We start from the raw sequence: 100180 nt of genomic DNA, 5'->3' as shown, positions 1-100180 counted from the left end.
AGTAGGACGCCGCCGGGCACCAAAAAGGACAGCTGTTATGGCTGTCCTTTTTTATGTGTAGAATTTTATACTCATGTTCTCAAACTGATCCACGTTAATGCTCTGGATAAGTGATTTGGTCGATATATTCGCAAATATGGCGATATATTCTAAATGTGGTCGATATATTCAAAAATCCGCTGATATAATAAAAAATGTGGTCGATATATTTAAAATCTGAGCTATCTATACCTTGTTTTCGCTAATAAATAGACTAAGAAATAGAATAACATCACTGAAAAGCAAATGTATTCGAGAGTTTTCAATTTAAAACAGTCATTTTAGTGGGCAAGGTGATAAAATGATTGCATTAAAATGCACATTTGGCTTATAAGAGTAAGTCTTAAATTTGTTAATTCATGTATTCCCATTTAACTCATAAGGTCTTTCCATCATGTGTACAATTTTAAAATAAAAAGCATAACCAGTTAAAAACCAGGTTATGCTCAATATCCCTTTTATGCAGTTTTACGCAGGTGGCTGAAGCTAGGTTTCGATAGCACTGATCTTTCCAGTCTGGCTGCCATTAAACCTGCAAAGATTGCGAGGATGATGTCCTTTGGAAGGGGAACGACCATCCACAGCCATGCCATTTGGTATGTGAAGCCTTCTGGTGCAGCTGCCCAGAATTTATAAGCAAAATACATCCAGTTTGTGCCGATGATATAATTAATCGTGAGTCCAATCAGGGAAGCAAAGATGAACGTTGAAACTGTATGTTTTTTCTCAACAATTAACCCAACAGCATAAGCAGTAAAGATAAATGATAGAATAAATCCGAAAGTTGGTTTAATCAGCGTTCCGAAACCGCCGGTGAACTGAGCGAAAACGGGTACGCCAACTAATCCAACCAATGTGTATACGACCATGGAAATAGCTCCTAAACGGCTGCCAAGTACGGCTCCGGCCAGGATGGCAAAGAACGTTTGCAATGTAATCGGCACGCCTCCAATGACCATGAATGGTACAATGGACGTAATGTTTGAGCCAAACGCCATCAGGGCGACAAACATCGCTGCCAGTGTTAAATCAAGTGTTCTGAGTTTCATTTTGTATTTCCCCTTTATGTTTTTTCTCTACAATAATAGAGTAAACTTTAAGAATATTATATGTCAACATAAAGTGTTATTAAGTTGACATAAAAGAACCTGAATCCTAATAAAGGAGCTGATTTACATGGACCATTCGCTAGAATTATGTACAGATATTATCCAAAAATCAAAGAAAATCCTTGTTCTTTCCGGTGCAGGAATCAGTACTGAATCTGGGATCAGGGATTTCCGTTCGAGGAATGGACTGTATTCCATGGCTCCTGAATATATCTTGTCTCTTGACTACTTTTACGGAAATCCAAAAGGATTCTACGAATTTGCAATGGAAAATCTTTATCACCCGGATGCTATACCAAATAAAGGGCACCAAATCCTCGCAAAATGGGAGGAGGAAGGCAGGATCGAACATATCATCACGCAAAATATCGATGGGCTCCACCAAAAAGCTGGCAGCAAACATGTTATTGAGTTTCATGGCACGATGAACACAGCTTCCTGTTTGAACTGTGGTTCAAAGTATACTTTGGAAGAAATGGTTAACAGAATGCAAGAGAACGATAGATTTTATGTTTGTGGTAAGTGCAATTCTGGCAGTTACATCAAACCTGACGTTGTCTTATTCGGGGATGCGGGGGAATGGTTCACTGCAGAAGGGTTTGAATATATTCTTAACCAGATAGCGGATGCTGACTGTTTGCTTGTGTTGGGCTCGAGCCTGAAAGTCACCCCATTTTCCGCATTTCCTCAATACAGGAGAGATGGTATCCCGATGATCATCATAAATAAAGGGGAAACACCATATGACTTTGCGCCCGACACATTTTTAATTCAGGATTCGATTGGGAAGATTTTATCGCTAGTAGATGAGAAGATAAAGTAAAGGTGCACGGAATTCCGTGCACCTTTACTTTATCTCACTCGATTGTGCATTGGGCGTTCTGGCAAAGGGCGTTCGTAATCTTTCAATCGAGGTGTATCAGCTTCCGGGTTGTCTGATGGGTCATCGGCGTAATCTCTGAATGCTGGTTCACCCATGTCCAGTTCGCCAGGGCTGAAAGCGTTCGTTGGGTATTTTTCCTTTTGTGAAGGTCTTTCAACATTATACCCCGAGATAGAACTGTTTACAGGACTGTCCTTTTCGTTCTTTATTTTTTCGATAGAATCGATTGCCTCTTTTTCATTTTTATATGACTTAAGGATGTGCTTCTTTTCAATCTCCATGTTTCATTCAGCCTCCTTTAGCTTTTCTTATCTTATACCCGAAATAACGTTGGTACTAACTTTTACAAGTTTTCACCAATTGGTCTTTTTTCGTTTTCTTTCTGGTAAAATGTTTTTAAAAAGCAGAGATAAAAGGGGAAAAGACGTTGAAAAAGAAAATAATCTGGAGTATGGTCGCTGCATTATTGATTCTGTCTTTAGTACTCGTTGGAGCAGGTCAATATTTTTATAATGTGGCGATCCATAGAAGTGTTGATTCTGTTGAACTTCATGGAGGAGGAGAAAGTGTAACAGCTGCGAGCCTGTTAAGTGAGGAGGAAAAGCAGGCGAAAATCGACGAAGTAATGGAGTGGACGGACAAACAGGAGTTTGAAATGGTTGAGGTTAAATCAGCTGACGGCTTGAAGCTGAAAGCACATTTCTTGAAGAATCCACATTCGAATGGGCAGGCGGTGATTCTGGCTCATGGCTATAAGGGGAACAGCGAACAAATGCCGGGAATTACGAAATTCTATTATGACCAGGGTTTTGATGTTCTCAAACCTGATGCGAGAGGTCACGGTTTAAGTGAAGGGGATTATATCGGTTATGGATGGCATGATCGGGAGGATTATGTAAAATGGTCTCAATACCTGGTCAAAGCAACTGAAGCGGAGAATATTTTTCTCCATGGTTTCTCCATGGGAGCTGCCACTGTGCTGATGGCCAGCGGTGAAAAGCTACCGGAACAGGTGAAAGGAATCATTGCCGACAGCGCCTATACGACGGTTTTGGAGGAGCTGACCCATCAGCTCAAATATATGTACGGACTGCCGGCATTTCCGGTTATGCAAGTAACCAGTATGATCACGAACATCAGGGCTGGCTATACTTTCAACGAGGCATCAGCCATTGACAGCGTGATGAAGAATGAACTTCCTTTATTGATCATCCATGGGGACCAGGATGATTTGGTGCCCACTGAGATGGGCCAGCGGATTTTTGAGGCAGCAAACAGTGACAAAGAACTCTGGATTGTTCCGGGAGCTGGACATACTGAAGCATATACGATTGCAGAAGAAGAATATCAGGAACGCTTGAAGGCGTTCTGGAGCAAATCTCTTGGAAAATAGGTGACTTGAAATGCAGACGGTAGAAAAAATAGGGAAGCGGTTCTGGTATATGACTCCCGTTTCTGAAACAGACAGGCCCGTTCTAGGCATGGTTATTGGCGAGAAAAGAAATTTGATGATTGATGCAGGAAATTCAGAAGCGCATACAAAGCTATTTCTGGACATGCTGGCTGAGCAAGACGTAAAAAAACCGGCCTATGTCCTCCTCTCCCACTGGCATTGGGACCATATATTCGGGTTATCTGCATTAACGGATACATTCACCATTTCATCAAAGCAGACTAAAACAGAGATGGAGAAACTGATTCCCTTATCATGGTCAGACGAGGCATTGGACCAAAGAGTGGCGCTGGGTACAGAGATTGAATTTTGCTCTGCTGCCATTAAGAAAGAATTTCCAGAAGAACGAAAGATCAATATCACTTTGCCTGTTATGACCATCGAGGACGAAGTTGAAATAGACCTCGGCGGTATCACCTGTGTCATGAAACATGTGGGAGGGGATCATGCTGCCGATTCAACAGTCGTTTATATTAAAGAAGAAAAGATCCTCTTCGTGGCAGACTGCATGTATGCGGACATTTTTTCCCAAAAGTGGAATTATACCATTGATGGGACTAGGGCATTACTGGAGAAACTGGAGAAATTCGATGCAGAAACTTATATTCTCTCTCATGGCCTGCCGATAACGAAAGAAGAATTCCAAAACGAAGTCTTCATGCTTTCCACAATCGCTGATTTGACTGAGAAGCATAAAGGCGAACATAAGAGTATTACCTTAGAATATCAAAAACATCTCGGACGCGGACTTTCAGAGGATGAACTAGAAACAATTGAATACTTTGTCAATGGGCACGAGATGAATCATTCCTGAACACACCAGTATAGGTGTGTTTTTTCTTTTGAGGAATACTACAGTCTGATCAGGGTATATCAAAATATATTGTCCATCATGTAAGGAAAAAGTATAAAACACATCATTGAACATATATCTCTAAAGGACAATATTTTCAACTGGAGGAGATACCATATGCCGGAAGGAAAACACGAGATCATCATCGATGTTCCTATAGAAGAAGTATGGGAATTTGTGAAGGATATGGATAATTGGGCACCATTGCTGCCCGGGTATATCAGCCATGAGAAGCTCAGTGAAGAACAGTCGAACTGGACCTTCAAGGAGACAATCGGGGTGTTGAAAAAGAAAATCAGTCTGCAGGTTACCATCAGAGAATGGATTGAACCGACAAGAGTGACTTTTGACCTTAAGGGGATTAATGAGAACCTGACAGGTCAAGGTTATTTCAAGGCTGAGGCTTTAGGCCAGACTCAGACTAAAATGACAGGCTATCTGGAAATGACTGCAGAGGGTGCACTTGCTCCGGTCATGAATGCGGTCATGAAAACATCGCTCCCTAAGAGCGGGCAGGAGCTTACAAATGCAATTGCCGAAAAGCTGCAGCAACACAAGGCGATGAGGTAGACTTAAAAGGGAGCTTGCAACGCAGGCTCCCTAGTCTTTTTTCACAATATCAACGGGCCCATCAATTCGGCCGCTTTTATCAAAATAGACTACGACTGTGTCGCCGTCTTGAACGTTTTGGCTGCCTGATAATTTTTCTTTCTTGAAGTATATGGTTTTTCCAGAATCGCTCTTACCATAGTATCCAGCATCATCAGCTTGAATAATGGTGTATTCTTCTTGGATATATTGAGGCTGAGTTTCGCTGGCAGCTTTTTTGGCTTCTTTCATTTCGAAATTAAGGTACATCATCAACCCAAGGAATAAGGTTAATAAAATTAGGACAAATACTCTCATTTTCGATCCTCCGTCGGTTTCATCACGAAACATTATATGTAGAAACCTCGTCCAAATGACTTTATGAATCAAAAAGTTTGCTATAATGATAGGAAAAACGCAGGGTAGACCAGAAGGGTTAGACGCATGACAAAGCTATATGAAGTTGATTTATACGAGCCAATCAGGAAGCATTTTATCAAGCAAGGCTATCGGGTAAACGGAGAGGTGCACGACTGCGATTTAACCGCAGTGAAAGAGGATGTTCTTGTGATCGTCGAATTAAAATTAAATCTTAATATAGATTTACTGCTTCAGGCAACGAGGAGGCAGCGGCTGACTGATCTCGTTTATATTGCCATTCCGAAGCCTAAACGGATGTCGAGGAGACGATGGAATGATGTCATTCAGCTTATAAAGAGGCTTGAAATTGGAATGATAACAGTATCGTTTTCAGGAAATCGCAAAAAGGTCGATTTTATTTGCCATCCAGAGCCTTTTGTCGGCAAGACTGGCAAGAACCGGCGGAAAAAGGCTGCTTTGATGGCAGAGATTGAAGGCAGGAGCAGCGATTTTAATATTGGCGGCAGCAACAAGAGCAAGATCATGACAGCGTATAAAGAAAATTGCATTCAAATCGCCTGTTACCTCGACAGGCTGGGACAGCTCTCGCCGAAAGCGCTAAAAGCCCTGGGCACGGGGGATAAAACTCCTTTAATTCTGCAGAAGAACTATTATAAATGGTTCGATCGGGTTGAAAGAGGAGTATATGCAATCAGTCAGCAAGGTCAAAAAGAGCTGGAGGACTTCCCGGAACTGGTCGCTTATTATAGCGAAAAACTGGAAAGCAAGTCTGAGAATCCGGATAAATGTTAGAATACTGAAAATCCCCTGGAAAAGGGGGATTTTTTATGCTTTTTCGAGAAGCTTCTCGTCAATGAGCTCCTTGAGTTCAGCAAACTCATTTTCACTTTGGTCGACCATTGATGAAAGGACCGTTTCAATCAGGAAAGTTCTCGGCGCTTTAGATTTTAGGATTTCTTCTTCAAGGAATGCCAGCTTTTGACTGTATTCGCTGTTATCAGAGTAGGATTTCTTCAACCGGGAGATCAGCGAGTGGATTTTTTTCTCCAGTCAAGATCTTCTGTATTGGAGGTTGGAAGCCAATCATTAAGGATTTCAGGTGGCAGCAGCTGTTCGCCGGAGACCGGGAGATTTTCAAGCATATTCAGGATCCTCTTCACGCTATAGGAAACAACAGGCCGTATGCTGGCAGAATCCCCGTTTGCTTTTTGATAGAACCGGATAGACTGCAGCAGGATGCCATTTAGCATGATTGCCGCATCAAGCAGAAAAGGGTGTGAGCTCGTGTCGGTTAAATCCGCAAGCCGTTCGGTAAACCATCTTAACGTTTTGAATTGCCCTATGCCGATGAATTGCTTAAGCTCCTGATCACTTGAAAAATATACTTCCTCAAAAAGCGGGATGATTTTATTTTCCCGGTTGGAGGTCATTTGAAATTCAATCTGGTTTATGAACACTTCAGGATCAGAGGGGTCTGCACCAATCAGCATGGCATTTCGATCCTGTTCCATCTTCCTGAAAGCCCTTCTGAAAATATCCATAAGCAGTTCATTTTTTGAAGAAAAATAATTGTAGAATGTCCCTTTTGATATTCCGCTGTACTCCAGGATATCCTGAATAGAGGTGGACTGGAAACCTTGTTCTATAAAAAGCTGGTGGGCTTTATCGATGACATTCTGTTTTCGATCGTTCATTTTCATCACCATTCCCTTTGTTTATACCGACTGTATAAAAAACATACTACAGGAAATCTTCCGACAAAACAAATCCCTTTATTTAGCGGGTTTAAAAACGTTGCAAAAATTGGACCGATGGTATATGCTAGTGTCTATGCAAACACATTGTTTACAAATTTGTGAACAATATAGGGGGATAACAGAATGCAGGAAACAATCAACACACCTGACAAACCGCCTTATGGAATATTGGCGGTATTAATTGTTGGGGCATTTATCGCATTTTTAAATAATACTTTACTAAATATAGCACTGCCTTCGATCATGGCTGATCTAAAGGTAGAGGCAACGACGGTACAGTGGCTCACGACTGGATTCATGCTCGTCAGTGGTGTGATGATTCCGCTAAGTGCCTATCTGATTCAGAAATATTCGGTCCGCCAGCTGTTCCTGGCAGCGATGGGGCTGTTTACTATAGGGACCATTGTTTCAGGTGCAGCGCATGTTTTTCCGCTTTTATTGACTGGACGGATGGTTCAGGCCTCTGGTACAGCAATCATGATGCCGCTTCTTATGAACGTCATGCTTGTCAGCTTCCCGATTGAAAAACGCGGAACGGCAATGGGGGTTTTCGGTCTTGTCCTCATGTTCGCCCCAGCCATCGGGCCTACTTTATCAGGCTGGCTGATTGAGCATTATGACTGGAGGATGCTGTTCCATTTTGTCACGCCAATCGCCGTGACTGTGCTATTGCTGGGGATTTTCATGCTAAAAGATAAAAAAGAGAAAGTGAACATGCGGTTGGATATTATCTCACTTTCACTCTCTAGCATTGGGTTCGGAGGCCTTCTGTATGGGTTCAGTTCAGCCGGTTCCAAAGGCTGGGACAGTCCGCATGTATATGTAACACTTACAATCGGAACAGTTGCACTTGTTGTCTTTATCCTGCGTCAATTGAGACAGGATAATCCAATGCTGAATTTCCGGATTTATCAATATCCGATGTTTGCCCTGTCTTCCGTCATCACCATGATTGTGACAATGGCAATGTTCTCTGGGATGCTATTGCTTCCGATCTATGTCCAGACGATCAGGGGGATTTCCCCATTTGATGCAGGCTTGATGCTTCTGCCCGGGGCGATTGCCATGGCCATCATGTCACCGATTACCGGCAAGCTATTCGATAAGTTTGGCGGACGCGCATTAGCCGTCATCGGCCTGTTGATTACACTCATCACAAGCTATTACTTCAGCAAGCTTTCAATGGAAACAACCTATACCCAACTGATCATCCTATATACGGTCCGCATGTTCGGGATGTCAATGGTCAATATGCCTGTTTCTACAAATGGCCTTAACCAGCTGCCAGCACGTTATTATCCTCATGGAACAGCCATGAACAATACAATGCAGCAGGTTTCTGGAGCCATTGGAACTGCATTATTGGTTACCATCATGTCGATGAGGGCGGAATCTTATGGCAAAGAGCTTGCGGCTTCAGCACTGAAAGAGGCAGCGGCAGCCGGAAAAGCTGTCACTCCCGCTGTAAAAGCCGAAATGGAGCAGCAAATCGCGATGCAAGCGATGCTGCATGGAATCAATGATGCATTCTTTGTTACGGTGTTCCTTTCAGCTATTGCCTTAATCCTTGCCTTCTTCATCAAACGTGCAAAGCAGGAAGATGACATCATTGGCAAAGAAGCATCAGTTCATAGCCAGTCCGAAAACTTGGCGAAAAATTAACTTTTAAACCCCTGGTCATCCAGGGGTTTTTGTATAATAAAAGTAGACTAAACAGAAAAGGATGGAACCTTAAATGGAAAAAATCGCAGAAATGCTAGCGCAAAAACAGCTCGATGCCTACAATGACCAGGACCTGGAGGTATTCTTGTCAGCATATAGCGAAGATGTATTGATATTGGAATTCCCAACAAACAAAATCGTCACTAACGGGATCGAAGAAATGCGCTCAAGGTACGAAAATCTTTTCAGGAAGCACCCCAATAACCATGCTGAATTATTGGGCAGGATGGTGCACGGGAACAAAGTCGTTGATCACGAGCTTGTAACCGGCAGGGAAGACTCAGAGCCGAAAAAAGCATTGGCTATATATGAAATTGAAGGCGATAAAATCTCCAAAGTATGGTTTTTGTAACAACCTTTATGTGAGAGCTAGCTTTTTCAGATGAGAAGTCACTGTAAAAGATGGCCATTACCGGTGCTGGAATACCAATATAATTTCGATTCTGTCGGGGATTCTATTTTTAAATGCAACACCCTTCATAAGGTCAAGAATCATCAAAAACAGGGGGAATTCCCGATTAGCATCATACCAATAGAAGAACCCTCGGAAGAAATCAATGGAATGAAGTTTACGAAGAATTTTCGTTCTGCCACAGCAGAAGAATGGTATATATTCCTGCCCAACTTTAGAGATCCAATTAGTGGCGGGGCCGCAGGGAAGGCGATCATCCATTACGATTTGATGGGTAACAAAGAGATCTTTATCCATACAACCATGATTTTTGATGATCCAAGGCTGCATAGTGAGGACACATACAGTCTTGTATATGAAGTTGCCGATGAAATTGTCAATCGTCTTGTTGGTTATGCAGATACGCTGGTTTCTGTCCATGCTGGGCAAAACTCCTACCAGGCTGAATATAAATCCTGAAACTTGAGGTGATGAATATGAAAAAAGAACGTTTACACGGTGCTTACGAAAATGAAGCAGCAAGCTTATTCGGACTTGATAAAGAAACGAGCCTCCAATCCGTCAACTTTGCGACGACAGAAAATCCGTTATTGAATGAGCATTTCCAGGATGAAACTGAGCATTAGACCATAGGTGGTTATGTTAAAAAGCATAAAAAATAGCCAGGCTTTTTGCCCGGCTTAATTTTCACGGTTTGCCAGTACGGCATCCGCTTTATGCTGTTGTTGGAATTGCTCCAGCATCTGAGCAGAGATGGCCGTATTCCCGATTGGATTTGGGTGAACCCCATCCGGTGAGAGGTAGTGCAGGTTATTGCTGTTAATTACATTTGTTGTCTGTACTACAATGGAGGATGGCGTTGCTTTTGCTACCTCATATATTTTCAGGTTCCACTTCGGAAGCAGCTTGTCTGCCAGGGAATAAAACTGGTGGTCCGCTGGCATTGGATTGTATAGCTCAAGAAGGACAATCGTTGCCGATGGATTCAATTCATGTATTCTGGCAGAAATTCCTGTAAGGTTTTCTGAGAAACTCTTTTGCAAGCTGTCAAAAGAAGTCAGCGCACTGTAGATGTCACTCTGTTTCACTGCCTTGAGCACATCGTTGCCGCCAACATTGACGGTGATCAAATCCGCTTCTTTAATTGCCTCATCATACATTCCTTCCTGTACCAGATGATACAGCCGTTCGCTTGTGATCCCGATTATTCCTTCATTATTCGAGACAACCTGCTTGCCAGTTTCATTCCCTAGCTGAGCGGAAAATTGGCTGATGAAATTCTCTTCATCGGCAATTCGGTACCCACGAATGATCGAGTCTCCAAGAGCAAGATGGTGGATGGACTGATCAGGGGATGTCCGGTAATAATCTATATAAGTAAGTTTATTGGTTTTTTCCACTTTAGGGGCAGTTTCTTGCTTCATTTTATTGATCTGGTATTGAGGATAATAAATCCATGCAGATACGGACAGGACAGCAAGCAACATTGTCAGCAGAAGATATTTTATGATTTTCATGATGTTTCACTCCTCGATATATTACTATTGTATCAAGGATTCAAGAGGAAATAATTAGGGGGGTATTTCCATTTTTAAAAATTATGTTAATATTTTGTGAAAAATCTTTTACCGGCCATAATTTGTTATAATTATATAATTATTATATTCAAGGAGTACACCGATGTACCAGACATATTCGACAAAAGAAAAAATAAAGCAAATTTTTGTCATGCTGATTCCAATCCTCATTACTCAATTCGGCATGTTCTCCATGGTGTTCTTCAATACCATCATGTCAGGAAAGTATAATTCGTCAGATTTGGCCGGTGTGGCGATAGGATCCTCGATTTGGAATCCGATCTTCACCGGTCTTAGCGGAATCCTGCTCGCCGTGTCCCCGATTGCAGCACAGCGTTTTGGGGAGAAGAAAGGCAGGGAAGTATCGTCCATCCTGACGCATGGGATCTACCTGGCTGTCATGATCGCAGTTCTCGTGATCATACTTGGATTCTTCCTGCTCAATCCTCTTTTGACCGTTATGAACCTTCCAGGAAGTGTGCATGAAACGGCCCATGGTTATCTGGTTGGCTTGAGTTATGGAATCATGCCATTGTTTATTTTCAATGTTCTGAGATCCTTCATCTATGCTCTCGGAAAAACAAGAGTGGTTATGTATATCCTTCTGTTGTCCCTGCCAGTGAATCTTTTTCTAAATTATGTCCTGATTTTCGGGAACTGGGGATTTCCGGAGTTGGGGGGTGCAGGTGCTGGTTATGCCACTTCCGTCACTTATTACCTGATTGCCGGAATGACAGCGGCAGTCATTATCAAGCAGCAGCCGTTTTCCCAATTCGTTGGATTGGAACACTTCAAGGAATTTTCCGGGGAAAAAGTGAAGGAAATCCTCAAAATTGGTGTTCCAATGGGCCTGTCCATCTTCTTTGAAACAAGTATGTTTGCGGTCGTGACCATTCTGATCAGTAAATTCAATATCACGACGATTGCTGCGTACCAGTCTGCATTGAATATCGTATCCTTCTTATACATGATTCCAATCAGCATTTCGATGGCGCAGACGGTTTTAGTCGGCTTTGAAGTGGGGGCAGGACGATATAAGGATGCCAAGGCATACAGCTGGCTGGGCATTTATTTGGCGGTCATTATCGCCATTGTGGCAGGGCTGCTGGTCGTTCTTTTCCGTTATGATGTTGCAGCACTCTATTCGAACGAACCTGCTGTTATTGCGTTGACTGGGCAATTTCTGATTTATGCTTTATTTTTCATGATTTCAGACGCCATCCAGGTAACCGCACTGGCAGCCTTGAGAGGGTATAAGGACGTTAATATATCCTTCATCATCACCCTGATTGCCTACTGGCTCATTTGTCTTCCAGTTGGTTACCTTCTTGCGCATTTTACACCGCTTGGAGCTCCTGGGTACTGGATCGGCCTGACAACAGGATTGCTTGCCGCCGGCATTTCACTTTCTTGGAGGCTGATTCATATCCAGAAACGCCGGTACAATGAAAAGCTTGCAAAGGTTGTATAAAAAAAGGTGAGGTTCGAAAATCGAACCTCACCTTTTTTTGCATTGAATATCCTGTTCAGGCTTTTTGTGCCCAAAGCGAATCCGCCGCCTTCTAAAGACCCTTTATGAGTTAGCTGCACGCCTTTTACCTTTGAATCTAATCCATTGATATCTCATGAAACAGCCGATGCAGAATCCGAGAATCGCAACAAAAGCAGCAATTGCGACCATGGTGGTAAAGAAGTGTCCAAGGGCAGTAAGGCCTAAGGCATAGGATATTAATCCTCCCGCAAGGCATACCACGGCAATTTTTTGATTGAATTGCTGCTGCTCCCAGTCTTCAGGGACATATTCAGAAGGATGTTTCTTAAGAAAGTACCGTGCTGATCTCATGACAGGGTTGTAGTTGAACAACAGTCCTGAAACACCGGCCGCCAATGGTAAAATTAATATCCACTCTAAGCCTGTGATCCAGGCGCTGACTACGCTGATGACAATGAACCACTGGTTTGTCCTGACCAATGGCTGAGGAATGGAGCGTAATTCATTTGTCATTTTAATTCCGACCTTTCATATTGGTTTATCTGTATTTTATATTTTTTTCTTAAAAATGTGAAGGGAAATAAATTTATTTACAGAATTTAGTCTTAAGTGGAAATATGGAAAAGTATTCCTGAATAAACTAGAATGCTGGTTTTAAATATAGATAAAAAAGTTGGGGGAAAAATGGGGAACAAGACTAGGTTCATATTGCTGGTATTGGTATCAGGGTTTTTGGGAATGGCAGGCTGTTCACAAAAAAGTGCGAAGCAAGAGGAGTTGGAGAAGAAGGTAGCTGAACTGGAAGAAAAACTGGATCAGGAGCATGAAAAAAAGGATGAAGAGCCGGCTGAAGAGGAGGTGGCAGAACCGGTTATTGTGAACGTAATTGATCCAACAACCAATGAAGTGATTAAATCATTTACACCGCTTGAAATGGGATATGGCTCTGATAATGAAAAGTATAAGGCTGAAATTGCAAAATGGGCTCAGGAATTAGCCCGGGGAACGGATAAGGCTCCGGGGTACGATCAGCGGATGATTCCAGATAAGCTCGGAGCGAACGGTGAGATTATCAAAGGAACACCTTTGGCCATCCTGGAAGAAGCGGAACTGGTTGATAAGGTGATTCAGGCATCTGAAGAAGGCGGAAGCGTAGAATTGCCTCTGTACGTCACGGCAAGTGGGTACCAGGCTGAGGATGCAGCGAAACTGGATGAAGTGGTGGTAGGAAAATTCACCACTTATTTTAACGCATCTGTCGCTGGAAGGACAAAAAACATAGAGCTTTCAGCTGAGGCCATCAACAATGTCATCCTGGGAGTAGGAGATGTGTTCTCATTCAATACAACAGTCGGTCCAAGTGATGAAGCGCATGGCTACCAGCCAGCAGAGGAAATCGTCAACAAAAAGCTTGTCATGGGAATAGGCGGGGGCATTTGCCAAACATCCTCGACATTATTCAATGCTGTCGATGTCCTCGGTGTGGATTATGTTGAAAAACACCATCATTCCTTATCGGTCGGTTATGTACCAGAAGGCAGAGACGCCACGGTTTCTTACGGTGGCAAGGATTTCAGGTTTGCGAATACAACAGGAGTGCCCCTTTTGCTGAAAGTGGTCATAGGAAACGGCTCTTTAACTGTTGAAGTCCGAACGTCAAAAGAATTCCAGAGCCAAATGAAAAAGGGCGTATAAAGGTCTTAAAACAAATCCGCCAAAAGACGGAGATGCAATCAATCCAATGGTGAATGTTTCATTCTTTCTTTTCCCTTATCCTTAAAGTAACAAGAAGGAAGGGAATGAAGTGGGAATGAACTATCTGCTTTTAGAATATATTTGGAATTCAAAGAAGGAAGAAATGAAAAGGGAATCTGATTACAGGGAAACTTACAAGCTCTATCCGGAGTTTCTTACATTCAAGTGGCATCGAAAGTAGTCGGCATAAAGGGGGGAGGAGCATCTTAAGATATCTTTTGTATACTGTTGGATTTGTGACTTTATTGATCATCCTTGGCAATTTCCAGTATGAATTGAACAGGATGGCTGAAGAAACCTATCGGCTGTATCCATGGAGGGTCCTTTCAGTAATGCTGTTTTTCCCACTTGGAGTTTACCTAGGAATTCCCGGCTTGCTCAGGGAATATAAAAAAAACGGAAGTTGGAGAATAAATGGCTATAAGCTAGTCTTTATCCTGCTGCCACTGCTCTATTTTTCGTTCTTTTGGTTTATCCCTTTTTCTTACCCAGTTTCAGAAATCCTTGTGGCAACCCATTCAAATTTCTATATTTCGATGATTGCCGCAGGCTTTATATTCACAAATAGCATAACTAAAGAAAACAGCGGCTGATTGTTTGCCGCTGTTTTTTGATGGGATTTTACTTTGAGTTCCTTATCACTGAATTTTATGACTGATAGTAAATCAACTTTAATTTTCCAAAAAAGTTAGTTGCAGTGCAATAGGGCTTCTGAAGAGATTCTTTGTTTCATGATGTGCGCTTCCGTTCATTGACGTTGACTAAGAGACCGCGCTTGACCCAGTATTCGAAATTGTCTACTGGGAATACACTCCTGTTAAGGGCATTGTTCATTTGAATGACAACACTGCTGTCTGAAACCTCCAGAACCTTCAGCCGGTCTGAATTATACATATTTGGCAAGAATCCATGTTTAATCTCAAACTCCATATTGTTTTGAAATTCCACTCTTAGACCTCCAGTCTTTCCTTTTTGCTTATAATATTTTCCAATACAGCAGATTTTATCCAGAAAGCTCTAGTTTGGCAAAAAAAAAAGCAAAAAGGAGAGAACTCCTTTTTGCTTTTAGCTAGCTTTTCATTACATTAAAGTATCTTGCATCTGGATGTGAAAAGACGATGGCAGTTACGGATGCTTCTGGTTCCATCATGCAGCCTTCTGTCAGATGGATTCCGATTTCTTCGGGCTTGAGCAGACCAAATAGTTTCTTCTGATCATCAAGGTCAGGGCATGCCGGGTATCCGAACGAGAATCGCTGTCCTTGATATTTAGCTGAGAACCGATCTTTCATCGTCATGTCCGGTTTATCCGGAAATCCCCACACATCGCGCATTTGGCGATGAATCAGCTCGGCGAAGCCTTCTGCCGATTCTAAAGCCATCGCCTGCAGGGCATGGCTTTCGAGGAATCTGCCATCATTCTTCAGCTTTTCGGCTGCCTGTCGGATTCCTCTTCCTGCCGTAACGGCAAACATTCCGACATAATCCTTTTCTCCATCCTTTCCCGGTCTTACATAATCAGCCAGGCACAGACCTGGTGAAATTTCCTGGCGCGGGAATTCAAAAGTCTCCAATATGGAATCAGTATTTTCCGGGTCATAAATATACAGCTTATTTCCATCCGATTGGGCAGGGTAGAACTGATAGACGGCAGCAGGCTTGATCCATTCGTACTGGGCTGCTTCGGCCAGGAGTTTTTGAACGATCTCGTATAGCTTGACTGCCTTATCATTTTTTTCAGCCAGCAGATGTTCAACCTTTCCCTTCAGCCCCAGGTGATGCCCTAACAGCATCTGCTGGTTGATATAGGGCTCAATATGTGAAAGGGAGTAAGACTTGAGCAAATGCCGCTTCGTATCCTGCGGAATATAAATCGGTGCCTTTACGGTCACCTTTGGGCGGTCCAATACTGCTGTTGCTGTTCTGGTATTCGATGATAGCTCAGTTTTTTGCAGGAGGGCTTCCTGCTTTTCTTTTTGCTGTATTGCGAATCTTTGATAGCCCTCCGGTTCCCGAAGCTGATTCGCAATTGAGAGTCCTGTCATCGCATCCTTCGCATATAACACCAGACCGTCATATTCAGATGCAATCTTCGTATCGGTAAACTTTCTGGAAAGGGCAGCACCTCCTACTAGAATTGGGGTGCTGATTCCAGCCTGCTTCATATCATGGGCAGTCAGTACCATCTGCTGCGCCGATTTGACGAGCAGTCCCGAGAGACCGACAATATCAGGTTTCTCTTTTTTTATCGCTTCAATGAGAGTAGCCGGATTCACCTTGATGCCGAGATCGACCACGTTATAGCCGTTATTGCTTAGGATGATCTCAACAAGATTTTTGCCGATATCATGGACATCGCCTTTTACTGTTGCTAAAAGAACTTTTCCTTTCGCGGCTGTCGTATCGTTCTTTTCCATATGAGGTTCTAAATGAGAAACGGCAGCCTTCATCACTTCTGCACTCTGCAACACTTCTGCTACGATCAGCTGATTATCATTGAACAGCCGGCCAACTTCTTTCATTCCGTCCATCAACGGGCCATTGATGATGTCAAGTGGGGCAGGGAAGGCGTCAAGAGCAGCATCCAGATCGGGCAGAAGACCTTCCTTTGTTCCTTCGACAACATAGTATGCGAGTCTTTCTTCCAGTGTCATGTCGGGGAGCGTACTCTTTGCTTCCTTCTTCTTATCCCGGTAGAAAGCAGTGAAGTCTGCAAGCGTTTGATCTGTTGTTTGAAATAGCAGTTCCTCGGCCATTTTGACTTCTTCCGGGGATATGGACGCAAATCGTTCCAGTTTTTCAGTGTTCACAATGGCGTAGTCAAGACCAGCCTGTGTGCAATGATAGAGAAAAACCGAATTGAGCACTTCCCGGCCGACTGGAGGGAGGCCGAAAGAAACATTGCTGATCCCAAGAATGGTTTGTGCTTTAGGGAATGCTTCTTTGATCATCCTGATTCCATCTACTGTTGCTTTGGCTGATCCAATATACTGTTCATCCCCGGTGCCTACAGGAAAGACAAGCGGGTCGAATATCAAATCTTGTTCAGGCACTTTATATTTGTTTACCAGGAGATCGCAGGAGCGACGGGCGATTTCCAGTTTTCTTTCGGCAGTCACACCCATGCCTTTTTCATCAATCGTGCCGACAACCACTGCGGCACCGAATTTATGAATCAAACGCGCCACAGACTCGAAACGTTCTTCTCCATCCTCCAGGTTGATCGAATTAATGATTGCCTTTCCCTGTGAATAGGACAGGGCTTTTTCAATGACCAAATCATCTGTGGAATCAATGACAAGGGGGACCTTGACTTTTTTAACCACTTCCTGAATGAATATCTCCATATCTTCAAGCTCTTCCCGATCAGGATCAGCAAGGCAGATATCAATGACATGAGCTCCGTTTTTAACCTGCGCTCTGGCAATCTCAGCTGCTTCTTCGATTTTCCCTTCAGAAATCAGGCGTTTGAATTTTCGTGAGCCGATGACATTTGTACGTTCACCAACCATGATAGGCCTTAATGTTGGATCATCATAAACGAATGGCTCTATGCCGGAAACCATATGGAGTTCATTCTCTGATGTCTCCCGGGGCAGGCGATGCTCCATCTTTTCTGAAATGGCTTTTATATGGGCAGGAGTCGTGCCACAGCAGCCGCCTACTATATTAAGCCAGCCTTCTTTTGCAAAGTCCGCCAGCTTCTGTGCTAGTGTTTCAGGTGTTTCATGATATTGACCTTCTTCATCCGGCAGACCGGCGTTCGGGTAACAGCTGACTGCGGAGGATGAAAGGGCAGAAAGGGACCGCAAGTGATCCTGCATGAATTCTGGCCCTGTTGCGCAATTAAGTCCAATCGCGATCGGGTTCATGTGCTGCACCGAGATGTAAAAAGCTTCAATTGACTGGCCGGCGAGTGTCGTGCCCATAGGTTCAATTGTTGCTGAAATCATTAGCGGGATTTCGTTCCCTTTTTGCTGGAAAGCTCGCTGAACCCCGGTATAGGCAGCTTTTACGTTAAGTAAGTCCTGGCTGGTTTCAAGCAGCAGCAAATCAACACCGCCATCCATCAGCCCAAGGGCCTGTTCTTCATATGCAGCGGACATTTCATCAAAAGTAGCTCCGCCAGTCACGCTGAGTGTTTTCGTGGTAGGGCCCATCGAGCCTGCAACAAAGCGAGGATGTCCGGAATTTGCTGCTTCATCAGCAGCTTTTCTAGCAATGGCCGCTGCAGTCTTATTGATTTCATACGCTTGTTTACCCAAACCATATTCATCCAGCACCAGGCTAGTGGCCCCGAATGTATTGGTTTCGACGATATCTGCGCCTGCTTCAAAGTACTCCCGGTGTATTCTTTCAATCACTTCCGGAGCAGTGAGGTTCAGGATTTCATTGCAGCCTTCATATTCTTCGCCGCCAAAATCTTCTGCTGAGAGGTTGGCTTCCTGGAGCATCGTACCCATCGCCCCATCCATGATCAGGATTTTCTTTTTTAACTGTTCAGTTAACAATGTTGACATTCTGTTTCCTCCTTGATACAAGGCTGCTGTATTCATGTGCATAGCGTGAAAGCTCGACGGTCATCTCGTAGTTCATAAACGGAGTGATCAGGTAAATGCCGTTAAAGAGCTCTGCTGCAGCTTCAATCAGTTCTTTTGTTATCGCGATGCCCTCTCTTTTTGATTGGAGCGGCTCATTATTAAACTTCGCCATCGTTTCAAGGATCTCCTGTGAAATCTTGATTCCCGGTACTTCGTTGTGGAGGAACTCTGCGTTGCGGCTGCTTGTCAGCGGCATCAGACCGATATAGACAGGAGCATCAATATGCTTCGTGGCTTCACGGACCTCCATCAGCAGTTTTTCAGAATATACGGGCTGAGTGACAAAATAATCAGCCCCGGCTTCAATCTTCTTTTCCATTCGAAGCACGGCCTTTTCCAATGATCGTACATTAGGGTTGAAGGCGGCTCCGACTGAAAAAGCTCCTTTTTGGCCTAAATCCTTGCCGGAGTAGGAGAGGCCAGAATTGAACTGCTTGATCATTTCAATCAGTTCAAAGGATGATACATCAAAAACGGAAGACGCACCCGGGAAATCCCCGACGCGTGCCGGGTCGCCAGTCACCGCCAGCACATCATGCAGGCCAAGTGTATGGAGACCCATCAGGTGTGACTGAAGGCCAATGATATTCCGGTCACGGCATGTTAAGTGGACGAGAGGTCTCATGCCGATTTGTTCCTTCAGCAGGTGTCCGATTGCCGCATTTGAAATCCTTGGGGATGCCAGAGAATTGTCGGCAAGCGTAAGGGCGTCGATTCCTGTTTCCTTTAAGGCCTTTGCTCCTTCAAAAAAACGAGTGGTATCAAGTTTTCGAGGTGAATCGAGCTCTACAATTACCGATGGCCGCTCTTTTGCGATCTGGTGAAGAGGGGGAACAGGTCTCTTTACATCAGGAGAAGCGACAACGATTTTTCGCTGTTTCACTGGTACTTTTTTTTCAGTGACGGGCTCAAGCCCTTTAATCTCTTGAGCAAATGCTCTAATATGTTCAGGTGTTGTGCCGCAGCATCCTCCGAGCAGCCTTACCCCTTGTTCACGGAAACTTCTCGCTGATTTTTTAAAATACTCAGGAGTGCCTTCATAATGAAATTTTCCATCCGTATAGGCAGGCAACCCTGCATTGGGATAAGCAGAAAGGAATGCCTTTGCTGGAAGGTCCACTTGTTCCAAACTGGATATCATATGGTGGGGACCCAGCCGGCAATTAAGTCCTACAATATCTGCCCCCAAGTCTTCGAGTCTATTAAATACCTGTTGAAGAGGGGTTTGATCCTGCATGATTCCTATTTCCTGGAGCGAAACTTGTGCAATGATCGGCAGATTGGTCTCCTTTCTGGCAATGGCTAGCACAGTCTCGATTTCTTCCATATCATAGAATGTTTCCAGCAGAATCCCGTCAATACCCTGCAGAAGGAGGCAGTATAACTGTTCCCGGAAACTCCTCTTGATTTCCTCGATTGGGATGGCTGAAGGTCTGATCCCTCGATTGCCGCCGATTGTCCCGAGGATCTCTGCATCTTTCCCGGCAGCAAGCCGGGCATGTTTTACGGCGGCACTATTAATCTCTTTTACCTGGTCTTCGAGGCCATATCGTTCCAGTTTTATATAATTAGCCGCGTACGTGTTCGTCTGGATCAGGTCGGCACCTGCATCCATGTATGCTTTATGGATTTGGATGATATCATCGGGATGTGAGGTGTTCAGCTCCTCAAAACAGGTACCGGCTCCATAGGAATAGAGGAGGGTACCTATTGCTCCATCCGCTATTAATATCTCGTTTTCCATCCGTTTCAGGAAATTCAAAGAATCCCCTCCTTCTGGGTTGTCATTTGCTCAAGAGCCTGTTTGAAATCTGCAATCAGGTCATCAGCATGTTCAAGTCCGACTGACAATCGAAGCAGCCCGTCACTGATTCCAAGGCTTCTCCGTTCCTGATCTGGCATGGCGGCATGCGACATTTTTGCCGGATAGGAGAGGATGGACTCGACTGCTCCCAGGCTGACAGCGAAAACAGGAAGATGAACTTTCTCAATAAAGGCATCCAATAGTTCAGCATTCTGCAGTTCAAAGGAAAGCACTGCACCGGGACCTGCTGCCTGCTTTGACTGCAGGGCAAATTGAGGATGATCTTCCAGTCCCGGATAAAAGACTTCCTTGATGAGGGGCGCATCCTTCAGAAAACGAGCAATCCTGCCTGCACTATCCTGTGCTTGTTTCATCCTGACTGACAGGGTCTTGATTCCCCTCATGACAAGCCAGGCATCCTGGACTCCAAGTACCGCTCCAAAAGAGTTTTGCAGGGAATAGAGTCTTTCGGCAAGCTCTGGATCCCGGGCCACCGCCAGGCCGGCAACCGTATCACTGTGGCCGGATAAAAATTTAGTGGCACTGTGGAGGACAAGGTCTGCCCCCAGCTCAAGAGGCTTCTGCAAATATGGAGTCATGAAAGTATTGTCAACAAAAGTATAGGCACCATATTTTTTTGCCAGACTGCTGACTGCTTCAATATCTGTAACCTTTAGCAGTGGATTGGACGGTGTTTCTACATAAAACAAGGCGGTGTTGTGCTGGACAGCCTTTTCGACAGCCTTGAGGTCCGTCATGTCAACAAAGGTATGTTCAATGCCAAACCGGTTCAGAACCTGTGTGACCATACGGAAGGTGCCACCGTATACATCCTCGGTTATCACAATATGGTCCCCATGGGAAAGAAGCAAGAATGCAGTTGAAATGGCTGCCATCCCAGAAGAAAAAGCAAAACCGCGACAGCCTCCTTCCAGATCTGCGATAATTTCTTCAAGCGCCTCCCGTGTTGGATTCAGGCTCCTGCTGTAATCGTATTTTCCAAATTCGCTTACAGATTGCTGGTGAAAGGTGGACGCGTGCTGGATCGGGACACTGACTCCCCCGGTCGCCGGGTCAAATTTGTATTTGTTATGGAGCAGCTTTGTATCAAAGCTGTATGCGTTCATAAACATGCCTCCTGGAGTGCCTTTTTAAAGGAACTTTCCAAATCGTCAATCAAATCCTCGACATTTTCAATTCCTACTGAGAATCGTAACAGCCGATCACAAACACCCGTTTTTTCGCGTATCTCTGCCGGTATATCCGCATGCGTCTGTGTTGCCGGGTAGGTAATGAAGCTTTCAACTCCGCCAAGGCTTTCGGCAAAGGTGATCGTGCTCAAGCTTTGCAAAAACGGATCAACGATGGATGGTGTCAGTACTCTGAAGGAAATCATTCCGCCTTTGCCCGGATATAAAACGTCAGTTACTGCAGGATGTTCCTTTAAAAAATCCACCAGCTGCCTTGCGTTCCTTTCATGGCGCTCCATTCTCAGTGCCAGTGTTTTCATACCTCGAAGAAGAAGCCAGGAATCAAAAGGACTTAGGACAGCTCCGCCGCCATTATGGTGAAGAAAGAGGGAGTCAGATAAATCCTGGCCTTTTGCCGCAATGAGGCCAGCGAGAACATCGTTGTGTCCGCCAAGGTATTTAGTGGCGCTGTGGACGACTATATCAGCCCCCAATGCCAATGGCTGTTGCAGAAGGGGAGTGTAAAATGTATTATCAACAATCAATAATAGATTGTTCGCCTTTGCGATTTCCGCGATGGCCGAAATATCTGCCTGCTCCATCAGCGGGTTGGTCGGTGTTTCAACAAATATCGCTTTCGTCCTGGAGGAAATGGCACTGGCGAGTTCATCCAAGTCTGCCATGTCTGCATATGTACTTTTCAATCCCCACTTTTTGAAGCCTTGCTCGAGGAGGCGGTAAGTGCCTCCATATAAATCTCTGGAAACAATCCATTCGTCGTCTTGTTTGAATAAAGAGAGAATCGTCCAGATGGCTGCCATTCCTGAACTGCAGGCAAAGCCCCGATCACCTTCTTCCAGGTCTGCGATTGCTTTTTCTAGGATTTCCCTTGTCGGATTTCCTGTACGGATATAATCATAGCCACTGGATTGGCCAATTCCACCATGACGGTATGCAGTCGTCAAGTAGAGCGGGGGACTCACCGCACCAGTTGCCTCTTCACTCCGGTTGCCAAGCTGAGCAAGCTTTGTATCAATTTTCTTCAAATCCCTCACTCCTGATCGTGTATTAGAAACAAAAAAAGCCTTCTTAAGAAGAAGACTTTTCATTTCGTATAGTCATTCTTCTTATCTGCCAAGTTCTAAAACTTGCTGGAATTAGCACCTTTTCAACTGAACGTTGATGGTTGCTGAAGCTTCACAGGGCCAGGACCCTCTGCCTCTCTGGATAAGAATATAAATAATTATTAAATTTCTCTAAATATTACATATGTTCAAACAAAATGTCAACAATTTATTAACGTATTAAAGTGCAAAATATAAAACAATTAAATTGAAACTACCTATTTTTAAAAAGACTGACCCGAAAATACGAGCCAGTCTCTTAAAATAGTCTTCTATTAATTCACGCCAATGGCATCGAATGCTTTGTTCACTGCGTTTACTTCTTCAGATGCCGCACCATACAGGTCTTTGGCTGCCTGCGAAAATGGGCAGTGATCTTTAGAGATGGAGCAATACAAACCGTTGGAATGCAACCTTTTAATAAATTAACTAGTTTGATTGACGTTTTGGTGCAGAAGTCTGGGCGTTAAGAATTCGCATGCTTTATGACGCATGTAAAACGGCAACAATCAAATTGGTCCTGACAATAATAGAACTTATTCGTCAACTAATGGAAAGACAGGCAATGAGGAGAGTTGATAACGACTCTCTTACTGATGAGCAATTGGAGGAATTGGGGATAACCTTGATGAAATTAGAAGAAAAAATGGAAGAATTAAAGAAAGTGTTTGGACTGGAAGATGAAGATATAAATATAGAGTTAGGTCCCCTTGGAAAATTGATGTGATGGAAAGGAGAGAAGAAGCGTGTCCTATCATCATACACCGCAGTCGAGCAATTTGCTCGAGGTACTGGAAAAAATCCTGGACAAAGGAGTCGTCATAGCCGGAGACATAAAAATTTCGCTGGCTGATGTCGATCTTCTCACAATTAAAATCAGGCTCCTCGTAGCTTCTGTGGATAAAGCAAAAGAAATTGGCATGGACTGGTGGGAATCAGATCCATATTATTCTTCTAAATCGAGAAAAATAGTCCGGGAACAGGAGCATGCCGAACTGGTAGAGAAGATTGACCGGCTTGAGCAGTTACTGGAAAACCAAGCCCCTCATCAGCTTACCCTGCCGGATGCTGTGCCCGCCGAGCCCATTTATAGCGTTGGAAAGAAACCGGATTCTGTGGAGTAAAGGAATATGACTATACCGCCATTCTTGCGGTATTTTTTTTATTTAATTGGAATAGCAGGCTACATACTTAGTGAATGTCAATTTTTTTCACAAATACTTTCAGAATTTATTGACTAATCAGCCAATATATTTTTATTATTAAGTTGTAAGACCAGCTCATATATAAAGGAGGTTGAAGTAAATGAATTCATTATGGTTGGCTGTAATAGGAGTGAGCGTTTTTGCGATCGGCTACCGCTTCTATTCAAAATGGGTGGCAGAAAAAATTTATCGCCTTGACCCGAATTATGTTACACCAGCGCACCAGTATTCAGATGGAGTGGATTTTGTCCCAACGAAGAAAATGATACTGTGGGGACACCATTTTACTTCCGTAGCCGGAGCTGCACCGATTGTTGGTCCTGCCATTGCGGTATATTGGGGATGGCTGCCGGCTTTCCTCTGGGTAACACTTGGTACAGTATTTGCAGCAGGGGTACACGATTTTGGTACTCTCGTTCTTTCGGTAAGAAACAAGGGGCAGTCTGTCGGGACGATTACGAACAAGCTGATCGGCAAGCGCGCAAAAATCATGTTCTTATTCATCATCTTAATTCTTGTTTTGATGGTAAACGCCGTTTTTGCCTGGGTAATCGCGAACCTGTTTGTCAGTTTCCCTGCAAGCGTCCTGTCTGTATTCCTTCAGATTCCGCTTGCCATCTGGATTGGCTACGCGGTGTATAAAAGGAAGAAAGGCATGCTTGTCCCTTCCTTAATCGCGCTCGCGGTCATGTATGGCGCAGCTGTACTTGCAAGCCGTGTGCCAGCGATGCAGATTGACCTGGTCAGGTATTTCGGCGGTGCAGACAATACAGTCATGTTTGGACTGAATGGTGTATCAATGGCATTCCTGGTCTGGATTGTCGTCCTAATGGTATACGTTTATATCGCTTCCACTTTACCTGTATGGAAGTTATTGCAGCCGCGTGACTACATCAATTCCCATCAGCTGGTTGTTGGTTTGTTCATTTTATATGCAGGCTTGATTTTCCTTCAGCCAAAGGTCACTGCACCTGCGTTGAATGCGGCGGCTACTGATGTATCGTGGTTCCCGCTATTGTTCATCACGATTGCCTGCGGAGCGATTTCAGGTTTCCATGGACTCGTTTCTTCCGGAACATCGTCGAAGCAGCTTGATAAAGAAACAGAGGCCCGTTTTGTCGGCTATTTGGGAGCAGTTGGAGAAGGGGTTCTTGCCCTCATCGCGATCATTGCGGTTGTAACCGTATTCGCCACTAAGGCAGACTTTACCGCTGCCTACTCGAGCTTTGCGGCTGCAAGCTCTGGAGGCCTTGGCAACTTCATCAATGGAGCAGCTCAGCTTGCAACAGGGATCTGGATTCCGGCAGATATCGCAAGAACAATTGTTTCCATCATTGTAGTGAGCTTCGCAGCTACTACATTGGACACATCCGTCCGTTTGATGCGATACATCATTTCTGAGATTGGCAGTGAATACAATGTACAGGCGCTCACGAAGATGCACGTGGCAACAACAGTCGCGGTAGTATCAAGTGCGGCACTTGTCCTGCTGCCAAAAGGTCCGAACGGTTTCGGCTCTGGCGGATACCTATTATGGCCATTGTTCGGAACAAGCAACCAGTTGCTTGCAGGAGTAAGCTTGCTCCTAATCTCCATCTGGCTGAAACGCCAGGGAAGGAACTACCTGGTAACCTTCATTCCGATGGTGTTTGTCTTCTTCATGACCCTCTGGGCAATGATTCAGCAGGTCGTGTTCCAGTGGTCAGGATATGGAAGCAGTGACATGAACATGCTTCTTTTCGGAATCGGCGGACTGATCCTCATCTTTGTGTTCTGGATCATCCTCGAGGCGGTTGCAGCATTCAGCAAGAACAATCCTCCGCCACTAAGCAAGGAAATGTAAATGGAAAATTTAGAGGCCGGGCACCCGGTCTCTATTGTCATTTTTAAAAAGGAGGATACACCATGAGCTTGATACAGCAATTCAAACGTGCCCTGGCCGTTTATGATGAGATTCTCAGGCTGCCGCACAAATCTGAGATTGCCCGTGAATTAAGGGACGAAGAAGATTTGTTCATGCTTCTCTGTTTCTCGGAAATGCTTGGCCTGCCGAATCCAGCCTTTTATTATACACTGGAGTTATATCCGGCCATCATTGAACGATTCCATGAGTGGCACCTGAGGGCGGGCATGGAGAAATCCCCGCTTGATGGGATCCGCTGCTGTTAGGAGGTAACATCATGTTAATGGAAAAAAAGATTTATTTTATCGGAGGGAAGGGCGGAGTGGGCAAAAGCACTACTTCTGCAGCCATGGCACTTCTCCTTTCGCAAAAAGGGAAAAAGGTACTGCTTGTTTCAACCGACCCTGCCCATAATTCCGGAGATTTATTTCATAAGGACTTAAGCGGAGGTAAAATTCAGAGTGTTGCTGAAAACCTTGATGTTCTTGAAATTGATTCTGAACAAGAATCAAGAAAGTATATCAATGGGGTAAAGGGGAATTTAAAGGGGCTCGTAAAAGCGACGATGCTTGACGAAGTCAACCGTCAAATCGATATGGCTGCCTCCTCTCCAGGGGCAGAAGAAGCGGCTTTGTTCGACCGGATTACCTCTTTGATCCTCGAGGAAATTTCTCATTATGACACAATCGTTTTTGATACGGCTCCAACAGGGCATACAATCAGATTATTAACACTTCCTGAGCTGATGGGAGTGTGGATGGACGGGCTTCTTGAACGCAGGAAAAAGACGAATGAGAATTATGCCCAATGGATGAACGATGGGGAAATCGCTGAGGATCCTATCTATGAAAAATTGAATGAACGGAAAAATCGTTTTATGCGTGTAAGGGAAATTTTATTGGATAACTCACAAACAGAGTATGTTTTCGTCCTTAATGCTGAACGGCTGCCGATCCTGGAGACAGGGAAAGCAATCGATACGTTGCATAAGCATGGGCTTCACGTCAACTCCATTGTGGTGAATAAAGTCATTCCAGAAGATGCGGATGGACGTTTTATGGAACTAAGAAGGACCAATGAGCGGGTATACCTGGAAGAAATCCAGCAAAAATTCACACATCAAAGACAATTATTCCTTCCGCTGCTCGAGCACGATATTTCGAGTCTTGATGCCCTTGAACAGATTGCCGGTATTCTCGGCAAACAGGTGGCGGCATTTATAAAATAAGTTTTTAACTGGGCATTTAAGGTTATATAAAATAGGGATAATCCATTCCTATTCTACGAATACTACCAGTATTTCAAAGCTTTAATCCGGGCAAATTTCAGGGGGATGAACAATGAGGCGAATCTATCCAGGATCGATTACATCATATAGTCAATTTGGACATTTGAAGGTGCCCAAAAGTGTCAAAGCTGTATGTCCTGAGTGCCGGAAAAAGGTCGACTTTGTTTTGAAGTCCACTTACCAGAGCAGCAAGCATGGATTGATGACAGAAAGCAGCTGTCCCTCATGCAAACATAGTGCTCCTTTTATCATCATCATGAAGGAAAGGGAAGAACACCCTGACGTATACATATATGACCCGAAGACGATGACCCATCCGCTTAACCAGATCGAGCAGCTGCCGAGGATCCCCGAAGAGCTTGTCAGGGCATACAAGTCTGCTGTCAATGTTCATCAATCCAAGGAGAATTCTGCAACTGCTGTACTGGCCAAACGGGTGATTGAAAATATACTGAAGCATTTTCTTTCGGAGCAAGGGAGGGGCTTGACACTTGAGCAGCAATTCAAAGTCCTGCCTGAACATATTGACCTTGTAAAACCGGTTTCTTCACTAAGTCCGCTGCTCGCATCCGATGGCGCACTGCATCAGATGCTTGAGCTGGAAATGGATTTGGATGACGAGATGGCCGAATTAATCATGGACTTGCTTGAGGACCTGATTCAGTACTTATTTGTGCTGCCAGGAAAAATCGAAATTACCCACAATCTGATTGAAAAGAAATTGGACTGAATGCCGGCAGCTTTCTTGGGAGAGCTGCTTTATTTTTGCATCACCTGGGAACCAATAAAACTAGGAAGGTGAAATTCCTTCATTTAAGGTGCCGCAATCTTCATCCATTTCATAAAATCATCGCGATTATTCGCTTGATAAAGAATTTTTTCATGATTAAAAATTGCGTAGTAAGGGAGGCTGTAGATTTCGAGCCCCGGAAACATTTGCTGTGCATCCTGCAAATTATTGACTTGAACGGATTGAGCTTTATGAATATGGTGGTTATTCACTTCCTGTAGCGCCCAATTCTCCTGCTGAGTATCGCGAGGATAGATTTCCAGTGCAGCCAAGTACCCTTTTTCTTCTGCTAACTGCGCCTGGTAGGGAACCAACTCTTCAATAATGATTGGAAATGTGTAATAAAATTCTTCATCAGCCACAGTGGCACGAATGATCATTGTCCGTTGTCCTGGTATATTATTAAAGGTATAGCTATTAAAAAACATGGGATTGAATGAGTCAACACCCCTTTCCAACCCCCATAAAGCTTCATGGATGGCGACATCATCTATATTGTTTTTTTCAGGGAAGATAATTTCCAATGTACTGAATGGCTTTACTATTGCTGGCAATAAATCATGAAACAGGATTGGGGGCTCATCCTGGTCGATGACTGGTCCAGTACCGTCTTTTGCCCAGTCAAATTGTCCGGATTTAAAGGGAATTTCCTGTCCATCAATGGTAATCTTCGGTTCCGGTATCTCAAAGCCTTTTTCCTGTAAAAGATTATTCACCGGCAGGTGCTGGATCTGGTCAATGATGAAAAAGACAAGAATGGCCACAATGACAAATCCATACGAAAACCATTTACTTCTCAACACTTGTACTCTCCGTATTCAGCATACTTTCAATTTCCTCCTTGGTCGGGGGAATTTGCGGGTTTAAGAATTCTGTTAATCGATCTACCTTCTTATGAAGCCTGACCACATCCAACATAATGAGTACCAGTAAAATAACGATAACCCAGAGCATCATACAATACACCTCCAATGAATTCCTCTATTATTTCCAATATAAAGAAAAATTGAGTTGTTGGATAGAGGTTCGCTAATAATATTTGCGCTTAAGATTGGATTATATTAGTATTTTAATGAATACATATGGTGGTGCTGCAGTGGAAATTACAAAACACTTATTAATGAATCTTTCGCTTTTGCTTGTCTTGCTGTTTTTTACTCAGCTTATAGTCGAAAGGCAAGCGAAGGAAGACAAGCAGGATAGGCTGCAATTATATTATTTTATTTTAGCGATTTTTACTTGTTATGTTTTTACAATCGAAGTCCAGGATGGTATTTGGTTCGATCTGCGTCAGGTTCCTATGATTCTGGGAAGCCTTTATACCGGGCACAGTTTCTTGCTGGCAGTGCTGACTCTGATTATGCGCGGCTTTATGGGGATCAACGATGGCTTCTGGGTGTCCGTGATCGTTTTCATTATCCTTGCTTTTCTCCTGAAAAGGATGCATCCATGGTTCAACAGGCTTTCTTTGAATCAGAGAGTAGGTGTATCCGTTATTCTTACAGTCATGACCTCCCTGGTACTAATCCAATTGGTTGCGGTCGTGAATGTCCCGATTTCGCATACAGAAGCATGGGTAAGCTTTATCTTGATCCCGGCTTTAACAGCAGGATTGGTTAGCTACACAATCGAAACGATCAGGCAGACTGTGATCATTCGGCAAAGGCTGGCTAAGGCGGATAAGATTGAGGCTGTCAGCCATCTAAGCGCAGCGATTTCCCATGAAATCCGAAATCCGCTTACGACGGTAAAAGGCTTCCTGCAGTTGCTTAGAGAACAATCCTACCCTGAAAACAAGAAAAAGGAATTTATAGACATCGCGGTCCAGGAACTTGATCGAGCAGAAGAGGTTATCAATGATTACCTTACCTTTGCAAGACCTGCTTTTGAAAAGGTAGAGGACATTGACATTGAAAAGGAACTAACTCAGGTGATCAATATTCTCAATCCCCTGGCTAACCTGAATGGAGTGGAGGTCAGGAAAAGGTTCACACATGGGTTGCTCATCTCCGGTGAACGCTCCAAATTCCAGCAGGGTTTCATCAATCTCATCAAAAACGCACTTGAAGCGATGCCAAGCGGCGGAGAACTCACTGTACAAACCTTCCTTACTGGCAATGTGGCACATATCGTTGTAAAAGATACAGGTGTCGGCATGACAGAAGAGCAGGTCGCACGTCTAGGTGAACCATATTACACAACAAAAGGCCAGCAGGGAACAGGCCTTGGCATGATGGTCACCTTCAGCATCATACGGGCTATGAAAGGAAAGGTAGAAATAAAAAGCCAGCCCGGAAATGGAACCACCTTCCACATAAGATTCAGTACGTCCATTGTGGAATAAGCTGAGAATCCTTCAGAAAAATGGGGGATTTTTTCTTTTTCTATGCATGGTAAATCCTCCTCGAACGCCGTCCTAATAAGGATGGAAGGTATGCCACTTGTTGACATTTTCAACCATTATTGCTATATTTATGTTAGCCAATTGCACGTTATGGGCATCATGAAATTTGCTTGTTCTGATGTTTTGCCGACGTTTGAATGAGTCAGGTATGAGGAACTGGACGTTGTGATTCGCTAAAATTTCAATCATGGCTTGTTCGGCCGCTTTAGGAGGATTTAGTTACATGAAAAACGGTAAAGTAAAATGGTTCAACGCTGAAAAAGGTTTCGGATTCATTGAAGCTGAAGACGGCAATGATGTATTTGTCCACTACTCTGCTATTCAAACAGAAGGATTCAAAACGTTGGAAGAAGGCCAGGAAGTCACTTTCGAAGTCGTTGAAGGTGCCCGTGGACCGCAAGCAGCAAACGTTACTAAACTATAATCCTATAAAATTAGACGCTATAGCCCAGCCACTACTGGCTGGGCTATTTTTATCAACAAAATCCATATTTATGAAACTTTTCCAATTTCTCTAACGTAATATCAGTAACAATGAAACCTGAAGGAGAGGTGCAAAAACATGGGTGTTTTTATCGTCATTGCCGTAGGTGCTGGGATTCTTTTCGCTGTCGTATATGGTTCAAAAAGCAGCAACAAAAAGAAAGTCTGGTTAAAGGAGAACATTCCTGATCACCTCGGCCTGCTGCAGGATGTACCTGCCCAAGAACTGTTGAATAAACTGGAAGCCTCACTTTCTTATGAGTACATCAACCAGGTGAAAATCCGGTTTTTAAGCGATCATCCTGAAATAAGCGAAGATGAATTTGAGTGGCGTTTATTTGAACTCAAGCGTTATTTCTTATTAAATTCCATCATGCATCATACCCCGATGTTCAGCAATAAGGTCGATGAAATCTGGCATGAAATGCTGATGTTCACGAAGCAGTACGAAACATTTTCCGTAAAGTATCTCGGAAAAATGCTGCACCATACTCCCAACCTCGAGCCAGAGCCGGCTCCGCAGGAACGGGCATTTTTTGATTGGGTTTTCTCACAGCTGTTCGAGATCACAGAATATTCCTGGCAAGCCTGGGGCGATTTCTTTCATTACCCAATAAATCGCAATGTCCTAAAAGACGTCGAAACCTTGGATGATGAGCAGCTGAAACAGAAATACTTCAAAGTGACGGAAGAAAACGAGGAGCTGATTGACTATTTGGTCAGCCAGCTGCGAACTCACCTGAACAGCACACAGCAGATTTACAATATCGATAAAAAAGGGAAGTTTGAAAGACCGGCACGATATGGCGATTTATCCGGGCTTTCTGCGATGATGGTGTTTTACTCTTATTTTTATTTTGACGACTATTGGGTGTACGCCAAGGAATACGCCTATGCAGGCAACGTGCAAGGAACATCAGGATGCAGTGCCGTTTTCTGTGGGTCGGGAGGGGTTAAGGATTCCAACCATGCTGATGCAGGGCACACATGCTCTGGGAGCTGCTCATCAAGCAGCTGCTCCAGCTGTGGAGGAGGATGTTCATCATAAAAGTCTTATTGAAGCAATTGCACTGCGATTTGCGAATCATCATCGGGGCAATAATCCAGTATAAATAGCTTTAGAAAAAAACCTGCTGAAAAGCAGGTTTTTAACGTTGGATCATTTTTTTAATCACACTTTGAAGATTGCCTTCTGTCTTGATATTAGCAAAGTCAATTCCCAGCTGTACTGATGTTTGTGCTACTTCAGGCCTGATCCCGGTTACGATTGTCTGCACACCGAGCAACTTAAGTGCATCCATCAATTTGAAGATTTGATGCGCCACCATCGTGTCGACCATTACCACACCTGACAAATCGAGAATCAGGGTATTGATCCTGGCTTCTATGCTTTGTGTAAGAGTAGATTCCATCAGGTTTTTTGCTCTGGTTGTATCAATCTCACCAATTAGAGGAAGCAGGCCGATTTCTTTTGTCAACGTGATGACTGGAGCGCTTAATTCCTTGATCAATGAAGCTTGTGAAGCCAGGCGGCCCATCAGAATATCCATAAAAACAATAATGAATGTCTCAAAAACGTAGTCTAGTGTATAGTTCAGTTTTTTCTCCCATGTAAAAACATCGTCAAGTGTAATGGCCAAATCCGTTTGCTTCACGAATTTTTGGATGTACTCCCAATAAACTCTGCGGAATACACCTGAATTCCAGGCTACTTCCGTAAGCTCCGTTTTGGATTTGATTCGGTCCGCGGCAGTCTGACTTGTCCAGGCAGAAATTGTCCCCTTCATCTCATCCTCAGTCTGCAAAAGGGATTTCGCGACAAGGCGGACATAATTTGAATTCTGTTCCTTCACCTTTTTCATTACATCGGATGGGGCATCTGCTGAATAATCAGAGCCTGTCTTTATTTTTTGGCGTTTGAGCCAGTCTTCCGTAAAATTGGCAGCGTGATCGACAAGAAACTGATACAAAGCTTCCGTTTTTTGATCCATGAAAATTTCCCCGCTTTATTATTATTCATTAGCTATATTGTTGAAGACAGAAGTCCAAAAGTCAAATTTAAGTGTTCTCCGTTCGTTAACCTTTTTAACACTGTCAGAAGGTTGAAAAGGAAAAATAAGGTAGTAATTATTGTGCAGGTTTGATAGAATTAGAACAAGCGTTCCGATAATGGTTTCCTGATTTTGAATGCCACATACTTTTTTGAGTCTGATATAATAGTAGCATTGTAAAAAATGATATCAGATTTCATTTATATAGATTGAAAATATAGAAACAGGGGGGATTGGAATGAAGTTTATCCACACGGGGGACTGGCATCTAGGAAAGCTTGTCCATGGGATGTACATGACGGAGGACCAGCGGGAGGTGCTGAATCAATTTGTCGAGCTGGTAGCCGAGGAACAGCCAGATGCAGTTGTGATTGCAGGTGATCTCTATGATCGGTCAGTACCGCCAACGGATGCAGTCGAGCTTCTCGATGAAGTGCTTTTCAGAATCAACGTTGACCTTAATACACCAGTAGTTGCGATCGCAGGCAACCATGACAGTGCAGAACGTCTGTCCTTCGGAAGCTCCTGGTATCGGCATAACCATTTTTACCTTACCGGAAAGCTGTCGAACAACTTTCAGCCAGTACATATCAATGGCGTGAACTTCTACCTTGTTCCTTATGCTGAGCCTGGCGTAGTACGTCATTTGCTTGACGATTCCTCCATTCATTCTCACCAGGATGCCATGAAGGCCGTCATCGGGAAGATTGAAGAAAATCTAAATCCGAACGAGGCGAATGTTTTCGTAGGACATGCTTTTGTCCTTGGAGGTGATTCTTGTGATTCAGAGCGTACATTGTCTGTTGGAGGTTCTGGTTGTGTGACACAGGATCTGTTTGACCCTTTTGCGTTCACAGCACTGGGCCATCTTCATAGCCCTGATGCAATAAGGCATGACAGAATAAGGTATTCTGGTTCTTTATTAAAGTATTCTTTTTCTGAGGCCAAGCAGCGAAAGTCCGTTTCCATCGTCGAAATGAATGAAAATGGAACGTTCAATATGCGATATCGAAGCCTGAAGCCGAAACAGGATATGAGGGAGCTGGAAGGGCATCTCGAACAGCTACTGGATCCTTCATTCTATGAAAAAGAAAATATCCATGATTATCTAAAAGTGACCCTGCTTGACGATGGCGCGATGATAGACCCGATGGGAAAGCTTCGCCAGGTGTTTCCGAACGTCTTGCATTTAGAACGCAAAATCGAGTCTTTGGACCAAAAGCATAAACAAAACTTCACATCCATCAGGGAAGAGAAAAAGACGGAACTGGAACTTTTCGAACAATTTTACAAGGAAATGACGACCAGCGAGTTCACTGGTGACAAAAGGGATTTGATGGCTGGTGTAATCAATCAGGTACTTAAGGAGGAGGGACAAAAATGAAGCCTCTGAAACTGACGATGCAGGCATTCGGCCCGTATGCCGGAACGGAAACCATCGATTTCAGCCAGCTGGAAAACAGGACAATGTTCGTGATCTCAGGTAAAACTGGATCAGGTAAGACGACTATATTTGACGGCATCTCTTATGCGATATACGGCAAAGCAAGCGGAGAAGACCGAAATGGCCCGGACCTGAGAAGCCAGTTTGCTGACGATGACCTGTTGACTGAAGTATCACTGGATTTTTCCCTGCGCCAAAAAACGTACCGAATCACCCGGTCACCGCAACAGGAACGGAAGAAGAAGAGCGGCGATGGTACAACAACAGTCGGTGCCAAGGCGGAACTGCACTTAATCGATGAAGATGGAAAACTACAACTGCTTGCATCCAATGTGCGAGAAGTTGATGAGAAGATCAAGGAAATCATGATCATTGACAGCAATCAGTTCAGGCAGATCCTGATGATTCCCCAGGGTGAATTCCGAAAACTTCTTACATCAGACAGTAAGGAGAAGGAAGTGATCTTGCAGAGGCTTTTCCATACTGAAATTTTTAAGCGTGTGGAAGAAAAACTTAAGGAAGAAGCGAATCTATTAAAAAAGTCGGTTGAGGATCAGGAAGAAAAAAGGAACTCGGCCCTTCGGGGGATTAAAGCACTGGAGATTCCTCAATTAAGAGAATACGTGGAAGCTGGAAGTGTGAACGATGTCATTCTCCTGCCCCTCTTAAAAAACGAGATAGAGGCAATGGCAGTGAAGCTGGAACAGCTAAACACGGAACGTGAGCAGCTTCAAAAAGAACGGGACCAGATGCAGCAGCGCATTTTCGAGGCGGAGACAACTTTAAAACAAATCCAGTCTCTGGAATCACTAAAGCAGACAAAAGAAAAGCTTGAACACGAAAAAGGGCTTTATATCGAAAAAGAAAAGCAAGCTGAGCTGGCAAAGAAGGCTGCCATACTCGATGCACAAGAACAGCTATGTCACAGCCTAAGGGCTGATAGCGATGTACTGGCAAAACAGGTCAAGGAAATCTCACAAAAGATTGAGATATTAACAGGAAAGCTTAAAGATGCCGAATTGGAACATCAAAACCAGCTTGACCGCGAACCAGAACGCATTGCTGCTGCCGAACATGTCAGTAAGCTGGAACACATGAAGGAAGATGTACAGATATTTGCCAGCGTTGCTGAAAGTGTGGAAAAATTAAAGAAATCGATTGAAGAGACAAAGAACCTCCGTGAGCATGATGAAAAAGCAGTTAAAGCAGCAGATGAGCGCATTTTAGCACTTAAAGTTGAAAAAGAAGAGGCTGAAAAGGCCCAAATTCTGTTCCTGGAAAATGACAGGAAATTGGAGAAGCTGGATGGTGAATTGGACAAGTTGAGAAGGCTGGAAGCACATCTTTTAAAATTTGAACATGCCAGCTCAGGTTGTGAAAAGCGAAAGAGTGCCTACGAGCAGGCAATAGCCAGGCTTGAAGACGGCAAAGCACTGGTTGCTGATTTAGAACAGAAATGGCTGCAGTCTCAGGCTGCCGTTCTGGCTGCTTCATTAAAGAATGGAGAAGCATGTCCTGTTTGCGGGTCCGATCATCACCCATCACCGGCTTCTTCCGGGGAAGGCTTCATCCCTGATGAAAAAGACCTTAAAGCGAGTAGGGAGCAGGTATTGGCGCTCGAGAAAGAAAAGAGCCTTGCTGAAAAGACTTTTATTGAAGCTGAGACATTATTGAAATCATTATCCGAAGCTAAAGAAGAAATGTTAGCCGACATTGTAAAGCAGAGGCCAGCATTACAGATCGACTTTTTGTTCGATGAAATCAAGATTACCGAAAGTGATCTTGATAAGCTGAAAAAGGAGCAAAGTCAAATCACTGTTAAGTTGCAGCGGCTTGAGAAAATAAAAGCAGAGTTAAAGAGATTCGAAGACGGAAAAGATAAACTGCAACAAAAGCTGAAAGAACTGGAAGAAGGGTATCAGCAGCTGGTGATTCAATATACAGAAAAGAAGACAACTTTGGAGGGAATGACCAAAAAGATTCCTGCAGAACTGCGCTCCCTTCACGAATTCAATGTGAAGCTGCAAACTGCGATTCGCCTGCAGAAACAGTTTGAATTTGAGCTGGAGCAGTCACGGAAAACCTTCCAGGACGCCAAAGAACAGCTGGGATCAGTAAAGGCGCGTGGAGAAGAAGCGGAAAAGCGATTGCAGGATACGAATGAGAAACTCGCTGCTGAACGGGAAACCTTCAAGAATAACATGAATGCGCAGGGGTTTGAATCGTACCAATTCTATCAGCAGGCGAAATTGCCTCAACATGAAATCCAGCAGCTTGATGTGCAAATCAGGAATTACCGAGAAGAAGTCCGCTCGGTATCAGACAGATATACTGAGCTCTCAGCCATGCTGAAGGACATCAAAAAGCCAGACATGGAAGCTTTGCAAACCGAATTTGCTCAGTTGAAGGTTAAGATCCAGACAGCAGATGAAGCCTATCAGGATCTAAATCTAAAAAAACGAGATAACCAAACGATCCTGGAGCAAGTGGAAGCATTAAATGAACAGATGAAGGTGCTTGAAGAAAAATACAAGCTCATCGGGCATCTGTATGAAATCTCGAAGGGGCAGAACACGTACAGGATTACATTTGAACGCTTTGTACTTGCAGCATTCCTGGATGATATCCTTGCTGAGGCGAATATCAGGCTGAACAAGATGACAAGCGGCCGCTACCTTCTCTTAAGGAAAACGGACCGCTCAAAAGGAAATGTCCAAAGTGGTCTAGAGCTGCTGGTCCAGGATGCTTATACTGGACAGGAGCGGCACGTCAAGACTTTGTCAGGCGGAGAAAGCTTTAAAGCAGCGTTATCACTTGCGCTGGGACTGGCAGACGTCGTTCAGAACTATGCAGGCGGAGTCTCGCTGGAAACGATGTTCATTGATGAAGGATTCGGAACACTCGATCCTGAGTCACTTGACCAGGCGATTGAAGCGCTGATTGATATCCAGAGCAGCGGCCGCCTTGTGGGCATCATTTCCCATGTGCCTGAGCTGAAGGAACGGATTGATGCCAGGCTGGAAGTCATTTCTACTCAAAGCGGCAGTAAAACAGAATTTGTATTGATGAATTAACGCCAGGAATACAGCATCGAACGTGATGCTGTATTTTAGCGATTATATAGACAGCAGGGAGTTTGATCATGGATTTTGAGGTAGAATATCTATCATTTTATGTAGTACAGGTAGAAGGAAAAGGCGAGAATGCCGACAAAAGGTATAAACATTTCCAGACACTTAATGAGGAAGAGTATGAAAACAGTCCCTTAAAGGATTTCCTCGACGGAGAATTTACTAAAATCGTTAAGAGGAAGGTAGAGCGCCACCCGAAAAATGAAGAAGTACCAACAAAGATTGGCTACTTCATTGTCGAGGAGGGCCATGATTTGACCTCCAATCCAAACTATAATCTTTTTCACCGTGTAAGATTTGCGGAATCCAAGGAAGTTTTCCAGCAGGAAAGCGAAAAATTTGCGATTGCCTATGTTGACACAAGCGCCGTTCGGGGCGGGGCATTCATTGTTGCCCGCGCAAAACTGCGCAAGTATTTCGATGATGCCTTTGTGTTCATCCTTAAATGCGATTTTGAGCAAAAAGTAGCGTCAATTTCAGATGAGTCCACATTGATCCGCCAGGTGGAAATGGCCATCACCACGAAAAGCATGAAATCGATTCATTATCCTTACATGCCCGAAGAGGGAATGATCCAGGATAATGAGCTTAAAATCAACCAGGCCTCCCACGCCCGTTATTTCGAAGATTTCCTAAAATTTGTCGAGTACGGACAATCTATGCCTGAAATCGTTAAAACACAGGTTATCGAAATGGTCCGCGGCCATATGGAAGAAACGTTCGAACCCGAAAGTGAAGAACGGGAACAGCTTGAAAATGCAATGGAAATCTGGGCAGCAAGTGAAAAGCGAGAGCTTCAGGAACGTTTTGAACCCGAACAAGTTATCGAGGCTGCAGCCCAGCTAATAGAGCATACCCCTGAACTGGAGCTTAAAATGAAGCTTGATCATATCTCGGTTAAAGGTTTGCTTGCAGATTACGGAGACAGTATCCATCTTGCGAAGATAAATGGTAAATATGTTCTCATGATTGAAGCGGATTCGATCATATTTGAAAAAGGCTTCTCCCCGGTAGAATTTGTGAAGCCTGATGAAGTCGGAACCGTCATTGAAAGAATCAGGCAGAAAGGCTAAAGAGTCCATACTTACACTTTTGTAAAGCATCGGCATTCCGATGCTTTTTTTGCTGCTTGCAATATTCCGGTTGGATAATACACATTTCTCTTTTTTTCGTTGTCAGATTATTAAGAATCTGGTTATAATTGGTAGAGTTACATGTGAATGGGATAGTTGGGGGGATACAGTGACGACGATTTACGTCAATTGGGGAGAAGCAAAAGTGAAGTTGACATGGGTAAAAGGTGACCAGCTGCCGCCATTAGAGTTGATTACAAGCGTTCATGGCTTCTGCTTCCACAATGATCAAATATTGCTTGTAAAGTTAACAGAACGAGGCTGGGACATGACTGGCGGCCATATCGATCCAGGTGAAACACCAGAAGAATGCTTCAAAAGGGAGACAATGGAGGAAGCATATGTCTCAGGGAGTTGTACTTTACTAGGTTCTATTACTGTTGATCATAGTGAAAACATCCACTGGAATGAAAATGGCAAATACCCAAAGGTGGGTTACCAGGTATTTTACCGTATGGAAATCGATGTGATCCATGAGTTTCGTGCTGAATATGAATCCGCAGAACGCATCTTTATCGACCAGAATCAGGCAGAAGAATATTACCATGAATGGCATGAGCTCTATGAAGAAATATTAAATCATAGTGCTGAAAGAATAATAGAGTTAGGATGATAGAAATGGATACTGTAAAACATAATAGTCTTGCATGGGACAAGAAGGTGGAAGAAGAAGCTGTCTATACGAAGGCCGTTTCAGCCGGGGATATTAAGAAAGCAAGAGCAGGAGAATGGAAGATAACAGTAACAACAGAAAAACAAGTGCCGAGAAGCTGGTTTCCTCAGTCATTAAATGGGGTGAAAGTACTGTGCCTTGCCTCAGGGGGTGGACAGCAAGGACCAATACTGGCAGCTGCCGGCGCGGATGTTACGGTCGTTGATATTTCAAAGAAGCAGCTGGAGCAGGATGAAATGGTAGCCAGAAGAGATGGCTTGGAATTGAAAACATTGCAATGCGACATGACCGATCTCTCTGCTTTTCAGGACGAAGAATTTGATCTGGTTATCCACCCAGTTTCTAATGTGTTCGTTGAAGATCTCTCCGCAGTATGGAAAGAAGCCGCGCGTGTATTGAAAGATAGAGGAATACTTATTTCAGGATTCACAAATCCGCTTTTGTTTATTTTCGATGATGAAGAAGACCAGAAAGGAAATCTTGTTGTCAAACACAGGATCCCTTATTCGACACTGGATGGCCTTACTGCTGAGGAAATTGAGGCATACATGGAATCAAATCAAACGATTGAATTCGGACATACTTTAGAAGACCAAATCCAGGGCCAAGTCGATGCCGGATTTTTGATTGCCGGATTGTATGAGGATGATTTTGGCGGAAGAAGACCATTAGACCAGTATATCAGATGTTTTATTGCGACGAGGGCCATCAAACTGGAAAGTGGCAATTAATATCTAAGAGGGTGTCTCAAAAGGAATAAACTCTTGGGCACCCTCTATTTTTAGGTTAGTTTCTAAAATTGATCCGTTGATTTCCGCTTCATGTGCTTCGCTTTCCGCGGCGTTGGTGCTGAGCCTCCTCATTGCTTCGCTCTTGCGGGGTCTCACCTGGCCAACTGATCCCGCAGGACCTGAATAGCTTCCCCGAATGGACCCACGCACGATAGAAATGCGTGAGCATTTTCGGAGGAGTCTTCGCGCATTCCACTACAATCAACTCAGGTTTCTAGATTCACATTCAAATGCAAAACAAAAACAAGATATAATACGAACCCGTTGATCCTCATAATGGACATTCATGTTTTTCCTCAACAACATGAATAAAAATTAAGATAAATAGGTCAAGAAAGCCTTCTCTATCTACTTTGAATCCATCCATTTAAACCCAATAGCTAGAAAAAAATAAAAGAGGCTGACTCCCAGGTTGAATTTGTTTAACCTGAAAGTCAGCCTCTTGTGCTCTTTAAATGATCATGTCTGATTGGACGTAATGATAAAGAAGCTTTGCAGTATTTTCAATTGAATCTTTATGTGTTCTTTCGAAAGCGTGTGATGAATCAATTCCTGGTCCAATCAGGCCGTGGATAATGTCGTGACCTGAACGAATCGCAGCTGAAGCATCCGAACCATAGAAAGGGTAAATGTCGAGCTTGTAGCCTATTTCATTGTCGATTGCCAGCTGCGTGAGCCGCTTTCTTAATTCATAATGATATGGTCCGCTTGCGTCTTTCACACAGATGGAAACAGTATATTCATCGGTCGACTGGCCGTCACCCATAGCACCCATATCGACAGCAAGGTATTCTACTGTTTCAGGAGTGATGTTTGAGTTTCCGCCATAACCAATTTCCTCGTTATTGGAGATCAGGAAATGTGTTGTATAAGGCAATTCAATGTTCTCGGCTTTGAGCTGTTTGATCAGCTGAAGCAGGATGGCGACACTTGCTTTGTCGTCCAGGTGACGAGACTTGATGAATCCAGACGGAGTTATCTGGACGCGCGGGTCGAATGAAACGAAATCTCCTACTTCGATTCCAAGGGCTCTGACATCATCAGCGTTATGTACTTTTTCATCCAGCCGCACTTCCATATTATCCTGGTTTCGTTCCGCTTTGCCTGCATCCTTGTATACATGGACGGATGTTTGGTGCATCAAAATCGTCCCCGTAAGCTTCTTTCCGCTCGAGGTTTCAATTTCACAATATTCACCTTCAATAGAGTTGTACTTGAATCCGCCAATCAAATCCAATTTCAATCGGCCGCTCGGCTTGATTTCTTTTACAATCGCGCCCAGAGTATCGACATGCGCAGTCAGCATTCTGTGGTTCTGCTGGTCCTTACCTGGCAGAGTGGCAATCAATCCGCCTTTGCGATTTCTTTTCGTTTCAACCTGCAATTCTTTTAAAAGGTTTTCCACATATGTAATCACTTCATTTGTATTGCCAGAGGGACTAGGAATTGAGACCAGTTCCTTTAACAGGTTTACTGTTTCATCGGTATTAGGATATGCCATGATAAATCTCCCTTCAAAATATTCACAATACTTATTATAAACTTTTTCCGGCCAAAAACGTTATTATTTCGTGGTATATAAAAATTCTTGGGAAAACTTGAGTGAAAGTTCAAAAAGAAAGGTAATGTCCACACAGCTCTCCTCATATTTTGTTTATGGATGGCAATTCGGGGAGGGTGATAGGATGAACGGCTACTGGTTCAGATATTCATTACAACAATGGTGCAATGATATGGAAATGAAGTGGACTTCTGTACGGTCTCAGCTTCGGGAAGCGGATAATGACGCTGGTTGGAATCAATGGCAGGAACGACTACTGACTCTAAAACGGGATGCGGAGGTTTCAGGGGACCAGGAAGAGCTCTATACACAAGCAAGAAGTCTTAACGATGAGCTAAATGGCTATTTGAATGAACAGCAAGAAGGAAACGATCGGCAACAGGGAGTGAGACTCCAGCCGGTTCCGATTGGCGGCCATAAATTGCCGCCATTGCCATATGCATATAATGCTTTGGAGCCGGCCATTGCGGCTGAAATTATGAGACTTCATCACTCTAAGCATCACCAAAGCTATGTGGATGGGCTGAACAAGGCTGAAAAAGAAATGCACAAAGCAAGGGAAACGGGAGAGTTCAGCCTGATTAAACATTGGGAAAGAGAAGCTGCTTTCCATGGAGCCGGTCATTATCTTCACACGATTTTCTGGACCATCATGAGTCCTAATGGAGGAGGAACTCCGAAGGGACAGCTAAGCAGGGCAATCAATGAGTCATTCGGCAGCTTTGAAAGGTTCAAGAAGCATTTTACCGAAGCGGCTAAAAATGTTGAAGCAGTAGGATGGGCGATTCTTGTTTGGTCGCCAAGATCCCACAGATTGGAAATCCTCCAGGCAGAAAAACACCAAAACCTTAGTCAGTGGGATGTTGTTCCATTGCTCGTGTTGGATGTATGGGAGCATGCTTACTACCTGCAATACAAAAACGAACGGGCAAAATATGTTGAAAACTGGTGGAGTGTAGTCAACTGGAAGGAAGTCGAGCAACGATTCAACAAAGCAAGAACACTGGCATGGCAGCCGTTTTAAAAAGAGACTAAGGTGACGGAGCGTCACCCTTTTTTGAATAATTCTTTACCTTCTGACCAAACTAAACATATGTTCGGGAGGTGTTAAAATGGAAAACAAAGACTTCAACCAAATTTACAACGATTATAAAGAACAAAGCAGAGGGCAAGCAGAGATGGAAGCAAATATGAACGAGCCAGGAAAAGAGCAGATTGTTGCTGTGCGAAAAAATGATGATGACGATTTAATCGCTTTTAAAACCGAGAGCGGGAGGGAGCTTGATTACGTTACGGCCCTCTCTGAAGCAAAGGCGGGTAAGCTGGCCCATGTTGATGTGTTCCACAAATACGGCCGGGATATCCTCAGGAGCGAGCCAGACGGAATCAAAGAGAACAACCTGGACAATTTACCAAATTTCTAGATGCTGCGGCAGTTGATTATCAACTGCCGCATTTTCTTTGCAATCATGATTTGCGGACAAGTACAATGGAAAAAATGGCTGTTTTTTCAAAGAGGAGGTACTCATGAATAACAAGATCGGAATCGATGCTGGCGGTTCATTGATGAAAATTGCCTATGAAGAAAACGGTAGAATACATTTCCGGAAGTACCCTCTTGATGAAATGGATCCTGCCTTAAAATGGATCAGAATGCTTCATTCAGACAAAACCATCTGCCTTACTGGCGGCAGGGCAGGGAATTTAAAAAGCGCCTTTTTTCCGGATGCTGCAATTGTTGAAGAATTTAAGGCTGTATGTGAAGGTGTCAAATACCTTTTGGCCAAAGAACAGAGATCCCTGGAAGAAAAGTTTTTGCTCGTCAACATTGGAACAGGTACCTCTTGGTTTACTATGGACGGAGAGCGTTATGAGCGAGTTTTCGGCAGCGGGATTGGCGGAGGAACCTTGTTAGGTTTGGGGCACATCCTTTCAGGCACAGATGAATTTTCAAAATTGGTTGATCTGTCAGCCGCAGGTGATCGAGGCAATGTCGATATGCTGGTCAAGGATATTTATGAATCCCATGAGCCCCCCATTCCAGGTGATTTGACTGCCAGCAACTTTGCCAAAGCGAGCGGGGAACAATCCGGTTCTCCTGAGGACCAAATTACTTCACTATTTAACATGATTGCAGAAACCATTACATTGTTCACTGTCCAGAATGCTGCAATTCACCGCGCAAAGAAGGTTGCCTTCATCGGGAGTACGCTATCCGGCAATAAACCATTGCAGGACAGTCTTGACTATTATTGTAAAATGTCTGATTTGGAGCCGGAGTTTATCCAAAATGGAGAATTCAGCGGCGCAATTGGTGCCACGCTCTAAATTAGGATTGGATGAAATTGTTCTAAATTTAGTCGCTTGAACTATTTACGGTTTATAGGTAGAGTTATTTTATACATAACAAAGAAGGTGTCAGCATTTGAGCAAGAGATATTTTACCATCGGAATGGCCGGCCATATTGACCACGGAAAAACTTCGCTGACAAAAGCGTTGACGAACGTTGATACCGACCGGCTGAAAGAAGAAAAAGAACGGCAAATTTCCATTGAATTGGGATTTGCGCCCTTATATGAGGATGATGAATTACAGATTTCCGTTGTCGATGTACCTGGACATGAGCGTTTCATTCGACAGATGATTGCTGGTGTGGCAGGAATCGATCTCGTCGTCCTGGTTGTTGCGGCCGACGAAGGGGTTATGCCTCAGACACGTGAACACCTTGATATCCTCGGGTTCCTTGGGATTTGTTCAGGTATAATTGCGATTACGAAAATCGACCGTGTTGAAGAGGAATTCATTGAGCTAGTGAAAGACGATATACTGGGAGAGCTGCAAGGAACAGTTTTTGAGAATTCTCCTTTTATGATGGTCGACAGCCTTTCCAAGAAAGGAATTCACGAACTGAAAGATTTAATTATCCAAACGTTAAAAGAGCAGGAAATGCGTGACGCCAAAGGTGCATTCAGGCTTCCGATTGACCAGGTTTTTACAGTTAAAGGTCAGGGAACGGTTGTCAGAGGAACTGTATATGAAGGAACGGTGGAGGAAGGCCAGCAATTGAAGGTCATGCCATCGGGTCTTGAAGTGAGAGCGAGACAGCTCCAGGTACACCACCAGCCAGCCAAACAGGCTTTTGCTGGACAGCGAGCGGCAATCAATCTTTCTGGTGTCTCGAAGGATGATCTTGAACGAGGAGAAGTCCTGGTTTCATCTGACCATTTTATCATTACCAATACAATAGACGTCGCCATCCGGGTAGTCGAGGATCTTGAACACCTGGTGAAGCAACGGACACCGATAAAGTGCCATATAGGTACAGCAGAAGTGATGGGAAGGATTGTCTTCTTTGACCGTAATGAGTTAAAAGAGGACAACGGCGAGATACTTTGCCAGCTGCGGCTTGAGGAGAAAATCGTCACCAAGCGCGGCGACCGGTTCATTGTGCGCCGTCCAAGTCCGCAGGAAACGATTGGCGGCGGCTGGGTCATCGATCCTCGCGGCAACAAGTACCGTTTTGGCCAGCAGACAATCGAAGAACTTGAGAAAAAGAAGGCAGGGACACCGGTCGAAAGGATTAATGCTGCACTTTATGAAGCAAAAAGTCTCTCCATCGAAGACTTGATTAAAAGGACGGCGCTTGACCTGGACACGCTCCAGACCAATCTTGAGGATGAACAATTCATCAAGATTTCCAGTAAGGAATATACCCTTTTGTCACTGGCGGAAGTAATTGAGGAAGATATTCGCGACAGACTGTATGACTACCATCAAGATAATCCGATGAGAACCGGAATGAACAAAGCAGAGCTGCTGCAGTCACTGCAAAAGTCATTTCCTAGATCCCTACTCGAATTCATTATCGAAAATGGAATTACAAAAGGAGTCTTCACGAGGAAAGAACAGTTTATATCCTTAGCCGCTTTTGCGCCGCATATCCCGAAGAATTGGGAAAAACGGACGGAAAACATGCTTAATGAGTTAAAGAACGCTGGTCTCAAGGTTGATTATTTTAATGATTACATCAAAAATGCCGGCATACCAGACTCTATTGCATATGAACTTAAGCGTTTCCTCGAAGATCAGGGTGAAATCGTCCTGCTTGATGATCAATATGCATGGTATGGCGAGCATTTTAGAGAGGCCGTCCAAAAACTGAGAGACCAAACGGGGGAAGAATTCGAAGTCTCCGAAGCTAAGGAAGCCGTTGAACTATCAAGAAAATACATGATTCCATTCCTGGAACGACTTGATGCTCTTGGTTACACCAGAAGGATTGAGAACAAGCGGGTTTGGAGAAAGTAAAAACAGCAGATCCACTGGATCTGCTGTTTTTTTAAAAAAATTAGATTGATTGGTTTAATTTTCCGGAGATTTGACTTGAAGCGGAGGAGGGATGAGCCAGCCCTTGGATTTATTCAATTTCAGCATTTTAGCGCCAAATTGTGCTTTAGCCATATGGAACTGCCCGTACATTGCTGCAATGTCCTCTCTGATGCACTGCCCAATCATCGTGCTCGCAGCAACCAGATCTTCCGCAACATCCTTTGAAATGGCAGCAGAGATTTCCGGATCACTAAATCTTGCTCCTGGAGGAATATCTTCCAAATGTGCTACCGGACGCTCCGGTGGAGAAGGCGGCAACCCAATTCCGTTGGTTTTCAACAATTCTTCCAGCTGCTGATTCTCTTCCTTCATCGCCTCAATCGCATCCTGGACAAGCTTTTTAAGATCCTCATCCCCGATGTGATTAATAAAAGTCTGGTATCCAGCAATCAAGCCATGATTAACAAGCAAATGACTCCACATGCCATAAACCTCGCCATAATGTAAAGGTTCATCTTTCGGATTTCCACTTAAAATTCCCATGATCGCACTCCTTATCGAATTAATATTCATAGTTTCTCCTTATGTAAGGAACTTGGACATCGGGTTTATTTTGCCTGTATAGCAACAGTATTATTCGTTAAAGAGGGGAAACATTGGATTGTGGCAGCTTAGTAAAATTTGGTGCTTTTAGGATAGAAAAGAAATAGGAGCGGAAAAACCTCAGAAAAACAGCCTTAAAATAGCTAGTAAAAGCCCATCAAAAATGCCTGGATTTTACGATAATTTGGTTAGTGAATATTGTTCAATCCGATCCAAGTCCGGACAGGTTTGAAGAGGTACCTTAAAAAATTGTCCTAAGTAATCCCTTTTTTGGACAAGGGCAGGGCCAACAATAGCTGTAAGAAAAAAACCGGTTGGACAAGTTAAAGAGCAAAACGCTGAAAATTTGTCCGAACTCGCCAGTGGTTGTTTAAAATAACAGGAGACGGGCCTATGCCGGTCCCCTTAGCAACTTTATTCACCAAAAAAACCTTCGTGAATTTTGGCGACATCTTCTCTGAATTTCTCGACCTGGACAATTCTTGCCTCCCTCAAATATTCCCTGCCATCTGCATAGAGGACAAGGACTGGTACGGTGAAGGCCATCAAGAAGCCGGCGATTTCTTCTACTTTGCCGGCATTCACCAGCCCAGCTTCAATGTTGGGAAAATCCTTTAGTACTTCCTCTACCTGAGGAAGTAAGCCATGGCATACGCTTCAGCTGTCTGCCAGCACATAGATGAAGCTAAGTTCATTATCGCTAATCAAGCTTTTGACTTCCTCCATGGATGTTAATTCTTTCATTACAATCTACCTCCTTTGTATATTGATACCCACTAAGACATAGGTTAGCCTGACCTTTTTTAATCATACTAAAAAAAGGGTATTGGGTATAATGATGAGGAAGGAGTGATTGTATGGAGAACCCGTGGCATGAACGTTTTGGGTCGTCAAAATATGTTTATGGAGAAGAGCCCAACTCTTTTATCAAAGAAAAAGCCGATCGTTTAGAAAATGCAAAGACTATTGTTGCTTTTGCGGAAGGTGAAGGCAGGAATGCAGTATATCTTGCAAAAAAGGGACACCAAGTTACAGCTTATGATTATGCTTTAAATGGTCTGAAGAAAACAGAAGCCCTGGCAGAAAGGTTCGGAGTACATGTGAACACAAAGCAGAAGGATTTGATCAAGGATCCGGTACCAATCGAAACATTTGATGCAGCGATCATGGTCTTCGGCCATTTTTCGAAAGGTGTTCAAAAAGCAGTGTTCGATAAACTTTTTGGAGCTGTCAAACCAGGTGGCATAATCATGATGGAGGTATATTCCGAAGCTCAGTTGAAGTATGGAACAGGTGGCCCGAAAACAACTGATATGCTATATGATCCTGCTGACCTGTTACAGTGGGTTAAAGAGTATGAGGTGCTTCATTTCTTTTATGGAGAACAGGAACGGGTAGAAGGAGAACTGCATACAGGAGTTGGCCATGTCATTCAAGTGATTGTAAAAAAATAACTTAAAGCGATCTTCTCAAAAAGAAGGTCGCTTTTGCGTTTATTTACAAGGATTTCCCATCTTCTTGTCGAATTTGTAATATTGAAACTTCATACGGAAAGGATTACATATGAAATTTACCGTTGATAAAAAGACTATTGTACCAGCACTTATAGAAATGAGCAGATCACTTCCCATGAATGCTAATCCGGATATTCTATCTGGCATTAAAATTACTGCATCTCCGGAAGGATTGCATTTGGTGGTCAGTAATCATGATTTTATCCTCGAAAAATGCATTCCGGTTTATCCGGATGGGAAGCTGAAAATCATACATTCGGGCAGCGTGGTCATACCTGGAAAGTACTTTTTGGAGCTAATAAAAAAATTGCCAGAGGAAATCACAATTGGGAGGCTGCACACTCATGAAAAGCTTTCCATTCAGTCCGAAGAAATCTCCATTGCATTAAGCCTATTTAAACATGAAGAGTACCCTGTTATGCCGGTTCTGAATATTTCGAAAAAAATTACAAGTACCTGCAGGATCACTCATCGACATGGTTAAAAAGACTGCTTTTGCCGCATCAACAAACGATATAAGGCCAGTATTGACCGGAATGCTGTTCTCCATTAAGGATAAAAAAATCACGTGTGCCGCTACGAATTCACACAGGCTCGCGATGAAGGAGGTTCAAATAGAAACCGGCATTGAAGGTTCATCAATAGTACCTCTGTCTTCTATCAAGGAATTACAAAGGTTATTCAGCGATTCACATGAGATGATGGAGATTGGTCTAGCAGAAAACTTTTTAATTTTCAAATCCCCACTATGCTCCTTTTACACTCGTTTGATTGAAGGTAATTACCCTAATCTTGACACTCTGGTCCCGAATGATACGAAAACAGTTTTGACTTTAAGTACAACTCTTTTGTTAAAAGAAATCGAGCGTGCCAGTTTATTTTCGAGGGATGCAAGCAATTACAATGTTAAGGTAGAGCTGATTGATGAAAGTAAACTGAAGATTTCTTCCAAATCAACTGATTTAGGGAAAATTGAAGAAACCCAACAAGTGATCAGGCTAGAGGGCGATACAGATATCTCTATTTCGCTAAACAGTCAGTTTTTGATGGAAGCGCTCAGGACCATAACAGATCAGGAAGTCAGCATTCATTTTTCAGGTTCAATGAGGCCTGTATTGATTACGCCAGGGGACAAAAGCGGTCACATGCATTTAATTTCACCAGTCAGAGGCTGAGGAGGTATATAGTGAAAGAGACGATTTACAGCTATGAGGATCTATTGAATATGCTGGATCATTTGTTGGAAGAGGAGCGCCAATTTAACTGGAATGACTTTTACTCCGACAGAGGACGCAAGGTTCCATTTTTCCGAAATTTGCCCGATGAGAATTTGGTTAGCTATTTTGAAAGCGAGAAGCTTAAGCCGGGAAGAGTGCTGGAATTTGGCTGTGGTCCCGGGAGAAATGCCATTTACTTATCCAAAATAGGCTTCACAGTAGACGCTGTTGACCAATCTGCGGAAGGGCTGAGATGGGGAAAGGACAGAGCGAACAAACAAAATGTCCAGGTGAATTTTATTGAAAGTAATATTTTTGACTTGAGTCTGGAGGAGAATGCTTATGACCTGGTGTATGATTCCGGGTGTTTCCACCATATTCCTCCACACAGAAGGATGAATTACATAGAGTTGGTTTTTAGAGCATTGAAGCCTGGCGGACATTTTGCTTTAACCTGTTTTGTTGAAGGTGGAGAGCTCGGCGGTGCATCAATGTCTGATTGGGATGTTTACAGAGAGAGAAGCATGAGAGGTGGACTCGGTTTTACAGAAAAAAAACTCAGAGAAACCTTTAATGGCCTGGAAGCTATGGAAATCCGGAAAATGATTGAAAAGACTCCTGATCAAGGGGTATTTGGGACATCCGCATTAATGGCCGCTTTATTCAGGAAAAAATGAAAGGAGTGGTATTGTGGGATGGGTAAGTGATTTAAGAAAAATCGTCGGCAACAGGCCGCTTATACTACCTGGGTCTGTAGTGCTGATTTTTAACAAAGATGGAGAAGTCTTGCTTCAGCACCGGACAGATGGCGGCTGGGGTCTGCCAGGGGGAATAATGGAACTAGGCGAAAGCCTCGAGGAGACCGCCAGAAGGGAAGTAAAAGAAGAAACCGGCCTTGATATCGGTGAATTACAGTTAGAAGGGGTATTTTCCGGATCTGAGTATTTTTTAAAAGTAGCAAATGGCGACGAACTTTATTCTGTTACTGTCGTTTATTCAACACAAGAATACAATGGGGAAATTGAAATGGACGAAAATGAATCCATTGATCTCCAATTCTTTAACCTTAATCAATTGCCAGAAGAACTGACAAAAAGCTATCAGCATTATGTTAATCACTATATTGTAAACAGGGTAAAGACAGCTTTATAAAATGACCAAAGGTGAGGATTCACTTGAAACACGAAGATTTCTACTGTTACGAAGTTCTAACTGGACGGACTAAGGTTGAAATGATATCTGAAACAGAACATAGTCTGGCGTTCTATCATACTCGCCCGTATTATCAAGTTCATACCGAAGAAGCATATTTCTTCTTTTCTAACAGTGACGAAGGAAGAGAAGGGAATTCTGGAGGATGTATTTCGTGTCATTAGGGAAGTTGCAGCAAAGTTAGAAAAAGAACACGGTGCCTGTACAATCTCAACAAACATTGGAAACTATCAAAGCAATAAGCATATGCACTGGCATGTCCATTATGGTGCCAGAATCCGCGATGAACAGGGAAGATTGTTGGATGGTTACGACTCAAAATAACGGTTTTGAATTCATGGAGCTATTAAAAATCTCCGAGCAGGATATAAAACAATATTCACCGCTTGCGGGTTCTTTCGCCCTTCTGGAAATGGATGGAAAATACCTCCTTTGCTATAACAGTTTGCGTAAGCAGTGGGAACTTCCAGCTGGAAAGAGAGAAAAGGGAGAAACTCCATTAGAATGTGCGAAAAGGGAACTTTATGAAGAGACAGGCAAAATTTCATTAAACCTTCACTTTATGGGATTATTAAAAGTAAAAAATTTGCTAAGCGGTACTTTTAAATACAATCCTATCTACTACTCGAGAGTAAATTTCTTGGAACCTTTCCATGAGAACAATGAAACCACTAAAATACTACTTTGGGATTTAATTGAAGACATACACATTGACCAGGTAGACTTGGCAATTCTTATGCAACTAAAGAAAAATCATTCACACTAAAGCGAGGGGAAATTATGAAGAAACTTACCGTCCTGCAGGCCATGCTTACTGCTGCTCTTTCAGCAACCATACTTACTGGATCAAATGCAATGACTGATTGGAATAATACCTTGCTATTTGGCCTATTCGCTTTTATCATTACTCTGTCCAGTGGTTTTGTTTCTCAGATTTTAAAAGCTTAAAAGATAAAAGGACTTCAGCCAGAAGTCCTTTTTGTGTCTTTAAACCTTTTTGCATTTAAAAATGATGGTCGTTGGCACTTTTTGTACCTTGTCCCAGTTATACCATCTATTTTCATCCCTGGCTTTCAGTTCTTCTGATATCCGAACATCTTCAATCATCTGGACAATTTGTAAACCATGTTTTACAAGTGAGTTGATGTATGTACTCATCTTATATTGCTGCATAATCGCGGGATGATCCCACGCCTGGTGATCGTATGGACCCTCTTCGTGATAGGATTTATCGAATTTCAAACCTTGGTCATCACTTCGTACTCTGCTGAATAACGGATGTTCCCAGCTAAAGATAAAAGTCCCTCCAGCTTTTAGGTATGTATGGATATTTTTCAAGGTACTCTCAAGGTCCGTTGTCCACCCAAGGGCATAGATCGAGTATACGATGTCAAAATAAGTTTCAGGTATCCCTGGGTTTCCCTCCATTGGAGATTCAAACAATTTTGCCATTGTATCTTTAAGAAGTCCTGTTGCTGCCTCAATTTGTGTTCTTGATAGATCGACTCCCCATAATTCGGATGCCTGACATTCTTCCATGTATTTCAGGGAATGTCCGCTTCCACAACCAATATCCAATACCTTCTTGCCGCGAATATCTCCAAATAAATTCAATTCATTTTCTGTCGGAGCAAAAGGGCCATACTCCGGTAAGGCTGTTCTTCCATAAAACCGAGGCGCCACTTAGTCCCAGCTTTTCTTATTGATCTGCAATGTTTCACTTAGCAAACTGCTAACCTCCTTAACTTCATGTTTTAATAATTCTCGTTAAACCGAGATTATCCTTTATATAAGCTCCCATTTAAAGGAGAGATACCAGAGCTACTATAATGACCATACTCAAAAATTATGACAAAGCCATGACTAACCTTTGGCCTTTTAGCATATAGTTGGGGGTTAAATTTTGGGAAAAGTAAAAAATGTATCTATGTCAGCAGGCATATGGTAGATCCGCCCTTTATTTATACCGGTGGCGGGTAGGTTCATGAAAGATAACATGCGGTTTGCGGACTTGAGTGAATCAATTTTCGCAATGTCCCTGAACTCTTGGTTCGTCATCGTGGGTTTGTACAGAAGAAAGTGATCCATTATGGCTCCATAATGAGCGGATTTTGAGGTATGGCCACAGTGAGGGCACATCCAATGCCACTTTTCCCGGAACATTCCAAAAGAAGAACAAGCTGGACACTCAACACCTTTATGGAAATCCTCATCAGTCAAGGAGTAAAACTTTAATAAATCCGGATGCTGAGGCGTATGCTTTTTCAAAAGCATATTTGACAATTTTTTTAGCTCTTTTGCAGTAAAAACTTCTTTTGAATTTTTCTGGTCAATTTGTTGTACTCGATTTAATAACACATCACCTTTGACAACAGTATTATACAGTTGGGGATTATTCGACTTAATGATTGTATTTGGGTTGCTGATGACAACGAGATGAAAGATAGGGGGGATTGCAAATTTGTGTTCAATCATCCATCTTCTTAAATGCCAGGATTGCATTTTCACTTGGAGGACGGGACATTCATATGCTTTTTCCTTTTCATCTTTCGTTTGGATCATCTGTTGGGATTCTTTATCGAAGAAGAGCGTGCCAGAGTGGTTTTTGGTTTCAATGAGAAGAATATAGCGTAGGGTTAATATGAGGGTGTCCATTTGGAAATACCATGTACCGTCTGGAAGTCGTAAATCCCTGAAAATATCGTAACCTTTTTCAGGTAAAAAGCTTAAGCGATAGTCAGTCTTCAGCTCACCTTTATAACCCGACCGCCATCCATTATAATCTTGCTCGATTTGCTGGAGTTTTAGATGATGGTCCACAATTCTTTTTAAAATGGTCTCGTACATCCGAAGCCGAATGGGATATCCTCTTTCTTTTCTTATCAAAATACCACTCCCTTAGTTACTTTTTAGCAGTTATTCTATAAAACTGCGCAGAAACCCTGCGTTAATGATCTTGAAAAATGGACATTCTGTGAAATCTAGATTTTATTCCCCGTTCCGTCCTGGATATTCCCCGTTGATGACGTTTTATTCCCCGTTGTCCCAGTTTTATTCCCCGTTGAGAAGGATATATTCCCCGTTGATAAAAAAATGCCCCAACAATAAGACCAAATCGAATTTCGCAATTAAAAAAGGATTTTAAAAACGAAAAACGAATTATAGTAGAGTGAATTTTTGGGTGAGGGGTTAAAATGAATTGAATTCTATGTTAACAGCAAGTTTTCACGGGTTTATCCTGGCGTTTGGATTGATCCTGCCTTTAGGCGTTCAAAACGTTTTTGTTTTCAATCAAGGCGCATTACATACTAAGTACAGAAGGGCACTTCCTGTTGTCCTGACTGCCTCGCTAAGCGATACTTTGTTGATCACTCTGGCAGTTTTGGGCGTATCAGTTCTTGTCCTGCAGATTGCTTGGCTTTATCAGGGATTGGTAGCGGCGGGGATCATTTTCCTGTTCTATATGGGCTGCGTAACGTGGAAGAGCAAGCCTGCTCAGTCGTCTGATCAAGGAGCAGCATTTCCCCCAAAGAAACAGATTATATTCGCCGCGTCCGTTTCGTTGCTGAATCCGCATGCCATCATGGACACGGTAGGAGTTATTGGCACAAGTTCGATAACGTACGCTGGCGTTGAGAAGATCGCATTTGCCTTTGCGTGTATAGCCACTTCCTGGGTTTGGTTTTTCTCACTAGCCTACGTCGGCAGAAGCATAGGCAGGCTGGGGCAATCCGCCGGTTTCTTAAAGGTTATAAATAAAATATCAGCCGTGATTATGTGGGGGACAGCGATCTATTTGTTGATATCACTTTTATAAGAAAAGCAGTGAACGTATTCGTGAATACTTGTTTCAAAGTTTACATTACAGAAAAAAAATCCAGTCCTTCATAAAACTTTATGAAGGACTTTTCACCTGCACATTTCAGCGTCTCCTCCGGCGTTTGAGAAATGCTATTTCCGTTTCAAGTTCCTTTAGATGCTGATTGGTTTCTGCTAAAAGAGACTGTGTTTCTATTAATTCTCTTTTAACCCTATTGAGATCATCTTCAAGTAGTTCGACCTTTTGCTTTGAGAAAGAGGTAGGTTTTTCAATTGTTTTTGTTGTTCCAGCCTGATTGAATGAATTCGATAACAGACTTAGTGTGGTTGGGTTCACGATTGTCTTGGCTGTTTTCAACAGGCTGTCGACAGCTTCTTTATTCAGGTCATTTTGTACGGGGGTCTTTTGAGTTGACTGAACGCTTTTTGTATCTGGCAAATTGCTAAACAAGGATTGTGTTAATTTTAGTACTTCTTCTAATGAGGGATCATTTTTTAACCTTTCAAGGTCAAGCTTCTGTTCATTACCTTGCACGTTGATCATCCTTTCCTGGTATTTTGTTTAAATTGTTTTCCCTGGCCATTACCGGTATGGCCAGGGAGACTGTAAGGGTCTTCAGGTCTCAAATCTTTCAAAGAGATTAAGCAGCACCATTGTCAGCGTTGATGACTTCGCCGATGCAATTGTAAAGAACACCGACTAAAGCTTCCTGATTCAACAAGATCGCAACGACTAATGCAAGTGCCAGCAAAAGAACAATGATCGCAGTGATTAACATCTCTCCACCCCCTTCCTTGAAGAAGATAGGTAAGATCCGAACCTTACAACAACATCTTATGTGAAAATATCAGACAAGCATCAGCTTGTATCATAGAATACGAAAATTGGGGAGCCCTTTTTAAAATAATAGAGAAACTAGTAGATTTACCTATTCAGAAAAAAGTGTCACACTTTTACATCCAATACGACTGATGTTCAGAGAGTGGGAATGAGGTGGGGAACATAAGCGGCCAGATGAAGGAACAACAGGTCATGCAATGGTACGAACTGTACTATAAAGATATCTACCGGTTCATTTTTTACATGCTGGGGGATCGGGAGTGCTGTGAGGATTTTGTGCATGACACATTCTTGAGGGCCTATATGGCTTTTGACCGGTTTGAGCACAGATCGAATATTAAAACCTGGCTGTTCAGCATTGCAAAGCATATTGTGATGGATGAGATCAGGAGGAGAAAGCGGAGGAAGGTGTTATCGCTATTTTCATCTGAACATGACTTTGCGTCCCCGTTCAATGTGGAAGAATATATTGAGAACAAGGAAACCATCGAATTTATGCTTGAAGCAATCCAGAAACTCAAGCCTGATTACCGGTTGGTCATTACGCTAAAAAAGATCGAGGAATGTTCTACGAAGGAAATCGCAGAAATTCTCGGCTGGTCGGAAACAAAAATTCGCAAGACATTGTCAAGAGGGTTAACGACTCTTAAAAAGATGAATGCCATGGAAGGAGGCGGGCATTTTGAACAAACATTCTGAAGAGCAATGGGAATTGCTGAAGAACGTTTCTCCTGGTGAGGCTGTAAAAATCAAAATGAGGAATAAAATCCTCTCATCCATCCGGAACCAACTCTCCAGTAAGAGGAAAAATCCAATCTTCGAACTGAAGCATATTCTTTTGACTACCATGTTCATTTTGATCTCAGCTGGTCTCTTAGTTCAATTGCAAAGCATCACTCCTCAAACAAGTCGTTCGCCCGGGGGCTCCCTGGCTGAAAACCAGGAAGCTTTTACAACGGAGCTGGATTCTGTGTTGGTTGAGGAAACGGAGGATGGTTTTGCCTTCTATAAAGATGGGGCACAGCTGCAGGTTGGCGCTGCGAATTATGTGACAGCTGAACAAAAGGAGAAGATCATCAACTCACAAGCAATGTATGTCGAAAAGAAACTGGAGGATTTTCCATATTCAACAACGTTATATATCGAACACATAAAGATGATGGAGGTAAGTTTGCGTTACCATTTCTTCGTGGAAGCCGGAAAAAATACGATGCATTTCAGCTTTGATTATCCAAAGCTCGAGTACGCAGAGATTTTCCAGTTCATTGCAACGCTCGACTTCCATGAACCGCGGCCGTTCAAGCATGAAGGGACCCTATACGTCACTCATGGTTACGGGGATTTACCGTTCCCGGTAGGATTAAGGCCGATAGAAATCACCAATCTTACAGAAAAGTATGAGTGGGAGGAAATGAATCCAGATAGCCTCAGGGACTACATCGAAAAGATAAAATCAACGCCGGAATGGAAGCAGGCAGAAGGTGGAGGATCTTCTTACACTTTCATATCAACAGATGGAAATATCGTCGTCAGCATTACAAAAGAAGGCAAAGAGATCAATTATGAATTTACCTATCTCAACAGGGATGAATAAGATTTCACGTTGAAAAAGGATAATTAACTAAAATGGCGAATAGTTCTTTTAAATAAAAACTAAAAGGGGAATTCATGTGATTGACTTAGTTCGGGTGAAACAGGAGGATGAAGCAACACTTCAGAATCTGATCCAATTTTATATTTACGAGTTTACCGTGTTCCAGGAAATCAAACTCGAGGAAAACGGAAGTTATGCTCCTTTTGATTTGAAGCCGTATTGGAGCGAGCTTGATTTGCATGCTTTTTTCCTTGTAAACGATGGCGAACTCGCCGGATTCGCCATGTTGGAGAGTGGGGAACCTAACGTCATTCTAGAGTTTTTTATCCTGAGGAAATTTTACCGCCGGGGTTTTGGCAAGATGGCAGCTGTCCAGCTTTTTGGTGAGTTCCCTGGCAAATGGCAAATTACCCAGGTGGAGAAAAACGAGCCGGCAAGAAGCTTCTGGCGGAAAGTCATTGGAGATTACACTGGCGGAAACTTCATGGAACGCTGTGATGAGTACAATCGGTCCATCCAGGAATTTGATACTAGCTTGATTTTAACATAATGATTGAATCCTAAGTGGTCTTTTGTATATAATGGTAAAAATATCGAATCGATGACAAAGAGAGTAGTTATGTCAATCTAGCTAAAGCGAACCGGGGATGGTGAAAGCCTGGTGCAATGACATAGTGAAGCGCACTTTGTAGATGCATGCCTGAAATCAGTAGGGCGGGCCGGAAAGAACTTCCGTTATCAATGTAAGAAGGTTCTCCTGGTGGGAACAATTAGAGTGGTACCGCGGGATTAAACTCTCGTCTCTTTTTTAGAGGCGGGAGTTTTTTTATTTTGAAGAGGAGGTCTTACCCATGAATTATGTCAAAGATTACGCTGAAAAAATCGCTTCGGTACTGGATGGATTTATGTCATCATCAGAAATTGAACCAATCATTGAAAAACCTCGATTCATGAACCAGGGTGACCTGGCTTTCCCATGCTTCCAGCTGGCAAAAGTAATGAAGAAGTCTCCGGTTGTCATAGCTGAAGGATTAAGCAAGCAGCTCCAGGACATCAGTGGTGAATCGTTCGAACGAATTGTTTCTGCTGGTGGGTATGTGAATGCATTTCTAAATAAATCAATGACAGCGAAAAAAGTTTTAAAAGAGATCCTTGATAAAAAGGAAAAATACGGTGATTTTGATATTGGCGGAAATGGGATTGTAACGATTGACCTCTCCTCACCCAATATTGCGAAGCCTTTTTCAATGGGGCATTTGCGATCCACAGTAATTGGCAATTCATTGGCATTAATCTACAAAAAAAGCGGATACAAGCCAGTCAAAATAAATCACCTTGGCGATTGGGGCACTCAATTTGGCAAGCTGATTAAGGCTTATAAGCTTTGGGGCTCAGAGGAAACAGTAAAAGAAAATCCGATAAAGGAACTTCTTGCATTATACGTGAAATTTCATGAAGAAGCAGGAGCAAATCCACAGCTTGAGCAAGAAGGGAGAGACTGGTTCAGAAGGCTGGAAAACGATGACCAGGAAGCCCTTCAGTTGTGGGAATGGTTCAGGGAAGAGTCGCTAAAGGAATTCAAAAAGATTTACGATTTAATGAGGGTTGAATTTGATTCTTTCGCTGGCGAGGCCTTTTATAATGACAAGATGGATAAGATTGTCGAACTCCTGGAAGAAAAGGCGCTGCTTGAAGAATCGGATTGTGCCCAGGTCGTCAAGCTTGAAAAAGAAGATCTTCCGCCATGCCTGATCAAAAAATCGGATGGGGCGACATTGTATGCTACTCGTGATTTGGCTGCCGCAAAGTTCCGGCATGATGAATATGGATTCATAAAATCACTTTATATCGTGGGTAACGAGCAAACGCTTCATTTTAAACAGCTAAAAGCTGTTTTAGAGAAGATGGACTTAACGTGGGCACAGGACCTTGTCCACATTCCTTTTGGGATGATGCTGAAGGATGGAAAGAAGATGTCCACTCGCAAAGGGAAAGTTATTTTATTGGAGGATGTCCTCAATGAGTCAATTGAGCTGGCAAGGCTCAATATTGAAGAAAAAAATCCTGAGCTGGCAACGAAAGAAGATACAGCAAAAATAGTGGGAGTCGGAGCAATCATTTTCCATGACCTCAAAAATTTCAGGATGAATGACATCGAGTTTTCACTTGAGGACATGTTAAAAGTCGAAGGGGAAACGGGTCCATACGTTCAATACACGAATGCAAGAGCACAGTCGCTGCTGAGGAAAGCAGGGGAGTTGACAGTTTCCTGTGAAGGTCCCATAAATGGGATTTCAGAGTGGCCGGTCATCACAGAGCTCGCCGAATTCCCCAATGCTGTCAAAAGAGCACATGAAAAAAATGATCCGTCCCAGATTGCCAAATATGTGCTGGACCTAGCCCAGGCTTTCAATAAATATTATGGTGAAGTTCGGATTCTGGAGGAAAACGAAGAACGGTTGACACGGCTGGCTGTTGTACAATCTGTCAGCATTGTTTTGGAGGAAGGGTTAAGGTTGCTGGGAATTCAGTCTCCAAAGGAAATGTAAAGAAAGAGCCTCAGGGAAACCTGGGGCTCTAATCTCTACTATTATTGATGTTCAGTATATGCTGCGAAAATTTCCCCATCATGATCATTAAACTTGATTTCCACATCAGTGTCATCAAAAAACCATATGTCGTTGGATTCTACATAAAATGTGATTCCATCGATTTCTTGCTGCTGGGCGGCAATGGCAGGAGTTTCAAGTGCGAAAGCTAAGCTGTAACCCTTGTTCTTGTCACCAAACCCGGCATATTGAGGGTAAAGGCGGATGTAAAACGGCTTTGGTGTATCAAATTCCTTTTCAAACCATTTGTATGCGTGTTGATCAATCAAGATTGTCATGTTTGCACCATCCTTTCGTTACCTTTATTGTAAAACCTGATAAGTGCTGGACACCGTGCTTTTTATCACAGTTTTCACGTTGTCACCAAAGTGTCAAAAAAGAAAGGACAGTTCCTTTGAAGGAAACCGTCCTTTCATCTTTATACTTTCGCCGTTTTTTTACGAATTGCCTGTGGGATATATACGCAGAATGGCTCACTTTCCATATAGTCTCCCGTTACAGCATACGTTCTGGAACGTGACCCTCCACAGACATAGCGAAATTCACAAACTCCGCATTTACCTTTGTATTGATCCGGACTGCGCAGGTCCATGAAAATTTGTGAGTGGCGATAAATATCTGCCAATGATTTTTCTCGTACATTCCCGCCAACAAGTGGAAGCAATCCTGAAGGCATTACATCTCCGGTATGTGAAATGAACACAAAACCATTGCCATCGTTCACTCCCTTAGGAGCTCGTTTCAGCCCGTCAATCACAGATGCCATATCCTTTGTCAACGTGTCCTCATAGCGAATATCACCCTTATTGACAATGTTTTCTCTTGTTTTTTGCTGGAAGACAACACGTCGATAATGCTGGGCAGCAGTCGTTTTAATATCATAGGGGGCGGTTTTGCTCAGTTCATAGAGCCACTGGAAAACCTTTTCATGCTCTGCTGGTGACAGGCAGGCATCCAGCTGTCCGCGCCCTGTTGGTACAAGCAGGAAGATGTACCACATCACCACTTTCAGGTCCTTCATCAATTCAGCCATTTGCTCGAGGTATCCATAATTATACTTGGAGATGACTGTATTTAACTGAAGAGGCATGTTCAATTCATTGAGGTATCTCACCTTTTCAATAGTAAGATCGAATGAACCCGGTGTACCGCGGAAATGGTCATGAACTTCGGGGGTAGGGCCATCCAGGCTGAATGCCCATCTCGATAAACCCACTTCCTTGGCACGCTCCATTCTTTCTTTCGTCACATTGTCGGTTGCACTGGGAGTCATTGAAACACGCATCCCTTTTTTTACTGCATATTCTGCGAGATCAAACAAATCCTCGCGCATCATGCAATCGCCCCCGGTAAAGACAAGCATTGGATTGTTCATTTCATAAATCTCATCAATCAGCTTGAAGCCTTCTTCCGATGTCAATTCCCGCGGATCAGGCGTATTTTGTGCATCAGCCCGGCAATGTACACATTTCAACTGACAAGCTCTTGTTACTTCCCAAATGACTATGTATGGATATTCGTTAAAATCTATTGTGCCAGGATATTCTCCCTTTCCAACACTATGCATAAACATCACCAAACTTCCTTGAAAAATATAATTTGATTATAGAGTAAGGAGTTTTTTTAGTCTGTAAGGAATGTTACATAATACACAACGGGTGGAGCAGTTTGGAATGTAGATAACGGGTTCTTATTAACGAAAAAATTCAGAAAAAATTGAAACTTCTCCATGAATGTCACCGTCTAAATAATTGATTGCATTAAACTTCCGGGATGGGGGATGGGGAGTGAAAAAGTCTTTTCAATGGGCCATGATGGCTTTCTTGATCATGTTCTTTATTTCGATCTGGACTTTATATACAAGATATCAGCCAAAGCCTCCAGAACTGGAAGTGATTGTCCAAGAACAAGCGGTAGAGGTCGAACCTGTTACATACTCATTGAAAAAATGGGGCCGTGCCGCTGCGGCCGATACTCAATCTGACCCGATAATTATGGTAAAAGAAACGGAGCCGATTTTGGTTGATCCTTCGGATAACGTAAAGCTTTTGTTTGAACAAACTCCCGAATCTGTTACATATTATCTTTGGGACATTGAAACGGGAATGCTTGCTTATAAAGAGTTGAAAGGCTACCCTCTAAAATTGGAGAAATCCAAAGTTGCTTCGGGTGATTATGCGATGGAAATACGAGCTAAGTGGGCAAATGGATACGTTCTTTATCATACTCGCATCATCGTCATGAATAATGAGGAATAATTGCCAGAGGCTTCTGTGAGGGGCCCCTGGCTTTTTTTGCACCGCAACGGTTACTTCCATTTCGATAATCACGAATAATTTTTTTTCTCCTTGAAATAATAAAACAGTACCATAATTAATTGGAAAGAAGGGAACTCAAGATGACAGTTGGAGCTCAAGTGAAACAAACTATTGCTGGTTTAAAAAGCGCTCAGGCAAGTCTGGAAACCTTTGCTCTCGGTACAGAAAATCAACAGGCTAAACAGCTTTATCAGACGGCTGCGCAGCAAACGCAGGCAATCATTGACAGCATCCAGCCGCGCCTGCAGCAGATTGAACAAGAGGAACCACAATATAAACAGTAAACATAAGGAGGGCAGGGGAAACCCGCCCTTTTCCTATATAAGAGGTGACGGAAATGACAGTAGCTGCAAATGTGAACCAATGCTTATCAACCCTTAAAGGAATCGAAGCACAATTGTCTTCATTGGCACTTAATACATCAGTGCCTGAAGCGAGCAAAGCTTTTCATGAAACGATGCTCGTGATCGGAGAAATCAAGGCAGACCTTAAAAAAAGAAAAATGCAAATCGAAATCGAAGAGCCTCAATATAAGAACTAGGAGGTGAGGAAATGAACGATTATACACATATTCTTGTTTCCTCCGTATTATTTGTTGTTACATTGTTTGCTATCACAAAAATAGGGGGGAAGAAGCAGCTCGCCGAATTGTCCTTTTTTGAATATGTTTCAGGTATCACGATTGGAAGTATCGCAGGAGAAGTCATCATGGGGCTTGATGGTAACTTGTTCCACGGCGTCCTGGCCATCGCCATTTTTGGAACATTTACATATTTGCATGACGTAATCGGTATTAAAAGCAAGAAGGTTCGAGACATAATGGAAGGAAAGGCAACTGTCATCATAAAAGATGGTAAGGTCCTTGAAGAAAATTTAAAGAAAGAAAAATATACAATCGATGATTTGAATTCTCTATTACGTCAAAAAAATGTATTCAGAACTGCCGATGTAGAATTCGCGGTCCTAGAGCCAAAAGGTGATTTGAGTGTGTTACTCAAGAAAGAATTGCAGCCATTAACTGCAAAGGACCTCAATTTGGCTGTCTCTCCGGAAAAGGAATCCTATACGGTCGTAATGGATGGAAATGTACTGAATGACCAATTGACCGCAGCAGGGAAAAACAGAGGTTGGCTGGATGTTGAACTGGCAAACTTAGGAGTTACGCTTGATAATGTTTTCATAGCAGAAGTCGATTCTTACGGGAAGCTGACAATTGATGTGTATGATGACCAACTTCAGGTACCTTCCCCGCAGCCTCGGAAGCTTTTGCTGGCCATGCTTAATAAATGCCAGGCAGATTTGGAATTATTTTCCCTTGAAACTGAATCTCCGGATGCTAAGAAAATGTATAATAAGAATGCGACAAAGCTTCAAAGTGCCATTCAGAAAATAAAACCATTCCTTAGTGAATAGGCAGCCCAGTTTGTCAGCTTTTCCCGGAATAGCAGCCGGGAGAAACCAAATACTAACTAATGGAGAGGTAATTTTGCTTCTCTAATCTAAAAAGGGGTGCTGCCGAATGAATACATCCGCATGGATTTCAGCGTTAATGAGATCAAATATTCCACAGAATTTAATGCAAACGTTCGGATATAGAAGAAGGAGAAACCGTTCCATGACCTATTCGTTGATGGGAGTTGCAGCAAGTGCCGCTGCTGCCTATCTGTTACGAAATCGAATGGGCGGAATGAGGCAGCTTTTCCAAAACAGCAATATGGGTGCAACGTTCAACAAGCCAATGGCTGCTGGTATCACTGAATTCGCAAAGGAAATCACTTCCGGATTAACTCCAAACGCGACGCATCAGCAGGCAGGGAATCACGCAACAAATTCAACAAATCCCGAAAGCAGCCAGATCATCAACCAGATCGCTTCCGCAGCCAAACAATCCGGTGAAGGACAGCAGGTCGACCAGCTGGCAAATCAGTTAATCAAAAAGAATCTATAAAAACAGGGGACGGTTCTTGTGTTTTAAAACACAAGAACCGTCCCCCTGTTTCAAAAGTTCATCTTTATTTCATCGAATTAGTTCTTTTATCCCTTGTCAGAATAACCAATTGGGTATAGTTACATATACTGTAAAAATTACAGAAGGATTAAGCTTATATTTCAGCAATGTTACAAATCGTATGGAATAAAAGGAAAAAAGAGCCTTTAAAACCTGTAAATACAAGGTTTATGGCTCTTTTTTGTCATGAAAACGTAATTATTACCATAGGAAAACTATTCCTATGAAACCAAAATTTATAGATTCAAAATAAGTTTAGGAAACTCTACTATTAATTTGTAACAAAAACAAAGGAGTTGCTCTAACATGAAAAAACAGCTTTTGACGGTGGCTGCAACTGCCGGAATTTTATTTACATCATTCAATGGTTCAGCAAGTGCACATGAAAAATATCATACTGTACAATCTGGTGATTCTTTATGGAAACTATCACAAACATATAGTGTTGCTATAAAAGATATTCAAAGCTGGAATAATCTATCAAGTTCAACCATCTATGTAAATCAAAAACTATCGGTTCTTGCTCCACACAGTCACACGACAAGTACGACAACAAGCACAAGTTCATCTGATACCATCTACGTCGTGAAGTCAGGCGATACTTTATGGGGAATATCAAAACAATACGGAATGACTATCAGCGCGTTGAAATCCTTGAACGGTTTGACATCTGATGTCATCCATCCAAGACAAAGATTGAAGGTTTCCGGATCTGCTCCTGCAGCAACGACTGCAGTGACAACTAGCACAGCCGCTACTTACACAGTCAAAAGCGGGGACAACCTGTCAACAATTGCTGCTCGCCATAATTTATCGCTATCACAGTTAAAATCTATCAATAATTTGACTTCTGATTTGATTTACCCTGGACAAGTCCTGAAGCTGTCCGGCTCGGCAACTACTCCTGTGGCAACGAATGTATCCACTGCAACTGCTCCGGTAGTAGCTACTTATGCTTCGAATACTAAGGTGAACGCACTCATTACCGAGGCAAAAAAATACATCGGTGTTCCTTATGTATGGGCTGGAAGCACTCCATCAGGATTTGATTGCTCTGGTTACCTGAACTATGTTTATGCAAAGGTTGGAATCTCTATTCCGCGTACAGTTGAGACAATCTGGAATGCAACAAAACCTGTATCATCTCCACGCGTAGGGGACCTTGTATTCTTTGAAACTTATAAACCAGGCCCATCTCATGCAGGAATCTATCTGGGAGATGGCAAGTTCATTCACGCAGGTTCCTCAAGAGGTGTAGAAATTAGCGACATGAATAATTCTTACTGGAAGACTCGTTACCTAGGTGCAAAAACAACATTTTAATTTAGTTTTTAAACCTATACCCCTGATTTAACTATTCAAAACCTCCTTTATGGAGGTTTTTTTATTTATATTTTAATTTGTACTTAAGAGGAAGAAAATACTGCTTTTAATTTGTAAACAGCTTTGTTTATAGCGTATAATCCAATTAAAATCTTATTTGCTAACGTGCATGTAAGTTTAATTTATTTGTACATAGTGAATTCTGGTGAGTTTAATGATTTGGAGGCATAAGAAAAGTGAGAATTCCTATTTTAAAATTAAAAGACTATTTATTGGTTTCAATTCAGGTAGAGCTCGATGATCAGACAGTGCTTACATTCCAGGAGGATCTGTTAAATAAAATCAAAGATACTGGAGCAAAAGGTGTTGTCATCGACCTGACATCTGTCGATATGATTGATTCCTTTATCGCAAAGGTCCTGGGGGATGTCATTGTCATGACCAGCTTGATGGGCACTAAAGCAGTGCTTACAGGGATCCAGCCTGCAGTGGCGATTACTTTGATTGAATTAGGCATAACATTGGAAAATGTCCATACAGCCCTTGATCTTGAACAAGGAATTTCGATATTAAGCCAATATTTAGAGGGTTAGCCATATGACAGAACCAATTGTGATCAATATAAACAATGAATTCGATATAGTGCTGGCCCGCCAAAAAGGAAGGGAAGTTTCGAAAGACCTTCAATTTGGCGGTGTGGATCAGGCAAGGATCACGACAGCGATTTCTGAGCTGGCAAGAAATATTTACCTGTATGCAGGCACTGGGCAAATCACGATAAACGTTCTTGAAGAGAATGGAAGAAGAGGGATTCAGATTTCCGCATTCGATGAAGGACCAGGTATTAGTGATGTCAGAATGGTCTTGCAGGATGGCTTTTCAACTTCTGGCGGACTAGGTGCAGGACTTCCTGGTGTAAAACGATTAATGGATACCTTTGACATCGACACCATGCCGGGAGCAGGCACGAGAATTACCATTACCAAGTGGGCAAGATAACAGGTGCAAATATGAAATTAACCAAGATTCATCATATCGCAGTCATTTGTTCTGATTATGAAAGGTCGAAGGATTTCTATATCAATATACTTGGCCTCAAGGTAATCTCGGAAGTATACCGGAAAGAACGGAACTCGTACAAATTGGATTTAGGAATAGGCAGCCACTGCCAAATCGAGCTTTTTTCTTTTCCGGATGTCCCGGAACGGCCAAGCTATCCAGAAGCAGCCGGACTGAGGCATCTCGCTTTTTCAGTACAAGATCTAGTCTCATCCGCGGATTCTCTTAAGTCGCATGGAGTATCTGTTGAGCCAATCAGAGTGGATCCTGTCACCCATAAGCGATTTACTTTTTTTGCGGATCCTGACGGGTTACCCATCGAATTATACGAAGATGAATGATTTTCATCTTGCCTCGTAATTTCTCTCCAAATAAATAGACCGTCCAATCACTTGAAATTTTCACATAAAAAAGGATGTCCCGAGATATTAAGGGACATCCTTTTCCATGCTTACACGGCCCATTGCTTCATCACTTGTTTCCTGGCCATTTCCACAATCTCTTCTTCAGAAGTATCGTGATCAGCGATCACATTTGTTAAATAGTTTTTACCTTTCAAATCAACAGTTACCGTAATTTCTCTCATCTTTGCATTTTCCTTTCCAGTTAGTATTTCTTGCTGTCCGGTCAGTTAACTTTGCTGTGTGTATGGGCAATCCTGAATCAGGAGCTATTGGTTGGATACCGGGATTTTTATGAACAAAAGAAATAAAACAGCTGTATAGTCATTTACCAACATAGGAAAAAAAGTAAACATCAAGTACTAGCTGTTTTTATACATTTTTTGAAATAATCTTTTCCAACATCATGATGTTTGCCAGGGCATCTTGGGGGAAAAGGAAAACATACTGTCAAAGGAGGGAAACGAGATGGAAGACAACAAAAAAAGCAGAGCCTGGTTGAATATGAACAAGAAAAGCTGGGAAACGCCAAGAAGGTTGATGAGTTTCGTGACCAGGGCAGGGTTCCCGATCAGCAGAATAGAATGAAGGATAAAGAAAATTTAAGAAAATAAAGAGGATCAAAGCTGGAGTGAATTCTCCGGCTTTTTTTATGGCGGCTAAAAAATTGTCCACGTTTCTAGACTATTTTCCTTTTCTGGAAGGAAATATTTTACTTAACGAAGAATAAATTATGGAGATATAGATATTAGATAAAAAAAGGGGATCATTTATTTGAACGCACATAATGCAGACCGTGCAGGCAGCTTGTTAATCACTGCAGCCGTGATATTATTCTTTGCTGCTGTACCTATTGGAATATTCATCGTTACTTTTATCCACCAATCGTTTTACTTGAAAAGATCACACTGGTTTTTTGCCAGCCCGATGTCTTCCTATATCACCATGGTATCGGTATTCCTGATCATTCCTGTCCTCTTGATCGTTATAGCTGTTTATCTGTTTAAAACAGATGAGTCCAAAAAACGCAGCTTGAATTTAACGATTGCTTCCGTAATCACGTTATCAATCATGGCAGCTGGCACTTTTTTGAGCCTCGACAATTATTACTACATGGATAAAACAGGCCTATTTTACAATGAACTTCTGAAGCTGGATGAAACTCCATACAACTGGGACGAAATGACAGCTATGAAGCAGGTCAATAAAAACGACGGGGGTACCTTGACTCCGGAAAAATTAATCTTTACGTTCGGGGAGCACGAAAAAGAGCTGCCATTAACGCCGAAGCTTCGGAATGAAATTGAACCAGTCATTGATTATGTTGAGAATACAAAAGGTGTAAAGCTCGTCATGGAAAATGTAACAGCTGAGTAATGCAATGAAAAAAGCCTTCCGTCAAGATTTGGCGGAGGGCCCTTTTTTTCTCATTATCTAAAATGAGAAAAACTTCGAACGTTTTGGCTCTTTAAAGAAATATTGAAAGGCGTAAGCCATGATCGCAAAAGAATAGATGATCACGAAAAAATACTTCGGGCGAAGGCGATCAAGTCTGTAAATATCTAGCTTTCTGAAAATCGTACTCAATGGAAAAGCAAGTATGTAATCAATCACCAGGTTGATTCCTAAGTATTGCCAAATGTTACCATAAGCCAATTTGAATACCCACATGTTCGCAGCAAAGAAGGGACCAAGCGTAAAGCCTAAGTCATTGACCAGCTTTGAGCCCAAACCTCCTGTTACCTTCCATAATCGGAATGGCTTGGACAAAATCAGTAGGATGCTGACAAGGGCAGTCACAAAAATGGTTACAGGTAAAAATCTTTTGAAAGACCGTTTTGGATATAACAGAAAAGAAGACCAGGATAACACGACCATACCCAGCCTGAATAGATTCAGTAACATAAGGACTCCTTTCAAAACTCTTACACATTTTTTTCAAAGCATTATGCATAGTTTCTCCATATTTACAAAATATAATAGTATCTTCCAGAAATGTTTTTGTTTGTTTTCTTAAAATTATTATGTTAAATTTAACCACAAACGCGACTTTTGTCCTATTAAGGAGAATTAGCCATGATTGATGAAGAGGAAAAATTAATTTTTCTGAGGGAACTTGGACGCTTGATTGATGATTATAGCAGGTGCTGTGATGATGAATTTCAGGAACAGATTTACGAGGATATCATGCATTTAATCAGTATCATACATTAACATTATAGAAATATACCCGACTGCTTCTGTATTGGAAGTGGTTTTTCTGTATTCGCTCAGTTATGATTAAGAAAAAACGGTTGTTTTAGGAGGTACTGAGCACTTGGAAATTGAAAAACTAAGGGAGCTAGAGGAGAAAATACAAGAGTATGAATCCATCATATCAGAAATGTCGGCACCAATCATTCCATCTATTGTCCCTGAGACAATTCTGGTGCCGATAACGGGGCTGATCCGCGCGGAGAGATTTGACAAAATTAGAGAAAAACTTCTGGGCTATATTAAAAATAAAGATATTGAAAACGCTGTTATCGATCTTACAGATATAACAGGGGATAGAGTAGAAGATATCTGCCTCGAAGAAATAGGACATGAATTGCATCAAATGGCTTCTTCCATGTCCTTAATGGGCGTTAGAACCCTTTATGTGGGTTTAAATCCCGAACTTGTCAAGAGAATGGTCCTTGGTGGAATAAGATTAGAAGCCCAGGCCTTTTCAACCTTCCAATCTGCATTGAAATATTTAATGAAGGAAAAAGGCCTGGAATTCCGGAAAATATCAGAATAACAAGAACCCGCCGTTTTCAAAGTGGGCTGCCGCTATAAAGCACCCTTAAACGACTGCCGAAGAGGAACATTTCAGAGTGATGGCGGGTTTCCTATTTTATTTCTGCGGTTCTGAAGGAGTTGAAATCTCTTCTAGTGCTTGTCCTGCTTCATCATCCAGCTTTTCGGTGACTGCTAGATCTCCCAAAGAAACGATGCCAATCAACTTTCCATCCTCAACTATCGGCAGTCGGCGTATTTGCACATCCGCCATAAGGTCTGCAGCTTCCTGTGCGGTCATATGGACAGTACCTCGAACAGGATCGTTTGTCATCACTTCAGAGATTGGGGTATCCAGAGAGGTATTTTGAGCTACTGCTTTAAGGACAATATCACGATCCGTTGCAAGCCCTGTAAGCTGATCACCCTCACAAATCGGAATGACCCCCACATCAAGTTCCTTCATTTTAGCTGCTACCTCATGAAGTGGCGTATCTGGTGTGCAGTATTCCACATCTCTTGTCATTACCTTTTCTATTTGCATTCAGCATTCCTCCTCTATAGATTGGATATTGAAAAATTACCCGAAGCTCCCTAAAAGAAAACTGTTAGTTTTTTGAAGAAGGTGTTGGTACAATAGGAATACACACTTTTACATAGAATTGAGGGGATAACTGTGATTGATTTGAGAAGTGATACGGTCACCAAACCAACTGAAGAGATGCGTAAAGCTATGTACAACGCAGAAGTGGGTGACGATGTCTACAAGGAAGATCCCACTGTAAGGGAATTGGAAGAAACTGCAGCAGAAATCCTGGGGAAAGAAGCTGCTCTATTCGTCACCAGCGGTACCCAGGGGAATCAAATCGCTGTCCTGACCCATTGCCGTCCGGGGCAGGAAATCTTGCTGGAAGAAGAATCGCATATTTTTTATTATGAATCAGGTGCAGTAGCTGCCCTTGCAGGAGTCCAGACAAGGACAGTTCCCGGAAGCAGGGGAGCAATGGATCCGAAAGATATTTTTCAGGCAATCCGTACAGAGGACATCCATTATCCGGAGACGGGACTCATCTGTATAGAAAATACCCATAACAGAGCTGGAGGAGCGGTGGTCCCTGCAGCCAATATGGAAGCGATTTATAGTATTGCTTCGGCTAACAAAGTTCCCGTCCACCTGGATGGAGCAAGATTGTTCAATGCAGCTGCTGCGGCAGGTATCGACGTAAAAGAATTTTCCAAAAGCACAGATACCGTCCAAATTTGCCTTTCAAAAGGGCTGGGTGCTCCTGTTGGGTCGATCATTGCTGGCAGTGAAAAGTTTATCCATACTGCGAGGAAGTGGCGCAAGCGCCTGGGCGGCGGAATGAGACAGGCTGGAGTCATAGCAGCACCAGGTCTGATTGCACTGACCAAGATGAAGGACAGGCTTGGTGAAGATCAGTGGAATGCCAAGGTTTTAGCGGAAGCAATCGAAGAAATACCAGGTCTAAAGCTGGCGAGACAGCCTGAAACGAATATTATCGTAGCAGACGTGGAAGGTCTCAACATCACTTCAAGTCAATTTGTTGACCAGCTAAAAACAGAAGGAGTCATTTCCGGAACTTTTGGACCAACCTTCGTCCGTTTTGTTACCCACTTCGATGTTTCCGAAGACGATATTCAAAAGGCAATTGAAGCAATCGCCAAAGCAGCAAAGCAATAAGATGGTAGCCAGATGATGGATTCATCATCTGGCTTTTTGATTTCTAATTGCTATAGAATAATAGCTTCATCATCTGGCTTTTTGATTTCTAATTGCTATAGAATAATAGCTTTCTATTTCCCTAATCAAATGCCTTATTTGATATGGACTTCCCTTATATGTATAATGAACCTATGTTTTGCCATATTGGCAGGGGAGATGAATACATGTATATCGTTCATTCGACAGTGACAGTACCAGAAGGAAAAGTCGATGAAGTAATCGGCATCTATCAAAATAGATCAAGATTAGTAGACCAATATGAAGGGTTCATTTCCTTCCATTTACTTCAAAACGAACAATCACCTGCAGAACTTACAGTGCAGATTTCATGGGATAAAAAAGAAAGTTATTTGAACTATATAACGAGCGATGCCTATAAGAAAGTGCATGAGCTCGAAAAAAATTATCCAGACCAGGAGCTGGCAACAATCCGTCCTAAGGTCGGACGGTTTAAGGTGGTAGCAGAATGAAACAAGCAATTGTAACAGACATTATTGAAGAAGTTACCGCTGGTATTTATCGAGATTATCCCAACCTGCTTGAAAAATATGGGGAACAGGGAAGGCAAAAATGCAAAGAAGATAATGTACACCATATTAAATATTTGCAAACAGCATTTTCTATGGGGGAAGATCAGTATTTCATCGATTATGCTCATTGGCTCAATGGAATCCTGACCTCCCGGGGAATGAAAACCGACCATTTAGTTGATAATTTCGAAAGACTGAAAGCAGCTTTTGCAAATTTGAAAGAAGAAGAGAGCAGCACTGAATTCATCAGTATGCTTGATTGTGCGATCCTTTCTTTACAGAGGGATGAAAGCAACAGGGAATAGAATGAGAGGTGATGGAATGGAGAAGGCGATAGAGCTTGCACAGCTTCTGCTGCAGGGCAACCAGGATGCAGCATGGCATTTAATAGATGAAGAACGGGTTTCTGGATCGGATAGCCTGCATATATATGAAAACATTCTTACAAAAGCCATGACACACATCGGGTATTTGTGGGAGACAAACAAAATTACTGTAGCGGACGAACACCTTGCCACTTCTACCTGCGACTTCCTGTTGGCCCAATATTTTTGGCATAAGAAAAGGGAAGATCGTACATCGAATCACAATAGGAAAGCAATGTTCCTGTGTGTGGAGGATGAACAGCACTACCTTGGAATTAAGATGGCTAGCCAACTGTTTGCAGAACATGGATGGCAAACAAGATTCCATGGACCGAATCTTCCTCTAGACTATGCGAAAAAAGCAGCGAATGAATGGAAGCCTGAGGTCATCTGCTTATCTTTTTCAATTCTCTACCATGCGGAACACCTTAGTCCCTATATCAAAGAATTAGAAGAGCTGCCATTTCGACCTCAAATCATTATTGGAGGAAGATTGGTCACGCGTTATGAATTCCGGCGTTATGGATCTGACCGAACGGTATTTTTCAGAAGCCTGAATGAAGTAAACGACTGGCTTGAACACCAACCCAATGGAGTGAGATCAAATGTCGGAACATAAATTTTTACCTCAGCCGTATTTTTTAATTAATAAAGAATTCGATATTCTTGAGTTCTCAGATAAAAGCGCAGACGTTTTTGATTTCAGTACAAATTTTTTGGATTTGACAGACTGGGAAAGCCAAGGAAAACTAAAAAACATATTGGGAAATTCGGAGAGCAGGCCGGAAGGAGAAATCATCATGAAAACGAAGGAATCTCCTTACGCCCTTTTTGATATAAGTGTAAAGTGGAACCAAGACGAATGCCATGTGATTTGCATCGAAAAAGATCACCGCCTGGCAGAATTGGAAAGGATTGTCGAAAAACATCGGGTTCGCCTGGCTGAAACCAACCTCGAGCTCCTAGAGAAGAAAGAACAAATTGAAAAAACGCTTAATGAAATCAGGAATCTTTCTTGTCCCTTCATCAGGCTGACCACCCGTGCAGCACTAGTCCCGTTATTTGGTAATCTGGACCATGAGTTGATTCTCCAAAACGGAACCAGGATACTGGAAATGTCTCAGGACGGCTCCTATCTGGAAATTTTATTCGACTTTAATGGAGTTGGTGAATTAACAAATGAGGGAGTGGAAGCCTTCATTGCTCTTGTAAAAGAATTGCAGTTGATGGGGCTCGCTCCATCTATTATAGGAATAAAACCTGCACATGCAATTTACCTTAACTCTGCAGCCTCCGTTCCGGATGTACCTTTTTTAAACAGTCTCAGTAAAGCATTTAAAAAATCTGTCTATTGATCCTTTTACAAGTGTTGGAAAACCAAAAATGAATAGCAAAAAAATGAACACTACGATTAGACCGTAGTGTTTTTTGTGTATCTGGAAATGTACAAAGTAAATGTAAAGCAATCAATTCAATTATGTAGAGGCACCTGGAAAGGACAAATTCCGCCTCATATTTTTACAAATTACTGCATTAATTGAGTATAAAAATGTGCGTTTTCCCAAGAAGACCAACTAGTTTATTTCCAATTCTGGATTTTTAATATAACATCCAAAAGACGAACTTACGTAGTTAGTATTCTTATAGTAGAAACTCATCCAGATGTATTCCATCCAAAGCATCATTTCGATTTATCAGCTGGTAAATTTACCGGTAAATCTGTGCCATATCCCCGGTGTGATAAGCTTTTTCGCCTTAATTTTTCCCAATGATGCAGGCATGGATTTCGGTTGATATAGTTCGAAAATTTGAAATATACTTAACTCGCAGCCAAGACAGCTGTAAATTTTTCGTAGGCGAGAGGAGCAAAAGAATGAAGAAGAAAAGAATACTCGGATCTGCTGTACTTAGTTTGGCAATGGGTGTTTCAATGTTTGCCACAGGGGCTTTCGGTGCCACCACATCAGAAAGCCAGGATACTTATCGAGTTTTGATTCAAGGTCCGAGTGCCGAGAAAGCGAAAGTGGAAAATCAGTATGGAAAGCGTTGGGATTTCGGGAACCAGGGATTTACTGCTGAAGTCAACAGCAAACAGTACCAGGCTTTATTGAACAATAAGAATCTCAAAGTATCAAAAGTTGAAAAACATTCTATTGATTCACGTGTTGAAAGCAATGGAAAAGGAAATGGCAAGGGTGATTACACCATCCAGGCTTCCTATCCATCAGACCAGACACCATGGGGAATCGAGGCCATTTATAATGACAGTACTATTCAATCGACAACGGGCGGAGATGGAATCAAAGTTGCTGTCCTTGATACAGGGATCAATCGAAACCACATCGACTTGAGCGGAAATGTAGAACAATGTAAGGACTTTACACAATCAACACCTCTGGTTAACGGTTCTTGTGTTGACCGTCAAGGACACGGTACACATGTTGCTGGAACAGCGGTCGCAAACGGCGGCAGCGACAAAGCAGGTATCTATGGTGTGGCACCGGATGCTGAGCTTTGGGGATATAAAGTTTTAGGTGACAATGGATCAGGTTACTCTGATGATATCGCAGGTGCGATTCGCCATGCGGCTGATGAAGCAGTACGTACTGGTTCAAAAGTAGTCATCAATATGTCACTTGGGTCAAGCGGCAAGGATTCAATGATTGCCAGCGCTGTTGACTATGCATACAGCAAAGGTGTCCTCGTAGTAGCTGCTGCTGGAAATAGCGGTCCATACGCCAATACGATTGGATACCCTGGTGCACTGGTAAATGCCGTCGCTGTTGCGTCACTTGATAACGCATTCGTCAACGGTACTCACCGAGTATCTAACTTCTCTTCCCGCGGAAACCCGAATACGGATGGAGACTACTACATCCAGGAAAAGGATGTTGAAGTTTCAGCTCCTGGCGGAAGCATCTACTCAACTGCAGTAGATGGAAACTACGCGACTATGAGCGGTACTTCAATGGCAACTCCGCATATTGCAGGCCTTGCAGCGAAGCTTTGGTCTTCAAACAAGTCTTGGAGTAACGCACAGCTGCGTTCGGAAATTCAGAGACGCGCAAAGCTTTATGATATCAAAGGCGGTACGGGTGCTGCTACGGGAGACGACTACGCTTCCGGTTTTGGATTCCCACGAGTTAAGTAATTTCATAGTCTAACAAACAACAACTATGCCAGCCATCCGGGTTGATTGATCCGGGTGGCTTTATTTAATGGAATGGTGTAGTATATTAAGAAACAATTTAAAAAATATAGAATTTTATAAAAATAGTTCTTTTGGACTGTTTAAAATGTTTAAAAAGATGGTAGATTAAAAAGAAAACGGTAGGTGAACGTATGCAATTTGGACCACTAATTAAATTCTACAGGATTCAGCAAGGGCTCACGCAAAAGGAACTGGCTAATGGCATATGTTCAGTTCCCCATCTTAGCAAGATCGAAAGCAATTCAAAGGAAGCAAACGAAGAAACAATGGGTCTCCTGCTCGAAAGACTTGGCGTCAACCTCGCCTCGATCACCGAAAACGAAGAGCAGATCAAGCAGCTGGTAAGTGAAGTGAACGAGAAGATTGATTACTTCCTTGATGAAGAAGCAGTTGAGGTCATGAGTAAGTTAACAGAGTTTGAAGGAATCATTCCATTTAGTACAAACCTACATACATATGAACTTACTAAATTTCGGTATTTAATTTTCAAAGGTATGTTAACAGAAGCAAAATCCCAGTACGAATTACTGAACAAACAGAAGAAAATATTTTCCCAACCTCAATTGGCTTTATTTTCCTATCTCTATGCTGTAATGTTATTAAAGAAGAGAGTTTATAAGAAAGCAGACAATATTCTAGATGCAATCAGCAGAGAATCTAAAATTGAAATATCAACTGGAGAATTACTTTATCATCGGGCTCTTGCTAAGACCTCACTGGAGGATTTAGGATATGCTATCTACTATGGAAAAATGGCTTTGCAGGAATTTATGGAAGAACATAACTTCAAAAGAATACTTCATGTACTGATGTTACTAGGAATTAATTATACCCATTCAAAGATCTATGAAGAAGCTCAGGACTGCTATAAACACCTAATTAGGAACGCTGAAATTTTAAAAGAATACACATTGTTGCCAGAGATCTATCACAACATGGGATATCTTCAAAAGAAATTGAAGAATTTTCCCGAAGCCATTGTATTTTTTGAAAAAAGTTTATCACTTCAAACCAAAGGAACCCCACATTACTTAATAACTCTTTATTCGATGGGGGAAATCTTTTATGAAATGGAAAGTATTGAAAAGGCCATGGGTGCATTCCAGGAAGTTTATCAATTGGCAAAAGACTCGGATAACCGTAAATATAGGATCCTAGCAAATTATTATTTAATGACATTGGAGTCACCAGAAAAATCACTTGCTTACTCTGAAACAAAAGTAATTCCGTATTTAGAGGAAAGCGATGGAAAGAGTGAAGAATTAATTTGGTTTTACAAAATGCTGTCAAACCACTATCGCCAGATAGGACGGTTTGATCAAGCAGTAAAATATATTGAAAAAATCAATTAATTGGAGGAATGGAATCATGAAGAAAAAGTTATACGCTTTAATGACAAGTGCAATGGCTTTAGGAGTTTTAGCAGCGGGTATGCCGCCAATTCTACCTCCAGTATAAAAAGCACCAAAAAGGCCTTTTTTAAGGCCTTTTTGTTTTTTTACCCGGAAAAGTTGGGAAAATTTTCACCTCGTTAGAAGACCCCCAGAACCCTCATATAATAAACGAACTATTTCACGAAGCCGGACAATCATAATTGGAAGGCTGAAAACAATTGAGGAGGTTCGGTATGGGCACAATTAGCATGGATATTGACGAGCTGTTGGAAGAGACAACTGAAATTGCTGAAGATGACTTTTCTTTTGCGCTGAACCCGATTGAGATTGACAGGTTACTTGAAAATACACGCCATTGGTAAACATACAGATCCGTTCCAGTCATTGCTGGAGCGGATTTTTCTTTTTATGGAAGCGGTAGAACATATGTACTATAATGAAACTAAGAATCTTGATGATGGGCCAGGTGTGAGAATGAACTATGAAATTAAAATACCGGTAAGAGCTTTGGCTGAATATGTATTTAAAAGCGGAAGCATCGAGTCTGGATTCAGGACAGCCACCTCATTCACCGAAGGCTCGCGAATCCATCGAGAAATACAAAAATCATACAATGAAGCTGACCTTAGTGAGGTATTCCTTAAAGCAGAAGTTGTCTATGATGACATCCGTTTTATCATTGAAGGACGTTGCGATGGTTTGCTTCAATCCGGAGATCGGATGAAGATTGATGAAATCAAGTCGACTTCCATTGATCTTGATTATATAGAAGAGCATTCAAATCCTGCTCATTGGGCACAGGCGGAATGCTATGGATACATGTATTTACAGGAGAATGAACTGGAGCAGATTGATATTCAGCTCACATATATACATAAATCCACTGGAGAAAAGAAACAGTTTGTGCGTACCAAAGCACGCAGGGAACTTGAAGATTCCATGATGTATATGATTGCTGAGTTTGCACCTTATGCCAGGCTTCGTTTTGAGCAGGAACTGAGAAGGAATGCAAGCATTAAGGACATGCCATTCCCTTTCAAACAGTACCGAAAGGGTCAGCGCCAGCTGGCAGGTTCCGTATACAAAACGATTCAGGAAAGCAAAACTCTATATGCCAGTGCTCCTACTGGCATAGGCAAAACGATTTCGACCATTTTTCCGTCTGTAAAAGCGATTGGAGAGGGTCATCTTCAAAAACTCTTCTATTTAACAGCAAAGACCACCACCCGACAGACTGGCGAGGAAGCCTTCCGTCTTATGGCCGATTGTGGCCTGCGGATGAAAGTCGTGACCATTACGGCGAAAGACAAAGTTTGTTTTACAGGCGAGGGCAAGTGCAGCAAGGATTATTGTGAATTCGCTGATGGCTATTACGATCGAATAAACGAAGCGGTACTTGATATTCTTTCAAATGAGGATGCATTAGACAGGAAATGCGTAGAGGCATACGCACTAAAACACAAGGTATGCCCATTCGAATTTTCCCTTGACCTGGTCTATGCAGCTGATGCGGTTATATGTGATTACAATTATATTTTTGATCCAAAAGTATCATTGAAAAGACTGTTTGATGAGCAAAAAAGACAGACCGCACTCCTGGTGGACGAAGCTCATAATCTTGTTGACAGAGGAAGGGAAATGTACTCTTCCTCATTGGAAAAAGCACCGTTCCTGCAGCTTAAGAGAGATTTTAAAGTCAGAAACCCTGCTATTTACAAGAGCGTTAAAGTTTTGAACGACCACTTCATTAACATCAGGAAGCAGTCTGACAGTTCTAAGTCCATTTTTTTCGATGAGCCAGTGACTGAGTTTAATGCTGCTGTCTCCGATTTCATTCAACATGCAGAAATAGAACTTCTCAAGGGGAATCATGAAGAGCTGTTGCTGGAAACCTATTTTGCCTGCCAGAATTGGCTGAGGATAGCCAAGCTTTTTGATGAACGATATATTCTTTATGCTGAGGTCCAGAAGAATGAAGTAAAGCTAAAACAGTTCTGCCTTGATCCGTCCCATTTGATCAGACAGGCTGGCAAGCACTTCAAAGCTCGTATTTTCTTTTCTGCCACGTTAAGCCCAATAAATTATTTCAAGGATATGCTCGGTGGTGAGGATGGCGATTATATCGCGTACATTCCTTCACCTTTTTCTGAACACCAGACGGACGTAATCGTTCAGCCTTTATCAACCAAATTTAAAGATAGGGAAATCTCAATAAAACCGATTGTTAGATCATTAACAGACATGGTCCGAACCAATCCGGGCAACTTCCTGGTTTTCTTTCCTTCCTATCAATATCTTCATTCAGTTTTGGAGGAGTGGCATATTGCGAACGAAGAAATTCCAACAATTGTCCAGAGAACAGGCATGACTGAAGCGGAACGAGATGAATTTCTCCAATCCTTTCAACCGGATATCGAAGGATCCCTTGTAGGATTCGCTGTTCTCGGCGGAGTTTTCTCAGAGGGAGTCGATTTAAAAGGAGATCGGCTGAATGGCGTCATTGTCATTGGGGTCGGGCTGCCTCAAATTGGCCTTGAGCGAGATCTGATCAAAAAACATTTTTCCTCAGCAGGCAAAAATGGATTTGATTATGCCTATGTCTTTCCTGGCATGAACAAAGTGCTTCAGGCAGGGGGGAGGCTTATTCGATCAGAAAATGACAGAGGCACAATTCTTCTGATCGATGACCGGTATCTCCAGCGTAAATACCAGGCACTTTTGCCAGATAAATGGAGAAACTTCACCATACAAAACTGACAGACATCCTGAATTCAGACAGGATGTTTTTTTTGAAAAATTTTTTTGGAGGAAACGAAAGCCAAATTGGCCAAACTTCCGTCTAATGAATAAGAACGGATAACCAAGGGGGTGCATCAATTGCTGAAATTAATCAATAAAGCCCAGAAAGGCAATGACCGAGCCTTTTTAGAGCTATTCCAGCATTATGAACAAGAAATATATCGTATGGCATTTGTTTATGTAAAAAACCAGAATGACGCTCTGGATGTGGTCCAGGAAACAGCTTACCGCTCCTTTAAAGCGATCAAAGACCTTAAAGAACCGAAATATTTTAAAACATGGCTGATCAGAATTGCGATTAGCTGTTCGCTGGATATCCTGAGAAAAAGGAAAAAGGTCATACCATTAAAACCTGAATTTGACGAATTTATTCCCGCAGCCGTGGATGAGGATTTAGTCTCTGCTATATCACTGAAGGATTTGATTGAAGGATTGCAGGAAGAAGAAAAAAGCGTGATTCTTCTAAAGTTTTATCAAGGATTGACGCTGAAGGAAATATCTGAAATGCTGCATATTCCTTTAGGAACAGCCAAGACGACTCTGTATCGGGGATTGAACAAGCTGCGAAAAATCATGGAGGGAGATGAAGCAAATGAGCAATAATATCCGACAGGAAATCAATAAAATAGAGATACCAGCAGAATTGAGCACGAGGAGCAAAAAAGGGATTGAAAGAGCTAAAGCAGAAATGCCTTCAAGATCCGAGAAAAAATGGTATTTTCTCGCTGTTCCAGCGCTTGCTGCAGCATTGCTGTTTGCGATTGCAGGACCCGATCCTTTCGGGTATGATGTCATCACCATTCAAACAAGCCATGCTTTTGATGTTTCCGATTCTAAGAAACTCGTTGGCTGGGCGGATGATGTGTTTATTGGAAAGGTCATCAAGAACGAAGGAACCAGGGATGATGACGGGATGGTAGAAACCCAGTTCAAGGTAAAGGTATCACATAACATCAAGGGGGACTTAGGTGGAGATGTGATCGTCAATCAGCAAGGTGGATACACTGGCAACACTCTTGTCCTCGTTGAAAATGATCAACTGCTAAAAGAGGGGGAGCAATACTTATTTATCACCAGACATAACACAAAGGGTGATTGGCATACACTGGTTCCGGTCTACGGTGATATTTTGATTGAAAACGATCAGCACAAAGATGCATTAATCGCGAAGTATCGAGATGCCTATGAACAAGAAATCCCATTTGAATAGAAGGCAAAAGCCCAAAATGTCTATTTGGGCTTTTACGCATTAAAAAATACATGTATCTTTTCCTTCATCATGTGCCTATTTTATTCAAGCTGTCAATGTATGTGTCCACTGGCGGCTCATTGTGGTCCCCCAATACATTAAAAATCGTTTATTTCTGTCATAACCTTCTTTAGGACATCTATAGATCCAACAGGATCATCGGCGTAATTCAGACTATGCTCGGTGCCAGGAACGAGCATGGAAGACATCGTTTTTTTACTAGTAAGTTTCTCGTATTTCTCCTGTATAAAACAAGAATCCTGATCACCTATTATACATAGCCCTTTCTGGTTGGATGATAGCATTTTCTCAAAAACCAGATCCAATTGAAGAAGAGGAGTCAACCATATGTACTTTGCATCATAGAACTCCTGTCGATCAGCTAATGAAGCTAAAGCAATCGTGCCGAGAGATTTGCCAATCAAAGCATAATCAGTATATTGTGAATCTGTCAGTACTTGATTCAGTACTGTATTAACATCGACCGATATTTGCTTGATCTGTTCGTCCAGACTTAATGATTCTGATTGCTCAGTAGTATAGTCATAATTAATATGGAGAACATCGTAGCCTTTATTTAAGTAGATCCCTGTTGAATAATGGAAAAGTGGTCCTTGAACCGTATATCCTCTTCCTGGCATCATGACTGCCAGCCCGCGGGATTGCTTCTCCTGTTTGAACATCTGATAGTTAACCGGAAGGTCCAAATATCCATCAACTGACTTTTTGATTATCTTAAACATTATGATTCCCCCATAAGTTTTCTTCATTATACAGTAAATTATTAGATTTGGAAGATTTTTCTGTAAAATCGATTGTTTTTATTCGATTACTGAAAGGATAAATGTTAAGCCACTTTCAACAAGATATTAACCATAAAAAGATTATGTAAACAAAGTTTGAAAAACATATACTTAACTATTGACCCTAACGCAACGTAATAGTTTACGATTGCTTTATGGAGGTGACCAGGTTTGTATAAGGTAAAAGAAGTAGCAGCCATTACTGGTGTCAGCGTTCGGACACTCCATCATTATGACCGCATTGGCTTGCTTGAACCTGAAGGGATAACTTCTTCAGGTTACCGGCTCTATTCAGAACGTGACCTCGAACGCATGCAGCAAATCTTGTTTTTTAAAGAAATGGATTTAAGCCTGCAAGAGATCAAGGAAATACTTGAACGGCCGGATTTTGACCGTCATGACACATTAAGAAAGCACAAGGACTTGCTTTTAGCGAAAAAGAAACGGCTTGAAGAAATGATTCAGACGGTGGATAAAACTCTAAGATCCATGGAAAGGGGATATAAAATGGCTGATAAGGATCTGTTTAAAGGGTTCGACATGACAGAGATTGAGGAACACCAAAAGAAATACAGCGAAGAGGCAAAACAAAAATACGGAAAAAAAGCGGTGGAAAAAGTCGAGGAACGTACTTCTGGCTATTCGCCCGAAGACTGGGGTGATATCCAGGCTAAGACAGAAGAAATTTATAAAAGAATCATAGCCGGAATGGAACACGGACCAGAGAATCCTGAAGTACAGCGCGCAGTAGCGGATTGGCGCCAGTCTATCACGGATCATTATTATGACTGCACGCTCGAAATTTATCGGGGTCTTGGAGATTTATATGTCAATGACCCCAGATTCACCAAAAATATTGACAAATACCAGACAGGTCTTGCAGCATTTTTTAAAGATGCCATCCATTTTTACTGTGACCAGCAAGAAAAAGATGCATAAAGATTCAATCAGCCTTCAATTATTTGAAGGCTGATTTTATTATCATGGAACTTTATAAGCTCTTTTTCGTAATAATATACATGGTTTACTTGTCCACCCCTTAATTAAATCAGCAGTTAAAGTGATCGAGTTTAAAATATCAGGAAAGAGTGAATCTAAGTAAAGAGTTGATGTTGCGTAAAAAAAGGAGAGACTACTATGAAAAAATTCTTCAAGAGAATCAGACTGATCTTCAAGGTTAAAAGATTCGTTCCTTTTTTAATTGAGTTTTTCACTTCAGTCAGGGTACCCCTCAAGCAAAAATTGATATCAGCTGGATTGATCATTGGGTATTTCCTTTTGCCATTCGATTTGATTCCAGACTTTTTAACGCTGATTGGCATTGTCGACGATGTAGGAATCCTTCTGATTGTCCTGCAGCAAATCATAAAATTGGCACCAGACGATTTAAAGGAAAAGCACAAGCTAGAGGACTGAACTCGGTGCATCCAAATTTTTGTTATGGTATACATTTTGGTATAATTCTTAAAGAGGGCTGGATAGACAGCCCCTTCTTACTGAAGATAGAAGATCGTACTTGGAGGATTGCAAAATGCATCTAAATCAGGCTTTATATACATATTTTAAAGAGAACACCAGGAATTTGACTGAGGAATGGTACCGTAGTATTGATCAATCCGCTACCGCAGGAGTATATGCAGCCAGCGACCCAAAAGTGGTCGAATCCTTAAAGGAACAGAATCATGAATTTCATCTTCACTTTATTGAAGTCTTCAGGAAAAATGAGGAAGACTTTTTCAAGGATTTTGAACCATGGATCATTGAAATCGCGAGTGATATTGAGCATATTAATACACCGATCCAGTATGTCATTAGAGAATTCAAGAATGTCAGAAATCAATACTTTGACTATGTAAGGAATTTTGCAATGAAACATCCTGAAATAACGCGAGAAGAAGTAGATGCATGCTATGATATCATCCTGAAAGAAATGGATGAGGTTATTTTACGATTCATCGAGGCCACGTATAAATACTCGCAAAAAGTTCTGAAAGCACAGCAGGAAATGATCAATGAACTGAGTGCTCCTGTCATTTCTCTGAGCAATCATCAAGGATTGCTTCCTTTGATTGGCGATATTGATACTTCAAGGGCAAAAATGATTCTCGAGCATACACTTAAACAATGTGCACAAAGAGACATCCATCATTTATTTGTGGATCTATCCGGGGTAGCCATGATCGATACAATGGTGGCCCATCAACTATTCCAGCTTTTAAATGCTTTAAAGTTAATTGGTGTAAAAACGACCCTGTCGGGAATAAGGCCTGAGATTGCCCAAACAGCAGTACAACTCGGCCTCTCCTTCAATGAAACCGACATTAAAAACAGCCTGGCACAGGCACTTTCAAAAAATAATTAAAAGGCTTTCCAAATCGGAAAGCCTTTTTACATTTCTATGCCATCATATATTCTTCTTCTCTGAAACCCGCTTTATCCTGGACAATTCCATCGACCTCTGTACCTTCTAGTGTTTCTTTTTTCAGAAGTGCTTCTACCAGGTTTTCAAATTGTCGCTGATGAGAATTGATGATGATTTCCGATTTTTCCAGGGCATCATCAAACAGTTCCTGCATCTTCGTCTCTTTTAAGCCTTTGCTGAAGGTAAGCGAGAAACCTTCCTGCAGCAAACCTGTATCAACCATTTGTTCAATGATTTGTTTTGCTTGCTGTACATCACCGCTTACTCCGATACTGTGCTCACCAAGGAACATTCTCTCAGCAACACCGCCAGCCAAAATCATCGCAACCCGGTCGATCAGGTCACTATGCGTTGAAAGCTGGAGTTCTTTCGGAATAGGAGCAACATAACCAAGTGCCTGGCCTCGGGGTATGATCGTTGCCTTACGGACTGAACCCGGTTTTGTGACAGCTGAAACAAGAGCATGTCCAGCTTCATGGATCGCAACCCTGTGTTTTGTTTCAGGATCCTGCAGATTGCGGGACGTGCTTCCGAGGATGGTACGGTCAAGCGCATAATCAATATCACTCTTCGAAATGAAGTCCTGGCCATTTCGAAGTGCGCGTCTGCTCGCTGTTTCAAACAGGGAGTTCAGTTCGGCTCCGGAAAAACCTGAAGTGCTTTCAGCCAGGTCGTCGAGTGATGATAAAACATCTTCAGAAAGATTTTTCCCTTTAATATGGATGTCAATGATTTCTCTTCTTCCTTTTGTATCTGGAAGGGGAACATTAAACGAGAAGTCAATACGTCCCGGACGTAAGAATGCATCATCCAGCATATCTTTTCTATTTGTCGCGGCAATGAACAAAATGCCATCATTTGCATGTCCGCCATCGAGCTGGACAAGAAGCTCTGTCAATGTCTTTTCGCCTTCTTCGCCGCCGTGAGGCTTACGCTTGCCAGCAAGAGCATCAACCTCATCAATGAAAATAACGGCTGGACCTTGCTTACGGGCACTTTGGAACAAGCTGCGGACACGCGAAGCGCCAACACCGATGAACATTTCGTTGAAAGCAGATCCACTGGCAGAGAAAAAGTTTGCATTCAATTCTCTTGCGATTGCCTGGGCAAGCAACGTTTTACCTGTACCAGGAGGTCCGTAAAGCAAAATGCCCTTTGGTGGTTTGATACCCGTTTTCGCAGATTTTTCCGGGTTCTTTAAAATGGAAAGGGTCTGAATGATTTCCTCTTTCATTTCATCCTGAAGTCCGCCAACATCATTCATTGTAATAGAAGGAAGCGGACTTGGTTTAGACAGGCTGTTCTTCATCCTGTTGCCGGAACCAATACCGCCCGTTTTTTTCTGGATCACGAATGCGGTTGCCAGTAACAGAAGGATGACACCGCCAAGAATCCATGCTCCATATTTGCTGTTATTCGTATATTCATAGCTGATATTACTTTTTTCTACTAATTTATCTACCATTTGGCTTCCAGGAGGGACTTGGGAAACAAATGTTGCATCTTTCGTTTCGAGGATTAGGGTTCCATCCATTTTTTCAGTCAATGTGGCTCTTTCGCCATTAAGACTCTCTATCGTTTTGACCATGGAGGCAAAAGGGACTGATACCTTATCTTCAGTATTTTGAACGACTAAAGTCGCTGCAATTGTCAATATAACCATAAACGCCGCAAATAGCGGAAGGATCTTAGAAACAAGTTTCGGATTTGAATTCATGCTTTCAGCTCCTTATCGATTCTATCTACCATTATAAGTAATATGACTATGATATAAATGGGTAAATGGTACTTCTGGCAGTGGTAAATATATGAAATTAGTAATCTAAAGGTTTAGATAGGCTGTAAACCCGGGTATAATGCAGGTTTCCCCCTAACAAGTTGGGAAAATTATTGTGACCAAAGTGTGACAATCATCATTGATGGAAAAATATTGAATTTTTACCCTCATACCTACTTGAAACTTTTGGAAGGGAAAGATAGGATGAGAAGAGAATATGTTAGGTAATATTCTGACAACTATTGTCTATGCTCAGGAGGGGTCTTTTTGAAGGGGTGGAAAAATCCCATATTATTGATTCTCGGAATAGGGATTTCAAACATTGGTAACTGGATTTATTTTGTCGCTATTAATTTATTGGTTTTGAAAATCACAGGATCAGCAGCTGCCATCGCCGGATTATTCATCATTAGACCATTAGCTGTCCTTTTGACGAATACCTGGGCTGGAAGTGTAATAGACAGGGTTAATAAACGAAAATTAATGATTTACATTGATATATTACGCGGCATCCTGATCGCCATCATTCCTTTTTTTACGTCATTGGTGCCAATATACATTATCATGTTCCTCACAAATGTAGCAGGGGCATTCTTTGGTCCAACATCGGAAACATACATAACAAAACTTGTTCCACCAGAAAAGAGGAAAAGGTTCAACTCGATATTTTCTTTTGCGACTTCCGGAGCAATGCTGGTGGGTCCCAGTGTCTCTGGATTGCTGATTATGTACGGAAGTATTAATACAAGCATTTATATCAATGCTGTCACATTCCTCTTCTGTGCTGCAGCGATCTTCTTCCTGCCGGATGTTGATAAAGCAAAGCAAAGCGAGCAAATCCGGGATCCGATCACACTCAAGATGATTGCTGCAGATTGGCAAGCTGTTGCTGCGTTTGGAAGAACGGCAACAGGATTTATGGTAGTTTTCTTGATTTTTCAGTTCATTACCTTAATCTCATTTGCCCTGGATTCACAGGAAGTAACCTTTATTCAGCAAGTAGTCGGGTTATCAGAAAAAAATTACGGTTTGCTCGTCAGTCTTACAGGCGCAGGATATGTAGCCGGCTCTTTTGCAGTGACAGCACTAGCTAATAAGCTTTCGGTAAGGACGCTTTTAGGACTCGGTTCGATCCTCTCTGTTACTGGTTATCTGATGTTTTATGTCGCATCATCAGAAACCGTCCCTTTGGCGGTAATCGGTTTTATCATCATCGGCTTTTTCTCACCTTTCTCATTTACCGGGTATACGACTTTCTTTCAGAATAACGTTCCGGTAGACCTGATGGGAAGATTCAGCAGTGCATTTGCATTTTTCCAGGCAATCTTTCAAATTGTCTTAACGTTGCTGTTGGGCTATCTAGCAGAACTGATCAGTTTGCAGGCGGTAAGCATAGGATTTGCGGCAGCCGGCATTTTGCTGACATTTACACTTACTTCGATTGTATATCTCCAATCGAAAAAAAATCTGTTTGTTCTCGAAGCCGAGGCAAATCTTACTGAAAAAGGATAAATAACGGCTGTACTGGAATCGATGCCAGTACAGCTTTTTTTGCATTCCTCCTGATCATTTCATATTTAATAGTGGCTTAAACTGACTTTGCAATACATAAAAAGTCTTTTAAAAGTTGAAAATACAATGGATTGAAAAATTGGAAATTACATGTAAGATGAACCTGGTTTCGAAAAGGAGAGTGAGAACTTGTTTCATGCAGCTATTATTACAGGCGGCATCATCCTTTCAATAAAAAGAGGGAAATGGCACAAGTGGAAGGAGTTATTGCCAACATTTTATTACTGGGCTTTATTTAGCTGTTTTTATGAATATATTGCCTTAATGGGTAACAAACATTTATGGCAATTTGACAAGAGTTTCATCAGCCTTTTTGTGACCGAAAGCATGTATACCTTCTTTTTTTATCCGAGCATGATCATCTTGTTTCTGGGAAATTACCCTTCAGATACTACGAAAAAAATCTGGCATTACATCAGGTGGATTTCTATATCCCTGGTGATTGAAGCTCTTGCCCGGAAATTGGGTGCAATTAAATTTGACCACGGATGGTCAATGATCTGGGAAGTTTTTTTCTACAGTACGATGTACCCGATGCTTCGTCTTCATTATAAGAAGCCCCTGGCGGCTTTAATACTATCCCTGTTCTTTGTCATTTTTTATTTGATGGTCTTTGATTACCAGCTTCTTTAATCTCGTCAGTAATTGGAATAGTTTCAATGAATTTGCAAATGTTAAGATAGCAAATAAGTAATATGAGGTGTACTGATTTGTCTTACTTGCAGGATAAAGAGCGAACATGGATTGTCCTTGCATTAATGGTGATTGCCCTCTTTTTATCCCCGTATTTCATTTTAGGTGAAAATGCTCATATCCGAGTCCATGACAATCTTGACTCGAACCTGGCATGGTATAAAGTACTGGCAGAAAGCGGTCAGATTGCGGGATCGGTAAAATCAGAGATTCCCCAGATTATCAATGGTCTGCCAAGGAACGCCATGGGGACAGAATACAGTTTGATTGTCTGGCTGTATGTCTGGTTTCCGACAATGGTCGCCTATGGCATCAGCCAGGCTATTACAAGGTTCATTGCATTCCTTGGGATGTATTTACTTTTAAAAGACCACTATATTCAAGAGTCCAGTCAGAGTTTTATTCGAGTCGGTGCAGCCCTCGCGTTCGCACTGACTCCTTTTTGGCCCTCCGGAATGCTGAGTACGCTTGGGATGCCTTTGGCACTCTGGGCTTTTTTGCACATAAGGAACGGGAAAGGAGCAGGGTTTCATTACCTTGCTTTAACTCTATTGCCATTTTACTCGAGTATTGTTTTGGGGTTTTTCTTTTTCCTGACGGCAATGGGACTGTTTTGGCTGACAGATGTAATCCGCGGAAGAGGCTGGAATTTGCGGTTCTTGCTCGCCATTGCCTATATGACACTTGTTTATCTGATAACGGATTACAGGCTGGTGTATTCTTTTTTGTTTGACAATGTCCCGAATAGCAGGGACGAGTACTTCCATGCCAGGTTGACATTCTGGCATTCGGTGAGGCTGACAATCAAAAATTTCATCCTGGGCCACACCCATGTGATGACCATTCATACCTTAATTATTCTTCCAGTCACTATTGCAGCATTGTTTCTGATTTGGAAAAGGAAAAGGTGGAAAGAGAAGCGAACATTCGTTTTCTTGTTTTTGCTGAATATCATATTGTCCGCATGGTACGCTTTTTGGTTTTATAAGGGGTGGCTGCCGTTAACCAAGAGGTTCCACTTTCTCGATACATTCAACTTTGCACGGTTCCATTTTCTGCGGCCGCTGGTCATTTACTTGCTGTTTGCAATTGGCCTGAAAATCATCTGGCACGAAAAGATCTTAAGGCGAAGTGTTCCATGGCTGATATCCGCACAAATCCTTCTGCTTCTGATGACAAATGAGGAGATCGTTTACAAATCGAAGCCAAGTGTTAAGGAATTTTATGCAGTACAGCAATTTGAGGAAATCAGGAACTATATCGGGAAACCGCAGGAAAGCTACCGTGTTGCGAGCATTGGACTCCATCCGGCCATAGCGCAATATAATGGCTTTTACACACTGGATACCTACAACAATTTTTATCCATTGTCCTATAAGCACCAATTCAGGGAAATTATCGAGAGTGAACTGGTTAAGAATAAGAGAATCAGGGTTTATTTTGACGAGTGGGGAGGCAGGTGTTACCTGTTTACCGATGAATTAGGCAAACACTATATGTTCAAAAAGAACTCGAAAAAAAGGATCCGCAATCTGCAATTTAATATGGAACCATTTAAACAAATGGGCGGGGAGTATATCTTTTCATCCATCCCGATCGAGAATGCAGCAGAGAACAATTTAGTGCTCAATAAAGTTTTCACATCAAAGGCTAGCGCATGGAAAATCTATCTTTATGAAGTTTTATAGCAGCAAGGAGGACATCTTGATGATTAAGCCAATATTGACAATTGTTGTACCATGCTACAATGAGGAAGAGGTGTTGGAGGATACGATTTCCCAGTTACATAATAAGCTGGAGGAAATGATTTCTGTTGATCTTGTATCGGATAAAAGCAAGCTCCTGTTCGTGGATGACGGGAGCAAAGACCGGACCTGGCAAATCATTTATAAGGAAAGCTTGGACAATCCAGTGGTAAAGGGATTGAAACTATCCAGGAATGTAGGGCACCAAAACGCTTTGCTTGCGGGGCTTTTCTCCTCTAAAGATGCCTCTGATTGTCTCGTCACCATTGATGCTGACCTTCAGGATGACATCAACGCGATCAGCCAGATGGTTAAAAAGTTCAGAGAAGGCTTCGAAGTGGTCTATGGTGTCAGGAGCAAACGTCATCACGATTCATTTTTTAAACGCTTTACCGCTGAAAGCTTTTACAAGCTAATGGACAAGCTTGGCGTGAAACTGGTTTTTAACCATGCTGATTTCCGGTTGATGAGCAGGAGGGCCGTTGAGGAATTGTCACAATTCGCGGAGAGCAATATGTTCCTTCGCGGTATTGTGCCTCTGATCGGCTTTAACGCGACTTCCGTTTTTTACGAAAGGAAAGAACGGCTTGCAGGAGAAACGAAGTACCCTTTAAAAAAGATGCTTGCCTTTGCTTTTGATGGGATTACTTCTTTTTCGGTTACGCCAATCCGTTTTGTGATGCTGATCGGATGCCTTTCATTTTTCTTCAGCCTCGGCTTTGGCGCCTACTTCTTGAGCCTTAAATTCTTCGGCAATACGGAACTTGGCTGGACTTCATTGATTACTTCAATTTGGCTGATTGGCGGACTCCAGTTGATTGCACTCGGGCTGGTAGGGGAGTATGTAGGGAAAATTTATAAGGAAACAAAAAGGCGACCAAAATACATTGTCGACATTGATCTATTCAATTTGCCAGTATCCCGCAAGCTTATGAATATGGAAGGGTATCATTATGAGTCACTTGGCGCTGAAACTCGGAAGCTATCTGAGAACAACTAGCCACTACGCCCGTAAAATTGGCACCGGGTTGGATCATCCTTTTATTCGTTTCTTGCTGGTAGGCATGCTTAATACACTGATTGGTATGGGAATGATGCTTCTCCTCAGCAACGGTCTTCATTGGCCATACAGTTTCGCCACGTTCACCGGCAATATGATAGGGGCAATATTCAGCTTTCTATTGAACCGATCCTTCACCTTTAGGAGCGGGATATCGGCAAGGAAAGGAATACCGAGGTTTGCAATGGTTATCATCCTGTCTTATTCAGTGTCATTTTCACTAAGCTGGCTGCTTTCAGGCCTGCTGGGTGAATGGCCCTTTGTCCAGAGCTTTATTTCGAAGGACAACCTTGCGATTTTGTTGGGGACTGGCATCTATACGACCGTCAATTTTTGGGGACAAAAAAACTTTGTGTTTAATAAAATGAAGCACAAATAGAGAAAGGAAAAGGCGCCATAGAGCCTTTTCCTTTTCTGGTTCCAAAAAATCAAAACATGCGGTGCGCTTTAGCATTACTTCTGGCAATCAAGGTGTTCTTCGTGACTTGAGTCTGGCCATTCACCTGATGGTTCGTATGCTTGCGCCTTGTCCAAGTGTGGTGGAAAAGTTCTGAGTGGGGATCCAAATGATCTTTGTAACTCATACAATCACCTCATGAATGGATTTTTGAAACACTGATATTCGCGTAGAATATCTCTTATATCGTTTGTAGTAAGTTGGATGACTATACTCAATGAAAAGTCACGAGACAATCTTTTTTTGCTTTTTTTGTAACTTTTTACAATTTTCATCGTATTAACCATTGAGGAACCACAGAGAACATATAGAAATGGGGAGATTCTATGTCACAATTTGCCCTCGAGGTAAAGTCATTGACAAAGAAGATCGGCAGGAAGACGATTGTTGATGATGTTAGCTTCGAAGTCGAACGAGGAGAGATTTTCGGCCTGCTTGGGCCAAATGGGGCAGGGAAAACAACGATCATCAGGATGATTGTCAGCTTAATAAATCGTACGGACGGAAACGTATTGGTTAATGGGCATGACCTGGATGACTCTTTTACAGAGGCAATGAATGAATTAGGCGCCATTGTCGAAAATCCCGAGTTTTACAAATACCTGAGCGGTTATAAAAACCTTCGCCACTATGCAAGAATGGCACTTAGTGATATCACAGAGGATCGGCTTAATGAAGTCACCAAACTAGTCGGCCTTGAAGAGGCAATCCATGATAAAGTCCGTACATATTCACTGGGAATGCGCCAGCGTTTGGGAGTTGCACAGGCTATCCTGCATAAGCCGTCCATACTGATTCTGGATGAACCAACGAACGGTCTTGATCCACAAGGGATCCGGGAATTCCGTGATTACTTGCGTCTGTTGGCCAGCCAGGGCACATCCGTACTTGTGTCGTCACACTTGCTTTCCGAAATGCAGCTTATGTGTGATCGATTTGCGATCATCGAGCAAGGGAAATTGATCCATATTTCGAACATGCATGAAAATGAATCCTCGGAAGCTAAAGTGCTCAGGACCATCGAGGTGGAGGTTTCGAATTCAGAGCTCGCTGTAAAGCTCCTGGGTGAACAGATGCCAGAAGTAAAAATGGCTTCAACAGAAGGAGCAAGAATATCCTTATCGATTGAAAAAGAACAGATCCCAGTGGTGAACAAACTTTTTGTCGAAAATGGAATTGATGTATATGAGATTTTGAATGTGAAAGCAACACTTGAAGACCGGTTCCTTGAAATCACCAATAAAGATAAAAAGGAGCAGATGGTATGATTGCGTTAATACAAAATGAATTGATGAAAATTTTCGGCAAAATGGCCAGCTGGATCTATATGGTCATCATCGTTTTGGCCGTTTTGGTTGCCGGAATCATCTATATGAAGTTCAGTGCCGATCCCAACCCTAACTGGCGGCAGGATACACAGGCAGAAATCACTATGCTCGAAAACCAGATGGCCTCTGCTTCCGAGGAAGAAAAGCTTATGCTGCAGGAGCAAATCGATCAGACCCAGGAAATGTTAGACAAGAATATCAATCCAACCGTCAAGACGAATTGGCATTTCATGAATGATGTTGTCATTGGCGTCAGCTCGCTTGTCACATTATTTGTTGTTGTGGTCGGCAGCGCCAATGTTGCAGCCGAGTTCTCCGATGGAACAATCAAGCAGCTTCTGATCCGCCCTCATAGGCGATGGAGCATCCTGTTGTCGAAGTATATTGCCGTTATCATTTACGGCTTACTGCTGGTCCTGACACTAATCGTATCCGGGTACCTAATAGGGTTAGTGCTTTTTGGCAGCGGCGATTTCAACATGAAAATTTTCGAAGTCACTTTGGAGGGGAGAAAGGAAGCGGTTGTAGGAACTCAATTCTTCTTGAAAATGCTCTACTACATCCCTAGCTTGCTGATGATTATGACCATCGCCTTCATGCTTTCAACGTTGTTTAAAAGTCAGGCTCTGGCTGTCGGGGTAGGAATTTTTGTCCTATTCTTCTCATCAACACTTGGTGGAATCATTCTGATGCTGGCTGACAAGTATACGTGGGCAAAGTTCTTGATTTTCCCGCATTTGGATTTAACTGTTTATGCCCTTCAAGAAAGGATTCTCGAGGATATCACCTTCCCAGTATCCATTTCCATATTGGCGGTCTATTACGCCATTTTCATGATGGTTACATTTTTCTTTTTTCAAAAAAGGGATATCAGCATTTAAGAAGAATACATAAAGAGCGGTTTTCGCCGCTCTTTATTTTTTTCGGAAGAAAGGTGAGAAACATGAACCCGTTATTATTGGAATTCCCAACTGAATTTGAAACGGAAAGGCTTTTGATCCGCATGCCGATGCCGGGTGACGGGGCAGTGACCTGTGAATCAATCAACGCCTCACTAAAAGAACTGAAGCCATGGATGCCATTTGCTCAAAATGAACAAACCTTAGAGGACACCGAAGTCGTCATTCGGCAGGGGTACATAAACTTTCGCGAGCGAAAAGACCTTCGTTTGTTAGTGTTCAAAAAGGACACCGGTGAGTTCGTCGCTTCATCAGGATTGCACCGGATCAATTGGGACGTACCGAAATTCGAGATCGGTTACTGGATAGATTCCCGATACAGCGGACAAGGATATATGACTGAAGCCGTACAGGGAATCACCGATTTCGCCATAAAAGAATTAAAAGCAAAAAGGGTCGAAATCCGCTGTGACGCCCTGAATACCAAAAGCCGGGCCATTCCAGAAAGATTGGGATTCACACTCGATGGAATTTTAAAAAATGACGCCCTCTCAGTGGAAGGCGAATTACGGGATACATGCATTTATTCTAAAGTCTTTTGATAATACAGCCTGGACGTAATGGAGGTCACCGATCTAGTGGATTGGTGACCTGTTTTTATGAAAGTGCGGAAATTTAGGGCTCCAAAAGACTTCATTGGTGACCTGTTTTGCGGAAAAATGGGAACCTAGGGCGCCAATAGACTTCATTGGTGTGGAGAAGCGAAATTCTTATTGCTAATAAGCTGCATTGCTGACCTCTTCTGGGTAAAAGCGGAAATATTTGCACCTATTCCCCTTATTAGCTTCAACATTTGTTAATATACGGAAATTCCAGGACCCGATATGTCATATAAGATTTAATAATTGTTAGATAGTGGAAAAAATGAGCACCAAAAACCATATCAACAAAAAGAGCAGCCATTACAGCTGCTCTCAAAAACCTATTGACCCTGCCAGTCGCGTAATTTGTCTTTTACTTTATCTCCGACCTTGGAGGCGTCTTCTTGCATTTTTTCCATGACTTTCTTCCATTTTGGCGCTTCTTCTTTAAGCTTTTCTTCCACTTTTCCTGCGCGTTCTTTCAATTCCTTCTCGAGCTCGTTTGCTCTTTCTCTGATTGCTTTTTCTGTTTCTTCATAATCGATTCCTTTTCCAGCCATGCGGTCATTGACCGATTGTACCCGGAATTCTTCCTGTTCGATATGCGGAAGTGTTTCTTCCATGATCGCCCTGAAGAGGGGAACGACATCTCTTGAACTGCTGCTTGATAAATAGTGTTCGCGGGTAGTTTTATCATATCCAAGCCAAACTGCTCCAACGATATTCGGTGTGTAGCCGACGAACCACTGGTCTTTCGTCCCATTGATATCTGCATATGGCAGCTGGGTTGAACCGGTTTTACCGGCAATTTTGACACCTTCAAGGTTTGTTCCCTGGCCAGTGCCGGTTTCCACGACATTCAGCAGCATGGAGGTCATTTCATTTGCGACTGCTTTTGACGTCACTCGTGTGGTCGAACCCTCATGTTCAGAGATGACTTTTCCGGTCGGCCCGACGATTTTCGTAATCAAATGGGCATCATGGCGCTTGCCTCCGTTAGGGAATGTAGAATAGGCTTCCGCCATCCTTAATGGTGATACACCATTATACATTCCGCCCAGGGCAAGGGACAAATTGCGGTCTTTTTCTTCCACTTTGATGCCAAATCTCTGGACCGCATCCACCCCTTTATTTAGACCAATTTCATTTAGCAGCCATACAGCTGGAATATTTATTGATTTTTCAACAGCCTCATACATCGGAACTTCTCCCTGATAGGTATCAGAAAAGTTCTTCGGGCTGTAATTTTTAAAGGACATCTTCTTATCGACAAGCATCGAATCATATTTATATCCTTCTTCAAGGGCAGGGGTGTAAACAGCCAGTGGTTTCATCGTCGATCCCGGCTGGGCCCTCAGATGGGTTGCCCGGTTGAATCCCCTGAACACTTTGTCTCCACGGCCTCCGATGAGAGCCCGGACGCCACCGTTACCAGGATCGAGGAGGACTGATCCGCTCTGGACCATAACATCACGGCTTCGGTCAGGGAACAGCCGATTCTGCTCATAGACTTTCTCCAGACCAGACTGGATGTTCTGTTCCAGTTCAGTGTAGATCCGGTATCCTCTTGTCATGATTTCATCCTGTGTGAGTCCATATTTGCTTGTTGCTTCATCAAGAACCGCATCAACATAAGAAGGATATTTTCTGTCGGCGAGAGAACCGCCGCCATCCTTTAATTTGATGTCTTCTGTTTTAGCTTTTTCAAATTCAGCATCAGAAATCATGCCAAGTTCATTCATTTTAGCCAGTACGACATTTCTTCGCTTGATGGCTCCTTCATAGTTATTATACGGATCCAGGGCAGAAGGGGCTTTTAGCAGGCCTGCCAGAAGTGCGGCTTCGCTGATGGTGATATCCTGAGCATCCTTGGCGAAGTATTTTTTGCTGGCGTTGTTGATGCCAAACGCTCCGCTTCCGAAATAGACCTGATTAAGATACATTTCGATGATTTCGTCTTTCTCATAAACCTTTTCGAGCTCAACTGCTAAAAATAATTCTTCTACCTTCCGTTTGTATGTCCGCTCGGAGGACAGAAGGGCGTTTTTCGTCAGCTGCTGGGTAAGTGTGCTTCCGCCGCCTGTAATGCCCCCGGCAACAAGGTTTCCGAAAAAGGCACGAGCAATCCCTTTTATATCAAAACCATTATGCTCATAAAATCGTTCATCTTCAATCGCAATGACAGCATTCGGCACATGATCAGGCAGCGTATCGAATGAAATTCCGCCAGTACGGTTCGTCGCAAGCTTGCTCGCTTCTTCGCCGTTCATGTCGTAAATCGTCGTTGCCTGGTTCAATCCATCTTTCAGTGTCTGGACATTAGCCCTGCTGGCGATAAATGCGAACCAGAGAATCGACACTAGTATGAAAACCAATAAGATCAATAACAAAATTTGTGTGAGGTGACGCCGTTTCCAGAATCGGACCACAGCATCCCAAAATCGTTGCAGCAATTGCATATTATTTCTCCTTTTAAAAATGAAGCTTTTTAGTATAGAGACTGGCTGGTAAAATTAGGTTAGAAACCTAATGTACCTTCCATTATAAATCATTTCTAGAGATTGAGAAAAGCGGGAGCCCATTTTACGGCTATATCCTTACTATTTGCTTTTTTGCGAAAAATTTTTAAAAAGATGAAACAAAAATCGTCGTCACGCGACTTATTAGTGAATGGGGGAGTGATAAGTGGATGACCAACAGCTTGATATAAATGACATTTACGAGAAATATTATCGCGATGTCTATCATTTCGCGCTTTATTTTACAAATAACAAACAGGAAGCAGAAGACATCACACAGGAAACTTTCGTTAAGATTATCAAATCCATCGGGAACCTGAAAAGTACGGATAAGCTGAAAACCTGGATTTTGTCGATCACAAAAAATACGGCCATGGATTTGCATCGAAAAAAGAAATTTATCCGGTTGTTCCCTGATTGGGGTTGGGAGAAGGAAAAGGATTCTTTTACACCGGAAGACAGACTCATACAAAAAGGGGAATGGACAGAGCTGCAGAGTGCCTTATTATCTCTAAAACAGCAATATAGGACTGTTGTGATCCTGCGAGGACTAAAGGAATTGAGCATCAAAGAAACAGCAGAAGTACTCGGCTGCAGCGAAACAAAAGTCCGTGTAGACTATCATCGAGCGCTCCAGCTTTTGAAGAAGCAGGTTCTATCAAATGAAGAAGGGTGGGGACTACATAATGGACAATCGTAAGCACGAATCTTTTGACCAGCGATTCCTTGCGCCTTTAAAAAACAGGCCGGGTTTAGAACCCGATGAAATTTTTGTTGAAAAACTAAGGAGTGAATTGACGAACGGAAGTAAAACCAGCATACCCCTAAGACAAAAATGGCACTGGCCAATATTAGTGCCAATGGCAATGGCAGTGTTATTATTTTCTGTATTGTCTGCTTCATTCCTAGGTTCTGACACGTCAAAAGAAAGCAGTGAAAATGTCAAAATGGCGGATGAAGAAGATAAGGACAAAAGCGATAAAAAGAGTGAAGGAAGAGATATTTACAATCTTATTGCCAGCAATGAAGGCTTTAAAAGAGTATATCAGACGGTGACAAAATCAACAGGATCCCCCACAGCAGGTAGGGAGCTTGTGTTCTACTTTGATGCCCTGCAGAAGAAGGATGAAAAATATATCCAGGATGTCCTGGTTTTCGAGTATTTTGAAAACAATGTAAAGGAAGTATTGGATTACTATCATTCAGCCGATTTTTCCACCCTGGAGATTGAATCTGTAGAGTCTTCTCAGCACGGCCGCTCACTCGTTACGTTTAATTTTCTTGATAATCGAAAGAAAGATTTGATTAGGAAACGTCTGCTTGTGGATTTATCGGATGGAAAGCATATTAAAGTCCTTGATTACATTGACCCTGCAGAGATCAATTTTGAAAAAGAGGCAAAGGTAAAAGTAAAAGCGGAATACTTAGATAATAATTTCAGGTTAGGCATGACTGAAAAAGAGGCAATTCAGATATTTGGAAGCTCTTACGAGGAATACACAGATTCAGATGCGGAAGATGGAACTGTAAAGTATTGGCTGTACCAGCTTGAAGCTGATGAAAATACAACCAGCAAAGTTCCAAACAAGAGTATGGTTGATTTTGAAAATCTCCATAATCAAAAAATTGGGATACAGTTCTGGATTGGCTGGTCAACGGACGAAAAAGTGATGAATATGTCAATGTTTTATAGTTTAAAAGGTAAGATCCATTCAAAAATACTCAAGTCTGATGGAACCATACTGGAGGACCAGCAATTGACAGGGGAAATTATTCTGGATACTACTCCTTTCAAGCTGGATGAAGAGGAGACCATTGCATATGAACGTTTCAGGAAAGACCCATCCGCTAAGCACTTAAAGAATATCGCACCATTAAGCATAGCCAGGTTTTATATACAAGCGCAGCTGGATCGTGACTATCATGCGCAATATGCTTTATATACAACTCAGCCTGAACGTGTGATGTGGTCCAAGGAAAAGCATTTGGAGGAAGCTTTAAAATATGAGGAATCAAAAGAAGATATTTTGAGGGTTTTCGAGGGTTTTAATGAAGGCGAATTTGTTCAAATCAATGATACAGATGGATATGTCCAATTTCAAAATAAAAATGGTTTGCAGGGATTCAGCATGACGAAGGATCCCGATGGAGTTTGGAAGGTCAATTTCATGCCAATGCAATAAAGGAAGGCACCTTTAAAGGTGCCTTTTTAATATCCATAATATTATTATGTAAACAAAAGGAAGCACTACATAATAAACACTACTTTTACTAAAAATAAGCAAGAACCTTAGTTACCTGGAGTGATTCAATGAAGTTATTAGAAGAAATGCTTATCCTTTTAGGACGTGTAGTCACGATTTTGCCATTAATGCTTTTCGCAGCTTTGTTTATGGGACGCAGGTCGGTTGGCGAATTGCCTGTTTTCGATTTTTTAATCCTTCTGGCATTCGGGGCAGTGGTCGGGGCGGACATCGCTGACCCTAATATTCCCCATATTCATACGGCAGTTGCCATCATCCTGATTGCCTTGCTGCAGAAGATCGTCGCCTATCTTAAAATCAAAAGCAGGAAAATTGGACGTTTGCTAACCTTTGAGCCTATTACAGTCATCAATGATGGACAATTTATTGTGAAAAACCTTAAAAAGACTCAATATTCAATAGATAATATTCTTTTGATGTTGCGGGAGAAAGACATATTCGATATCCGCGGGGTCAGGATGGGTATATTGGAGGCAAACGGGAACCTGACTGTATTGAAGAAAGCTGCGAAAGCTCCGGTCACGCTTGAAGATATGAAGCTTTCAAAAGCGACGGAGGATTTTGCCATGCCGCTGATCATTGATGGAAAGCTCTATCACCAAGTGCTTGCCCAGTTGAATTTGAATGAAGGTTGGCTGAACGCTAAATTAGCGGAATTATCCATTCAGGATATGAAAGAAGTATTTTTTGCTTCCATCACGGAGGATAAAGTCCTTCACATATCATTGAAAAAACATGTTCCAGATAGTATCCCGCCAATATACCACTAAGAAATCTGGCAATTTCACAGCTCAGTATTTTGTTATTCTTTGTGCATTTTGCAAGACCAAGGCAAGCTGGCAAAAAAAATGAAATTGAAAAAGGGCCGGTCAACGACCAGCCACTTTTATAAGAGGATTATTTCCAATCTGAAGGGGGAGTATTGTGCAATTTAGGTGGTGCAGGACGAAGCATCGGCTTTGCGCCTTCGGGTTCTGGTTTGCTAACATACTTATATTCTCCCTGGCCATCTAATGCAGGGCCATTAGCCCAGCGCCCCTGGCTGCTTTCTTCACCCTCTGAGAAATTATATAAAGTATAGGCTATATCGGTGCGCTCTTTTTCACGCTGGAAAGTACTTGGAACAAGCAGTCCTTCTTTTTCCTCCAGTTCGGCGATGGCCGCTGCCCATTGATTTTGGTGATAGGCATCACGAGCGATGACAACAGACAGCAAATCCTTCACTCCACGGTCATCTGTCATTTCAAAAATACGTGAAGCCTGTAGACGACCTTGCGATTCTGCATTCAGATTTGCACGGAAATCGGCAAGCAGGTTTCCACTCGCGATAATATACGAACCCATCCACGGATTGCCGACACTGTCAGACGGACGCGCACCCAGCCCGGCCACAATGGCATGCTGTGGGTTCATGCCGCCCATGACGGCACCAATTACAGGATCTTTAGCCGCGTCCTCCTGCATATTAACCGGGGCATCGTCAAGAAGCCTTGCAACCAGTGTT

Annotated in this window: 113 protein-coding genes, 1 riboswitch and 1 other annotated feature (1 of these 115 running past the window's edge); of the genes, 80 read left to right on the top strand and 33 right to left on the bottom strand. The window is 42.5% G+C overall.

Features of this window, described 5'->3' with window-relative positions; genetic code table 11:
- Positions 1 to 497: 497 nt before the first annotated feature.
- On the bottom strand, positions 498 to 1088 hold the full coding sequence (locus EJA10_RS17475) for a biotin transporter BioY (RefSeq protein ID WP_125481304.1): 591 nt from the start codon (positions 1086 to 1088) through the stop codon (positions 498 to 500).
- A gap of 127 nt (positions 1089 to 1215) precedes the next feature.
- On the opposite strand from EJA10_RS17475, the gene EJA10_RS17470 reads away from it, so the two are divergent.
- Positions 1216 to 1971: an NAD-dependent protein deacylase gene (locus EJA10_RS17470; protein ID WP_125481303.1), complete on the top strand. Its 756-nt coding sequence runs from the start codon at positions 1216 to 1218 to the stop codon at positions 1969 to 1971.
- A 29-nt stretch (positions 1972 to 2000) separates the two neighbouring features.
- Here EJA10_RS17470 and EJA10_RS17465 read toward each other — a convergent pair whose 3' ends face one another.
- Positions 2001 to 2312 (bottom strand): hypothetical protein, encoded by a 312-nt coding sequence (locus EJA10_RS17465; protein ID WP_125481302.1) that lies wholly within the window; start codon positions 2310 to 2312, stop codon positions 2001 to 2003.
- A 146-nt stretch (positions 2313 to 2458) separates the two neighbouring features.
- Here EJA10_RS17465 and EJA10_RS17460 point away from each other — a divergent pair, with 146 nt between their 5' ends.
- The 3 genes from EJA10_RS17460 to EJA10_RS17450 all read left to right on the top strand — a co-directional run bounded on the left by EJA10_RS17460 (position 2459) and on the right by EJA10_RS17450 (position 4907).
- Complete coding sequence (locus EJA10_RS17460; protein ID WP_211340593.1) at positions 2459 to 3424, top strand: alpha/beta hydrolase; 966 nt, start codon at positions 2459 to 2461, stop codon at positions 3422 to 3424.
- Between the two features lie 10 nt (positions 3425 to 3434).
- Complete coding sequence (locus tag EJA10_RS17455; protein WP_125481301.1) at positions 3435 to 4298, top strand: MBL fold metallo-hydrolase; 864 nt, start codon at positions 3435 to 3437, stop codon at positions 4296 to 4298.
- Positions 4299 to 4454: 156 nt separating this feature from the next.
- Positions 4455 to 4907 (top strand): SRPBCC family protein, encoded by a 453-nt coding sequence (locus tag EJA10_RS17450; RefSeq protein WP_125481300.1) that lies wholly within the window; start codon positions 4455 to 4457, stop codon positions 4905 to 4907.
- Positions 4908 to 4937: 30 nt separating this feature from the next.
- Here EJA10_RS17450 and EJA10_RS17445 read toward each other — a convergent pair whose 3' ends face one another.
- A complete protein-coding gene (locus EJA10_RS17445) occupies positions 4938 to 5243 on the bottom strand; it encodes a hypothetical protein (protein WP_125481299.1) in 306 nt (101 codons plus the stop codon).
- 126 nt (positions 5244 to 5369) lie between these two features.
- Here EJA10_RS17445 and EJA10_RS17440 point away from each other — a divergent pair, with 126 nt between their 5' ends.
- The gene (locus tag EJA10_RS17440; RefSeq protein WP_125481298.1) at positions 5370 to 6098 is read left to right on the top strand and encodes a DUF2161 domain-containing phosphodiesterase; all 729 of its coding nucleotides are present in this window, start codon (positions 5370 to 5372) and stop codon (positions 6096 to 6098) included.
- Positions 6099 to 6131: 33 nt separating this feature from the next.
- Here the strand turns inward: EJA10_RS17440 and EJA10_RS17435 are convergent, their stop codons facing one another.
- Positions 6132 to 6323, bottom strand: a complete 192-nt coding sequence (locus EJA10_RS17435; RefSeq protein WP_125481297.1) for a hypothetical protein — start codon at positions 6321 to 6323, stop codon at positions 6132 to 6134.
- Positions 6324 to 6331: 8 nt separating this feature from the next.
- A complete protein-coding gene (locus tag EJA10_RS17430) occupies positions 6332 to 7000 on the bottom strand; it encodes a TetR/AcrR family transcriptional regulator (RefSeq protein ID WP_170169179.1) in 669 nt (222 codons plus the stop codon).
- Between the two features lie 186 nt (positions 7001 to 7186).
- On the opposite strand from EJA10_RS17430, the gene EJA10_RS17425 reads away from it, so the two are divergent.
- The 4 genes from EJA10_RS17425 (at position 7187) to EJA10_RS23505 (ending at position 9823) form a co-directional block, all read left to right on the top strand.
- Positions 7187 to 8725: a DHA2 family efflux MFS transporter permease subunit gene (locus EJA10_RS17425; RefSeq protein WP_125481295.1), complete on the top strand. Its 1539-nt coding sequence runs from the start codon at positions 7187 to 7189 to the stop codon at positions 8723 to 8725.
- 73 nt (positions 8726 to 8798) lie between these two features.
- A complete protein-coding gene (locus tag EJA10_RS17420) occupies positions 8799 to 9137 on the top strand; it encodes a nuclear transport factor 2 family protein (protein ID WP_125481294.1) in 339 nt (112 codons plus the stop codon).
- 210 nt (positions 9138 to 9347) lie between these two features.
- Entirely contained in the window at positions 9348 to 9656 is a 309-nt protein-coding gene (locus EJA10_RS17415) for a hypothetical protein (RefSeq protein WP_125481320.1), read from the top strand.
- 17 nt (positions 9657 to 9673) lie between these two features.
- The gene (locus EJA10_RS23505) at positions 9674 to 9823 is read left to right on the top strand and encodes a hypothetical protein (RefSeq protein WP_170169178.1); all 150 of its coding nucleotides are present in this window, start codon (positions 9674 to 9676) and stop codon (positions 9821 to 9823) included.
- A 54-nt stretch (positions 9824 to 9877) separates the two neighbouring features.
- Here the strand turns inward: EJA10_RS23505 and EJA10_RS17410 are convergent, their stop codons facing one another.
- Positions 9878 to 10714 (bottom strand): GDSL-type esterase/lipase family protein, encoded by an 837-nt coding sequence (locus EJA10_RS17410; protein ID WP_125481293.1) that lies wholly within the window; start codon positions 10712 to 10714, stop codon positions 9878 to 9880.
- A 163-nt stretch (positions 10715 to 10877) separates the two neighbouring features.
- Between EJA10_RS17410 and EJA10_RS17405 the strand changes: the two genes are divergently transcribed.
- Positions 10878 to 12245: an MATE family efflux transporter gene (locus EJA10_RS17405; protein WP_125481292.1), complete on the top strand. Its 1368-nt coding sequence runs from the start codon at positions 10878 to 10880 to the stop codon at positions 12243 to 12245.
- Between the two features lie 102 nt (positions 12246 to 12347).
- Here EJA10_RS17405 and EJA10_RS17400 read toward each other — a convergent pair whose 3' ends face one another.
- Complete coding sequence (locus EJA10_RS17400; RefSeq protein ID WP_125481291.1) at positions 12348 to 12779, bottom strand: DUF4395 domain-containing protein; 432 nt, start codon at positions 12777 to 12779, stop codon at positions 12348 to 12350.
- 171 nt (positions 12780 to 12950) lie between these two features.
- On the opposite strand from EJA10_RS17400, the gene EJA10_RS17395 reads away from it, so the two are divergent.
- The gene (locus EJA10_RS17395) at positions 12951 to 13961 is read left to right on the top strand and encodes a VanW family protein (protein WP_246017836.1); all 1011 of its coding nucleotides are present in this window, start codon (positions 12951 to 12953) and stop codon (positions 13959 to 13961) included.
- 296 nt (positions 13962 to 14257) lie between these two features.
- Positions 14258 to 14614: a hypothetical protein gene (locus tag EJA10_RS17390; RefSeq protein ID WP_125481289.1), complete on the top strand. Its 357-nt coding sequence runs from the start codon at positions 14258 to 14260 to the stop codon at positions 14612 to 14614.
- A 136-nt stretch (positions 14615 to 14750) separates the two neighbouring features.
- Here EJA10_RS17390 and EJA10_RS17385 read toward each other — a convergent pair whose 3' ends face one another.
- The 6 genes from EJA10_RS17385 to EJA10_RS24100 form a co-directional block, all read right to left on the bottom strand.
- Complete coding sequence (locus EJA10_RS17385; RefSeq protein ID WP_246017835.1) at positions 14751 to 14969, bottom strand: hypothetical protein; 219 nt, start codon at positions 14967 to 14969, stop codon at positions 14751 to 14753.
- Positions 14970 to 15090: 121 nt separating this feature from the next.
- Complete coding sequence (gene metH, locus EJA10_RS17380) at positions 15091 to 18540, bottom strand: methionine synthase (protein ID WP_125481288.1); 3450 nt, start codon at positions 18538 to 18540, stop codon at positions 15091 to 15093.
- A complete protein-coding gene (locus EJA10_RS17375) occupies positions 18521 to 20383 on the bottom strand; it encodes a bifunctional homocysteine S-methyltransferase/methylenetetrahydrofolate reductase (RefSeq protein WP_125481287.1) in 1863 nt (620 codons plus the stop codon). Before EJA10_RS17375 ends, metH begins: the two co-directional genes overlap by 20 nt.
- The gene (metC, locus tag EJA10_RS17370; RefSeq protein WP_125481286.1) at positions 20380 to 21558 is read right to left on the bottom strand and encodes a cystathionine beta-lyase; all 1179 of its coding nucleotides are present in this window, start codon (positions 21556 to 21558) and stop codon (positions 20380 to 20382) included. The genes EJA10_RS17375 and metC overlap by 4 nt, the downstream gene beginning before the upstream one ends.
- Positions 21549 to 22661 (bottom strand): methionine biosynthesis PLP-dependent protein, encoded by a 1113-nt coding sequence (locus tag EJA10_RS17365; protein ID WP_125481285.1) that lies wholly within the window; start codon positions 22659 to 22661, stop codon positions 21549 to 21551. The genes metC and EJA10_RS17365 overlap by 10 nt, the downstream gene beginning before the upstream one ends.
- 78 nt (positions 22662 to 22739) lie before the next feature.
- A riboswitch (SAM riboswitch) is annotated at positions 22740 to 22849 on the bottom strand.
- A gap of 165 nt (positions 22850 to 23014) precedes the next feature.
- Positions 23015 to 23137: a M4 family metallopeptidase gene (locus EJA10_RS24100; RefSeq protein ID WP_170169177.1), complete on the bottom strand. Its 123-nt coding sequence runs from the start codon at positions 23135 to 23137 to the stop codon at positions 23015 to 23017.
- Between the two features lie 80 nt (positions 23138 to 23217).
- Here EJA10_RS24100 and EJA10_RS17355 point away from each other — a divergent pair, with 80 nt between their 5' ends.
- The 6 genes from EJA10_RS17355 to EJA10_RS17330 all read left to right on the top strand — a co-directional run bounded on the left by EJA10_RS17355 (position 23218) and on the right by EJA10_RS17330 (position 27865).
- A complete protein-coding gene (locus tag EJA10_RS17355; protein WP_125481284.1) occupies positions 23218 to 23466 on the top strand; it encodes a gas vesicle protein K in 249 nt (82 codons plus the stop codon).
- Positions 23467 to 23485: 19 nt separating this feature from the next.
- Positions 23486 to 23863, top strand: coding sequence for a gas vesicle protein (locus EJA10_RS17350; protein ID WP_125481283.1), 378 nt, complete (start codon positions 23486 to 23488; stop codon positions 23861 to 23863).
- 181 nt (positions 23864 to 24044) lie between these two features.
- On the top strand, positions 24045 to 25787 hold the full coding sequence (locus tag EJA10_RS17345; protein WP_125481282.1) for a carbon starvation CstA family protein: 1743 nt from the start codon (positions 24045 to 24047) through the stop codon (positions 25785 to 25787).
- A gap of 62 nt (positions 25788 to 25849) precedes the next feature.
- On the top strand, positions 25850 to 26113 hold the full coding sequence (locus EJA10_RS17340; protein ID WP_211340591.1) for a cory-CC-star protein: 264 nt from the start codon (positions 25850 to 25852) through the stop codon (positions 26111 to 26113).
- 11 nt (positions 26114 to 26124) lie between these two features.
- A complete protein-coding gene (locus EJA10_RS17335) occupies positions 26125 to 27075 on the top strand; it encodes an ArsA family ATPase (RefSeq protein WP_425462106.1) in 951 nt (316 codons plus the stop codon).
- A gap of 112 nt (positions 27076 to 27187) precedes the next feature.
- Positions 27188 to 27865 carry a hypothetical protein gene (locus EJA10_RS17330; protein ID WP_125481281.1) on the top strand — a complete coding sequence of 226 codons (678 nt, stop codon included), beginning with the start codon at positions 27188 to 27190 and terminating at the stop codon, positions 27863 to 27865.
- An 83-nt stretch (positions 27866 to 27948) separates the two neighbouring features.
- On the opposite strand, the gene EJA10_RS17325 is transcribed toward EJA10_RS17330, so the two are convergent.
- On the bottom strand, positions 27949 to 28725 hold the full coding sequence (locus EJA10_RS17325; RefSeq protein WP_125481280.1) for a hypothetical protein: 777 nt from the start codon (positions 28723 to 28725) through the stop codon (positions 27949 to 27951).
- Positions 28715 to 28882 (bottom strand): hypothetical protein, encoded by a 168-nt coding sequence (locus EJA10_RS23500; RefSeq protein ID WP_170169176.1) that lies wholly within the window; start codon positions 28880 to 28882, stop codon positions 28715 to 28717. Before EJA10_RS23500 ends, EJA10_RS17325 begins: the two co-directional genes overlap by 11 nt.
- 139 nt (positions 28883 to 29021) lie before the next feature.
- On the opposite strand from EJA10_RS23500, the gene EJA10_RS17320 reads away from it, so the two are divergent.
- The 3 genes from EJA10_RS17320 to EJA10_RS17310 all read left to right on the top strand — a co-directional run bounded on the left by EJA10_RS17320 (position 29022) and on the right by EJA10_RS17310 (position 31860).
- On the top strand, positions 29022 to 30269 hold the full coding sequence (locus EJA10_RS17320) for an ATP-binding protein (RefSeq protein WP_170169175.1): 1248 nt from the start codon (positions 29022 to 29024) through the stop codon (positions 30267 to 30269).
- Positions 30270 to 30552: 283 nt separating this feature from the next.
- The gene (locus EJA10_RS17315; protein WP_102262795.1) at positions 30553 to 30753 is read left to right on the top strand and encodes a cold-shock protein; all 201 of its coding nucleotides are present in this window, start codon (positions 30553 to 30555) and stop codon (positions 30751 to 30753) included.
- A 138-nt stretch (positions 30754 to 30891) separates the two neighbouring features.
- The gene (locus EJA10_RS17310; RefSeq protein ID WP_125481278.1) at positions 30892 to 31860 is read left to right on the top strand and encodes a glycine-rich domain-containing protein; all 969 of its coding nucleotides are present in this window, start codon (positions 30892 to 30894) and stop codon (positions 31858 to 31860) included.
- A 100-nt stretch (positions 31861 to 31960) separates the two neighbouring features.
- On the opposite strand, the gene EJA10_RS17305 is transcribed toward EJA10_RS17310, so the two are convergent.
- A complete protein-coding gene (locus EJA10_RS17305; protein ID WP_125481277.1) occupies positions 31961 to 32803 on the bottom strand; it encodes an STAS domain-containing protein in 843 nt (280 codons plus the stop codon).
- A gap of 298 nt (positions 32804 to 33101) precedes the next feature.
- On the opposite strand from EJA10_RS17305, the gene EJA10_RS17300 reads away from it, so the two are divergent.
- The 5 genes from EJA10_RS17300 to EJA10_RS17280 all read left to right on the top strand — a co-directional run bounded on the left by EJA10_RS17300 (position 33102) and on the right by EJA10_RS17280 (position 39975).
- Positions 33102 to 34247, top strand: a complete 1146-nt coding sequence (locus EJA10_RS17300; RefSeq protein WP_125481276.1) for an exonuclease SbcCD subunit D — start codon at positions 33102 to 33104, stop codon at positions 34245 to 34247.
- Complete coding sequence (locus EJA10_RS17295) at positions 34244 to 37381, top strand: SbcC/MukB-like Walker B domain-containing protein (protein WP_125481275.1); 3138 nt, start codon at positions 34244 to 34246, stop codon at positions 37379 to 37381. The genes EJA10_RS17300 and EJA10_RS17295 overlap by 4 nt, the downstream gene beginning before the upstream one ends.
- Positions 37382 to 37449: 68 nt before the next feature.
- A complete protein-coding gene (locus EJA10_RS17290) occupies positions 37450 to 38511 on the top strand; it encodes a DUF3900 domain-containing protein (RefSeq protein ID WP_125481274.1) in 1062 nt (353 codons plus the stop codon).
- A 169-nt stretch (positions 38512 to 38680) separates the two neighbouring features.
- Positions 38681 to 39184 (top strand): NUDIX hydrolase, encoded by a 504-nt coding sequence (locus EJA10_RS17285; protein ID WP_125481273.1) that lies wholly within the window; start codon positions 38681 to 38683, stop codon positions 39182 to 39184.
- A gap of 5 nt (positions 39185 to 39189) precedes the next feature.
- Positions 39190 to 39975 carry a class I SAM-dependent methyltransferase gene (locus EJA10_RS17280; RefSeq protein ID WP_125481272.1) on the top strand — a complete coding sequence of 262 codons (786 nt, stop codon included), beginning with the start codon at positions 39190 to 39192 and terminating at the stop codon, positions 39973 to 39975.
- 511 nt (positions 39976 to 40486) lie between these two features.
- On the opposite strand, the gene EJA10_RS17275 is transcribed toward EJA10_RS17280, so the two are convergent.
- The gene (locus EJA10_RS17275; protein ID WP_125481271.1) at positions 40487 to 41536 is read right to left on the bottom strand and encodes a M42 family metallopeptidase; all 1050 of its coding nucleotides are present in this window, start codon (positions 41534 to 41536) and stop codon (positions 40487 to 40489) included.
- A gap of 184 nt (positions 41537 to 41720) precedes the next feature.
- Between EJA10_RS17275 and EJA10_RS17270 the strand changes: the two genes are divergently transcribed.
- From EJA10_RS17270 to selB, 4 genes are all read left to right on the top strand, one after another.
- Positions 41721 to 42620, top strand: a complete 900-nt coding sequence (locus EJA10_RS17270) for a superoxide dismutase (protein WP_125481270.1) — start codon at positions 41721 to 41723, stop codon at positions 42618 to 42620.
- An 88-nt stretch (positions 42621 to 42708) separates the two neighbouring features.
- The gene (locus EJA10_RS17265) at positions 42709 to 43020 is read left to right on the top strand and encodes a DUF3892 domain-containing protein (RefSeq protein ID WP_125481269.1); all 312 of its coding nucleotides are present in this window, start codon (positions 42709 to 42711) and stop codon (positions 43018 to 43020) included.
- A 103-nt stretch (positions 43021 to 43123) separates the two neighbouring features.
- A complete protein-coding gene (gene coaW, locus EJA10_RS17260; RefSeq protein ID WP_125481268.1) occupies positions 43124 to 43924 on the top strand; it encodes a type II pantothenate kinase in 801 nt (266 codons plus the stop codon).
- A gap of 97 nt (positions 43925 to 44021) precedes the next feature.
- On the top strand, positions 44022 to 45905 hold the full coding sequence (gene selB, locus EJA10_RS17255) for a selenocysteine-specific translation elongation factor (RefSeq protein ID WP_125481267.1): 1884 nt from the start codon (positions 44022 to 44024) through the stop codon (positions 45903 to 45905).
- Between the two features lie 54 nt (positions 45906 to 45959).
- Here the strand turns inward: selB and EJA10_RS17250 are convergent, their stop codons facing one another.
- Both EJA10_RS17250 and EJA10_RS17245 read right to left on the bottom strand, forming a co-directional pair.
- Complete coding sequence (locus tag EJA10_RS17250) at positions 45960 to 46469, bottom strand: DUF3231 family protein (RefSeq protein WP_125481266.1); 510 nt, start codon at positions 46467 to 46469, stop codon at positions 45960 to 45962.
- Between the two features lie 474 nt (positions 46470 to 46943).
- The gene (locus EJA10_RS17245) at positions 46944 to 47114 is read right to left on the bottom strand and encodes a thioredoxin (protein ID WP_246017834.1); all 171 of its coding nucleotides are present in this window, start codon (positions 47112 to 47114) and stop codon (positions 46944 to 46946) included.
- Between the two features lie 272 nt (positions 47115 to 47386).
- Here EJA10_RS17245 and EJA10_RS17240 point away from each other — a divergent pair, with 272 nt between their 5' ends.
- The 8 genes from EJA10_RS17240 to EJA10_RS23495 all read left to right on the top strand — a co-directional run bounded on the left by EJA10_RS17240 (position 47387) and on the right by EJA10_RS23495 (position 51420).
- Positions 47387 to 47983 (top strand): class I SAM-dependent methyltransferase, encoded by a 597-nt coding sequence (locus EJA10_RS17240; RefSeq protein WP_125481264.1) that lies wholly within the window; start codon positions 47387 to 47389, stop codon positions 47981 to 47983.
- 109 nt (positions 47984 to 48092) lie between these two features.
- Positions 48093 to 48527: a hypothetical protein gene (locus tag EJA10_RS17235; RefSeq protein WP_125481263.1), complete on the top strand. Its 435-nt coding sequence runs from the start codon at positions 48093 to 48095 to the stop codon at positions 48525 to 48527.
- A complete protein-coding gene (gene dnaN / locus EJA10_RS17230; RefSeq protein ID WP_125481262.1) occupies positions 48520 to 49218 on the top strand; it encodes a DNA polymerase III subunit beta in 699 nt (232 codons plus the stop codon). Before EJA10_RS17235 ends, dnaN begins: the two co-directional genes overlap by 8 nt.
- An 11-nt stretch (positions 49219 to 49229) precedes the next feature.
- Positions 49230 to 49937 (top strand): class I SAM-dependent methyltransferase, encoded by a 708-nt coding sequence (locus tag EJA10_RS17225; protein ID WP_125481261.1) that lies wholly within the window; start codon positions 49230 to 49232, stop codon positions 49935 to 49937.
- Between the two features lie 13 nt (positions 49938 to 49950).
- Entirely contained in the window at positions 49951 to 50412 is a 462-nt protein-coding gene (locus EJA10_RS17220) for an NUDIX hydrolase (protein ID WP_125481260.1), read from the top strand.
- A 174-nt stretch (positions 50413 to 50586) separates the two neighbouring features.
- Positions 50587 to 50796 (top strand): HIT family protein, encoded by a 210-nt coding sequence (locus tag EJA10_RS24020; RefSeq protein WP_342773937.1) that lies wholly within the window; start codon positions 50587 to 50589, stop codon positions 50794 to 50796.
- Entirely contained in the window at positions 50777 to 51238 is a 462-nt protein-coding gene (locus tag EJA10_RS17210; protein WP_125481259.1) for an NUDIX domain-containing protein, read from the top strand. Before EJA10_RS24020 ends, EJA10_RS17210 begins: the two co-directional genes overlap by 20 nt.
- Before the next feature lie 14 nt (positions 51239 to 51252).
- The gene (locus EJA10_RS23495) at positions 51253 to 51420 is read left to right on the top strand and encodes a hypothetical protein (protein WP_170169174.1); all 168 of its coding nucleotides are present in this window, start codon (positions 51253 to 51255) and stop codon (positions 51418 to 51420) included.
- A 39-nt stretch (positions 51421 to 51459) separates the two neighbouring features.
- Here the strand turns inward: EJA10_RS23495 and EJA10_RS17205 are convergent, their stop codons facing one another.
- The gene (locus tag EJA10_RS17205) at positions 51460 to 52155 is read right to left on the bottom strand and encodes a class I SAM-dependent methyltransferase (RefSeq protein ID WP_246017833.1); all 696 of its coding nucleotides are present in this window, start codon (positions 52153 to 52155) and stop codon (positions 51460 to 51462) included.
- Between the two features lie 213 nt (positions 52156 to 52368).
- A complete protein-coding gene (locus EJA10_RS17200) occupies positions 52369 to 53358 on the bottom strand; it encodes a nuclease-related domain-containing protein (RefSeq protein ID WP_125481258.1) in 990 nt (329 codons plus the stop codon).
- A 322-nt stretch (positions 53359 to 53680) separates the two neighbouring features.
- On the opposite strand from EJA10_RS17200, the gene EJA10_RS17195 reads away from it, so the two are divergent.
- On the top strand, positions 53681 to 54289 hold the full coding sequence (locus EJA10_RS17195) for a LysE/ArgO family amino acid transporter (RefSeq protein ID WP_125481315.1): 609 nt from the start codon (positions 53681 to 53683) through the stop codon (positions 54287 to 54289).
- Positions 54290 to 54394: 105 nt separating this feature from the next.
- On the opposite strand, the gene EJA10_RS23490 is transcribed toward EJA10_RS17195, so the two are convergent.
- Positions 54395 to 54826: a hypothetical protein gene (locus tag EJA10_RS23490; RefSeq protein WP_170169173.1), complete on the bottom strand. Its 432-nt coding sequence runs from the start codon at positions 54824 to 54826 to the stop codon at positions 54395 to 54397.
- A 106-nt stretch (positions 54827 to 54932) separates the two neighbouring features.
- Positions 54933 to 55070, bottom strand: coding sequence for a hypothetical protein (locus EJA10_RS23485; RefSeq protein ID WP_170169172.1), 138 nt, complete (start codon positions 55068 to 55070; stop codon positions 54933 to 54935).
- Positions 55071 to 55285: 215 nt separating this feature from the next.
- On the opposite strand from EJA10_RS23485, the gene EJA10_RS17185 reads away from it, so the two are divergent.
- The 4 genes from EJA10_RS17185 to argS all read left to right on the top strand — a co-directional run bounded on the left by EJA10_RS17185 (position 55286) and on the right by argS (position 59275).
- Positions 55286 to 55831: an RNA polymerase sigma factor gene (locus EJA10_RS17185; RefSeq protein WP_246017832.1), complete on the top strand. Its 546-nt coding sequence runs from the start codon at positions 55286 to 55288 to the stop codon at positions 55829 to 55831.
- A complete protein-coding gene (locus EJA10_RS17180; protein ID WP_125481257.1) occupies positions 55815 to 56726 on the top strand; it encodes a hypothetical protein in 912 nt (303 codons plus the stop codon). Before EJA10_RS17185 ends, EJA10_RS17180 begins: the two co-directional genes overlap by 17 nt.
- A gap of 76 nt (positions 56727 to 56802) precedes the next feature.
- Complete coding sequence (locus EJA10_RS17175; protein ID WP_125481256.1) at positions 56803 to 57276, top strand: GNAT family N-acetyltransferase; 474 nt, start codon at positions 56803 to 56805, stop codon at positions 57274 to 57276.
- Positions 57277 to 57318: 42 nt separating this feature from the next.
- Positions 57319 to 57534 (top strand) — a binding site (T-box leader).
- A 43-nt stretch (positions 57535 to 57577) separates the two neighbouring features.
- Positions 57578 to 59275 carry an arginine--tRNA ligase gene (gene argS, locus EJA10_RS17170; protein WP_125481255.1) on the top strand — a complete coding sequence of 566 codons (1698 nt, stop codon included), beginning with the start codon at positions 57578 to 57580 and terminating at the stop codon, positions 59273 to 59275.
- 41 nt (positions 59276 to 59316) lie between these two features.
- Here argS and EJA10_RS17165 read toward each other — a convergent pair whose 3' ends face one another.
- Both EJA10_RS17165 and EJA10_RS17160 read right to left on the bottom strand, forming a co-directional pair.
- The gene (locus EJA10_RS17165) at positions 59317 to 59613 is read right to left on the bottom strand and encodes a HesB/YadR/YfhF family protein (protein WP_125481254.1); all 297 of its coding nucleotides are present in this window, start codon (positions 59611 to 59613) and stop codon (positions 59317 to 59319) included.
- 140 nt (positions 59614 to 59753) lie between these two features.
- Positions 59754 to 60908 (bottom strand): TIGR04053 family radical SAM/SPASM domain-containing protein, encoded by a 1155-nt coding sequence (locus EJA10_RS17160; protein WP_125481253.1) that lies wholly within the window; start codon positions 60906 to 60908, stop codon positions 59754 to 59756.
- A gap of 214 nt (positions 60909 to 61122) precedes the next feature.
- On the opposite strand from EJA10_RS17160, the gene EJA10_RS17155 reads away from it, so the two are divergent.
- The 9 genes from EJA10_RS17155 to gloA2 all read left to right on the top strand — a co-directional run bounded on the left by EJA10_RS17155 (position 61123) and on the right by gloA2 (position 66384).
- Positions 61123 to 61593 (top strand): hypothetical protein, encoded by a 471-nt coding sequence (locus EJA10_RS17155; protein WP_125481252.1) that lies wholly within the window; start codon positions 61123 to 61125, stop codon positions 61591 to 61593.
- Between the two features lie 140 nt (positions 61594 to 61733).
- Positions 61734 to 61937, top strand: coding sequence for a DUF1657 domain-containing protein (locus EJA10_RS17150; RefSeq protein ID WP_125481251.1), 204 nt, complete (start codon positions 61734 to 61736; stop codon positions 61935 to 61937).
- A gap of 53 nt (positions 61938 to 61990) precedes the next feature.
- Positions 61991 to 62194 carry a DUF1657 domain-containing protein gene (locus tag EJA10_RS17145; RefSeq protein WP_125481250.1) on the top strand — a complete coding sequence of 68 codons (204 nt, stop codon included), beginning with the start codon at positions 61991 to 61993 and terminating at the stop codon, positions 62192 to 62194.
- A gap of 11 nt (positions 62195 to 62205) precedes the next feature.
- Positions 62206 to 63066, top strand: coding sequence for a DUF421 domain-containing protein (locus EJA10_RS17140; RefSeq protein WP_125481249.1), 861 nt, complete (start codon positions 62206 to 62208; stop codon positions 63064 to 63066).
- Between the two features lie 202 nt (positions 63067 to 63268).
- Positions 63269 to 63601 (top strand): hypothetical protein, encoded by a 333-nt coding sequence (locus EJA10_RS17135; RefSeq protein WP_125481248.1) that lies wholly within the window; start codon positions 63269 to 63271, stop codon positions 63599 to 63601.
- 366 nt (positions 63602 to 63967) lie between these two features.
- On the top strand, positions 63968 to 64984 hold the full coding sequence (locus EJA10_RS17130) for a C40 family peptidase (protein ID WP_125481247.1): 1017 nt from the start codon (positions 63968 to 63970) through the stop codon (positions 64982 to 64984).
- A gap of 227 nt (positions 64985 to 65211) precedes the next feature.
- A complete protein-coding gene (locus tag EJA10_RS17125) occupies positions 65212 to 65577 on the top strand; it encodes an STAS domain-containing protein (protein WP_125481246.1) in 366 nt (121 codons plus the stop codon).
- A 4-nt stretch (positions 65578 to 65581) separates the two neighbouring features.
- The gene (locus EJA10_RS17120) at positions 65582 to 65983 is read left to right on the top strand and encodes an anti-sigma regulatory factor (RefSeq protein ID WP_125481245.1); all 402 of its coding nucleotides are present in this window, start codon (positions 65582 to 65584) and stop codon (positions 65981 to 65983) included.
- Positions 65984 to 65994: 11 nt separating this feature from the next.
- Positions 65995 to 66384: an SMU1112c/YaeR family gloxylase I-like metalloprotein gene (gene gloA2, locus EJA10_RS17115; protein ID WP_125481244.1), complete on the top strand. Its 390-nt coding sequence runs from the start codon at positions 65995 to 65997 to the stop codon at positions 66382 to 66384.
- Between the two features lie 110 nt (positions 66385 to 66494).
- On the opposite strand, the gene EJA10_RS17110 is transcribed toward gloA2, so the two are convergent.
- The gene (locus EJA10_RS17110; RefSeq protein WP_125481243.1) at positions 66495 to 66629 is read right to left on the bottom strand and encodes a BA3454 family stress response protein; all 135 of its coding nucleotides are present in this window, start codon (positions 66627 to 66629) and stop codon (positions 66495 to 66497) included.
- A gap of 589 nt (positions 66630 to 67218) precedes the next feature.
- Here EJA10_RS17110 and EJA10_RS17105 point away from each other — a divergent pair.
- A complete protein-coding gene (locus tag EJA10_RS17105) occupies positions 67219 to 67821 on the top strand; it encodes a hypothetical protein (RefSeq protein WP_125481242.1) in 603 nt (200 codons plus the stop codon).
- Between the two features lie 57 nt (positions 67822 to 67878).
- On the opposite strand, the gene EJA10_RS17100 is transcribed toward EJA10_RS17105, so the two are convergent.
- A complete protein-coding gene (locus EJA10_RS17100; protein ID WP_125481241.1) occupies positions 67879 to 68349 on the bottom strand; it encodes a hypothetical protein in 471 nt (156 codons plus the stop codon).
- A gap of 171 nt (positions 68350 to 68520) precedes the next feature.
- On the opposite strand from EJA10_RS17100, the gene EJA10_RS23480 reads away from it, so the two are divergent.
- Together EJA10_RS23480 and EJA10_RS17095 are read left to right on the top strand one after the other, a co-directional pair.
- A complete protein-coding gene (locus EJA10_RS23480) occupies positions 68521 to 68658 on the top strand; it encodes a hypothetical protein (RefSeq protein ID WP_170169171.1) in 138 nt (45 codons plus the stop codon).
- 103 nt (positions 68659 to 68761) lie between these two features.
- Complete coding sequence (locus EJA10_RS17095) at positions 68762 to 69226, top strand: STAS domain-containing protein (RefSeq protein ID WP_125481240.1); 465 nt, start codon at positions 68762 to 68764, stop codon at positions 69224 to 69226.
- Positions 69227 to 69322: 96 nt separating this feature from the next.
- On the opposite strand, the gene EJA10_RS17090 is transcribed toward EJA10_RS17095, so the two are convergent.
- Positions 69323 to 69748: a CBS domain-containing protein gene (locus tag EJA10_RS17090; protein WP_125481239.1), complete on the bottom strand. Its 426-nt coding sequence runs from the start codon at positions 69746 to 69748 to the stop codon at positions 69323 to 69325.
- Positions 69749 to 69880: 132 nt separating this feature from the next.
- On the opposite strand from EJA10_RS17090, the gene ltaE reads away from it, so the two are divergent.
- From ltaE to EJA10_RS17040, 11 genes are all read left to right on the top strand, one after another.
- The gene (gene ltaE, locus EJA10_RS17085; RefSeq protein ID WP_125481238.1) at positions 69881 to 70906 is read left to right on the top strand and encodes a low-specificity L-threonine aldolase; all 1026 of its coding nucleotides are present in this window, start codon (positions 69881 to 69883) and stop codon (positions 70904 to 70906) included.
- Between the two features lie 206 nt (positions 70907 to 71112).
- A complete protein-coding gene (locus EJA10_RS17080) occupies positions 71113 to 71418 on the top strand; it encodes an antibiotic biosynthesis monooxygenase family protein (protein ID WP_125481237.1) in 306 nt (101 codons plus the stop codon).
- Positions 71415 to 71783, top strand: coding sequence for a globin family protein (locus tag EJA10_RS17075; RefSeq protein ID WP_125481236.1), 369 nt, complete (start codon positions 71415 to 71417; stop codon positions 71781 to 71783). Before EJA10_RS17080 ends, EJA10_RS17075 begins: the two co-directional genes overlap by 4 nt.
- Positions 71784 to 71799: 16 nt before the next feature.
- Positions 71800 to 72462: a cobalamin B12-binding domain-containing protein gene (locus EJA10_RS17070; protein WP_125481235.1), complete on the top strand. Its 663-nt coding sequence runs from the start codon at positions 71800 to 71802 to the stop codon at positions 72460 to 72462.
- A gap of 181 nt (positions 72463 to 72643) precedes the next feature.
- Positions 72644 to 73198: an STAS domain-containing protein gene (locus EJA10_RS17065; RefSeq protein WP_125481234.1), complete on the top strand. Its 555-nt coding sequence runs from the start codon at positions 72644 to 72646 to the stop codon at positions 73196 to 73198.
- Between the two features lie 518 nt (positions 73199 to 73716).
- Positions 73717 to 74994: a S8 family peptidase gene (locus tag EJA10_RS17060; RefSeq protein WP_125481233.1), complete on the top strand. Its 1278-nt coding sequence runs from the start codon at positions 73717 to 73719 to the stop codon at positions 74992 to 74994.
- Between the two features lie 191 nt (positions 74995 to 75185).
- Entirely contained in the window at positions 75186 to 76406 is a 1221-nt protein-coding gene (locus EJA10_RS17055) for a tetratricopeptide repeat protein (protein ID WP_125481232.1), read from the top strand.
- 275 nt (positions 76407 to 76681) lie between these two features.
- Entirely contained in the window at positions 76682 to 76810 is a 129-nt protein-coding gene (locus EJA10_RS23975) for a hypothetical protein (RefSeq protein WP_281274534.1), read from the top strand.
- A 64-nt stretch (positions 76811 to 76874) separates the two neighbouring features.
- Positions 76875 to 79205 carry an ATP-dependent DNA helicase gene (locus EJA10_RS17050; protein ID WP_342773936.1) on the top strand — a complete coding sequence of 777 codons (2331 nt, stop codon included), beginning with the start codon at positions 76875 to 76877 and terminating at the stop codon, positions 79203 to 79205.
- Between the two features lie 111 nt (positions 79206 to 79316).
- A complete protein-coding gene (locus EJA10_RS17045; protein WP_342773935.1) occupies positions 79317 to 79850 on the top strand; it encodes a sigma-70 family RNA polymerase sigma factor in 534 nt (177 codons plus the stop codon).
- Positions 79840 to 80457, top strand: a complete 618-nt coding sequence (locus tag EJA10_RS17040; protein WP_125481230.1) for a hypothetical protein — start codon at positions 79840 to 79842, stop codon at positions 80455 to 80457. Before EJA10_RS17045 ends, EJA10_RS17040 begins: the two co-directional genes overlap by 11 nt.
- Before the next feature lie 137 nt (positions 80458 to 80594).
- Here the strand turns inward: EJA10_RS17040 and EJA10_RS17035 are convergent, their stop codons facing one another.
- Positions 80595 to 81239 carry an alpha/beta hydrolase gene (locus tag EJA10_RS17035; RefSeq protein ID WP_125481229.1) on the bottom strand — a complete coding sequence of 215 codons (645 nt, stop codon included), beginning with the start codon at positions 81237 to 81239 and terminating at the stop codon, positions 80595 to 80597.
- Positions 81240 to 81470: 231 nt separating this feature from the next.
- Here EJA10_RS17035 and EJA10_RS17030 point away from each other — a divergent pair, with 231 nt between their 5' ends.
- The 3 genes from EJA10_RS17030 (at position 81471) to EJA10_RS17020 (ending at position 83661) form a co-directional block, all read left to right on the top strand.
- Positions 81471 to 82238 carry a MerR family transcriptional regulator gene (locus tag EJA10_RS17030; protein WP_125481228.1) on the top strand — a complete coding sequence of 256 codons (768 nt, stop codon included), beginning with the start codon at positions 81471 to 81473 and terminating at the stop codon, positions 82236 to 82238.
- Positions 82239 to 82436: 198 nt separating this feature from the next.
- Positions 82437 to 82715, top strand: a complete 279-nt coding sequence (locus tag EJA10_RS17025; RefSeq protein WP_125481227.1) for a YkvA family protein — start codon at positions 82437 to 82439, stop codon at positions 82713 to 82715.
- A gap of 115 nt (positions 82716 to 82830) precedes the next feature.
- Entirely contained in the window at positions 82831 to 83661 is an 831-nt protein-coding gene (locus EJA10_RS17020) for an STAS domain-containing protein (protein ID WP_125481226.1), read from the top strand.
- 34 nt (positions 83662 to 83695) lie between these two features.
- Here EJA10_RS17020 and EJA10_RS17015 read toward each other — a convergent pair whose 3' ends face one another.
- Positions 83696 to 85438 (bottom strand): AAA family ATPase, encoded by a 1743-nt coding sequence (locus EJA10_RS17015; protein ID WP_125481225.1) that lies wholly within the window; start codon positions 85436 to 85438, stop codon positions 83696 to 83698.
- A 327-nt stretch (positions 85439 to 85765) separates the two neighbouring features.
- Here EJA10_RS17015 and EJA10_RS17010 point away from each other — a divergent pair, with 327 nt between their 5' ends.
- The 5 genes from EJA10_RS17010 to EJA10_RS16990 all read left to right on the top strand — a co-directional run bounded on the left by EJA10_RS17010 (position 85766) and on the right by EJA10_RS16990 (position 90947).
- Positions 85766 to 87010, top strand: coding sequence for an MFS transporter (locus EJA10_RS17010; RefSeq protein ID WP_125481224.1), 1245 nt, complete (start codon positions 85766 to 85768; stop codon positions 87008 to 87010).
- 189 nt (positions 87011 to 87199) lie between these two features.
- A complete protein-coding gene (locus tag EJA10_RS17005; protein WP_125481223.1) occupies positions 87200 to 87703 on the top strand; it encodes a CBO0543 family protein in 504 nt (167 codons plus the stop codon).
- Between the two features lie 77 nt (positions 87704 to 87780).
- Positions 87781 to 89451 carry a DUF6044 family protein gene (locus EJA10_RS17000; protein WP_281274533.1) on the top strand — a complete coding sequence of 557 codons (1671 nt, stop codon included), beginning with the start codon at positions 87781 to 87783 and terminating at the stop codon, positions 89449 to 89451.
- 19 nt (positions 89452 to 89470) lie between these two features.
- Positions 89471 to 90508: a glycosyltransferase family 2 protein gene (locus EJA10_RS16995; protein ID WP_125481221.1), complete on the top strand. Its 1038-nt coding sequence runs from the start codon at positions 89471 to 89473 to the stop codon at positions 90506 to 90508.
- Positions 90462 to 90947 carry a GtrA family protein gene (locus EJA10_RS16990; RefSeq protein ID WP_125481220.1) on the top strand — a complete coding sequence of 162 codons (486 nt, stop codon included), beginning with the start codon at positions 90462 to 90464 and terminating at the stop codon, positions 90945 to 90947. Before EJA10_RS16995 ends, EJA10_RS16990 begins: the two co-directional genes overlap by 47 nt.
- Positions 90948 to 90996: 49 nt before the next feature.
- Here the strand turns inward: EJA10_RS16990 and EJA10_RS16985 are convergent, their stop codons facing one another.
- Positions 90997 to 91152: a YpzG family protein gene (locus EJA10_RS16985; protein ID WP_125481219.1), complete on the bottom strand. Its 156-nt coding sequence runs from the start codon at positions 91150 to 91152 to the stop codon at positions 90997 to 90999.
- Positions 91153 to 91351: 199 nt separating this feature from the next.
- On the opposite strand from EJA10_RS16985, the gene EJA10_RS16980 reads away from it, so the two are divergent.
- The 3 genes from EJA10_RS16980 to EJA10_RS16970 all read left to right on the top strand — a co-directional run bounded on the left by EJA10_RS16980 (position 91352) and on the right by EJA10_RS16970 (position 93854).
- Positions 91352 to 92293, top strand: coding sequence for an ABC transporter ATP-binding protein (locus tag EJA10_RS16980; RefSeq protein WP_125481218.1), 942 nt, complete (start codon positions 91352 to 91354; stop codon positions 92291 to 92293).
- On the top strand, positions 92290 to 93234 hold the full coding sequence (locus EJA10_RS16975; RefSeq protein WP_125481217.1) for an ABC transporter permease: 945 nt from the start codon (positions 92290 to 92292) through the stop codon (positions 93232 to 93234). The genes EJA10_RS16980 and EJA10_RS16975 overlap by 4 nt, the downstream gene beginning before the upstream one ends.
- A 62-nt stretch (positions 93235 to 93296) precedes the next feature.
- Positions 93297 to 93854 carry a GNAT family N-acetyltransferase gene (locus EJA10_RS16970; protein WP_125481216.1) on the top strand — a complete coding sequence of 186 codons (558 nt, stop codon included), beginning with the start codon at positions 93297 to 93299 and terminating at the stop codon, positions 93852 to 93854.
- A gap of 380 nt (positions 93855 to 94234) precedes the next feature.
- Here the strand turns inward: EJA10_RS16970 and EJA10_RS16965 are convergent, their stop codons facing one another.
- Positions 94235 to 96352: a transglycosylase domain-containing protein gene (locus tag EJA10_RS16965; protein ID WP_125481215.1), complete on the bottom strand. Its 2118-nt coding sequence runs from the start codon at positions 96350 to 96352 to the stop codon at positions 94235 to 94237.
- A gap of 226 nt (positions 96353 to 96578) precedes the next feature.
- On the opposite strand from EJA10_RS16965, the gene EJA10_RS16960 reads away from it, so the two are divergent.
- The 3 genes from EJA10_RS16960 (at position 96579) to EJA10_RS16950 (ending at position 99446) form a co-directional block, all read left to right on the top strand.
- Positions 96579 to 97112 (top strand): RNA polymerase sigma factor, encoded by a 534-nt coding sequence (locus tag EJA10_RS16960; protein WP_125481214.1) that lies wholly within the window; start codon positions 96579 to 96581, stop codon positions 97110 to 97112.
- On the top strand, positions 97099 to 98595 hold the full coding sequence (locus tag EJA10_RS16955) for a hypothetical protein (RefSeq protein WP_125481213.1): 1497 nt from the start codon (positions 97099 to 97101) through the stop codon (positions 98593 to 98595). Before EJA10_RS16960 ends, EJA10_RS16955 begins: the two co-directional genes overlap by 14 nt.
- Positions 98596 to 98723: 128 nt before the next feature.
- Complete coding sequence (locus EJA10_RS16950; RefSeq protein WP_125481212.1) at positions 98724 to 99446, top strand: DUF421 domain-containing protein; 723 nt, start codon at positions 98724 to 98726, stop codon at positions 99444 to 99446.
- 127 nt (positions 99447 to 99573) lie between these two features.
- Here the strand turns inward: EJA10_RS16950 and EJA10_RS16945 are convergent, their stop codons facing one another.
- Positions 99574 to 100180, bottom strand: partial view of a manganese catalase gene (locus EJA10_RS16945; protein WP_125481211.1) — the 3' portion only. 221 nt of this gene lie beyond the right edge of the window; 607 of the gene's 828 nt are visible here — the last part of the coding sequence; its start codon lies off the right edge, out of view; the stop codon is at positions 99574 to 99576.

Origin of the sequence: Mesobacillus subterraneus (assembly GCF_003937825.1) — a bacterium.
GTDB lineage: Bacteria > Bacillota > Bacilli > Bacillales > Cytobacillaceae > Mesobacillus > Mesobacillus subterraneus.
The sequence above is the reverse complement of the archived record's forward strand: the minus strand, read 5'-3'. Positions and strand labels throughout refer to the sequence as shown.

Coding starts and splice junctions, on each gene's coding strand:
- EJA10_RS17090 (WP_125481239.1), bottom strand. CDS start 69,748: ATGCAAATAGAAAAGGTAATGACAAGAGATGTGGAATACTGCACACCA.
- EJA10_RS17075 (WP_125481236.1), top strand. CDS start 71,415: ATGAAACAAGCAATTGTAACAGACATTATTGAAGAAGTTACCGCTGGT.
- EJA10_RS17295 (WP_125481275.1), top strand. CDS start 34,244: ATGAAGCCTCTGAAACTGACGATGCAGGCATTCGGCCCGTATGCCGGA.
- EJA10_RS16990 (WP_125481220.1), top strand. CDS start 90,462: ATGAGTCACTTGGCGCTGAAACTCGGAAGCTATCTGAGAACAACTAGC.
- metC (WP_125481286.1), bottom strand. CDS start 21,558: ATGTTTATGAACGCATACAGCTTTGATACAAAGCTGCTCCATAACAAA.
- EJA10_RS17345 (WP_125481282.1), top strand. CDS start 24,045: ATGAATTCATTATGGTTGGCTGTAATAGGAGTGAGCGTTTTTGCGATC.
- EJA10_RS16950 (WP_125481212.1), top strand. CDS start 98,724: ATGAAGTTATTAGAAGAAATGCTTATCCTTTTAGGACGTGTAGTCACG.
- EJA10_RS17465 (WP_125481302.1), bottom strand. CDS start 2,312: ATGGAGATTGAAAAGAAGCACATCCTTAAGTCATATAAAAATGAAAAA.
- EJA10_RS17420 (WP_125481294.1), top strand. CDS start 8,799: ATGGAAAAAATCGCAGAAATGCTAGCGCAAAAACAGCTCGATGCCTAC.
- EJA10_RS17430 (WP_170169179.1), bottom strand. CDS start 7,000: ATGAACGATCGAAAACAGAATGTCATCGATAAAGCCCACCAGCTTTTT.
- EJA10_RS23505 (WP_170169178.1), top strand. CDS start 9,674: ATGAAAAAAGAACGTTTACACGGTGCTTACGAAAATGAAGCAGCAAGC.
- coaW (WP_125481268.1), top strand. CDS start 43,124: ATGAATAACAAGATCGGAATCGATGCTGGCGGTTCATTGATGAAAATT.
- argS (WP_125481255.1), top strand. CDS start 57,578: ATGAATTATGTCAAAGATTACGCTGAAAAAATCGCTTCGGTACTGGAT.
- EJA10_RS17120 (WP_125481245.1), top strand. CDS start 65,582: ATGACAGAACCAATTGTGATCAATATAAACAATGAATTCGATATAGTG.
- EJA10_RS17065 (WP_125481234.1), top strand. CDS start 72,644: ATGAAAACGAAGGAATCTCCTTACGCCCTTTTTGATATAAGTGTAAAG.
- EJA10_RS16995 (WP_125481221.1), top strand. CDS start 89,471: ATGATTAAGCCAATATTGACAATTGTTGTACCATGCTACAATGAGGAA.
- EJA10_RS17280 (WP_125481272.1), top strand. CDS start 39,190: ATGGATACTGTAAAACATAATAGTCTTGCATGGGACAAGAAGGTGGAA.
- EJA10_RS17265 (WP_125481269.1), top strand. CDS start 42,709: ATGGAAAACAAAGACTTCAACCAAATTTACAACGATTATAAAGAACAA.
- EJA10_RS17195 (WP_125481315.1), top strand. CDS start 53,681: ATGTTAACAGCAAGTTTTCACGGGTTTATCCTGGCGTTTGGATTGATC.
- EJA10_RS17055 (WP_125481232.1), top strand. CDS start 75,186: ATGCAATTTGGACCACTAATTAAATTCTACAGGATTCAGCAAGGGCTC.
- EJA10_RS16970 (WP_125481216.1), top strand. CDS start 93,297: ATGAACCCGTTATTATTGGAATTCCCAACTGAATTTGAAACGGAAAGG.
- EJA10_RS16955 (WP_125481213.1), top strand. CDS start 97,099: ATGGACAATCGTAAGCACGAATCTTTTGACCAGCGATTCCTTGCGCCT.
- EJA10_RS17355 (WP_125481284.1), top strand. CDS start 23,218: ATGCTTTATGACGCATGTAAAACGGCAACAATCAAATTGGTCCTGACA.
- EJA10_RS17440 (WP_125481298.1), top strand. CDS start 5,370: ATGACAAAGCTATATGAAGTTGATTTATACGAGCCAATCAGGAAGCAT.
- EJA10_RS17165 (WP_125481254.1), bottom strand. CDS start 59,613: ATGACAATCTTGATTGATCAACACGCATACAAATGGTTTGAAAAGGAA.
- EJA10_RS17340 (WP_211340591.1), top strand. CDS start 25,850: ATGAGCTTGATACAGCAATTCAAACGTGCCCTGGCCGTTTATGATGAG.
- EJA10_RS17275 (WP_125481271.1), bottom strand. CDS start 41,536: ATGGCATATCCTAATACCGATGAAACAGTAAACCTGTTAAAGGAACTG.
- EJA10_RS17140 (WP_125481249.1), top strand. CDS start 62,206: ATGAACGATTATACACATATTCTTGTTTCCTCCGTATTATTTGTTGTT.
- EJA10_RS17040 (WP_125481230.1), top strand. CDS start 79,840: ATGAGCAATAATATCCGACAGGAAATCAATAAAATAGAGATACCAGCA.
- EJA10_RS17100 (WP_125481241.1), bottom strand. CDS start 68,349: ATGTTACTGAATCTATTCAGGCTGGGTATGGTCGTGTTATCCTGGTCT.
- EJA10_RS17425 (WP_125481295.1), top strand. CDS start 7,187: ATGCAGGAAACAATCAACACACCTGACAAACCGCCTTATGGAATATTG.
- EJA10_RS17455 (WP_125481301.1), top strand. CDS start 3,435: ATGCAGACGGTAGAAAAAATAGGGAAGCGGTTCTGGTATATGACTCCC.
- EJA10_RS17080 (WP_125481237.1), top strand. CDS start 71,113: ATGTATATCGTTCATTCGACAGTGACAGTACCAGAAGGAAAAGTCGAT.
- EJA10_RS17330 (WP_125481281.1), top strand. CDS start 27,188: ATGAGGCGAATCTATCCAGGATCGATTACATCATATAGTCAATTTGGA.
- EJA10_RS17450 (WP_125481300.1), top strand. CDS start 4,455: ATGCCGGAAGGAAAACACGAGATCATCATCGATGTTCCTATAGAAGAA.
- EJA10_RS17475 (WP_125481304.1), bottom strand. CDS start 1,088: ATGAAACTCAGAACACTTGATTTAACACTGGCAGCGATGTTTGTCGCC.
- EJA10_RS17020 (WP_125481226.1), top strand. CDS start 82,831: ATGCATCTAAATCAGGCTTTATATACATATTTTAAAGAGAACACCAGG.
- EJA10_RS17235 (WP_125481263.1), top strand. CDS start 48,093: ATGAAATTTACCGTTGATAAAAAGACTATTGTACCAGCACTTATAGAA.
- EJA10_RS17150 (WP_125481251.1), top strand. CDS start 61,734: ATGACAGTTGGAGCTCAAGTGAAACAAACTATTGCTGGTTTAAAAAGC.
- EJA10_RS17035 (WP_125481229.1), bottom strand. CDS start 81,239: ATGTTTAAGATAATCAAAAAGTCAGTTGATGGATATTTGGACCTTCCG.
- EJA10_RS17410 (WP_125481293.1), bottom strand. CDS start 10,714: ATGAAAATCATAAAATATCTTCTGCTGACAATGTTGCTTGCTGTCCTG.
- EJA10_RS17270 (WP_125481270.1), top strand. CDS start 41,721: ATGAACGGCTACTGGTTCAGATATTCATTACAACAATGGTGCAATGAT.
- EJA10_RS17445 (WP_125481299.1), bottom strand. CDS start 5,243: ATGAGAGTATTTGTCCTAATTTTATTAACCTTATTCCTTGGGTTGATG.
- EJA10_RS17300 (WP_125481276.1), top strand. CDS start 33,102: ATGAAGTTTATCCACACGGGGGACTGGCATCTAGGAAAGCTTGTCCAT.
- EJA10_RS17405 (WP_125481292.1), top strand. CDS start 10,878: ATGTACCAGACATATTCGACAAAAGAAAAAATAAAGCAAATTTTTGTC.
- EJA10_RS16975 (WP_125481217.1), top strand. CDS start 92,290: ATGATTGCGTTAATACAAAATGAATTGATGAAAATTTTCGGCAAAATG.
- metH (WP_125481288.1), bottom strand. CDS start 18,540: ATGTCAACATTGTTAACTGAACAGTTAAAAAAGAAAATCCTGATCATG.
- EJA10_RS17310 (WP_125481278.1), top strand. CDS start 30,892: ATGGGTGTTTTTATCGTCATTGCCGTAGGTGCTGGGATTCTTTTCGCT.
- EJA10_RS23480 (WP_170169171.1), top strand. CDS start 68,521: ATGATTGATGAAGAGGAAAAATTAATTTTTCTGAGGGAACTTGGACGC.
- EJA10_RS17110 (WP_125481243.1), bottom strand. CDS start 66,629: ATGAGAGAAATTACGGTAACTGTTGATTTGAAAGGTAAAAACTATTTA.
- EJA10_RS16985 (WP_125481219.1), bottom strand. CDS start 91,152: ATGAGTTACAAAGATCATTTGGATCCCCACTCAGAACTTTTCCACCAC.
- EJA10_RS23485 (WP_170169172.1), bottom strand. CDS start 55,070: ATGTTAATCACTGCGATCATTGTTCTTTTGCTGGCACTTGCATTAGTC.
- EJA10_RS17130 (WP_125481247.1), top strand. CDS start 63,968: ATGAAAAAACAGCTTTTGACGGTGGCTGCAACTGCCGGAATTTTATTT.
- EJA10_RS23495 (WP_170169174.1), top strand. CDS start 51,253: ATGAAGAAACTTACCGTCCTGCAGGCCATGCTTACTGCTGCTCTTTCA.
- EJA10_RS23975 (WP_281274534.1), top strand. CDS start 76,682: ATGGGCACAATTAGCATGGATATTGACGAGCTGTTGGAAGAGACAACT.
- EJA10_RS16980 (WP_125481218.1), top strand. CDS start 91,352: ATGTCACAATTTGCCCTCGAGGTAAAGTCATTGACAAAGAAGATCGGC.
- dnaN (WP_125481262.1), top strand. CDS start 48,520: ATGGTTAAAAAGACTGCTTTTGCCGCATCAACAAACGATATAAGGCCA.
- EJA10_RS17400 (WP_125481291.1), bottom strand. CDS start 12,779: ATGACAAATGAATTACGCTCCATTCCTCAGCCATTGGTCAGGACAAAC.
- EJA10_RS17060 (WP_125481233.1), top strand. CDS start 73,717: ATGAAGAAGAAAAGAATACTCGGATCTGCTGTACTTAGTTTGGCAATG.
- EJA10_RS17025 (WP_125481227.1), top strand. CDS start 82,437: ATGAAAAAATTCTTCAAGAGAATCAGACTGATCTTCAAGGTTAAAAGA.
- EJA10_RS17250 (WP_125481266.1), bottom strand. CDS start 46,469: ATGGGAATTTTAAGTGGAAATCCGAAAGATGAACCTTTACATTATGGC.
- EJA10_RS23500 (WP_170169176.1), bottom strand. CDS start 28,882: ATGATGCTCTGGGTTATCGTTATTTTACTGGTACTCATTATGTTGGAT.
- gloA2 (WP_125481244.1), top strand. CDS start 65,995: ATGAAATTAACCAAGATTCATCATATCGCAGTCATTTGTTCTGATTAT.
- EJA10_RS17415 (WP_125481320.1), top strand. CDS start 9,348: ATGAAGTTTACGAAGAATTTTCGTTCTGCCACAGCAGAAGAATGGTAT.
- EJA10_RS17240 (WP_125481264.1), top strand. CDS start 47,387: ATGGAGAACCCGTGGCATGAACGTTTTGGGTCGTCAAAATATGTTTAT.
- EJA10_RS17210 (WP_125481259.1), top strand. CDS start 50,777: ATGGTTACGACTCAAAATAACGGTTTTGAATTCATGGAGCTATTAAAA.
- EJA10_RS17395 (WP_246017836.1), top strand. CDS start 12,951: ATGGGGAACAAGACTAGGTTCATATTGCTGGTATTGGTATCAGGGTTT.
- EJA10_RS17315 (WP_102262795.1), top strand. CDS start 30,553: ATGAAAAACGGTAAAGTAAAATGGTTCAACGCTGAAAAAGGTTTCGGA.
- EJA10_RS17050 (WP_342773936.1), top strand. CDS start 76,875: ATGTACTATAATGAAACTAAGAATCTTGATGATGGGCCAGGTGTGAGA.
- EJA10_RS16965 (WP_125481215.1), bottom strand. CDS start 96,352: ATGCAATTGCTGCAACGATTTTGGGATGCTGTGGTCCGATTCTGGAAA.
- EJA10_RS17135 (WP_125481248.1), top strand. CDS start 63,269: ATGACCTATTCGTTGATGGGAGTTGCAGCAAGTGCCGCTGCTGCCTAT.
- EJA10_RS17335 (WP_425462106.1), top strand. CDS start 26,125: ATGTTAATGGAAAAAAAGATTTATTTTATCGGAGGGAAGGGCGGAGTG.
- EJA10_RS17070 (WP_125481235.1), top strand. CDS start 71,800: ATGGAGAAGGCGATAGAGCTTGCACAGCTTCTGCTGCAGGGCAACCAG.
- EJA10_RS17145 (WP_125481250.1), top strand. CDS start 61,991: ATGACAGTAGCTGCAAATGTGAACCAATGCTTATCAACCCTTAAAGGA.
- EJA10_RS17160 (WP_125481253.1), bottom strand. CDS start 60,908: ATGTTTATGCATAGTGTTGGAAAGGGAGAATATCCTGGCACAATAGAT.
- EJA10_RS17015 (WP_125481225.1), bottom strand. CDS start 85,438: ATGAATTCAAATCCGAAACTTGTTTCTAAGATCCTTCCGCTATTTGCG.
- EJA10_RS17290 (WP_125481274.1), top strand. CDS start 37,450: ATGGATTTTGAGGTAGAATATCTATCATTTTATGTAGTACAGGTAGAA.
- EJA10_RS17305 (WP_125481277.1), bottom strand. CDS start 32,803: ATGGATCAAAAAACGGAAGCTTTGTATCAGTTTCTTGTCGATCACGCT.
- EJA10_RS17470 (WP_125481303.1), top strand. CDS start 1,216: ATGGACCATTCGCTAGAATTATGTACAGATATTATCCAAAAATCAAAG.